This is a genomic window from Rossellomorea sp. LJF3 (assembly GCF_037046045.1).
Taxonomy (GTDB): domain Bacteria; phylum Bacillota; class Bacilli; order Bacillales; family Bacillaceae_B; genus Rossellomorea.
Genome location: NZ_JBANLY010000004.1, coordinates 112833 through 223850, shown reverse-complemented (window position 1 = coordinate 223850; position 111018 = coordinate 112833). Strand labels below are relative to the sequence as shown.

138 protein-coding genes and 3 pseudogenes (2 of these 141 running past the window's edge) are annotated in these 111018 nt (G+C 45.5%); 27 read left to right on the top strand and 114 right to left on the bottom strand.

Translation table 11 applies throughout. The features are described from left to right. The 6 genes from V8G47_RS06580 to V8G47_RS06555 form a co-directional block, all read right to left on the bottom strand. On the bottom strand, positions 1-2065 hold the 5' portion of the coding sequence (locus V8G47_RS06580; RefSeq protein WP_336199402.1) for a BglG family transcription antiterminator. Its footprint begins 5 nt before the window's first position; 2065 of the gene's 2070 nt are visible here — the first part of the coding sequence; its start codon is at positions 2063-2065; its stop codon lies beyond the left edge, outside the window. Between the two features lie 86 nt (positions 2066-2151). Beyond that, a complete protein-coding gene (locus tag V8G47_RS06575) occupies positions 2152-4059 on the bottom strand; it encodes a PTS mannitol transporter subunit IICBA (protein WP_336199448.1) in 1908 nt (635 codons plus the stop codon). Between the two features lie 197 nt (positions 4060-4256). After that, on the bottom strand, positions 4257-6296 hold the full coding sequence (locus tag V8G47_RS06570) for a DUF4179 domain-containing protein (RefSeq protein ID WP_336199401.1): 2040 nt from the start codon (positions 6294-6296) through the stop codon (positions 4257-4259). Positions 6297-6436: 140 nt separating this feature from the next. Next, positions 6437-6769: a hypothetical protein gene (locus V8G47_RS06565; RefSeq protein WP_336199400.1), complete on the bottom strand. Its 333-nt coding sequence runs from the start codon at positions 6767-6769 to the stop codon at positions 6437-6439. A 129-nt stretch (positions 6770-6898) separates the two neighbouring features. Further along, positions 6899-7447 (bottom strand): hypothetical protein, encoded by a 549-nt coding sequence (locus V8G47_RS06560; RefSeq protein ID WP_336199399.1) that lies wholly within the window; start codon positions 7445-7447, stop codon positions 6899-6901. Positions 7448-7610: 163 nt separating this feature from the next. Beyond that, the gene (locus tag V8G47_RS06555) at positions 7611-8444 is read right to left on the bottom strand and encodes an STAS domain-containing protein (protein ID WP_336199398.1); all 834 of its coding nucleotides are present in this window, start codon (positions 8442-8444) and stop codon (positions 7611-7613) included. 378 nt (positions 8445-8822) lie between these two features. Here V8G47_RS06555 and asnB point away from each other — a divergent pair, with 378 nt between their 5' ends. The 3 genes from asnB to V8G47_RS06540 all read left to right on the top strand — a co-directional run bounded on the left by asnB (position 8823) and on the right by V8G47_RS06540 (position 13298). Next, the gene (gene asnB / locus V8G47_RS06550) at positions 8823-10646 is read left to right on the top strand and encodes an asparagine synthase (glutamine-hydrolyzing) (protein WP_336199447.1); all 1824 of its coding nucleotides are present in this window, start codon (positions 8823-8825) and stop codon (positions 10644-10646) included. A gap of 396 nt (positions 10647-11042) precedes the next feature. Further along, positions 11043-12701: an alpha/beta hydrolase family protein gene (locus tag V8G47_RS06545; RefSeq protein ID WP_336199397.1), complete on the top strand. Its 1659-nt coding sequence runs from the start codon at positions 11043-11045 to the stop codon at positions 12699-12701. A 393-nt stretch (positions 12702-13094) separates the two neighbouring features. Then, the gene (locus tag V8G47_RS06540; RefSeq protein ID WP_061810063.1) at positions 13095-13298 is read left to right on the top strand and encodes an IDEAL domain-containing protein; all 204 of its coding nucleotides are present in this window, start codon (positions 13095-13097) and stop codon (positions 13296-13298) included. Positions 13299-13412: 114 nt separating this feature from the next. Here the strand turns inward: V8G47_RS06540 and V8G47_RS06535 are convergent, their stop codons facing one another. From V8G47_RS06535 to V8G47_RS06355, 37 genes and pseudogenes are all read right to left on the bottom strand, one after another. Then, entirely contained in the window at positions 13413-15185 is a 1773-nt protein-coding gene (locus tag V8G47_RS06535; protein WP_336199396.1) for an ABC transporter ATP-binding protein, read from the bottom strand. Beyond that, on the bottom strand, positions 15182-16921 hold the full coding sequence (locus V8G47_RS06530; RefSeq protein WP_336199395.1) for an ABC transporter ATP-binding protein: 1740 nt from the start codon (positions 16919-16921) through the stop codon (positions 15182-15184). The genes V8G47_RS06535 and V8G47_RS06530 overlap by 4 nt, the downstream gene beginning before the upstream one ends. A gap of 190 nt (positions 16922-17111) precedes the next feature. After that, positions 17112-18125 (bottom strand): C45 family peptidase, encoded by a 1014-nt coding sequence (locus V8G47_RS06525; RefSeq protein ID WP_336199394.1) that lies wholly within the window; start codon positions 18123-18125, stop codon positions 17112-17114. 295 nt (positions 18126-18420) lie between these two features. Then, entirely contained in the window at positions 18421-18753 is a 333-nt protein-coding gene (locus V8G47_RS06520) for an IDEAL domain-containing protein (RefSeq protein ID WP_079531264.1), read from the bottom strand. A gap of 59 nt (positions 18754-18812) precedes the next feature. Continuing rightward, entirely contained in the window at positions 18813-19229 is a 417-nt protein-coding gene (locus V8G47_RS06515; protein WP_034762217.1) for an RrF2 family transcriptional regulator, read from the bottom strand. 74 nt (positions 19230-19303) lie between these two features. Further along, the gene (gene spxA, locus V8G47_RS06510) at positions 19304-19699 is read right to left on the bottom strand and encodes a transcriptional regulator SpxA (RefSeq protein ID WP_336199393.1); all 396 of its coding nucleotides are present in this window, start codon (positions 19697-19699) and stop codon (positions 19304-19306) included. Between the two features lie 298 nt (positions 19700-19997). Continuing rightward, complete coding sequence (locus V8G47_RS06505; RefSeq protein ID WP_174523023.1) at positions 19998-20777, bottom strand: ABC transporter permease; 780 nt, start codon at positions 20775-20777, stop codon at positions 19998-20000. After that, the gene (locus tag V8G47_RS06500; RefSeq protein WP_336199392.1) at positions 20767-21735 is read right to left on the bottom strand and encodes an ATP-binding cassette domain-containing protein; all 969 of its coding nucleotides are present in this window, start codon (positions 21733-21735) and stop codon (positions 20767-20769) included. The genes V8G47_RS06505 and V8G47_RS06500 overlap by 11 nt, the downstream gene beginning before the upstream one ends. 164 nt (positions 21736-21899) lie before the next feature. After that, positions 21900-22184 carry a DUF3784 domain-containing protein gene (locus V8G47_RS06495; RefSeq protein WP_336199391.1) on the bottom strand — a complete coding sequence of 95 codons (285 nt, stop codon included), beginning with the start codon at positions 22182-22184 and terminating at the stop codon, positions 21900-21902. Between the two features lie 116 nt (positions 22185-22300). Next, a complete protein-coding gene (locus tag V8G47_RS06490) occupies positions 22301-22555 on the bottom strand; it encodes a hypothetical protein (protein WP_336199390.1) in 255 nt (84 codons plus the stop codon). Beyond that, complete coding sequence (locus V8G47_RS06485) at positions 22552-23367, bottom strand: DUF817 domain-containing protein (protein WP_336199446.1); 816 nt, start codon at positions 23365-23367, stop codon at positions 22552-22554. Before V8G47_RS06485 ends, V8G47_RS06490 begins: the two co-directional genes overlap by 4 nt. Positions 23368-23369: 2 nt before the next feature. Then, entirely contained in the window at positions 23370-23591 is a 222-nt protein-coding gene (locus V8G47_RS06480) for a helix-turn-helix domain-containing protein (RefSeq protein WP_034762209.1), read from the bottom strand. Between the two features lie 10 nt (positions 23592-23601). Then, positions 23602-24075, bottom strand: a complete 474-nt coding sequence (locus V8G47_RS06475; RefSeq protein ID WP_336199389.1) for a DUF2975 domain-containing protein — start codon at positions 24073-24075, stop codon at positions 23602-23604. Between the two features lie 112 nt (positions 24076-24187). Then, positions 24188-24664, bottom strand: a complete 477-nt coding sequence (locus tag V8G47_RS06470; RefSeq protein ID WP_336199388.1) for a GyrI-like domain-containing protein — start codon at positions 24662-24664, stop codon at positions 24188-24190. Between the two features lie 195 nt (positions 24665-24859). Continuing rightward, entirely contained in the window at positions 24860-26053 is a 1194-nt protein-coding gene (locus V8G47_RS06465; RefSeq protein ID WP_336199387.1) for an MFS transporter, read from the bottom strand. A 12-nt stretch (positions 26054-26065) separates the two neighbouring features. Beyond that, positions 26066-26485 carry a MarR family winged helix-turn-helix transcriptional regulator gene (locus V8G47_RS06460; protein WP_336199386.1) on the bottom strand — a complete coding sequence of 140 codons (420 nt, stop codon included), beginning with the start codon at positions 26483-26485 and terminating at the stop codon, positions 26066-26068. A 349-nt stretch (positions 26486-26834) separates the two neighbouring features. Continuing rightward, the gene (locus V8G47_RS06455; protein WP_336199385.1) at positions 26835-27665 is read right to left on the bottom strand and encodes a glycerophosphodiester phosphodiesterase; all 831 of its coding nucleotides are present in this window, start codon (positions 27663-27665) and stop codon (positions 26835-26837) included. A 184-nt stretch (positions 27666-27849) separates the two neighbouring features. Further along, complete coding sequence (locus V8G47_RS06450) at positions 27850-29136, bottom strand: histidine--tRNA ligase (protein WP_336199445.1); 1287 nt, start codon at positions 29134-29136, stop codon at positions 27850-27852. 236 nt (positions 29137-29372) lie between these two features. Continuing rightward, positions 29373-29933, bottom strand: a complete 561-nt coding sequence (locus tag V8G47_RS06445; RefSeq protein WP_336199384.1) for a class I SAM-dependent methyltransferase — start codon at positions 29931-29933, stop codon at positions 29373-29375. A 17-nt stretch (positions 29934-29950) separates the two neighbouring features. After that, complete coding sequence (locus V8G47_RS06440; RefSeq protein WP_336199383.1) at positions 29951-30835, bottom strand: alpha/beta fold hydrolase; 885 nt, start codon at positions 30833-30835, stop codon at positions 29951-29953. 77 nt (positions 30836-30912) lie between these two features. Beyond that, positions 30913-31311, bottom strand: coding sequence for a DUF4181 domain-containing protein (locus tag V8G47_RS06435; RefSeq protein ID WP_336199382.1), 399 nt, complete (start codon positions 31309-31311; stop codon positions 30913-30915). An 82-nt stretch (positions 31312-31393) separates the two neighbouring features. Next, positions 31394-31996: a GNAT family N-acetyltransferase gene (locus V8G47_RS06430; RefSeq protein ID WP_336199381.1), complete on the bottom strand. Its 603-nt coding sequence runs from the start codon at positions 31994-31996 to the stop codon at positions 31394-31396. Between the two features lie 39 nt (positions 31997-32035). Next, a complete protein-coding gene (locus V8G47_RS06425; protein WP_336199380.1) occupies positions 32036-32602 on the bottom strand; it encodes an AAA family ATPase in 567 nt (188 codons plus the stop codon). A 90-nt stretch (positions 32603-32692) separates the two neighbouring features. Next, on the bottom strand, positions 32693-33358 hold the full coding sequence (locus V8G47_RS06420) for an MBL fold metallo-hydrolase (protein WP_336199379.1): 666 nt from the start codon (positions 33356-33358) through the stop codon (positions 32693-32695). Between the two features lie 167 nt (positions 33359-33525). Continuing rightward, positions 33526-34059: a DinB family protein gene (locus V8G47_RS06415; protein ID WP_442970802.1), complete on the bottom strand. Its 534-nt coding sequence runs from the start codon at positions 34057-34059 to the stop codon at positions 33526-33528. A gap of 17 nt (positions 34060-34076) precedes the next feature. Next, positions 34077-34508 (bottom strand): cytidine deaminase, encoded by a 432-nt coding sequence (locus tag V8G47_RS06410; protein WP_336199378.1) that lies wholly within the window; start codon positions 34506-34508, stop codon positions 34077-34079. A 16-nt stretch (positions 34509-34524) separates the two neighbouring features. Then, a complete protein-coding gene (locus V8G47_RS06405) occupies positions 34525-35016 on the bottom strand; it encodes a kinase (protein ID WP_336199377.1) in 492 nt (163 codons plus the stop codon). A 16-nt stretch (positions 35017-35032) separates the two neighbouring features. After that, positions 35033-36100, bottom strand: a complete 1068-nt coding sequence (locus V8G47_RS06400) for a DmpA family aminopeptidase (RefSeq protein WP_336199376.1) — start codon at positions 36098-36100, stop codon at positions 35033-35035. A gap of 313 nt (positions 36101-36413) precedes the next feature. Next, positions 36414-37628 (bottom strand): ATP-binding protein, encoded by a 1215-nt coding sequence (locus V8G47_RS06395; RefSeq protein ID WP_336199375.1) that lies wholly within the window; start codon positions 37626-37628, stop codon positions 36414-36416. A gap of 130 nt (positions 37629-37758) precedes the next feature. After that, positions 37759-38376, bottom strand: coding sequence for a kinase (locus tag V8G47_RS06390; RefSeq protein ID WP_336199374.1), 618 nt, complete (start codon positions 38374-38376; stop codon positions 37759-37761). Next, positions 38375-38512: pseudogene (locus V8G47_RS06385) on the bottom strand (nucleoside deaminase); the annotation flags it as partial. The gene V8G47_RS06390 and the pseudogene V8G47_RS06385, both read right to left, overlap by 2 nt. 114 nt (positions 38513-38626) lie before the next feature. Then, entirely contained in the window at positions 38627-38851 is a 225-nt protein-coding gene (locus tag V8G47_RS06380) for a hypothetical protein (protein WP_336199373.1), read from the bottom strand. Continuing rightward, positions 38848-39432: a YdcF family protein gene (locus V8G47_RS06375; protein ID WP_336199372.1), complete on the bottom strand. Its 585-nt coding sequence runs from the start codon at positions 39430-39432 to the stop codon at positions 38848-38850. The genes V8G47_RS06380 and V8G47_RS06375 overlap by 4 nt, the downstream gene beginning before the upstream one ends. 66 nt (positions 39433-39498) lie before the next feature. Next, positions 39499-39699, bottom strand: coding sequence for a hypothetical protein (locus V8G47_RS06370; RefSeq protein ID WP_336199371.1), 201 nt, complete (start codon positions 39697-39699; stop codon positions 39499-39501). Positions 39700-39816: 117 nt separating this feature from the next. Continuing rightward, positions 39817-40002, bottom strand: coding sequence for a hypothetical protein (locus V8G47_RS06365; RefSeq protein ID WP_034762146.1), 186 nt, complete (start codon positions 40000-40002; stop codon positions 39817-39819). Between the two features lie 93 nt (positions 40003-40095). Further along, a complete protein-coding gene (locus tag V8G47_RS06360; protein ID WP_336199370.1) occupies positions 40096-40278 on the bottom strand; it encodes an SE1832 family protein in 183 nt (60 codons plus the stop codon). Between the two features lie 21 nt (positions 40279-40299). Next, the gene (locus V8G47_RS06355) at positions 40300-40896 is read right to left on the bottom strand and encodes a TetR/AcrR family transcriptional regulator (protein WP_336199369.1); all 597 of its coding nucleotides are present in this window, start codon (positions 40894-40896) and stop codon (positions 40300-40302) included. 254 nt (positions 40897-41150) lie between these two features. Between V8G47_RS06355 and V8G47_RS06350 the strand changes: the two genes are divergently transcribed. Beyond that, positions 41151-42569, top strand: a complete 1419-nt coding sequence (locus tag V8G47_RS06350) for a DHA2 family efflux MFS transporter permease subunit (RefSeq protein WP_336199443.1) — start codon at positions 41151-41153, stop codon at positions 42567-42569. A 46-nt stretch (positions 42570-42615) separates the two neighbouring features. Here V8G47_RS06350 and V8G47_RS06345 read toward each other — a convergent pair whose 3' ends face one another. From V8G47_RS06345 to V8G47_RS06325, 5 genes are all read right to left on the bottom strand, one after another. Beyond that, positions 42616-42978, bottom strand: coding sequence for a DUF4181 domain-containing protein (locus V8G47_RS06345; protein ID WP_336199368.1), 363 nt, complete (start codon positions 42976-42978; stop codon positions 42616-42618). Positions 42979-43012: 34 nt separating this feature from the next. After that, positions 43013-43147, bottom strand: a complete 135-nt coding sequence (locus V8G47_RS06340) for a hypothetical protein (protein WP_336199367.1) — start codon at positions 43145-43147, stop codon at positions 43013-43015. A gap of 106 nt (positions 43148-43253) precedes the next feature. Further along, positions 43254-43466: a hypothetical protein gene (locus V8G47_RS06335; RefSeq protein WP_336199366.1), complete on the bottom strand. Its 213-nt coding sequence runs from the start codon at positions 43464-43466 to the stop codon at positions 43254-43256. Positions 43467-43501: 35 nt separating this feature from the next. After that, a complete protein-coding gene (locus V8G47_RS06330; protein WP_336199365.1) occupies positions 43502-44179 on the bottom strand; it encodes a zinc dependent phospholipase C family protein in 678 nt (225 codons plus the stop codon). Between the two features lie 97 nt (positions 44180-44276). Continuing rightward, positions 44277-44558, bottom strand: coding sequence for a hypothetical protein (locus V8G47_RS06325; protein WP_336199364.1), 282 nt, complete (start codon positions 44556-44558; stop codon positions 44277-44279). 194 nt (positions 44559-44752) lie between these two features. Here V8G47_RS06325 and V8G47_RS06320 point away from each other — a divergent pair, with 194 nt between their 5' ends. Continuing rightward, positions 44753-46105 carry a polysaccharide deacetylase family protein gene (locus V8G47_RS06320; protein WP_336199363.1) on the top strand — a complete coding sequence of 451 codons (1353 nt, stop codon included), beginning with the start codon at positions 44753-44755 and terminating at the stop codon, positions 46103-46105. An 8-nt stretch (positions 46106-46113) separates the two neighbouring features. Here the strand turns inward: V8G47_RS06320 and V8G47_RS06315 are convergent, their stop codons facing one another. The 5 genes from V8G47_RS06315 to V8G47_RS06295 all read right to left on the bottom strand — a co-directional run bounded on the left by V8G47_RS06315 (position 46114) and on the right by V8G47_RS06295 (position 50012). After that, a complete protein-coding gene (locus tag V8G47_RS06315; protein ID WP_336199362.1) occupies positions 46114-46677 on the bottom strand; it encodes a GNAT family N-acetyltransferase in 564 nt (187 codons plus the stop codon). Between the two features lie 24 nt (positions 46678-46701). Continuing rightward, a complete protein-coding gene (locus V8G47_RS06310; RefSeq protein ID WP_442970801.1) occupies positions 46702-47292 on the bottom strand; it encodes a YdeI/OmpD-associated family protein in 591 nt (196 codons plus the stop codon). A gap of 18 nt (positions 47293-47310) precedes the next feature. Continuing rightward, entirely contained in the window at positions 47311-47682 is a 372-nt protein-coding gene (locus V8G47_RS06305) for an iron chaperone (RefSeq protein ID WP_336199360.1), read from the bottom strand. 1 nt (position 47683) lies between these two features. Beyond that, positions 47684-48238: a GNAT family N-acetyltransferase gene (locus V8G47_RS06300; RefSeq protein WP_336199359.1), complete on the bottom strand. Its 555-nt coding sequence runs from the start codon at positions 48236-48238 to the stop codon at positions 47684-47686. A 295-nt stretch (positions 48239-48533) separates the two neighbouring features. Further along, a complete protein-coding gene (locus tag V8G47_RS06295) occupies positions 48534-50012 on the bottom strand; it encodes a SulP family inorganic anion transporter (RefSeq protein WP_336199358.1) in 1479 nt (492 codons plus the stop codon). A 269-nt stretch (positions 50013-50281) separates the two neighbouring features. Here V8G47_RS06295 and V8G47_RS06290 point away from each other — a divergent pair, with 269 nt between their 5' ends. Then, on the top strand, positions 50282-50698 hold the full coding sequence (locus tag V8G47_RS06290; RefSeq protein WP_336199357.1) for a universal stress protein: 417 nt from the start codon (positions 50282-50284) through the stop codon (positions 50696-50698). Positions 50699-50751: 53 nt separating this feature from the next. On the opposite strand, the gene V8G47_RS06285 is transcribed toward V8G47_RS06290, so the two are convergent. Further along, positions 50752-50883 (bottom strand): hypothetical protein, encoded by a 132-nt coding sequence (locus V8G47_RS06285; RefSeq protein WP_336199356.1) that lies wholly within the window; start codon positions 50881-50883, stop codon positions 50752-50754. Positions 50884-51151: 268 nt separating this feature from the next. On the opposite strand from V8G47_RS06285, the gene V8G47_RS06280 reads away from it, so the two are divergent. The 3 genes from V8G47_RS06280 (at position 51152) to V8G47_RS06270 (ending at position 52589) form a co-directional block, all read left to right on the top strand. Continuing rightward, positions 51152-51475: an ArsR/SmtB family transcription factor gene (locus V8G47_RS06280; RefSeq protein WP_336199355.1), complete on the top strand. Its 324-nt coding sequence runs from the start codon at positions 51152-51154 to the stop codon at positions 51473-51475. Positions 51476-51545: 70 nt separating this feature from the next. Beyond that, positions 51546-51701, top strand: a complete 156-nt coding sequence (locus V8G47_RS06275) for a hypothetical protein (RefSeq protein WP_336199354.1) — start codon at positions 51546-51548, stop codon at positions 51699-51701. 21 nt (positions 51702-51722) lie between these two features. Continuing rightward, positions 51723-52589: a permease gene (locus tag V8G47_RS06270; RefSeq protein WP_336199353.1), complete on the top strand. Its 867-nt coding sequence runs from the start codon at positions 51723-51725 to the stop codon at positions 52587-52589. A gap of 45 nt (positions 52590-52634) precedes the next feature. Here the strand turns inward: V8G47_RS06270 and V8G47_RS06265 are convergent, their stop codons facing one another. From V8G47_RS06265 to V8G47_RS06220, 10 genes and pseudogenes are all read right to left on the bottom strand, one after another. After that, positions 52635-52910 (bottom strand): adhesin, encoded by a 276-nt coding sequence (locus V8G47_RS06265; protein ID WP_261751836.1) that lies wholly within the window; start codon positions 52908-52910, stop codon positions 52635-52637. Between the two features lie 12 nt (positions 52911-52922). Continuing rightward, positions 52923-53345: a protein-tyrosine phosphatase family protein gene (locus tag V8G47_RS06260; RefSeq protein WP_336199352.1), complete on the bottom strand. Its 423-nt coding sequence runs from the start codon at positions 53343-53345 to the stop codon at positions 52923-52925. Positions 53346-53358: 13 nt separating this feature from the next. Next, positions 53359-55128 (bottom strand): arsenical pump-driving ATPase, encoded by a 1770-nt coding sequence (gene arsA, locus V8G47_RS06255; protein WP_336199351.1) that lies wholly within the window; start codon positions 55126-55128, stop codon positions 53359-53361. A gap of 15 nt (positions 55129-55143) precedes the next feature. Next, positions 55144-55509, bottom strand: a complete 366-nt coding sequence (gene arsD / locus V8G47_RS06250; RefSeq protein WP_336199350.1) for an arsenite efflux transporter metallochaperone ArsD — start codon at positions 55507-55509, stop codon at positions 55144-55146. Positions 55510-55581: 72 nt separating this feature from the next. Then, positions 55582-56001 (bottom strand): arsenate reductase (thioredoxin), encoded by a 420-nt coding sequence (gene arsC / locus V8G47_RS06245; RefSeq protein ID WP_336199349.1) that lies wholly within the window; start codon positions 55999-56001, stop codon positions 55582-55584. 24 nt (positions 56002-56025) lie between these two features. Further along, positions 56026-57315, bottom strand: a complete 1290-nt coding sequence (locus V8G47_RS06240; RefSeq protein WP_336199348.1) for an arsenic transporter — start codon at positions 57313-57315, stop codon at positions 56026-56028. A gap of 20 nt (positions 57316-57335) precedes the next feature. Then, on the bottom strand, positions 57336-57680 hold the full coding sequence (locus V8G47_RS06235; RefSeq protein WP_229593121.1) for an ArsR/SmtB family transcription factor: 345 nt from the start codon (positions 57678-57680) through the stop codon (positions 57336-57338). Positions 57681-57912: 232 nt separating this feature from the next. After that, positions 57913-58386 carry a DinB family protein gene (locus V8G47_RS06230; RefSeq protein ID WP_336199347.1) on the bottom strand — a complete coding sequence of 158 codons (474 nt, stop codon included), beginning with the start codon at positions 58384-58386 and terminating at the stop codon, positions 57913-57915. A 95-nt stretch (positions 58387-58481) separates the two neighbouring features. Then, positions 58482-58946, bottom strand: coding sequence for an NUDIX hydrolase (locus V8G47_RS06225; protein WP_336199346.1), 465 nt, complete (start codon positions 58944-58946; stop codon positions 58482-58484). Continuing rightward, positions 58943-59392: pseudogene (locus tag V8G47_RS06220) on the bottom strand (histidine phosphatase family protein); the annotation flags it as partial. The pseudogene V8G47_RS06220 and the gene V8G47_RS06225, both read right to left, overlap by 4 nt. Between V8G47_RS06220 and V8G47_RS06215 the strand changes: the two are divergent. After that, entirely contained in the window at positions 59383-59514 is a 132-nt protein-coding gene (locus tag V8G47_RS06215; RefSeq protein WP_336199345.1) for a hypothetical protein, read from the top strand. The pseudogene V8G47_RS06220 and the gene V8G47_RS06215 overlap by 10 nt on opposite strands. Before the next feature lie 42 nt (positions 59515-59556). Here V8G47_RS06215 and V8G47_RS06210 read toward each other — a convergent pair whose 3' ends face one another. From V8G47_RS06210 to V8G47_RS06170, 9 genes are all read right to left on the bottom strand, one after another. Then, a complete protein-coding gene (locus V8G47_RS06210) occupies positions 59557-59976 on the bottom strand; it encodes a hypothetical protein (protein WP_336199344.1) in 420 nt (139 codons plus the stop codon). A 12-nt stretch (positions 59977-59988) separates the two neighbouring features. Next, positions 59989-60459 carry a GyrI-like domain-containing protein gene (locus tag V8G47_RS06205; RefSeq protein WP_336199343.1) on the bottom strand — a complete coding sequence of 157 codons (471 nt, stop codon included), beginning with the start codon at positions 60457-60459 and terminating at the stop codon, positions 59989-59991. Positions 60460-60462: 3 nt separating this feature from the next. Beyond that, a complete protein-coding gene (locus V8G47_RS06200; RefSeq protein WP_336199342.1) occupies positions 60463-61254 on the bottom strand; it encodes a phosphotransferase in 792 nt (263 codons plus the stop codon). A 114-nt stretch (positions 61255-61368) separates the two neighbouring features. Further along, positions 61369-63099, bottom strand: a complete 1731-nt coding sequence (locus tag V8G47_RS06195; protein ID WP_336199341.1) for an ATP-binding protein — start codon at positions 63097-63099, stop codon at positions 61369-61371. Between the two features lie 458 nt (positions 63100-63557). Beyond that, positions 63558-63836: a YesK family protein gene (locus V8G47_RS06190; RefSeq protein WP_336199340.1), complete on the bottom strand. Its 279-nt coding sequence runs from the start codon at positions 63834-63836 to the stop codon at positions 63558-63560. A 14-nt stretch (positions 63837-63850) separates the two neighbouring features. Beyond that, positions 63851-64015 (bottom strand): hypothetical protein, encoded by a 165-nt coding sequence (locus V8G47_RS06185; protein WP_336199339.1) that lies wholly within the window; start codon positions 64013-64015, stop codon positions 63851-63853. Then, the gene (locus V8G47_RS06180; RefSeq protein ID WP_336199338.1) at positions 64016-64276 is read right to left on the bottom strand and encodes a SunI/YnzG family protein; all 261 of its coding nucleotides are present in this window, start codon (positions 64274-64276) and stop codon (positions 64016-64018) included. 66 nt (positions 64277-64342) lie between these two features. After that, entirely contained in the window at positions 64343-64762 is a 420-nt protein-coding gene (locus tag V8G47_RS06175) for an HIT family protein (protein ID WP_336199337.1), read from the bottom strand. A gap of 27 nt (positions 64763-64789) precedes the next feature. After that, entirely contained in the window at positions 64790-65119 is a 330-nt protein-coding gene (locus V8G47_RS06170; RefSeq protein ID WP_336199336.1) for an HIT domain-containing protein, read from the bottom strand. 245 nt (positions 65120-65364) lie between these two features. On the opposite strand from V8G47_RS06170, the gene V8G47_RS06165 reads away from it, so the two are divergent. The 6 genes from V8G47_RS06165 (at position 65365) to V8G47_RS06140 (ending at position 70768) form a co-directional block, all read left to right on the top strand. Continuing rightward, on the top strand, positions 65365-67464 hold the full coding sequence (locus tag V8G47_RS06165) for a BglG family transcription antiterminator (protein ID WP_336199335.1): 2100 nt from the start codon (positions 65365-65367) through the stop codon (positions 67462-67464). A gap of 19 nt (positions 67465-67483) precedes the next feature. Beyond that, the gene (locus V8G47_RS06160) at positions 67484-67750 is read left to right on the top strand and encodes a PTS sugar transporter subunit IIB (protein WP_044338820.1); all 267 of its coding nucleotides are present in this window, start codon (positions 67484-67486) and stop codon (positions 67748-67750) included. A gap of 29 nt (positions 67751-67779) precedes the next feature. Continuing rightward, positions 67780-69147, top strand: coding sequence for a PTS ascorbate transporter subunit IIC (locus V8G47_RS06155; RefSeq protein ID WP_336199334.1), 1368 nt, complete (start codon positions 67780-67782; stop codon positions 69145-69147). Between the two features lie 285 nt (positions 69148-69432). After that, positions 69433-69918 carry an RNA polymerase sigma factor gene (locus tag V8G47_RS06150; RefSeq protein WP_336199333.1) on the top strand — a complete coding sequence of 162 codons (486 nt, stop codon included), beginning with the start codon at positions 69433-69435 and terminating at the stop codon, positions 69916-69918. Between the two features lies 1 nt (position 69919). Next, a complete protein-coding gene (locus V8G47_RS06145) occupies positions 69920-70570 on the top strand; it encodes a zf-HC2 domain-containing protein (RefSeq protein ID WP_336199332.1) in 651 nt (216 codons plus the stop codon). A gap of 18 nt (positions 70571-70588) precedes the next feature. Continuing rightward, a complete protein-coding gene (locus V8G47_RS06140; RefSeq protein WP_336199331.1) occupies positions 70589-70768 on the top strand; it encodes a hypothetical protein in 180 nt (59 codons plus the stop codon). On the opposite strand, the gene V8G47_RS06135 is transcribed toward V8G47_RS06140, so the two are convergent. Then, positions 70765-71763 (bottom strand): ABC transporter permease, encoded by a 999-nt coding sequence (locus V8G47_RS06135; protein ID WP_336199330.1) that lies wholly within the window; start codon positions 71761-71763, stop codon positions 70765-70767. The genes V8G47_RS06140 and V8G47_RS06135 overlap by 4 nt on opposite strands. Beyond that, positions 71756-72682, bottom strand: a complete 927-nt coding sequence (locus V8G47_RS06130; RefSeq protein ID WP_336199329.1) for an ABC transporter ATP-binding protein — start codon at positions 72680-72682, stop codon at positions 71756-71758. Before V8G47_RS06130 ends, V8G47_RS06135 begins: the two co-directional genes overlap by 8 nt. A 106-nt stretch (positions 72683-72788) precedes the next feature. On the opposite strand from V8G47_RS06130, the gene V8G47_RS06125 reads away from it, so the two are divergent. Beyond that, complete coding sequence (locus tag V8G47_RS06125; RefSeq protein ID WP_336199327.1) at positions 72789-73559, top strand: SGNH/GDSL hydrolase family protein; 771 nt, start codon at positions 72789-72791, stop codon at positions 73557-73559. A 56-nt stretch (positions 73560-73615) separates the two neighbouring features. Here the strand turns inward: V8G47_RS06125 and V8G47_RS06120 are convergent, their stop codons facing one another. The 9 genes and pseudogenes from V8G47_RS06120 to V8G47_RS06080 form a co-directional block, all read right to left on the bottom strand. Then, positions 73616-74356 (bottom strand): phosphotransferase family protein, encoded by a 741-nt coding sequence (locus V8G47_RS06120; protein WP_336199326.1) that lies wholly within the window; start codon positions 74354-74356, stop codon positions 73616-73618. A gap of 57 nt (positions 74357-74413) precedes the next feature. Continuing rightward, entirely contained in the window at positions 74414-74665 is a 252-nt protein-coding gene (locus V8G47_RS06115) for a hypothetical protein (protein WP_336199325.1), read from the bottom strand. A 54-nt stretch (positions 74666-74719) separates the two neighbouring features. Next, positions 74720-74992, bottom strand: a complete 273-nt coding sequence (locus V8G47_RS06110) for a hypothetical protein (protein ID WP_336199324.1) — start codon at positions 74990-74992, stop codon at positions 74720-74722. 16 nt (positions 74993-75008) lie between these two features. Then, the gene (locus V8G47_RS06105) at positions 75009-75800 is read right to left on the bottom strand and encodes an aminoglycoside N(3)-acetyltransferase (RefSeq protein ID WP_336199323.1); all 792 of its coding nucleotides are present in this window, start codon (positions 75798-75800) and stop codon (positions 75009-75011) included. Positions 75801-75803: 3 nt separating this feature from the next. Then, a complete protein-coding gene (locus tag V8G47_RS06100) occupies positions 75804-75980 on the bottom strand; it encodes a hypothetical protein (protein WP_336199322.1) in 177 nt (58 codons plus the stop codon). Positions 75981-76113: 133 nt separating this feature from the next. Next, the gene (locus V8G47_RS06095) at positions 76114-76725 is read right to left on the bottom strand and encodes an HD domain-containing protein (protein ID WP_336199321.1); all 612 of its coding nucleotides are present in this window, start codon (positions 76723-76725) and stop codon (positions 76114-76116) included. Positions 76726-76728: 3 nt separating this feature from the next. After that, positions 76729-76929 (bottom strand): annotated as a pseudogene (locus V8G47_RS06090) (hypothetical protein); the annotation flags it as partial. Positions 76930-77035: 106 nt separating this feature from the next. Next, entirely contained in the window at positions 77036-77476 is a 441-nt protein-coding gene (locus V8G47_RS06085) for a GyrI-like domain-containing protein (RefSeq protein ID WP_336199320.1), read from the bottom strand. A 434-nt stretch (positions 77477-77910) separates the two neighbouring features. Further along, on the bottom strand, positions 77911-79113 hold the full coding sequence (locus V8G47_RS06080) for an MFS transporter (protein ID WP_336199319.1): 1203 nt from the start codon (positions 79111-79113) through the stop codon (positions 77911-77913). 534 nt (positions 79114-79647) lie between these two features. On the opposite strand from V8G47_RS06080, the gene V8G47_RS06075 reads away from it, so the two are divergent. The 3 genes from V8G47_RS06075 (at position 79648) to V8G47_RS06065 (ending at position 80654) form a co-directional block, all read left to right on the top strand. Continuing rightward, entirely contained in the window at positions 79648-79788 is a 141-nt protein-coding gene (locus V8G47_RS06075; RefSeq protein ID WP_336199318.1) for a hypothetical protein, read from the top strand. Positions 79789-79902: 114 nt separating this feature from the next. After that, a complete protein-coding gene (locus V8G47_RS06070; RefSeq protein ID WP_336199317.1) occupies positions 79903-80331 on the top strand; it encodes a hypothetical protein in 429 nt (142 codons plus the stop codon). 122 nt (positions 80332-80453) lie between these two features. Beyond that, positions 80454-80654, top strand: a complete 201-nt coding sequence (locus V8G47_RS06065) for a hypothetical protein (RefSeq protein ID WP_336199316.1) — start codon at positions 80454-80456, stop codon at positions 80652-80654. A gap of 69 nt (positions 80655-80723) precedes the next feature. On the opposite strand, the gene V8G47_RS06060 is transcribed toward V8G47_RS06065, so the two are convergent. From V8G47_RS06060 to V8G47_RS06045, 4 genes are all read right to left on the bottom strand, one after another. Then, on the bottom strand, positions 80724-80963 hold the full coding sequence (locus tag V8G47_RS06060; RefSeq protein WP_336199315.1) for a hypothetical protein: 240 nt from the start codon (positions 80961-80963) through the stop codon (positions 80724-80726). Between the two features lie 34 nt (positions 80964-80997). Continuing rightward, complete coding sequence (locus V8G47_RS06055) at positions 80998-83073, bottom strand: hypothetical protein (RefSeq protein ID WP_336199314.1); 2076 nt, start codon at positions 83071-83073, stop codon at positions 80998-81000. A gap of 119 nt (positions 83074-83192) precedes the next feature. Then, positions 83193-83849, bottom strand: a complete 657-nt coding sequence (locus V8G47_RS06050) for a hypothetical protein (protein ID WP_336199313.1) — start codon at positions 83847-83849, stop codon at positions 83193-83195. Positions 83850-83875: 26 nt separating this feature from the next. Continuing rightward, positions 83876-84181, bottom strand: coding sequence for a DUF3784 domain-containing protein (locus V8G47_RS06045; protein WP_336199312.1), 306 nt, complete (start codon positions 84179-84181; stop codon positions 83876-83878). A gap of 412 nt (positions 84182-84593) precedes the next feature. On the opposite strand from V8G47_RS06045, the gene V8G47_RS06040 reads away from it, so the two are divergent. After that, entirely contained in the window at positions 84594-84782 is a 189-nt protein-coding gene (locus V8G47_RS06040) for a hypothetical protein (RefSeq protein ID WP_336199311.1), read from the top strand. A gap of 42 nt (positions 84783-84824) precedes the next feature. On the opposite strand, the gene V8G47_RS06035 is transcribed toward V8G47_RS06040, so the two are convergent. From V8G47_RS06035 to V8G47_RS05980, 12 genes are all read right to left on the bottom strand, one after another. Further along, the gene (locus tag V8G47_RS06035) at positions 84825-85463 is read right to left on the bottom strand and encodes a hypothetical protein (RefSeq protein ID WP_336199310.1); all 639 of its coding nucleotides are present in this window, start codon (positions 85461-85463) and stop codon (positions 84825-84827) included. Then, a complete protein-coding gene (locus V8G47_RS06030) occupies positions 85456-85995 on the bottom strand; it encodes a sigma-70 family RNA polymerase sigma factor (protein ID WP_336199309.1) in 540 nt (179 codons plus the stop codon). Before V8G47_RS06030 ends, V8G47_RS06035 begins: the two co-directional genes overlap by 8 nt. 494 nt (positions 85996-86489) lie before the next feature. After that, a complete protein-coding gene (locus V8G47_RS06025) occupies positions 86490-86669 on the bottom strand; it encodes a hypothetical protein (protein WP_336199308.1) in 180 nt (59 codons plus the stop codon). A gap of 19 nt (positions 86670-86688) precedes the next feature. Continuing rightward, complete coding sequence (locus V8G47_RS06020) at positions 86689-87096, bottom strand: YbaN family protein (protein WP_336199307.1); 408 nt, start codon at positions 87094-87096, stop codon at positions 86689-86691. A 148-nt stretch (positions 87097-87244) separates the two neighbouring features. Further along, a complete protein-coding gene (locus tag V8G47_RS06015; RefSeq protein WP_336199306.1) occupies positions 87245-87370 on the bottom strand; it encodes a hypothetical protein in 126 nt (41 codons plus the stop codon). Positions 87371-87442: 72 nt separating this feature from the next. Continuing rightward, positions 87443-88456 carry a peptide ABC transporter permease gene (locus V8G47_RS06010; RefSeq protein ID WP_336199305.1) on the bottom strand — a complete coding sequence of 338 codons (1014 nt, stop codon included), beginning with the start codon at positions 88454-88456 and terminating at the stop codon, positions 87443-87445. Further along, positions 88456-89304, bottom strand: a complete 849-nt coding sequence (locus V8G47_RS06005; protein WP_336199304.1) for an ABC transporter permease subunit — start codon at positions 89302-89304, stop codon at positions 88456-88458. The genes V8G47_RS06010 and V8G47_RS06005 overlap by 1 nt, the downstream gene beginning before the upstream one ends. Before the next feature lie 209 nt (positions 89305-89513). Further along, a complete protein-coding gene (locus tag V8G47_RS06000) occupies positions 89514-90524 on the bottom strand; it encodes an ABC transporter permease (protein WP_336199303.1) in 1011 nt (336 codons plus the stop codon). Beyond that, positions 90521-91387 carry an ABC transporter permease subunit gene (locus V8G47_RS05995; protein WP_336199302.1) on the bottom strand — a complete coding sequence of 289 codons (867 nt, stop codon included), beginning with the start codon at positions 91385-91387 and terminating at the stop codon, positions 90521-90523. The genes V8G47_RS06000 and V8G47_RS05995 overlap by 4 nt, the downstream gene beginning before the upstream one ends. Before the next feature lie 445 nt (positions 91388-91832). Continuing rightward, the gene (locus V8G47_RS05990; RefSeq protein ID WP_336199301.1) at positions 91833-92402 is read right to left on the bottom strand and encodes a manganese catalase family protein; all 570 of its coding nucleotides are present in this window, start codon (positions 92400-92402) and stop codon (positions 91833-91835) included. Between the two features lie 27 nt (positions 92403-92429). Further along, on the bottom strand, positions 92430-92690 hold the full coding sequence (locus V8G47_RS05985) for a spore coat protein CotJB (RefSeq protein WP_336199442.1): 261 nt from the start codon (positions 92688-92690) through the stop codon (positions 92430-92432). After that, positions 92690-92917: a spore coat associated protein CotJA gene (locus tag V8G47_RS05980; protein WP_336199300.1), complete on the bottom strand. Its 228-nt coding sequence runs from the start codon at positions 92915-92917 to the stop codon at positions 92690-92692. The genes V8G47_RS05985 and V8G47_RS05980 overlap by 1 nt, the downstream gene beginning before the upstream one ends. Before the next feature lie 198 nt (positions 92918-93115). Here V8G47_RS05980 and V8G47_RS05975 point away from each other — a divergent pair, with 198 nt between their 5' ends. Beyond that, complete coding sequence (locus V8G47_RS05975) at positions 93116-93631, top strand: DUF3231 family protein (RefSeq protein ID WP_336199299.1); 516 nt, start codon at positions 93116-93118, stop codon at positions 93629-93631. Positions 93632-93746: 115 nt separating this feature from the next. Here the strand turns inward: V8G47_RS05975 and V8G47_RS05970 are convergent, their stop codons facing one another. From V8G47_RS05970 to V8G47_RS05945, 6 genes are all read right to left on the bottom strand, one after another. Continuing rightward, the gene (locus tag V8G47_RS05970) at positions 93747-93869 is read right to left on the bottom strand and encodes a hypothetical protein (RefSeq protein WP_336199298.1); all 123 of its coding nucleotides are present in this window, start codon (positions 93867-93869) and stop codon (positions 93747-93749) included. Beyond that, positions 93869-95062: an MFS transporter gene (locus tag V8G47_RS05965; protein ID WP_336199441.1), complete on the bottom strand. Its 1194-nt coding sequence runs from the start codon at positions 95060-95062 to the stop codon at positions 93869-93871. Before V8G47_RS05965 ends, V8G47_RS05970 begins: the two co-directional genes overlap by 1 nt. A gap of 230 nt (positions 95063-95292) precedes the next feature. Beyond that, positions 95293-95682 (bottom strand): VOC family protein, encoded by a 390-nt coding sequence (locus V8G47_RS05960; protein ID WP_336199297.1) that lies wholly within the window; start codon positions 95680-95682, stop codon positions 95293-95295. A gap of 366 nt (positions 95683-96048) precedes the next feature. Beyond that, positions 96049-96213 (bottom strand): hypothetical protein, encoded by a 165-nt coding sequence (locus V8G47_RS05955; protein WP_159361446.1) that lies wholly within the window; start codon positions 96211-96213, stop codon positions 96049-96051. Between the two features lie 46 nt (positions 96214-96259). Then, positions 96260-96475 carry a hypothetical protein gene (locus V8G47_RS05950; RefSeq protein ID WP_142245349.1) on the bottom strand — a complete coding sequence of 72 codons (216 nt, stop codon included), beginning with the start codon at positions 96473-96475 and terminating at the stop codon, positions 96260-96262. Between the two features lie 184 nt (positions 96476-96659). After that, entirely contained in the window at positions 96660-97985 is a 1326-nt protein-coding gene (locus V8G47_RS05945) for a HAMP domain-containing sensor histidine kinase (RefSeq protein ID WP_336199295.1), read from the bottom strand. A gap of 182 nt (positions 97986-98167) precedes the next feature. Here V8G47_RS05945 and V8G47_RS05940 point away from each other — a divergent pair, with 182 nt between their 5' ends. Next, entirely contained in the window at positions 98168-98881 is a 714-nt protein-coding gene (locus V8G47_RS05940) for a DUF421 domain-containing protein (RefSeq protein ID WP_336199294.1), read from the top strand. A 333-nt stretch (positions 98882-99214) separates the two neighbouring features. On the opposite strand, the gene V8G47_RS05935 is transcribed toward V8G47_RS05940, so the two are convergent. The 4 genes from V8G47_RS05935 to V8G47_RS05920 all read right to left on the bottom strand — a co-directional run bounded on the left by V8G47_RS05935 (position 99215) and on the right by V8G47_RS05920 (position 103906). Continuing rightward, positions 99215-100618: a sensor histidine kinase gene (locus V8G47_RS05935; protein WP_336199293.1), complete on the bottom strand. Its 1404-nt coding sequence runs from the start codon at positions 100616-100618 to the stop codon at positions 99215-99217. Next, complete coding sequence (locus tag V8G47_RS05930) at positions 100608-101315, bottom strand: response regulator transcription factor (protein WP_336199292.1); 708 nt, start codon at positions 101313-101315, stop codon at positions 100608-100610. Before V8G47_RS05930 ends, V8G47_RS05935 begins: the two co-directional genes overlap by 11 nt. 216 nt (positions 101316-101531) lie before the next feature. Beyond that, on the bottom strand, positions 101532-102419 hold the full coding sequence (locus tag V8G47_RS05925) for a peptidylprolyl isomerase (protein ID WP_336199291.1): 888 nt from the start codon (positions 102417-102419) through the stop codon (positions 101532-101534). A gap of 215 nt (positions 102420-102634) precedes the next feature. After that, on the bottom strand, positions 102635-103906 hold the full coding sequence (locus V8G47_RS05920) for a S1C family serine protease (RefSeq protein WP_079531381.1): 1272 nt from the start codon (positions 103904-103906) through the stop codon (positions 102635-102637). 249 nt (positions 103907-104155) lie between these two features. Here V8G47_RS05920 and V8G47_RS05915 point away from each other — a divergent pair, with 249 nt between their 5' ends. Beyond that, positions 104156-106228, top strand: a complete 2073-nt coding sequence (locus V8G47_RS05915; protein WP_336199290.1) for a peptidoglycan D,D-transpeptidase FtsI family protein — start codon at positions 104156-104158, stop codon at positions 106226-106228. A 58-nt stretch (positions 106229-106286) separates the two neighbouring features. Here V8G47_RS05915 and V8G47_RS05910 read toward each other — a convergent pair whose 3' ends face one another. The 3 genes from V8G47_RS05910 to V8G47_RS05900 all read right to left on the bottom strand — a co-directional run bounded on the left by V8G47_RS05910 (position 106287) and on the right by V8G47_RS05900 (position 109050). Beyond that, the gene (locus V8G47_RS05910) at positions 106287-107462 is read right to left on the bottom strand and encodes a S1C family serine protease (RefSeq protein ID WP_336199289.1); all 1176 of its coding nucleotides are present in this window, start codon (positions 107460-107462) and stop codon (positions 106287-106289) included. Positions 107463-107642: 180 nt separating this feature from the next. After that, positions 107643-108578, bottom strand: a complete 936-nt coding sequence (locus V8G47_RS05905; RefSeq protein ID WP_336199288.1) for an aminoglycoside phosphotransferase family protein — start codon at positions 108576-108578, stop codon at positions 107643-107645. Positions 108579-108690: 112 nt separating this feature from the next. Then, positions 108691-109050 (bottom strand): DUF3862 domain-containing protein, encoded by a 360-nt coding sequence (locus V8G47_RS05900; protein WP_336199287.1) that lies wholly within the window; start codon positions 109048-109050, stop codon positions 108691-108693. 144 nt (positions 109051-109194) lie between these two features. On the opposite strand from V8G47_RS05900, the gene V8G47_RS05895 reads away from it, so the two are divergent. After that, a complete protein-coding gene (locus tag V8G47_RS05895; RefSeq protein WP_336199286.1) occupies positions 109195-109803 on the top strand; it encodes a lysozyme inhibitor LprI family protein in 609 nt (202 codons plus the stop codon). Positions 109804-109842: 39 nt separating this feature from the next. Here the strand turns inward: V8G47_RS05895 and V8G47_RS05890 are convergent, their stop codons facing one another. After that, positions 109843-110370, bottom strand: a complete 528-nt coding sequence (locus V8G47_RS05890) for an AAA family ATPase (protein WP_336199285.1) — start codon at positions 110368-110370, stop codon at positions 109843-109845. Positions 110371-110515: 145 nt separating this feature from the next. On the opposite strand from V8G47_RS05890, the gene V8G47_RS05885 reads away from it, so the two are divergent. Continuing rightward, the gene (locus V8G47_RS05885; protein WP_336199284.1) at positions 110516-110839 is read left to right on the top strand and encodes a hypothetical protein; all 324 of its coding nucleotides are present in this window, start codon (positions 110516-110518) and stop codon (positions 110837-110839) included. A 97-nt stretch (positions 110840-110936) separates the two neighbouring features. Next, positions 110937-111018, top strand: the 5' end (the start) of a protein-coding gene (locus V8G47_RS05880; protein WP_336199283.1) for a hypothetical protein. 116 nt of this gene lie beyond the right edge of the window; 82 of the gene's 198 nt are visible here — the first part of the coding sequence; the start codon lies at positions 110937-110939; its stop codon lies off the right edge, out of view.

The window sequence follows — 111018 nt, the reverse complement described above, 5'->3', positions numbered from 1 at the left end:
CCTTTATCAAATTAGTTTGTAAGTAGTCCAGAAAGATTTCTTCTAATTTCTTTAAAATGATCGATTCGTTCGTCGACGAATAAATCATCATCGATCGATGATCTTCGATTAAACTTGTAGAAATCAGGCTGAGGATTTCCTGTTCCCGCCTGCTCAATTCTTCCGGGGCAAGCATCAGGAGAAGGCTCTTCATCTCCATCTCCGCACCATCCATCCCCTTGATCTTACAAGGTTCATCCAGATGGGCAACCTGAAAGATCAGTTTATTTACGTTATCATCACGGCAATGGAAAAGCCCCATATTCGTGTTCGGGATGCCCAGTCCGCCCTTTTTCTCCCTTTCCATCAATTGGTCCAGGACCACTTGAGGCTGTTGCAGAAGTCCGTCCCGGTCAGCCTGTTCCACCATTTCACCCAGGATCCTGACGTGATTTCCAGCCGACTGCTTCCGGTACACGCGGAAATTGGTAAGGATGGCTTCCATGCTGGAATGGACATCTTTGATTTCCTGAAGGAGCACTCTCACTTCGGCTTTCCCATCAGACTTCGGGGAGGGTTTCAAATATTTTTTCCTCGTCAGCTTCTCGACGTTATTCTGCAGATAGCTTTGGATGAATCCGATGTCCTTCTCACTCAATAATGGACTCACCAGAATATACTCCACTTCCGTAAAGGGAAGCCTGACGGTGGAAATGACAATGTCGTACTCCTCGAGATCCGCTTTCTGAAAATCCTTGATCGACAGGATTTCCACCTTGTTGATCATGCTCAGTTCCCGCTGGATGCGGCTGGCGAGCATCTTTGAGGTCCCGATTCCTGTGGGACATACGACCACGGCCTGGATATTGACCTTTTCTTCATTCATCAGCATGGCGGACCCAAAATGAAGGACGATGAACGCCACCTCATCATCTGGAAACGAGATATCCTTAAACTCCATTTCCAGGCTCTTTTTTACCGCTAGAAATAAGACCGGATACTTCTTCCTGATTTCATCCGTCAGGGGATTGAAAAGATCGAGCTCCTGTTGCAAACGGAAGATCGACGGTCCCATATGGGCAAGGAGTCCCTGGAACAGGGAAAAATCATCGGACAGATCCACGTGGAGATCTGCCGACACATCCTTGATGACATTTTTGATGAGATGCCCAAGGAGGATGCTGTCGTAGTAAACGACTTCTGGATCCTGCACCTTTGATCCTTTCAAAATGACCGTCAAGAATTGGACGTCCAGATAGTTGATTGAAACCGAAAGCCGCTGTTTCAGTTCCCGGCATATCCTATCCATCAACAGGAACTCACCTGATGCCTCTTCTTCAGATGGTTCCCTTTGCTGTAACCCGAAGCCCTTTTCCGTTCGCTGGACAGTCAGGCAGACATGCACGACAAGACCGATATAATCGCTGTCCGTTAATGTGATCTGCTCGTCTGCCAAATGTTGATTCACCACCTGGTCGACGGCAAGTAAATAATCCGGTTTGAAATAACCGAGAACCGGTTCATCAAGATGATGACCCTTTTGCAACCCATACAGGGTCTCGATGATGTCTTCATAAAAATGGACAAGAAAAAAACTTGCCAGGGCATGACGCTTGTCGGCTTCTTCCGCCATAAGCTCCACCCCCACCCCTCGTTTCCTCGTCAGGGTGATACCGTACTTCTGAAGCCAATCGGCAAGCTCATCCAGATAAGAAGACAAGGTCGTCACGCTGATTCCGAGCTGACTCGCCAGCACCTGTTTTTTAAAAGAAGGGCCTTCATGCATAAGGATGATCAGGAGATTCAGCTTTCGTTCCTCAGGTGTTTCGTCGGTCGGATTTACATCCGCAAGATTTTGTATTAAACGATAGATATGCTCATTCTTCCCATCGATGAATAGACCTTCATTGGCCGTCCTTTTCAATTCCAGGTGGTACTGTTTTAAAATGCTTTCGATTGATTTTAAATTTCGCTGTACGGTTCTTCCGCTCACATTTAAAAACGCAGAAAGAGAGTACACGGTATGTTTCCCTGATGTTTTTACAATCAATTCAATAATGGCTTTTTCCCTTGATGTAATAAACATACTTTCCCCTCTTTCCCTGGCATGAGCTATTTTTCAAAACAAATGAGAACAGAAAGGCAGGGATCCCGCCTTTCTGAATGATGTCTCTAGTTGCTGTTGATGATGTCTTTCAGTTCTTTGGCTGACTTGGCCTGAACCATCTGGTCGACGTTTTCCTGCTCTGAGCAGACAACGGCGATGCCGGATAGGATTTCTAGATGTGTACCGTCTTTACCGGCGATACCGAAGATCATCTTCGCCTTCTCTCCGTTGAAGTCGACGCCGTCGGGAACTTGAACGACGGTGAATCCGGATCTGATGACGGCTTTCTTCGCGTCTTCCGTACCGTGTGGGATCGCTACATCGTTACCCATATACGTAGATGTGATTCCTTCTCTATCAATCATAGCATCTACATAGCTTTCTTCCACATATCCTGCTTTCACAAGGGCTTCTCCAGCGAAACGGATCGCCTCTTCTTTCGTGGCAAATGACTGGTTCATAAAGATGTTCTCTTCAAGAAGAAGATCATCATCGTGATCGGCATTCGGTTCAGCGTTAACCGCTTCTTCCTCTGCCTCTTCGACAATCTCTGCCTGCTCATCCGTAATCCCGTCCTGAAGACTCGCGATCAGCTTGTCATACTCAGGGCTGGATAAAAAGTTATCCACAGAGATATGATACGCATTCGGAAGCTTATTTTTCGCACGAGGCGTCAATTCCTCCTGTGTGATGACTACTTGTGCATCTGATGGCAGATTACTGATGGACGTGTTTGTGACACTCACATCTAGATTCGCTGCCTTCACTTTCTTCCGGAGAAGGGAAGCACCCATGGCACTTGAGCCCATCCCTGCATCACAGGCAAAGACGATTTTGTTCACTTCTTCAGGCATTGTCCCTTGGCTCACATGGCCGGCAACGGAACTTTTCTTGCCTTTCATTTCCTGCATTTTCTTTGTTGCACCTTCGATGTCTTCATCTGTTGCTTTACTTGATTTCAAGACGATGGCAGAAACGATGAAGGATACGACTGTTGCAACAAGGACCGCTGCAAAGTTAGCAAGATACGCCATTCCTTCAGGAGGTGTAACGGCCGTAATGGCAATGATACTTCCAGGTGACGCCGGTGATACCAGTCCTCCACCTAATAAAACAAGAGTAAATACCCCGCTCATTCCACCCAGGATGACGGAGATGAATAGCATCGGCTTCATCAATACGTATGGGAAGTAGATTTCATGAATCCCACCAAAGAAGTGAATGATTCCTGCTCCAGGCGCTGATTGCTTCGCCGTTCCTTTTCCAAAGAACATAAAGGCAAGCAGGACACCAAGACCTGGTCCCGGGTTAGCCTCTAATAAGAATAGAATCGATTTTCCACCCTGTTGGACCTGCTCCAGCCCGATTGGTGACAGGACACCGTGGTTGATGGCATTATTTAAAAATAGAATCTTCGCTGGTTCGATCAGGATACTGGTTAATGGAAGCAGGCCTGCTGCAACCAGCCAGTCAACACCTTCAACGAGTAGACTTGTAAATGCGTCCACTGCAGGTCCGACACCTAAGAATGCCAGAATGGCAAGGATTCCCCCAAGGATACCAGCCGAGAAGTTATTCACGAGCATTTCAAATCCTGCCCGTATCTTCCCTTCGATCATTCCATCAAATTTCTTGATCACATATGCTCCAAGCGGCCCCATGACCATGGCCCCCAAGAACATCGGTGTGTCAGGTGCACCGACAATGACACCCATTGTCGCGATGGCACCCACGACCCCACCGCGCTGGTCGTGTACGAGTTTACCTCCTGTATAACCGATCAATAACGGTAACAGGTACGTAACCATCGGCCCGACCAGTTTGGCAAGGCTTTCATTTGGAAAGAACCCAGTTGGTATGAACAACGCTGTAATTAAACCCCAAGCGATAAATGCACCTATATTCGGCAGAACCATAGAACTGAGGAAGTTACCAAACTTTTGTACCGCAACTTTCATATTGGATTGCGCCACTTCTCTCATCCTTTCATGTATAAATAATCATTTCTTATTTTAATGATAGGCCTTACAGCATGGGGGTTTCAAGAATGATGAAAACTAACTTTGTCACCCTGGTGACGACAAACCTATTGTTTCTCTGAATGGGGAAGATATTCCGGTGGTGGATCAAGAAAAAAAGGGAACAGCATGGTACTGTTCCCTTCAAGCGGTCAATCCAGCTTCACCTTAACCGAATCGTCCAAGTATTTGGTGGTACTGTAGCCGTCGATGATAAGCTCTGTAGGCACGACGTCATCAGAGGAGCCGTCGTTGTAAAAATCAATGGTTTGTTCCGTTTCAAAGTAACGGGGCTGGTCCAGTTTCTCGTACTCATATGAACCTGGCTCATACTTCTTGCCATCCTTGTCCATCAATATGCCATCACCGCCACTGACTCCGATTGAGTAGTAATCTTCCTCTTCTTCCGCAGTCCGATAATATAAATAGTTTACATTTTCATACTCACGGTCTTTCGGCAAATCGTGTGTGAGGGTCACTTGTGTCGGGCTACCGATTTTGATGTCATCGATGGTGATCGTGTTACCGAGATACTCTATCGTATCCGGCAACTCTTTATTTACATCAAGTTCAATGACTTGTTGATCCTTTACAAAAAGATGAGCCGCTCCAAATCGGATGGTTACATTCTTAGGATCATCAAAATAGAGCGTGTCAAAGGCCGTTTTAAAGGAATTCCATCCCTCATTATCAGAAGCTCCTCCGTACATCATGCCCCCGAATTGATCCGCCTTCCATTTTTTATCTTTCGATTCAATCGACTCAAAGGTCATCATATCGATCCGACCATCCTTTTCTTGCTCCTGAAAGCTATATTCAAGAACCGTTGCAGTTGGCGCGATCGTCATTTGATCCAATCGGACCGGTATGCCTGCCACTTCCATCTTCTTATCCAGCTTATGGACACGGGATGGCTGCTTTTCGAATGGAATCTCAAAGCTCCACCCCCCTTCGGCAAATCTCATTTCCCCGCCGCCGATCCATTCGCCGGTTGAAGGATCTTCGTTTAATTGCATGAGTCGTACAATCTGTAATTTTATCGTCCCCTCGTCCACTGAGACCGGCTGGAGACTGATGGTTCCCCTATAGACATTTTTCTTATCATTATGTAGGTTTTCCTGATCCCGGGGAGGAGAATAGAAACTGGATTGCTCGTCCCTCTTCATGACATCGTATTCGTTTTCGATGATGACCCCTTCATAAGGGTTCATCATATAACGATTTCCCCCCTTCATGTCTTCTACTTCATAAAAGACGAGCGTCTGCACGTCATCCGCGACAACACTCTTGATCGTAACCTTTACACCGTCACTCTCCGACTCCAGGTCGAGACGTTCACCAAGATTGTGCTGGAGAATGGCCCGGAGCTGTTCATCATCCTCCGTGTAAGAATAGTAGAGACTAGCAAATCCACCGGTGATAAACCCTGTGACAATCAGGAGTACAAATACTCCCGCGAAGGAAAGGAGGATCGATTTTCGTTTCTTCCTCCGCTTCTGTCTCTGTGCTTCCCTTTGATCCAGTCTGTTTCTGACTCTCTCCATGACATCTGCCGGTAGATGGGTCTCTTCTGCCAATTCGGCAAGGGCGAGAGTCACTTCCTGAAACGAAGCAAGGTCCTCCTGACAATCCGTGCAGTGATATATATGTATTTCAAAATCCACCTTTTCCGGTCGATCCATCGTTCTTCCTAAGTAATCCAGATAATACTTCTGATATTCGTGGCAGCCTTCTACTTCAGGGTCCTTCCCCATCATTTCACGAAGCTTCCGTATGCCTCTGAATAAGCGGGATTTCACTTCATCAATTGGAATATCAAGTATCCGGGCTACCTCTTGCTGGTCGCACCCTTTCATATAGACTAATGCCACCGCTTCTTTATCAGCTGCTCCCAGTTGATGGAATGGGTGAAAGGGATCTTCATCTGAACCCAAAGATTGTTCGGATACCTTTTGACATTCCTCCAGAAAAATCTTAGTAGCCGTAGGAGCCTTCTTCCGTTTACGAGCCTCATCCTCCAGGCGGATAATCGACCGGTAAAAAAGATCCTCCATCTCCTGATGATGATTCATGTAAACCCGGCCCAACGCATAGAACGAATGCTTCTCCTCTTCAAACCGGGCAATGATCGATTCCATTTCCCTTTCATAAGTCCTGCTGACCGGCATGGTACCGGTTTCAAGTTTCGCCATAGCTGTCTTCCCTCCTTCCTTTTTCCTACTAATAATTATTTCAAAATTCCCAATACTTCACAATGCTTTTCTTGAAAATGATGCATCAAACATAAAAAAGGAGGTCTGGATCACGTTGGATCCAGACCTCCTTCTTCCTATTATAATCGATCGATTTCACCCAACTGGGATTGCATATCCAGCTTCACCATCTCTTGAGCTTTAGAAAAGGTGAACACTTCATTCGATACCCAGTGATTATATAATTTAGCCAGGGCGTTCCGGTGATAGACCGTGCCTTTCACCTCTGTAAAGAAATAGATGATCAACAGGTTGGTCACGTCGACTGGAAGGTTCTTTTTACGTTCTATTCCCTTCAATGAGAGGATATCTAATCCTCTTAATGGACTGCCGATCACGGATTCCGCCATGTGAAAATGATCAGCTGTCTGACATAATGCCACGAGATCCGGATTCAATTCTTCAAATTTCAAGTGAATTCCCCTTTTATATCGTACATAGATAGTGAACGAAAGATCGTTACACTTCAGGTCCTCTTAGATTGTAAGATTAACTACTATGTAGTATAACAAAAAAATGGTACAGGCAGACACTCCAGTGTGTTAATTTTTACTTAACCAAAACTCCATGACCTTTTCATTCGAGGAAGGATAGATCAACCTCTTCACCTGGAGCTCCGTCAGATAGCACTCGGTGACCCAATCAGGCAGGTCGACACTCTTCTCCTTCCACAGACGGGTTCGCTCCAATGCATCCTCAACACTCATCTTCACCCATGTATCGGTGATCATATTCTCCCCACCGACAGAATCATCTTCTACCAACGGATGAAGGGAGCGATTATAGTATGGTAGGCCTTCACCGACATGGCTTATGTTCCTCACCCATATGGTGCTTTCCCTGGGAAGGAACCCAATCGTTCTCGCACCTGACGTTTGCATGGTGTTCTCCTCCAGATAGCAGAAACAACCAAACCAATCCCGGTCAGCCTCTTTCGGAAAGATTAATTCTGTCGTGTAAATCGTTTGGCCGGTATGAAACAAATTATGAACGACACGGTTGATGAAAACCGGATTCTTCTCCATCTTTTTAGTAGGTGATCCACATATGAATCCATTGTGATGGAAACGGATCATCTTGACGAATTGCATGGCGCCCCCTCCTTCTACGGTGAATTTTATTCAAGGGCATACCTTGCCAAATTCACTCTATAATGGAGGTTATTCCCTATATAAAATGACTTCAAACAAAGTATGAGGAAAATACAGATAAAAAAAAGAGCGTCCATGTAAACGCTCGTTATCTTTCAATCTACTATATTTGCTCATTTAACGCACGTTCGAGAGTCGACGTGACCGAAATATTTTCAAATGAAATGCCGAGTTGAATCGCCGTTTGGGCAATTTCCGGACGAATTCCGGAAATGGTACTCTTCACCCCGATCAAACTCAGGCTGTCGATGATCTGGAATAATTGCTGGGCGACCATGGTATCCACCATAATGACACCGGAAAGGTCGATGAATAAGTGCTCGACATTCTTGTCCACACATTCTGCCAAAGTGTGCTCAAGGATGTACCTAGCTCTGCCCGTATCGATGTCGCCAATCAACGGAAGGACACCGGTTTTCTTATTTAATAATATGACGGGGGAGCTGAGTTCCCGGATCATTTCCTGCTGTGCCTCCAGGCGCCTCTGTGAATACTCGTAATTCTCTTCTGCAAACTTTGATATGACAATGCTGAATGTTTTAATGATCAGTTCCCTGAAATCATCGATTCTTCCGGACGGAAACTCATCACCATGCTGACGGACAAACTCCTGTAAAATTCCTAAATACTGATCCTGTGTTCGAAAGAATTCCCTTAGGATATAGTGGGTAGGCGTGGATAAATGTTCATTATCCTTGGCAATTTCTTCAATCCAACGTTCGAAGTTAGACAGAGCATCCTGCCCTACATCTTTAAATAAAACACAAAAGCGTTCGTGAAATTCATGATTTTGCCGTTTTAACGTTTGAATCACATGGGGATCCGTTGACGCATACACGCCTGAAGAATCACTTTTATCAAGGGAATCATACCAATCCTCTGTCAGTTGCCATGTACGTGCGCTCATAAATTCGTAAAACTTCTCCGCTACCTTCATAATCGACCTGCTTTCTATAAGACAAGAGAATGTGAACACTTATCCACGAGAGAGGGAGCGATGTTCTACATATGCTTATAACAGTAATGTACTATGACTGGGGCATAAAGGAAAGAAAAAAATTCATCCGGAACAGCCAACTCAACACATTGCACTTCATAAGGAAAAAGACATGATTTTTTAGGAGTATGCTGACAGGAACGGATGACCTTTTACATTTTTTCTCAGAAGTCAGCCGCAATCCTTTGACGCCCGCCGAAGAAGAGATTTACCATTTAACGTGACCCCATAAAAGGGATCGACACAGCCAATAACTAAAATCCATTTCATGGTGAGCGCTCACCATGAATGAACTCTAAGAAAGAAGGCGTATGGAATATGTGTGGAATTGCAGGCTGGATTGATTGGACAAGAGACCTTTCAGATGAGGGGCGGACCTTGAAGAATATGACTGATGCCATTGAGCACCGGGGACCGGATGCAGAAGAGAGCTGGCTGAAAGGTCATGCCGCACTCGGGCACCGCAGACTAATCGTCATCGACCCGGATGGCGGCAAACAGCCGATGCTCTATCAAAACGGTAAGAACACGATTGCTTTAACGTATAATGGAGAGCTTTATAACTATCTGGAGCTGCGTAATCAGTTATCAGAGAGGAATCACCGGTTTACAACAAATTCTGATACAGAAGTGCTACTGCATGCTTACCTTGAATGGGGCGAAGACTGTGTCCGTCATTTCAACGGCATCTTCGCTTTCGGGATCTGGGATGAAGAGAAAGAAAGGCTCATGCTCGGCCGTGACCATTTGGGGGTAAAACCTTTATTCTATACGATAAAAGAGGACCAGATTATGTTCGGTTCCGAAATTAAAGCCTTACTTGCCCACCCTGACGTACGGGCAGAAATTGGTACAGAAGGCTTATCTGAAGTATTTGGACTTGGACCGATGAAGACACCTGGGAAAGCCATTTTCAAAGATATATATGAAGTTCGCGCCGGCCATTATATGACCGTGACGAAAAATAATCGAGAGACCGTCCAATATTGGAAACTGGAAAGCAAGGAGCATACAGATGATGTCGAAACGACTGTGCGAACCATTCGTGGACTGCTTGAAGATACGGTCAAGAGACAACTGATCGCAGATAAGCCGCTCGTGTCCATGCTCTCCGGCGGCCTCGATTCAAGTGGACTCACGGCGATTGCAGGGAAGGAGTTCAAGGAGGAAAACAAGGTGCTTCCAACCTACTCCATCGACTTCGTGAACAATGAAGAAAGCTTCAAGGAAGATTTCCTGAGACGCGACCTTGATGAACCATGGGTGAAGCGGGTATCAGAGCATGTCGGGACGGATCATACATCGATTGTATTTGATGCAGAGAAACTTGTAGATAACCTCCTCACCCCTATGCGTGCAAGGGACCTGCCGGGAGTAGGTGAAATTGAGACCTCCCTCTACCTATTATTTAAGGAAATGAAAAAAGATGCGACCGTCGCATTATCGGGGGAATCCGCTGATGAAGTGTTCTCCGGGTATCCATGGTTCCATCAGCAGGAGTTCCTCGATGCCGATGTGTTCCCGTGGCTCCTGAATATCGGAGGGATCGCCGGCGTCCTGAAACAAGACTTAAAGGAGAAACTGAAGATCAAGGACTATCAACAAATGCGCTACCAGGAAGCACTTGCAGAACTCCCTAAGTTAGAGGGAGAAAGTGACGTAGAGGCGAAGCAAAGAAAGATGTCGTATATGTTCATCACCCGCTTCCTTCCATTTATGCTGGACCGGAAAGACCGGGCAAGCATGATGACGGGCTTTGAAGTCCGGGTACCCTTCTGTGACTACCGACTCGTCGAATATCTATGGAATATCCCGTTCGAAATGAAAAATATCGATGACATTGAGAAGGGCATCCTCCGCCGGGCATTCAAGGGATACCTGCCAGATGACGTGCGGAATAGACGGAAGAGCGCCTATCCAAGTACGAAGGATGACGCGTATCTTGCTGGAGTCCAGAAGTGGATGATTTCCATATTGAATGATCCAGCTTCCCCGATTCTAGAGTTAATTGATGTAGAGGCTGTCAGAAAGATTGCAAACGGAGAAAGCAGCCTTCCTGATTCCAGTTCAAAAGGTTTATTGGATTATTTAATCCAAGTGAATGGATGGTTGAAAGAGTACAGCATTAAAGTGGCGATATAATCTGCAGGAGCCATGGGGACTGTTCCCCTGGCTCCTTTATCCTGTTTATGGTGCTGGTACTCCGTCGAATTGTATAATTATTTATCAATTTCCGGGGAAATAGTTGTAGAAGTATGTAAGATTATTGCCTATCGAATGTCCAATCAGACTAATAGTAACAGGATGTATTCATTTCCTGAAGTTGACCCTCATTTATTTTATCTTGCCTACCTCTCCACTAAATGGAATAATATACCTATAAATAGATGTATTTCCAAGGAGGAATGACCTATCCGCACTGCAACTGAAGTCGAACATTATTTCCACACTACTGAAATCAGCACCTTCTCCATTAATGAAAACGAAGACACTCTCGTATTCAGCACGAACCTTAACGGGACCTTTAATCTTTGGGCCATGGATCTTCCCCACTTGTTCCCTTATCGGTTAACGACCATCAATCAGAATAGCAGTCTCATCCATCTCCATCAAAATCAAATCATCGCCACATTCGAGAAGGATGGTGATGAAAATCACCAATTACATCATTTGCCCAAATCAGGTGGGACCCCTATCCCCTTCCATAAGGAGGAATCTGGTTCAACCTGTTATCACGCCTGCTTTACAGATCAGGAAATGTATTACTCCACCAATCATGAAAACCCTTTGTTGAATATCTATAAAACCGATTTACAAACGGGACATACCACCCTTATCCAACAAGGTGATCATGCTCTGATCGTTGTGGCAGCCGCCTCTTCCGATGGGTCATATGTATATTTAGAAACCTACTCCAACACCCATGCCACTGCCTTTTACCAGATTGGAGATCGTAAAGTGCCCCTGGTACCGGATGTTAACACCGTTCATACAATCAAGGATATTTGCTTGACCAGGGAGTTTATTTATTTCACAACGAACTATGGAAAAGAATTTTCATACCTTGCTTCTTTTAACCTTTCAACCTATGAATTCAACCCTCTTTTTGCATTAGATAAAGAAGAAATCACTTCGATCCAGTTTCATCAACAATCGAATAAGATCGTCATGACGGCGGAAAAAGGCGTAAGGGATCATCTATATGTCTATGATTTGTCGACGGGTGAGGGAGAGAGAATCGATACCCCCTGCGATGTCGTCAAAAAAATAATAGTCACCAAGAATGGAAGCCTCTTTGTGCTTGGAATTTCTGCTGACAAAACGGATACCATTTTCAAAAGGGAAACGAACGGCTCCTGGAAACAGGTGACGAATACCAAAGTACTTGGCGTGCCTGAAGGAAACATGATTAAACCGGACATCGTCCGCTACGAAAGCCACGATGGCCTGGAAATCGAAGCCCTCCTGTACAAACCGGAGAATGCGAATGGAATCACCATCCTCTGGCCGCATGGGGGACCCCAGAAAGCAGAGCGTATGATCTACAGACCTGTTATTCAGTACCTCGTCCAAAGCGGCTACACCCTCTTCGCCCCCAACTTCCGGGGCAGTAAGTGCTACGGAGCAACATTCGAAAAGATGGTGGAGCGAAACTGGGGGGACGGACCTCGACACGACTGTGTCGCTGGAATGGAATGGCTCATACAAGAGGGGGTTTCTCAAAAGGGCAAAATCGTGGCGATGGGCGGAAGCTATGGCGGTTATATGAGTCTGCTTCTAGCAGGAAGACATCCCGAGTATTTCTGTGGGATTGTCGATATATTTGGCATATCGAATCTATTAACCTTCCTGAAAAATGTTCCGGCAAGTTGGAGAACCCTTATGGATCAAATGGTGGGTAATCCTGAAACAGACTATGAAAAGCTTGTAAGAGACTCACCTATTACCTATATCGACCATATGAATTCTCCGATGTTCATCATACACGGGGAGAACGATCCAAGGGTGAAGACTGAGGAATCGGAGCGAATTGTAGATGAATTAATAAACAAAGGGGTCTCTGTTGAGTATCTCTTGTTTGATGATGAAGGTCATGGTTTTTCTAAGAAAAAGAATGAAATGCGGGCTAACAAAGGAATCCGCAAATTTCTGGATGGACTGGTGGAGGCAGATCATGAGTGCCGCCTCCAAAGATAGAGAGGCTATTTAAAATGAGTCCGCTCCTTCAAGACATTTTTTTGATTTCCCCCTTGTTCTGAAACCCGTTTCATACATTATATTGAAGGAGAAGGTGAGAAATCACATTCATATGATTGGCGTAACGCAGTATGGCGGCGTGACAATCTTCACCTGAAGTGTTCATATTATATGGACACTTTTTTTCATGTTCACCTTAATTTATGCTGATATGGAACAATGAAAACCCCGATTCTGAAAAGAGTCGGGGGTTCTCAATTTACCTTATTAATGCTCCTATATGCAGAGTACCTCCTGAACCAAGGTTGAGGGCAAAAATATTTTTTTAATAAAATGTTTGAATATTCTATAAATGGTTAGTATAATAGAAAAAAGGTCAAGGAGCTGATGATCATGAAGAAGTATTTGCTGAACTCACCACAGTCTGATGTAAATCACATGGATTCACTATTTGCAGAAATGATATTGGACGAGGCACTGCTGACATTTCGGAAAGAGCAAATCGCACAAGGGATTGACCAGGCATTATGTAACCGGAATAAAAAAGAATTCCTGCGGTTGACGGAGGAATTGAAGGAAATTCAGAGTGTGGGATAATTAAATATTATAATAAATAATAAGAGGACCATTCCCTGTTGATTAGAAGTTGGGAATGGGTCCTCTTTTATGTTCTAAGAATCGTTTATTCTACTAAATCTGACCTACATGACCTCATGACACATAATCAATGGTCGCTCCGCCAATTTCCGCTTCCCTGCCAAAGAGTCTCGAATAGACGCCTGATTGATTCTGAAGAAGATCACCATGCTTCCCTTGCTCTGCAATCCGTCCATCCTCCAGGACGACGATTTGATCCGCAGACAGGACCGTGGATAAACGGTGGGAAACGATGATGATCGTTTGATTCTTCCCGGCCCTCAGTACGGCTTCGTTGATCTTCGTTTCCGTGATGGGATCAAGGGCGGAGCTTGCTTCATCCAGAATCAGAATGGGAGCATCTTTTAAAAGGGCCCTTGCAAGGGACAGACGCTGCTTCTGTCCGCCGGAAAGCAGGCTTCCCCTTTCACCGACCGAAGTATTGAGCCCTTCAGGCAGCGTCTCGATCAGATCACCGAGCCCGCTGTCTTCGAGTGCTTTCAAGAGCTCCTCATCCGTTGCATCCCTTTTTCCGATCCGCAGATTATCAGCGAGTGTTCCACTTCTCAGCATGACATCCTGGGTGACAATGGCCATCTGCGACCGCAGCCACGCTGTGTCCCACTCCCTGATATCCCTGCCATCCACTTCGATCCGGCCGACTCCCGTATCATAGAGCTTGAACAAGAGATCGACAATCGTGGATTTACCCGAGCCGCTTGGACCTACCAATGCCCATTTTTCCCCGGCACCGATGGAAAAAGAGACACCCTTTAATACATTTTCATCTTTACCGGGATAAGAAAATGCCACGTCCTGAAGACGGATGCTGCCGATTGCCCGTTCACCTGCGATGCCTTCTGACACCTCAGCTTCCGAAACTTTCTCGCTAAGCAAAATTTCCGAACGATCCAACGCCGGACCGGTACGTCTGACAGAAAGCCAGTTCCTGAGAAGTCTTTGCATCTCATTCGCCGCAATGGTGACGAGTCCACCAGCTGTCAGCATCTGACCGCTTGTCAGCCCTTGATTCCAGATTAACAGCGTACTGATCAAATAAACCAGTCCCAGGGCAAATCCATTATAGCTCGCAATGACGACGACCGATTGCATCCTTGCTTTCAGTTCTTTGACCGAGTGCTCTACGAAGCTGTCACGGATGGAGATGACGCTGTCCACTTCACTGTCCGACACTCCCATGACCCGGGACAGATGGATTCCCGTCACGGATTCTCTCAATCGTTCAAGATATCTCGATGCTTCTTTCCTGGCATCCGCTGACGCCAACCGGGTCCTTGCCCCTACCATATTGGAAGTCCAATAGAAGATCACGCCAAGGACGACGCTTGTGATCATGAGATAAGGGTGAATCCAGAGGAGCACCAGACTGTAAATAAAGACCCCCTGCACGCTTGCCATAAAGGTCGAGCCTTCCCACGCGAGGAAATTATGAAGCGTATCCGGATCATCCGACACCCTCGCAAGCATCTCTCCCGTAGAGTTATGATGGTAAAAAGAATACGGGACGATTTGCAAATGACGGAACAGGCGCAGCTTCTGCCAATTCGTCACGGTTTTCGCCGTCTGGTGGCAGAAATATTCGTCGATGACCATCATGACCAGATCCAGTACTGCAGATAAAATCAGGAGCCACATCAGTCCCCAAAGCCAGTTGTAGTGTTCATTCGGAATGATCGTATCTACGAGCCAGCTAAGGGCGAGTGTCGGGATCAGTGCCGAAAATACCTGGCTGACCGCGATGACGACGGAATCAGCGATGACCCATTTTTTATAAGGACGGAGAAAGCTCAGAACTCTTCTACCGTCGCGATTCTTCTTGGCGCTCATCCGATCATCTCCTTTTCAAGCTCGCTGTATTGAGCCCTGTATAATTCATAATACTTCCCTTGCTTCTGAAGCAGTTCTTCATGAGTGCCTTTTTCCGCCACGACTCCTCCATCGAGTAGAATGATGACATCGGCGTTCCTTACGGTGACAAGACGGTGGGCGATGGTGATCGTAGTCCGTCCCGGAATCAATTTTTCCAGGGAAGCCTGCACCCGCTCCTCCGTTTCCCCGTCAAGGGAAGAAGTCGCTTCATCGAAGATCAGGACAGGCGGCTGTCTCAGGATGGCACGAGCCATGGCCACCCTTTGCCTCTGTCCGCCTGAAAGTTTCAATCCCCTCTCTCCGACGATCGTTTCATACCCTTCATCCAGTGAAAGGATCAGCTCTTTCAAGCCTGCCGCTTCTACAGCCTGGTCGAGTTCTTCTGTCGACGCATCGGGTTTTCCGTATAGCAGATTTTGCCGGAGTGTACTATTTAACAGGAATGTTTCCTGGGACACGACCCCTACCTGCTGGCGGAAGCTGTTCCGATTATAGTCGAATAAATTCTTATCATCGATCATCACCGAGCCCTGTTGTGGTTCGTAGAGTCCCAGTAACAGCTGGACAAGGGTACTTTTACCCCCGCCGCTCGTTCCGACGATCCCGATATGATTCCCCTGGTTGAGTGACATAGAAACACCTTTTAACACCTGCTTATCCGTCCCGGGATACGAAAACCATAGATTCTCCAAGTCTATTTTTCCTTTAACGGGACCGAAAGCAGGAAGCTTCTCTTCATGTTCTTCCGGCAAATCGAAATATTCGTAGATCCGCTGCAGAGCCGGAATGGCCTGTTGAATCGTCAAGGCATGCTCTGCCATGGATCTTACCGGTAAAAACATGATGGGAATAAAGCTCAGGCAGGCAACGAGCGTCCCGATCGTGATCGTTCCATCCCAGATTGCCCAGCCCCCGATCAGCATGACGACACCCGGTGCTGCAATATTAAAGAGATTCCCGAGGCGCCAGTTCACCTTTCCGATCAGCGCTGCCCGGATCGAGAATTGCTTCCAATCACTCAGCTTCTTCTCCTGTGTGCCTACTTCTATATCCTGCGTTTGATAGGTCCTCACCAATCGGACACTTTCAATGCTTTCCTGCAGATGCTGATACATATCCGCACTCATCTCCCGCTGGACCGCGCTCATTTTCCGCATTTTTTTCCCCAATGTAAAGGAAGGGATGATATAGATGGCAAAAACCGCGAACATCACAATCGCTGCTGGCCAGAATAAAACGAACACCGTGGCAAAGGCAGCGACCGCTCCCACCACCTGCTGAAGGATACGGGGAACCACCGTATTGTTCAGGTTTTGAATCGATTCCACATCATGCGTCAGGCGGAAAAGCATATCCCCCCTCGGCGTCTTTGAGAAAAACGACATCGGGGTCAGGTGCAGCTTCCTGAACGCCCGGATCTGCATATCCGTGATCACATCAAGCCCGATCTTCACCTGCACATATTCCTGCATGGTTTCAAACAAGGACTTACCGAGATAGGCACCGAGAATCCCGCCTACTACCCAGACAAGAAAGTTCAGATCACCTCCGACAATGACGTCATCCACCAATCGCTTCACAAGAATCGACGGAACGATCGTAAAGAGACCGCCGATGACGGAAAACAGGAGTGCCACCAAAAGCTTCCTCCAATAAGGCTTAAAATGGTTTAAAGTTATTTTTAATAAGTTCATGTTGAACCCCCTCACAAAATTCTATTTTATACCAAAGGATGAAAATATTCACTATAATTTGAATACAGTATAAATTAAGTATATTCACACTTTCCATTCTCATCTTCGGTCGTTGGGGCGGATGGGTTCTACGACTTTTGGATGAAGAAAAAGCTGATCCCTGCTTGACGTGGGATCAGCTTTTCTATGTTCACTCTATGTAACCACTCAGGTTCTTTCTGTGGATGTCGTCCCCTTTTACCCAATCCCGAAAGTTCACGTCCAGAACCTCCTTGCTCCCGGCAATGGTTGTAAGGATTCCTGAATCATGATAGGAATACGAAAAGGTGTGAAGGGTGCCGAATAAATTCTCGTAATCCGTGAAGAAAATCGGGGAGTCCTTGTCTTTAAAATGATGAAACAGTTGACGATGGGAAAGCTGCTTTTCATTTAAACTCAGTAGATGTTCATTTCGCTCCAGCGAGCCTTCAATGAATGGACGGTTTTTGCTTATCATTTGTTCATCCTGAAAATGATTCACGCATGACAGAGAAGATTCTCCATATCTGACCATCACCTTATCAGGGCTCGCTTCCACTTCGGCCATCTTTCCATTTCGATCTCCAATGGAAAAGTTATAACAGGCGGAGTGCGGGATTTCCTTCAGTAAGGCAACTGCTTCTTCAAGGGAAGAACACGTATCCAGAACCATCCGTATGCCCGCCCACGGAGAGACTCCTTTTCTGTAGCCGTCATGACTGACAAAGTGCAAGCCTGCGACCAGACCGTGTTCATTCACTCCATCATGCCTCCCCAGGAGTTGAAGATTATACCCTGCGGATGCAAAGGCTTGTTTTGGCTGAACCAGACTAAAAACCCCATCATATAAATCCGGGGAAAAGTCATAATTCCGTACATAATAATCATTCGTAAGAAGGCTGGAACATCCCATCGCTTCGGTCTTCGGTACATCATACCCACTGCATAAGGCAGCTGCTTTATGAGATGAGATACCGAAACCTTTTGCAAGGCCTTCCAGTTCCTCCAACAGGTGTGGAGCGAACGAGGAATAAATCGATTTCATTTCCGGAAGATCGATCTCTTGTTTAGTGATTGACCCAAGCATCTGTAAGATGGAAGTAGCTTTCATCCTTTCACCTGTTTCAACTCCGATATCATATGAGCTGCCTCTCATTTGAAAGATCAGTAATTTGAAATCCTGCATGTAAATCCCTCCTTGATTCCATCCTATTCTTTCTGATTGTTTTTCACCTGTCATTTTGTGCTTGTTTGGGACTGATAGATGAATTGAATTCCACAAGGAAGCCGGGATTCATGCGGGTTTCGAGACCTTTCAAGCGAGATTTCAATTATTCATGCCGGATGACTCAGGATCAAGTGGGATATGGAAAAATCGAGCGGGATTTCAGATAATCGTGCCAGCTTGTCGAATTTTCTTCATCTATCACAAAATAAAAAAAAGCTGAAGAGTCCACCCCTTCAGCTTTTCATTACTCTATTCACTTCACACCCTCAACCAGTTCCCGCATTGAGTTCAACTGAGCTGTCAGCTCCAGGAACCACTCTTCATCTCCCGTTTCGAGTGCCAGGTCGATCAGGTATTGGATCTGTTCTTTATTTTTAACATGTGTATCGGGAATTTTGTTGATTTGTCTGTTTAACAGGGGAAGGATTTTCCCTTCGATGGTTTTATTATCGCTGGTCACGATTTTCGCTTTAACAGCTTCTCCTTTGGTGTCCAGGTTCTCAATATAGCCGATGACCAGTTCTCCGGTAAGTAATTTCCCTTTGACCCAATCTCCAATTTTTAATAGTGTTTGCTCGTTTGACATTCCTTTTCACCTTCCAAACTGTAATGTTATTTGTTACATTTAGTCAAAAAGAAAGCCTTCTATGCTTTCTCCTGATGGATCATCTCGACGATGTCTTTAATCGTATAGTCCTTTAAGTAGTCCCCCAGTTTTTCTTCTGCACCGAGGAAGATCTGGAACAGGACATTCTTCATATTGGCGCCTACAAGACACTTATCATTGGTGGCGGTGCATTTTGGCTGCAGGGCGCCTTCTGATGTGATTTTATAAATATCCCACAGATTGATGTCGCTCAGGTCCATGGCAAAGATAAATCCGCCGCCTGTCCCTTCTTTCGACGCAATGAATCCCTGCTTTTTCAGAAGACTGAGGACTTTACGGATCCGGACCGGATGAACCCCTGCACTTTCCGAGATCGCATCACTTGTCGACATGCGGTCAGTCTGCAGTGCCAGATACGTCAAACTATGGATGGCTAAGGTAAAGTCGCTATTCATGGACTGCCTCCTTCCCGGATGTTACTGTAATCGTAACTTTTACAGTTCAGACTGTCAAGAATCCGGTTTTTCGGTTAATTGGCCAGTTTTTGCAGCTCATTGTATTCGAAGTTGCGCACTTTCCTTGGTAGAAAGCTGCGGATTTCTTCGTCGTTATACCCGATCTGCAATCTCTTTTCATCCAGCATGATCGGTCGTTTCAATATGAGGGGATTTTCCCTGATTAGTTTATATAAATCCTGGAGCGGCAACGAATCAATGTCTACTTTCAATTCTTGGTACGCCTTTGATTGTTTAGAAATGATGTCCTCTGTGCCATTTTCCGTCAGGCGGAGGATCGACTTGATTTCATCAGGCGTCAATGGTTCTGTCAGCATATTGCGTTCCACGAATTCAATGGAATGTTCCTCCAGCCACGCTCTCGCTTTGCGGCAGGACGTACAGCTCGGTGTCAGAAATAAATTGACCATGTGTTTACACACTCCTTTTTAAATGTAATAAAAAAAGTAACAGTTATGATTAAAATAAATGCACTCCTGATTCCGGGTACACTGTAATAATAATATTTACAGTTAAAGATGTCAACTCTTTTTAGAAAACTCTTTTTGACCGTTATGATTATTCCTTACCCGATAAGCTAAATGGATAAACGTAAGATTGATCTCATTGAATTCTTCGAAGTTTTTTGACAAGAAGCTTATATAAAGGTTTTATAAACCTGATAAAAGAAGAATCCTTCCCTCTAAGAGAAGAATTCCTTTTGCCACTCTATTTTCTTGAAACTGCTCCTTTCGCAGAAACGGCGGCGAATGTAATCGTGATGGCACAGACAATTACGATGGCGATGACACCCTGCATCAAATCCCAGAATACCCAACCGTCGATGAGAGCGGTCCGCATGCTTTCAAACACATAGGTCGTCGGGTTGATCGTGGCGGCAATCTTTAACCACTGTGCCTCGATCAATTCAAGTGGAACAAAGGTCGTGCTTAAGAAAATGAGCGGGAAAAAGATGAATGTCCCTGCCTGGGCAGCCTGGGCATTTCTCGTCCGCAGGGCAATCCCCACAGAATACCCGGCAAAAGCTAGACCCCAGCCAATTGCGATTAAGAGGACAAACAAAACGCCTGCAAAGCCTGTTTTGACGTTCAAACCGAGTAAAAAGGCCATTCCTATGATAAGGAGGGTCTGGACGAGCAGCTGCAGCATCCCGGCGATGATCGGACCGAGGACGATGGCAAGGCGAGATGCCGGTGTCAAAAGCAACCTTGAGAAAAAGCCGGTTTCAATATCCTTAACGATGCTCTGCCCCGCTCCCCCTGCCCCACCGATGGCAGCCGATACAATCGATACGGGAAGGATGAAGGCAAGATAATCGGCCCCTTCAAAAGTCGGCAACTGGGATATACCGCTCAGTCCTCCCTCGTACACGAGAAGGAAGAAAGCAGAAATAATCAGATTAGGAATGAATGAAAACGGGTTTCGAATAGTGGTCTTGATGTTCCGGACCGTCATGAGCCACGTGTCTTTGAATACATTATTCCCCACGGCTCTTCACCCCTTCCTTCGTCTCGCTCGTCAATTTCAGGAAGATATCATCCAGGGTTGGAGAAGACAATTGAATATCGATGATCCCTATACCCTCCGTGTCAAGGATTCGGACGACCTCGAGAAGCTGCTTCGTTCCCTCTTCTACATAAACAAGGATCTTTTCTTGTTGGCCGAGGACATCGACCCCTTCCATTTGGGTGCGAATCAAATTCACACTTTGTTCAATCACATCACGGTCTTTCAAGGTGATGGTAATGAGGTCCTGCCCGATCTCTGACTTCAAGTCCTTCGGGGATCCCATGGCGACGATTTCGCCTTTATTGATGATGCCGATCCGGTCTGCCAGGGAATCGGCTTCCTCCAAATACTGCGTTGTGAGAAAGATCGTCGTGCCCTTCTCCTTGTTCAGACGGCGCAGCTCTTTCCAGATCGCTGCCCGGCTCGAGGGATCCAGTCCCGTCGTCGGTTCGTCGAGGAAAAGGATATTCGGTTCATTGACCAGGGTGAGGGCAAGGTCCAGCCTCCTTCTCATTCCCCCGGAATACCCACCGATCCTTCGCTCAGATGCTTCTGATAAATCCACAATCTCCAGAAGTTCCTGTGCCCGGCGCTTCCCTTCTTCCTTCCCGAAACCGAAAATTAAAGCCTGAAGCTCTACCATCTCGCGGCCGGTCAAATCCGGATCGACCCCGGTCTCCTGAAGGGCGACGCCGATATGCCGGCGGACGTGTTCCGGCTCCCCGATGACATCATATCCCGCTACCTCCACTTTTCCAGACGAAGCATTGATGAGCGTCGTCAAAATCTGGACCGTCGTTGATTTACCAGCACCATTGGGACCTAAAAAAGCAAAAAACTCCCCTTCCTCGACTCGGAAAGATACATCCTTCACTGCCTGCACATTTCCTTTTTTAAATGTTTTGGTTAGATTCTCCACTTCAATCCTGCCATTCATGAGCATCCCTCCGTTCTATCTATTTTTATTCTAGGAGGGGATTGGTTTATCCTTTATTGGGTGTGTGTGGATGTGTTGGCATGCCAAGGGGACAGGCACCTTGGCTCTTAAGAGTGAACCGGGGTGACTGTCCCTGTGAAACTCATGAATTCACGTGTCTTCCATCAATCCATAAGCCTCCTATTAATGAATACATACACACCCGTTAACAGAACCAACATGACCACCACAAGAATGGTTCCCTCATGGGCATAATCGATAAAGCTATTGATGATCACCATCAACCCTAATGGAAGAAAGAAGAGAAGCCCCGTTACCGTTCCTAATAAAGACTTATTTTTGATCATCTTTTCATTGAAGCCTGCGAGCAGCCAAGTTTGTTTTTTGACACCGACTAAATATGAAACGAGGACAAGAGCAAGACCGATCATCAGCAAACCGAAGTCCATAGTGATTCCTCCCAATTTTTCATGTTAGTACATGTACGTTTCAGCTCCAGAAAGGTTCCATATTTTTACTAAAAAAAGCCCCGCTGGCGTACCAAGGGACCTGTTCCTACTATAGATTAAGGCATAGAGCTGACAGCAAAATAGATAAACACGGTTGCCACCATCAAAAACACCATCCAGCCATTTGAAATGGCGAGTACCCGTCTGACCATCCACACGTTTTCCAGCTTGATTTGAATCATAAACCCGATTGCTACGATGGCGATCCAAGCCAACATTCCATACGGTGAGAATAAATATCCTGAATTCATGATCCACAGGATAAAGAGAAGGAAGTGGATCAAAATGAACACGAAAGCCAGCTTCTTCAAACTTTCCCCTCCTGACCTTGCTGGGAATGGTCGGTTGGAAAGTGGATTGCCCGACCCTTACCCTTCACCCGTTTCAACGTTGCCACAATCAAAAAGCTGACAATGACGAGGAGAAGCCATGAGCTGACCTTCCCAAGGTGGACAAGGCTCCAGGCTTCGGTCTGGTTCGGGTATTCCCAGGCACCGAAGAAGGTTGCGATGTTTTCAGCGATCCAGATGAAGAAGCCGATGAGGACAAATGATAGGGCGAGGGGCATGTGGTAACGTGTCCCACCCACCTCATATTCGACCCACGTCTTCCAAAAGACGACGATGACAAGGCCCGAAAGCCACCAGCGGATGTCGATCCAATAATGGTGGGTGAAAAAATTCAGGTAGATCGCTGCGGCAAGGGCTACGACTGCCCAAAACGGCGGCCACCTGATCAATTCCACCTTGAGCCTTCTCCACGCCTGGCACAGGTAACTTGCTACACTTGCATACATGAATCCACTATATAAAGGGACGCCGAACAGCTTGGAATAGCCTTCCCCGGGATAAGACCACGAACCCATATGTACCTTGAACAGTTCAAGGGCAAGGCCGATCAGGTGGAACAGGGTGATGACCTTCAGTTCATCCCGGGTTTCGAGACCCGATTTCACCATTCCCCATTGCATCACAAGGCAGATTAGGAGCAACCAATCATACCTCGGCAGGAAGGGAAGCGGAATGATTTGAGTTAACGCCAAAGATGCAAAGATGACGACAGGAAACAAGCAGGACAGAGCCTGCTCCCAGCCGAAACGAAGGAGTTGTTTGCCCGCTCTCATGATCATGACTCTGCTTCTTCATCCCGTTGATACTCAAGCAAATCTCCCGGCTGACAATCAAGGGCTTTGCATATCGCGTCGAGCGTGGATAAACGAACCGCCTTTGCCTTCCCGTTTTTCAGGATCGAAAGGTTGGCCATGGTGATTCCCACCTTTTCCGAAAGCTCCGTCACACTCATTTTCCGTTTCGCAAGCATCACATCAATATTGATTATAATTGCCATAAATTTCACCTCAGACCGTTAAATCATTTTCAGATTTGATTTCGATGGCATTGTAGAGTAGCTTCTGGAGCACCGCCGCAAAAACGGCAATGACGGCTGAACCGAAGATGAAAATCAGCCCGATCACGATAATGCCCGGTGCGTCCTCCACCTGCGCCATCACATAAAAGAGCGGCAATCCTGCTACATAGAAGAGACTGATCACAATGGCACACTTCTTGATTATCTTCAACGCCTTCACGGATGTCCCTGAGAATGCGTTGTGCCGGTCAATCAACATTAACAATTTAAACGCCTGAAACAATGCTGTGTAAAAAGGAATCGCCGAAGCATACATGACGGCCAGCATCCCATAAACGACATAGGCTACCTTCGAACCCGCCGCTTCCATTGCGATCATTGGTAATCCGATCAAACATAAAGCGGCAATGGGAGTCGCAATAAGAAAAAGGGCAATCTTCAAAAAAAGTGTTTCCCGTTTCATTCATAGCACCTCACTTGATAATATAATATGAATTTAACATGTTGTTTATTGATTTACAATAAATTTTTATTATTTTTTAAGATATGTTTATTGATAAATAAAAAGCACCCCCTTATGCGTGGGGATGCTCACCAACCGGAATCCAGATGTCCATTTCATATTCACCGCTATCTTCTTTTCCAAACAAATGCGCGTTTACCACTTCAATCTCAGGCATTCCTTTTTCAATAAGATATCCTTCCTCATCGAAGACCTTCCACAGCTTGTGGTAGGTTGCAGAAATGTTTCGGGAAGGACCCGTATGCTTGAATACGACGTATTTTTGCTTCGGGAAAAGGTGTACCGTCAAGTCCTTTCTCATTCTTCGAAAAGCTACAGAATCCATCTCCACCCCACAGGTGTAATAGTAATCATCGCTTCTTGGGGGAAGGCAGACTCCTACAATCTGATCCACCTGATCCGTTTTGATGAATTCCTTCGCTTTCTCCCATAGGCCAGGGATCGGATACGTAAAATCTTCGCCCCAGCTTCCCGGTGCACTGTATCCGACCACAACAAAAGCTTCCTTCACCATTTCTTTAAACTCCATCCCTCTCCCACCTTTCATCTCACATGCACTCTACTAATATAGTAGAAATATCATAAACCCTCCTGTCCATTCTTGCTCATGATAGACAGGTGAGGGACGGACCTTTATGGGCGGGAAATCAATAGAGTACATATGCCTTTTGGAGGTCCGTCCCTCAAAAAAAGGAGACCGACCATTGGCCGGACTCCTTTAAGATTATTCATGCGCGAGTACTGTGCGCGATTGTTTTCTTTCCTGGAAATAGTAGAGTACGAGTGTTGCAGCAACCAGGATTCCCATGATCATGTACAGTGACCGGTAACCAGTCAAGGGAATCAGGAAGCCGAGTACATACGGTCCGAACCCAAGTCCTGCATCCAGGGAAATGTAATAGGTTGATGTGGCGAGCCCCACACGCTCAGGTGGAACGGCCTTCACGGCAATCGCCTGTGTGACGGATTGCATATTACCGAAACCAAGTCCGATCAGAACACCTGAAAGTAGCAGGATCATCGTGTTACCTGCAGCGCTCAGCAGGAACAATCCCGCCGCGAACAGGACAAACGCAGGCATCATGACGGCCTTGGCCCCTTTTGCATCCATCAGTCTACCTGTAAACGGACGCGATACGAGGATCGCCACGGCATAGACGACAAAGAACACGCTCGCTGCTTCTACAAGGTCGATGTCGATGGCATAGAAATTAATGAATGACAGGACACTTGAATAAGCAAGGGAAACGAACAGTACAACAAGTGCAATCGGAAGTGCCTTTGGTTCAATAAAGCTTGAGAGACTTAGACGTTCTTTCTCCGTTCTCTCCCCTGCCGGTTTCTTGACAACCGGGATTCTCACAAACAAGGTGAAGACATAGCTAATGACCCCAAGGGCAAGACAGAAAGCAAAGATCGTCTGGAAGCTTGCATGCTGACTTAAGAACAGTCCGAAGAATGGTCCAACAGCGGTTGCGAGTGTGATGCTCATGCTGTAGTAACCGATCCCTTCCCCTTTCCGGCTCCCAGGGATGATTTCGGCTACGATGGTTCCTGTAGCTGTACTGACCATCCCGAGTGCAACCCCGTGAAGAAAACGGGTAAGCAGTAGGAAACTGATGCCCCCCTCCACAAAATACAGGCATGATGTGGCAATGAATGCGATCATGCCGACAAACAGCATTTTCTTATTTCCGATAGTCGTGATCATCCGGCCAAGGAACAAGCGTCCGATCAAGGTCCCGATGATGAAGATTCCGGTCACAAGGCCCGCCTGACTTTCCGATGCACCGAATTCATCCACGGCATAGACCGCCATAGTGACAAGCAATAAATAAAAGATTAAATAAATGAAAAAGTTGGCGATGGACATGAGCGTGAAGTCCTTCGTCCATAGCTTTGACTGTGTCTGGCTCATCTGTAAAACTCCTTATCTGTTCAAGTTTTCTTTGATTTTTTTCATCATTTCCATCATCTCAAGCTGCTTCTCTTCGCTGATTCCTTCCATGATGGTCTGTTCAAAACAGTCGATGGTTTTGCGGGCATTCTCATACACTTCGATCCCCGCCTCCGTCAGCTGCATCCGCTTTTCCCGGCGATCCTTCCCAGGAATACGCTCGATATAGCCTGCTTCCTCCAACTGATGAACCGTCCTCGTAATCGTCGGCTTCTCCACACTCTGATAGTTGGAGATCTCCACGTTGGAGGCAGGTCCGTTATGATAAAGATTATATAAAATCGTCCACTGAGCCCTGTGCAGACCGTGTTCATTCAGCTGAACGTTCAATTGATTCTCAAATGGCCTGTAGAGCCTGATCAGCTCCTGAAAAAACTGTTGCTCCGATTTCATTTTGTGGATCCTCCTTTTTATATAGTTATCTTAGGTAATGGTTATCTTAGGTAACTATTATATAGTAACAGATGATGGTAGGGTTGTCGAGTTGGGCGAGTTGAGGGATAATTCGGGCTGATTTTGCAAAAAAATAAGCCCTTCTTCGTAGGACGTAGGTTAACATGGACGAACCAGGTCAGAGCTATAATACGAAAAGGGCTATTGGTTATAGGGTGGACAGAAAATGAGGAAATTAGACATATACACTTTAATACCACCCCGAGGAGATTTCTTCATTACCCATACAGATTTTAAAATCGAATAATAAAAAAAAGAAGCAGCTTCTGCCACTCCTTTTTTCAACCTGTTAATTTCTAGGATCCACGTAATCCGGATAATCCGTAATGATTGCATCCACGTCCATGTCGAATAGGAAATCTGCCGCTTCATGACTGCGCACTGTCCAAGACCCGATTTGCATATCAAGGGAGTGAACATCTTCCACTACTTGTTTTGTGACGATTCCATAGCTCGGATTGAACCATTCTGCGTACGTAGAGATTTCTTTTAATGCTTCAGGTGTCGCTTGCGAATGACTCCAAGCTAAAACTCCGACTGGGACTTTTGGAAGCAGTTGATCCATCTTTTTCATAGAGTCAAAATTAAAGGATTGAAGAATGATTTTTTCATTTTGCGGTGTATCGAGATGACGTTCCTTTAATGCATCAGCTACTTGTTCCTCAATCCCAGGATAAAGCTCCGGAGACTTCATTTCGATTAAAACTCCCACTTTTCCATGATAGCGATCCAGTACCTCTTCAAATGTTGGAATCTCTTCTCCTGCAAATTGTTCCCCTTTCCAGCTTCCTGCATCAAGACTCTTCATTTCCTCGAGTGTCAGATCCCCAACTTTTCCTGATCCATCGGTTGTGCGATCCACTGATGTGTCATGGATGACAACCAATTCACCATCTTTGCTTCGTTGAACATCGATTTCGATATAATCCGCCTTCATATCGACTGCCAAATCATAGCTTGCGATCGTGTTTTCAGGTGCATAGGCTGCCGCCCCGCGGTGTGCAATATTCTCTACTTGCTTTTTCTCACCTGCTGACGGCCCTTCTGCAAACGCCTGGCTGAACGGACTCAATAATAACGAAACCGCAATTCCTGTACCGACTAACAACTTTTTGTTCATGTTCTTCATCTCCTATCCATAATATGTATTCGACTACATTTTAGGGAAGGGATGTTAAGTGGGTATGTAGTTTGGTACCCATCTTGATAAAGGTTGTGTGAAGGAAATTCGATCTATTTTCTTAGGGATTTTTACAAAAAAGGAAAAAGTATTGCAATATAGTATTATTTGCTTACCATGCAGCCTACTTCAAAGCACTCATCTTCCATACTTGCTCCTCTCCGGTTTCCATATCCTTCACCTTAAACTGATTCGTCTTGACCTCCTCTTCTCCTATAACAATCACATTCCGCACCCCTTCTTTGTTTGCTTTCTCCAACAGCTTTCCTACTTTCCGGCCGCTCATCTCAAGTTCGACGATATAGCCTTTTTTCCGTAAATCATGTGCCACCCTTAAAGCTTCCTTCCCGGTACCAAGTGGAATGACGCAATAGTCAACATTGGCCCCTTTCTTCACGTTTCGCTGAGTCGCCATGATCGCTGCATATATGACGTCCAATCCAAAGGAGATGCCGACGGTCGAGATATTTTCATCTGTTCCCAATAGCCCACCGATAGCATTATCATACCGCCCCCCGCTACCGATGCTTGATTTGATCGACCCGTCTGTTAAGAATATTTCATAAATGGTCCCCGTGTAGATTTCCAGGCCTCTTGCCAAAAAGGGATTGAACACGCAATGCTCGTTGATTTCCAGAAATTCCAGATAGGAAGTCAGTTCCTTTAATTCTTCCAATCCTTCCCTGATTTGACCGTTTTGATCGGCGTATGATTCAAAATAGCCCAATCGGTTATTGTCACTGTCTGTTAAAAATTGCTGGATCAACCGGTTAGTGCTGTCTGCAATGGACAGGTCCGAGAGTTCTGAGATGACCGCATCGACACCAATCTTCTCAAGTTTGTCGAGGATCAAGACTGTTTGGTTGATTCGATCGGCTTCCACTCCGAATACTGCAAGCATTCCCGTCAACAGTTTCCGATTATTGTATTGAATGACCACCTTCATCTCGAGCTTTTCGAAGGCATCCAGTGCCATCATCATAAGCTCCGCTTCCGCCACCTGTGATTCGACGCCAATTATGTCCACATCGCATTGGGTGAATTCCCTGTACCTTCCCGCCTTGATAGGTCCGTCCCTGAACACTTTTCCAATTTCATAGCGCTTGAACGGCATGGGGATGGTCGGGTTCATGGCCGCCACCTTGGCAAAAGGAATCGTGAGGTCATATCGCAGGGCGAGATCCCTTTCTCCCCTATCCGTTAAGGTATACATCTCTTCCAGGATCTCAGCACCACCCGCATATTTTGAAGCAAGCAACTCTGTGTAATTCAGGATAGGGGTCTCGAGGGGCTTGCAGCCGTATTGGATGAAAACGTCCTCCAGCGTCATCCTGACTTCCCTTCGGATCACTTCCGCCTCCGGTAAATAATCCTGTGTCCCTTTGACATTTTGATAATCCATCTTCTTCATTTTCATCTTTCTTCTCCTCCTTTTTTGTAAAAAAAAAGAACCGCACCTGATAAGCGAATAACTTAATCAAATGCGGTTCTATGGGAAATAACCTTCCTATGTGCGATTGTTAAAAATCGGATAGCAAGGTTACTTGATATGATGATGGAATTGTGTGAATGAGCGTTGCTTGTTGATGAGAGTCATATTTATCCACCTCTTATTTTCATATACGTTATCACATAAGAAATGTGATTTCAATACTTAATAGCGTCAAGGATGAGAGAAGGGGCAGCTATACGTTCCCCCTTATTTCTAGGATCGTACTTCTTGGAGCGGAAGATAACCCCGTCAGATCCATCCCACTCATGTTGATGAAAATCACCTTTCTCGTCAAAATATTCAAGGAGTCTCACTTCGAATCCAGCCTCTTCAAATAGTGCCGTTAGCAGTTTATAGTCATAAACAATCTTATGACTCGCTGCAGGATGATCTTCCGGTCCCGGACCTCCTATCTGCACAATACTTTGATAGGTTTCATCAGGAAAATATCCATCAGGCACAGCACATCGAATATACCCAGACCGCTTAAGGTACTTCATACATATCCTTGTTGCCTGCAGACCTTCTTCGTATGTAAGGTGTTCCCAAACATGCTCTGCTAATAAAACGGATATCGAACTTTCTTCGAACATGTTCTGCCACGTCGTTTCGTCCAGTAAATTCAGGTCTTCTTCCTGGGTATGCAGCCAGCCGGGATTATTATGATATTCTCCTGCGCCGATCACGACTTTGAGTTCTTTTTGGGTATTGTTCATTTGGGTTACCTCACTTTCTAATCTAAAAACTTATTGGTCTCCTTTACAAACCTTTCTGTTTCCTCCAAGTCAGGAAAATGGGCACTTTCCCCAAATAGAATCAGAGTGCTATTGGGCAGGTTGGAATGGATCAATTTCGAAATGGGCAAACCAGTATTTCGGTCAAACACTCCTGTCATTATGAGTATCTGATGATGGATTTCCTTGAGACGTTCAAGAAGGGGGACTTCAAGCGGCCTGTTCGTGAGGGTACGGTTCATGAGACCAGTGTTAACGAGATTGCTTTCTTCCCACAACCCTCGATTTATTTTGGCGATTTCCTGATTTTCAAATAATAATAGGTCCACGATTTCGGGACTCACCATCTCCCATACCTCGTTATAGATTGTGTCAAGAGTCCCTCCCGTTTGAAAGCACGCTGATATTTTGTTGATTAGATTTGAATCCCCAATAGACAAAAACCCGGTTACTTGCACCATTTTCTGAATGTCTGTATTGAGAAGACTTGGAGCTGACAGGATGATTTGGTGAATCTCTTCAGGTAAGTGATTGGCAACCTCTAGAGCCAGCTCTCCGCCAAATGAATATCCGAGAAGGTCGACCTCTTCAACGCCTAACCATTTCTTCAAATCTTTGAAGTCCTCAATCAATACTTGAATGGTATATTCATTATCGGCATAAGGCTTCTCCGATCTCCCACAGCCGCGTTGCTCATAGTAAACAATTGTCCTGGTCTTCGCCAATAACGCGCCAGCCGTCCTTTCAAACACATAATGATTGCCACCCGGCCCCCCGTGGAGAATGATCAGGGGGATGGTCTGGTTTTCAGCCCCTTCGATTTTAACCCAGTGGTTGATTCCATTAAGAGGTACTGTGAATTCTCCGTTTCTGAGGTTCGGCATGGTGATGTCTCCTTATAAGTGACTTAGTATTGCAATATCAAAGACAAATAAATTAACTTTCTAGAGCTTGTGGCTTCTCAATTCAACCAGATATTCGAAGAAAATAAGGCACTAAATAAGATAATGTATAATGCCGCCTCCATCAACGTATAGAGATATTCTTTTGTGCTTCCTATCCATTTCCTCTCCATGAAAGACTTCCATAATTGCCTTGCGACAAAAAAGAAGGCAATGATAAAGTAAGGTTGCAAAAACCAATATCCTTCATCAAAATCAGTTGTGATGTGAAGAATAAAACCGGCTATTAATGTCACAACTGCCAAATACCCTATGAGCTTATCTCCTGTTTCATGTTGCTCATTAATCATCTCATGAGAAAAGAACTTCCTCTTTTTTAAGCCAAGGTATCTGCTAATCACAAGGTGGAACAAGAAAACGAGAATGATATAGATGGCAGCGATAAATACTAAATTCAAAATAAGACCCAACATTCTCATCCCTCTCTTTCGCTTCCTTACAACAAACTCCGTATCCGAAATACTCAACACCACATTTCAATCAAACGCCATACTTCAAATCCCTCAAAACAAATCCGTCCTTTACAGAAGGCCACTCCTCATCAATAATCGAATATAGAACGGCATTTCTGACATAGCCATCTGACAGGATCCTTTCTTTTCTTAGGACTCCTTCTTTCACGGCACCCAACCGTTCAATCTCCTTCTGGGAACGGTGGTTTCGTTCATCTGTTTTAAGTTGAACGCGCAACATCCCTAAATGTTCAAAACAATAGCGAAGGATCAAATATTTACTATTGGAGTTTACGAAAGACCTCTGATGTTCTTTGCTGTACCACGTCGAACCGAGTTCACACGATTTTTGTGAGAGGTTGATTTCGAACAATCTGGTTGACCCAATGATTCTATTTTGCTCTTTTAACACAACAGCAAAAGGCAAGGCAGTTTGTTGATCCCGTAGCCGGACGGCGGCTGTTACCCATTGGTCCATTTGCTCGAGGGTTGTGATTTCGTTAAACATAAAACGCCATATCTCCGGATCGTTTGCTTCAAGGAGAGCAGCGGAATGATGAACCTCCAAGGGAATCAGTTTGATCTTCTCGTTTTCCAGGGTTGGCGGGGAATGAAAGATATTGGTTTTCATATGTCCTCCTGTTTTTCCATTCATTTTGAGGTCCGTCCCTCACTGTCGCTCGAGCTGAAAGTCTTCTATTATCTTCTCGGCAACTTCTTCGGGGCTCATATCTGTATTGTTGATTTTGATATAGTTCTCTCTTTCTATTTCCCCTTCGATCGAATTCAGGCGAAATGTATCAAGTGAAGCTAGCAATCGCTTCTCGGAGTCTTCGACATTTCGTTTTGACGGTTTATGCTGGAGACGGTTCGGTGAGATGTTCCGTTTCAGTCGTACTTCCAAATCCGTTTCCAGCTCCACGAAGTAGACTTCTGCCCCGTTGGATTCAAAAATGTCTGTGACCTTCTCGACCCACTTCCAGTCCTTTTCTTCGTTGAATGCCCACATGAAGGTAAAGATCATCCCGTATTGATCTGTTTTTGCAAATGATTTAAAAATTTCTTCTCTCATCATTCCGCAAATCCTCCACATTTCTTCTGTGAAACCGAAGAAAGGCTGAAGCAGTTCAATGGTCATGTGGTTATGAAATAATTTCAGTTCTGTTCTTTTTTCCAGTTCTTGTCCTACCGTCATTTTCCCCACGGCCTGGGGTCCAAATAGTAAGACGAGTTTCATTGGAGTGTCCCCTTTTGGGTTATTTGCTAGTAAATCGCTTGATTTTATTTTTATTTAAGGACCAGCTTTTTTGTTCATGAACAAGATTTGTCAGTGGTCTTCTCCATCCTCTTTTCTAGCCAACTTTATGTTTTCAAAATGGATACTCTTCATTCCCTCAAAAAAGGGGTATTGTTCGCGACAATGGGCTTCGAGCTTTTCCCCACCCTGTAAAAGATGATTGATATAGTAGGTTGATTCCGTGATTCTCTTCATGATCTCGTCCGGATTATTTGTCACAGATCCATGCCCAGGGACATGTACCTGAATAGAGTGAGTTTCCAGAATCGTTGCTGCCTTTTTCATCGTTTTCTTATAATCTATGTAACTGCTGAAAATGAAAGGGAACTCTACATCGGATAGATAGTCACCTGATAAGAAGATGCCTAATGGTTCAATAACCGTGAAAAGGCCATCGTGGGTGTGGCCAGGTGCTTTGTAAAAAGTTAAGGAAAGTGAGCCGAGTTCGAGCCTTTCTCCGTCGTGGGATATGGAGTGATCCACTGATGGATAATGGGGCTCGTAGTCCCTTTTGATATAATATCGCTGGTCAAACTCACTGACCTTCTGCATGATTTCCTTTTTGTGTTCGTGATGCTTGAATTCTTCTGAAGCGATCACCTTTGCTTCCGGAAATGCCCCGGAACCGATGATGTGGTCGAAATCACTGTGCGTGTAGATGATATAAAGCTGCTTGGCACCTAATTCACTATCCACATACTCCCGAATGGCTTGGACTTCATGCGGCAGCTAATTGGGGTCGGTCATAATCAGGACATCATCGGTTTGTACGATGGCTGAGGTGGTCTGATATAGGGAACTTTGGAAAACCGTTAGATGGTCGTTTTTGAAGTGGATCATGGGTAGCCTCCTTCGATAGAATGTTAGTCGTTGTTCAACCGCTTCTTAATCATTCTGATTTGTCCCCGGTGGTTCAGTTCATCTTCAAACACGTGGAACCATTTGAAGTGGTTATTGGCAGGATAATCCCAGCCATAGGGGGTAACCTGTTCTAACCATTCGTCACTTGTTTTGGCAAAGAGGTTCAGTGTTTCCGTCCTCGTGCTGTCAAGTAAATGCTCATAAAAGGCTAAGTCGTTCCCCTTGATTTCTTGCTTAGCATCTTCTCCAAGGACAATGCCTATGCTTAAACCTTCCCACTCCGCGTCGGTCAAATCCCGGTCTTCAAATGTCATGATTTGAAATGCTTTTTCAAGGCTTGCCAAGTGATACAGAAGCATGCCGATTGAATTGCTTTTCTCATCAAAATGGTAATCAAGTTCTTCCTGTGACAGCCCTTTGATCTCCTCCCATGTGGTATGTCTCGTGTAATCCATCATGGAAACCAGTTTTCCGATTTCTGGAGTAAATCCTTTTTTCTCGTTTATAAAAAATAATTGCTGTTCCTTGGTTTTCATGGGTTCCTCCTTGTATTTCATTCCATATCACTCGAATATTTCTCCGGCAACAATTCCATCACATTACACTTAACCAATTCTCCCCCATACGAAAGGATTACATCGGTATGTTTTCCATAGTCGCTTATCAATTCCCGGCACATCCCACAAGGTGCGACGACCCAGCATTTCTCGATGTCTTCGTGTGGATGGGGGTGGGCTACTGCGACAATCGTTTCAAATTCGTGGTCTCCTTCAGAGATGGATTTCCCGAGAGCCATCGCTTCGCCGCATACGGTGATCCTGCCGACGTTTGCTTCGACATGGACGGCTGCATAGACCTTGCCGGATGTTGCTCGCACGGCTGCACCGATGTGATGCCGACCGTACCGATAATTCGTTTCTATGACTCTTTCTGCTTCTTTGATTAATTCATAGTCTCTGTCCTCTAATGGTTTAACGTTTAACATGTTGCACTCCCTTTTTTCATATTTGTTTTAAAATCATTTCCACTATCTCATCCTGCTTCATTTCATCCGTCAATTGAACTTCTCCATCCACATAGAGATAGTCCTCCGGAGTCCACCAATCACGTAACGAGTCCTCCCCGAATTCTGTCCTTTTTGAACGGGAGTTATGTCGGCGGACGGTTTCTTGAAACGATAAATCGTAATAATATGTATGGGCTTTTCCGTTATAAAATTGGATTAACTGCCTGAGCATAGCCCCATAGCGCTGTTCAGAAAAGATTCCTTCCACTATGACGTACTCACATTTCCCTCTACCGTATTCTGTGATCTGCCTGATCAGGTCCATGGACAGGTTGCCGTCCCGGTCCTGGACCTTTAACATATCTCGGCGGACGACATCTTGGGAAACGAGGAGCGTCCCCCGTCCCAGATGTTGTTGAAGGCGTTTGGCGGTCGTGGTTTTTCCACTTCCGGAATTTCCTCGTATGATGATCAATGTTGATTCCATAATTCCTCCCAGATGGTTATAGCTCTAGAGCGTATTTTTCCAGTAAATCTTTTAATGCCGGTCTTTCATTTCCGTCCCTGCCCACCACGTGCGTTGCCGTAATCAATGAATTCAATACTGCCTCTTCCGTCGCTTCTCCAATGGCGCGGAATGCAAGATCGATTTCTTCTTCATGAATCATCGGGACGGACATGCATTGTGACGTTTGGTCATGGGGGATTTTCGTTGCCGTCGAGAAGCCTATGACCACTTCGCCGCTCCCGGTTGTGATGATGGAACCTGTACGGGATAATCCTGTGATCGTCCGCTTGATGATCCGGTTGAGCTGCCTTTCGGATACGGGGAGGTCCGTCCCTGCAATAATGATGATCGAGCCTTTGTCCTGTTCCTCGCAGGTTTGGAGGATTCTTTCCTTCAGTTCTTCGCCGACGGATCTTCCGTTTATGGTCAGATCGCTTAGTATCCCGAAATTTGTCAAGACGAGGACACCCATTGTGTAGGTCCCGTGGTTCATCTTCATGATTCGTGAAGCCGTCCCGATTCCGCCTTTCATTGAGTAGCAGAGCATGCCGGTACCGGCTCCGACCGTCCCCTCTTCAACGAATGAAGAAGTGTTTTCCAGCGCCTGACGGACATGGTCTTTCGTGATGAAACGTGCCCTGATATCGTTTAACAACATGTCATTGCACTCACACACCACAGGATTGACGGTCCCTGTCGTTCTGCCAATCTCCGGATTTTGTTCGAGCATGTAATCGAACATGGCGTCGGCGGCTGTACCGATGCTCAACGTATTCGTTAATAGAATGGGAGTTTCCAGTGTTCCTAGTTCATTGATCTGGATCGTTCCCAGTGTTTTGCCGAATCCGTTGATGACATGGGTGGAGGCGATGAGCTTCTCTTTAAATAGGTTTCCCTGGTGAGGCAGGATCGCCGTGACGCCCGTTTGCTTATCTTTTTCACTAAGTGTTACCTGTCCGACCTTCACGCCTTCAACATCCGTGATTGAATTGTTGGAACCCGTTTCTAACTTACCGATTTTTACTCCGTAGTCCCGGATTCTTTTTTGTGCGGGATTGTTCATGGCGGCACCTCCATTAGGTGAATATTCCGAAAAATTTGGTTGTGAAGAATACTAGTCTTTTACATACCAATTATTCCAAAATATTCATATAAACTCAATCTTTTCTTGGGTAAAGAGATTCCTTGTCCGGTAATCATGCGGGATTTAAAAAAATCGTGCGAGTTCTGGATTTTCCATGCGAGACTGAGGATATTCGTGCGAGTTTGGATTTAATCATGCCGATTTTGAATGGAATCAAGCAGCTACGTCGAATTCTCTTTATGTGGAAGCCATAGAAAAAACGGCTTTGACCAATAAAGGTCTAAACCGTTTTTCAGGTTTCAACACGCGGAAATTCGATGACAAACTCCGTACCGACCCCTTCTTCGCTTTCCACCGTGATGCGCCCTTTGAAGGAACGGATGATTTGATAGCTGACCATCATCCCGAGCCCGGTACCCTTTTCTTTGAGAGAATAATATGGAGAGCCAAGGCGGTCGACTTGTTTCGGGTTCATGCCGATTCCCTGGTCTTTGATGGAGATCCTGATTTGTCCGTCATCGGATGGATAGCAGGCAATCCAGACGGTTCCACCATCGGGCATGGATTCCACGGCATTTTTCAGGATATTGATCAGGGACTGGTTCAGCTTTTGAGGATTTGCTTTAATCCAACATTCATCCGATATATTGGATTTGAACTCCACCTGCTGGTTTATGCTAAATGTTTGAATGAGCGTGGTGACACGCTTTAACTGTTCACCGACATTGATGGTCCCGTATGTATTCATGGAGGGCTTGCCGAATGCCAGGAAGTCGTTGATGATTTCATTGGCACGGTCCAATTCTTCAATGGACACCTTGATATATTCTTTTTTATGATGAGGCAGCTCCGGCTCATCGAGGAGCTGAAGAAAACCCCGGGTCACCTGCATGGGATTTCGGATTTCATGGGCAAACACACTGGTCAGCTCACTGATCATCCTGAATTTCTCCGCATCCTGGACCTCAAGCCTCAGCTGATGGGTCTCACGGATCTTCTCAATTAATACCGTGCAGAAACAGGTAACGGCGACGGTAAAAAGAAGATGGATACCCTGCACTTTCAAAACGGTGATTGAAATTCCATTCATAAGACTGAACACCGTCATGCCACAGAGACAATACAGGAAGGATAATCCCGTTGCAATCATCACTCTTCGATCCTTTTTCACCCGTATGAACATTCGTTGAACATACAAAATGACAGGCAGGGTGATGATCAGAACAAGGATTGTCGTATAAAGGCCCATGGTGATTCCTGAGGTCAAGCGATATAAGATAATCAGGATGGACAGAAATAACCCCGGCCACATCCCGAGATATAATGTTCCGAGAAGGAGCGGAATAAAGCGCAAATCGAGGCGGGCTCCCCCCGCATATTCCACTGGGAACGACATACATAACAGGATGGACACTCCCCACAACAGGGTCACGAACATGTTGATTGTGCGGTCATTCTTTACTTTTTCCAGAATAAAGGTGAAATAACTGAATATCGGTATGATCATAAGTGTGAGTTGCAGGAGGAAATCTTTCACTATACTCATCTGGGCACCATTCGCCTTCTGTTTATATATAGTTCTATTTTAGCAAAAAAACAGATGAGGATAGAGAATATTTCAACAATTTACGACATTTTCAGATTCTTTCAATATAGTCCGCCTGTCCCGCCGGGTTCTCCTGAAGAAGATAATGCTCCTCCGCCAGCCAGTATCTTCTCTTATACTTTTCGATCCTAGCCTGCTTATCCCCGAGGTAGGTGTCCCGCCCGATGACTCTTTCGGTTCTGAGTTCGGGGGAACAATCCAAAAAAATCACATAGTCGAAGAAATTGCGCCACTCTTTCCGCTGCAGGAAGACGCCTTCAATCAGGACAACCTTTGCCCCGTGAAGGTGGATAAATTTCGATACGACTGAGTCAGTACTGGATTTATAGTAAGGTAAAGTGATAGAGTCACAGCCTTCATGTAACCTTTGGAAAAGTTCTTTCCGAAGCTGTTCAATATTCCACTGAAGGGCGAAGTATTCATACCATTCCTCGTTCCCTGTTCCATACCGTTCGTTCTTTTCCACAATGTAGTCGTCCATATGGAGGATGACCGCGTCACACTTTGCGAGCATTAATTCTTGTTTGACGTTTCGGGCAAGGGTCGTCTTTCCCGATCCACCCAAGCCATCGATTCCGACGATGAAGGGACGGTGTTTTAGATGATGATGTTGATAGTGAGACAATAATGCTTTGGTTACATTATTCATAAACACGGTTTCTCCCTGTGGAGATGATATTCTGATTTTCATCCACAATGACAGCCCCTACCGGATACGTCTGATTGCTTAATGCTTTTTCGGCTTCTTCAAGCGCCAATTCCAGAAAAAATCGATCGTTGCGCATTTTCCCCCTCCTTGTTAATCACTTATATACCGATTATTTCAAATCGAGACAAAGTCAATCTACTTCCTTGATTCCACTGATGATAGGAGATCGAAAGTCTTTCATGATTTCCTCTTATTTTTGTGATACTTCTCCCTCATGCCTCTTGGTCTTTTTATATCCTTGCATTGAACGTAACAACATAACGGTCATGCCTCCGATCAGATAGAGTGGCTGACTATCGAAATGATTTTCGATGACTGCATCTTGGAACAGGATAAAGCAGCCATACAAAATCCAAAAGCCGGTGAAGTATATGGCAAACAGCCAGAATCTCGGGTACATTTTTTCTTTTTTCATATATTCGCTCCTGTATTTAAATGAATATCAACTTCTTCATCCTTCAATGCTCCCTGCTTCACGTACCGAATCAATTTCCCCGTTTCCCCAGTGACGCGTTTTATACCTGTTTCACTCAGATACCAATTATCTTCGTTGGTATTGTCATCATCCACAGGGCATAGGGTGAATGAGATCCAGTCCGGCATATACGTTTTCAGTGTGAGGTGAAGCCTTCTCATATGATAGGAAGTCGTCACGACGAGCAGCCGCCGGATGTTGTGCAGATGAAATTCCCGGTCGAGGACAAGAAGGGAAGCCAACACATTCTCTAATGTATGTAGGGAAACCGTTTCTATTAAGATATCTTTTTCCGGAACCCCTAGTGAAATGGCTCCCTTCTTTAATTCTTCGGCTTCTGTATATTCGCTTCCCTGCCACTTCACACCACCGGAAAACAAGATCTTACCGGCTCTCCCCTGTTTGTAAAGCTCAACCGCTTTCGGCAATCGGTACTTCACTGCCTTACTGCTGCCTGCAACAAAGATGCAATCCCCTTTCAATTGATCGTCATGAATAGATGAGAATAATAAATGTGTCATTTGGTCATATGTGAGATGTTCATGATTTAATTTAGAGATGTACATTCCGAACCTCGCTATCTGGTTTTATTTCGATAGACTCTTTTCTTTTTTAATCGTTTGAAGTGTAAAGATCAACCCCGTAAATCCTGCTAAAAATGATGGCGGAAGACTCCACATCAGATATCCCCATTCTCCCGTATACAAAGAGACGAAGAGAAACAGAATGGGAAACCCGACCAATACGATGACTGATATGAGAAAAGCCAATCGATTTCTGTTTTTCATAGTGAACCTCCAATTTAATGTACTGAGCATTTTCTACATTTTAACATAATTTTCCTATATGTGATTCTCCACAACAAAAAAAGGGCACTTTTCCAATCAAGAAAAGTGCCCCTTTCCTCATCTTTTAAATAGCAGGAAAAGAATAAGGAAAATGATCATTCCCAGAAATAAAAGATATCCCATCCCCATGCTGTAGACGAAATAGACTCGTACATGGAGAATGATGCGGATGATATGAAAGATCAGGATGCATAAGAGCACCATAATGACGATATTGACCTGTCTGTCCCGGTTTCGATACATAGAAATCAGCTCCAATCAAAGAGCATCGTACAAGATGAATCTTGTACCCTTTGTCTTTCTATATACCTATTTTCCTTCGCACCTCAATATTCATCAAACATCGATCGCCTCCAGCTGCTTACGTAAATCTGAAAGCTCAGTCTCAAGTTCGTCCAATTTCCTTTGCTGGATATCCGTATTTCTGCCGAAGGTTTCGAGCTTCTCAAGATCCCCCTGGATGCGGATATAATCCAACTTCACTTCGTTCATTTTGTATTCCAGTTCTTCTTTCGTCATGTTGTCTCCCTCCTTTCATCTTTATCGTTGATCGAATCCTCTCGTATGGATCAAGTAAAATTGCCGTGCCAGAAATGCGGGGGTATAGGGCATATCATTCCGCAGCCACGATTCAATGGTCCCGATGATCGCCGCGGCGTCGTACCATATGAAGATCTCCTGCTGAATACCTGCTTTTTGCACGAAAGACGCCTCTCCCCTGCTTTCGATCCTTGTCACGAGCCAGTCTGTAAAAAAGGTCAGGATCCTCTCTTTGAAGATCGGGATTCTCCTCGTTGCAAGAACCGTTTTATAAAACTTCCCGTTCAGGGAGATATGTTCAAGGAATCTCTCCAGAACCCTGATATTTTCTTCATGATCCGGGTGCTCGTCCGTTTCCGGTTCTCCCAACACGCTTGAAATCTCGAGGATCATCTCATCGGCCATCTTATCCAGCATATCCGAAATGTCCTGATAATGCAGGTAGAACGTCACCCGATTGATGGTGGCCGCTTCTGTGAGCCGATTGACGGTCAGTTTCTCAAGATCCATCTCCTGCAGCAATTGGACAAAGGCGTCCTTTAATAGCTGGCGTGTTCGAAGGATTCTAGGATCGGTCTGTTTCTTCTTATTACTCATAGCATCTCTCCTTTCCCCTAGATTAATTGACGATTTCGTTGATTCTGTTTAGTTTCACGGTATTAAACAACAAGGTCTTTCAGAGTGTAAACTAATCAACACAACCCGCCGTACTGTTCATTGAAAGCTTCCGGGATAGCTTCTATAATTTAATTTATGTTTTGTTTAGTATACTACACATTGTAAATTAAGCCCATGAAAGGAAGTGGAAAGGATTGAGCACCGCTACAAGCTCCATAAAAAAAGGACCCGTCATGACCATCATGATCCTGGGTGCCTTCTTTACGATATTTAATCAAACCACCATGACCGTCGCCCTACCCACGATCATGGATGTGTTCAGCATTGATGCATCCACCGGGCAATGGCTGACGACGGGTTATATGCTCGTGAACGGAGTACTGATACCCGTCACCGGCTTTTTAATGCAACGCTATACGACGAGGCAGTTATTCCTTAGTGCCATGCTGATCTTCCTTGTCGGTACGGTTGTCTCGGCCCTAGCACCCAATTTTCCTGTTTTACTGACCGGCCGGCTGATTCAGGCTGCGTCCACCGGGATCATCATGCCGCTCCTGATGAACGTAGTGCTGAAACTCTATCCTCCGGAAAAAAGGGGAACCGCCATGGGGACCGTCGGCCTCGCGATCATTTTCGCTCCGGCAATCGGCCCGACACTGACAGGCTATGTCCTTGATGTGTTTCCTTGGCAGACGTTATTCTATGGAATGATTCCGTTCATTCTGATCATCATCGTGTGCGGATTTATTTTTCTCAGGAATGTGTCGGAAACGATTGAAAGCAAGATGGATATCGTCAGCTTGATCCTTTCCACGATTGGATTCGGAGCCTTGCTTTATGGGTTCAGTGAAGCGGGAAGTGAAGGCTGGGGCAGTTTCGAGGTCATTGCCACACTGATGGTCGGATTTTTGGCCGTAGCTCTGTTCTCTTGGAGACAGCTGGTCACGGAACGACCATTTCTTGATCTTAGAGCGTTCCGTTATAATATGTTCACGTTGACTACCCTCATCAATTGCGTGATTACGATGGTCATGTATGCAGATATGATCCTGCTTCCGTTGTATCTTCAAAACGCCCGTGGATTCACCGCCTTAGAAGCGGGATTCCTGATGCTCCCAGGTGCATTACTGATGGGGCTGTTGAGTCCTGCCGTGGGAAGATTATTCGACCGTTTCGGGGCAAAATGGCTTTCGGTTATCGGAATCACCATCATACTGGTCACGACGTACACGTTTACGGATTTATCAGATTCCACGAGCTATATGCATCTGATCCTGATGTACGCCGGACGTCGAATCGGGATGGCCCTCTTCCTGATGCCGCTGCAGACGGCCGGGTTGAACCAGTTGCCATCAAGTCTCCATTCCCATGGGACCGCCATCTCCAATACGGCAAGACAGGTCGCGGGTGCCATTGGGACGTCCCTCCTTGTCACGATCATGACGAGCCGGACGAAAGATCATCTCCAGGACATCATGATGGAAGGCACAGGCGCATCGAAAGCCCATATGATCATGGAAGCATCCATCGGAGGCATCAACGATACCTACTTTGCCATCATGATCATCGGAGCCGTTAGCTTAGTCCTATCCTTCTTCATCAAGAAGATAGAACAGGCACCCGAGGAGACACTCATATCGCGTTCGAGCTAATATAAAGGGAGGCATCATCCTGTGGTAGGATGATGCCTCCCTTTTGTTATTCAGAAAAAATATGAAGCGTGTATCCCAACGTAATAAATATAATGAATATAACGAGGCCGAGTATGGTAATGATGTATTCTTTCTCTCCCGACTTCCACTGCATACAAGCGTTAAATAGGAAAATAACCATGATAATCACCGCATTCTTTATCCCTGACGGAAAAAATACGAAGTTGAAGAAGAGAATAATCCCCAGAATCCGTTTCCCCCATTTATGAAGGGAATTGACTTCCTCCGCTTCTGGCCTCCTCACAATCTTCCATTTCTTCCTGGCTGTTTTCTCACTCACATAAAAGATTAATATGAATACACCAATATACAAAATAAATTGATAGAGTCCATTCAGGATGCTGTTCATCTGCGCAGGCACTCACTTTCTATGGATTTCATTTCTATAGTTGAATGTGGAACCAATAATAGTAGCTTAATAACACCACACTGATGGTTATAATGAGAGTAAAGTGACCATTCTTGGCTCTTTTCGTGCCTCCGAAATAAAAATAAAGGGCTCCTACTAAGAAGATCATGTACAACAAGACTTTGATTATAAAATCCATCATTCTCTTCCGCTCCTTCTCCACAGAACTAATTTGAATAGAACGCAATCATCCCCAGCGCCCCTATTAACCCTATTCAATAAAACGCCTTTTCTTTCCTCGTAGCACCGATTCTGTCATCTGCAAAGTTGAAATACACGATCAGGAAAAGGGATCCGAACGTCAGGAAACCATAACCAACATGATCCTTTACAACGGACAGATTCCTGAAGATTGCCAAGCCTATGAGAAGGAGTCCTGAATACCCCAGTATGAGATGGATATGCTTCTTTGCCTGTTCTTCCTTCATGCTGTGGCACCCTTCCTCTCATTATTTCAATTGAATTATTTCTTTATAGAGTCATAGATAACCTTCTCTTGGAAGTTTATCTGAATGATATCCACCAGCTTCTCCGTCGCCTCCTCAACAAACTGTGAAATTTCATCAGGAGTTAAATAGTTAAACCTGTATTCCGGTTCCAAGGCAAATGCATAGGAATCGCTATAATAAAACTCCGTGATCCGCTTGATCTGTCTCGTAATCTGATTTTCGGGAAAAATGTCCAGGTAATCAGGGAAACTCTCAATATGTTGAAAAACTCGATGAAAAATTGTATCCGTGTATTCCTGTAAATAGACAAAGTCCGAACCGTACCAGTCTCCTTTTACCTTTCTCGTGTATTCGGGCGTACCGAGTATGGTTTGATAACCCGGTTCTTTCTTCTTTTTCTGATGCATCTTGCTCCACTCCACATCGGTCACGAGATGAAGATAGTAACCTAAATAAAAAGAGGAGCGTGGATTGGTGAAATCGTCTTCCTTCTGTATGTACTTTTGCAAAAACAATTCAGGATTTATTTTCCCCTCATCCTTAAAATGGGTGGCAATTTTGTCAGGAAAGAAGATTCCTGTTTCTGGATTGGGCAGCCCGCAATCCGGTCCGATATTCCCGACGAGAAACTCTTTTTCCGCTACCTGTAAGCCACTATTCAATAGATTCTCTGCAATTCTGAAATGTACCATCCACGTTGCCAATGTGTTCAGTCCCCTTTCGAAATCGTATAGTCCCTTATTCTCCGAACAGTTAAACAAAAAACCAGCCAATCAAGCTACTCTGCCCTCAGGCCTCACCCATACCAAACCCAAGCATCAGTACATAAAAAATGGAACCCGTTAAGAGAACCGCTGATATTAAACCAACTGAGGCCAAGGCGTTTCTCTCATTCCGTTTCCATAGAGCAATGACACTCAGTACAATGGAGAGTGGTGCTCCGATATAGAGGCTATAAAAAATCGTTTTCACGACTGATTCATTGGGTATCGTTGAAACGACGAACAGAAGCCCAAGAAGGACCATTGGAATTCCCACGGAGAGATAACTAATCCAGGAATATCTTTTCACATTGATTCCCGCCTTTCTAAAGAACGTTCTTCTTTAATAGACGATTGTGATGCCCGTTAAGTTTCACAAAAACCACCATTTTCCATTTATTCAAAAAAATAAAAAATAGGCATTGAATTGTCTCTAATAATTTGAAATAATTGGAATTGCCAAAATTATTCCAAATACCTTTTTATCAGAAAAGAGGATGACATATGCTGAAAAAGATACCATTCAAGCGGATACGTTGGCCTGGGTGGGTTGTGCTGATCATAATAGGATTTTCTTTCGTTTATGGGATGGCCCAGCTCGTCGATGCGATCCGGTTCGACCCTGAATCGGAAGGAGCCTCTCCAGTGAGCATTGACTTCAAGACGGAATCGACGGATACAGATACGTACACGATGTCCATTAAAACCCCCGTTATGGAGGATCCACAAATCAAGAAGCCTCTTAAAGACTGGATCAAGAAAGAAAAGGAAGACTTCTTAAAAAGGGTGAAGGAAAACAAGAAAGAGCTTGGGGAAGGGTACCGGGCCCACCTCATCATCCAGGCCGACAGCAGGAAATCGACCCATGATACATATAGCATCATGTTTCACTCGTATCAGCTGGTCAATGATGTCCGGGGAAAGGAGCATGTGAAGACCTTCACCCTCGATGTGTCAGAAGAGAAGTTCGTCAAGCTGCCGGACATCATGACGACGAATGATGAGTTGATCCAAATGATCCGGACCCGTCTTCAAGGGCAGCCCAATGCGGAACTTCAGGAGATTTTAAAGGATCCGGCCTCGTGGAATTGGACATTAAACGGGAAGGCACTTACCTTGTACTTCAATGATATCAATGAAGCCGGTCCCACCCGGGTGGAACTCCCCATCCATGCCCTTCTCCCCTATCTTGATGATAAGACAGCCGACGACCTAGAAGTAGCAGAGGCGTCGACGGGAATGGGAGAGAAATATGTGGCCCTTACCTTTGATGACGGTCCCGACCCTTACGTGACACCACGGATTTTAAACGTACTGAAAGAACATGACGTCAAGGCGACCTTTTTCATGTTAGGCAGTCAAGCAGAGAAATACCCGGCCGTTGCGAAAAGTGTCGCAGAAGCCGGACATGAAATCGGCAATCATACGGATCATCATAAAGATTTGACGAAGATCGGCAGAGAGCAAATGGTTCAGGAAGTCCTGGCTTCCCGTCAAAAAATCACGGCTGCGACGGAGGAAATCCCTGTCATGCTGCGCCCGCCTTATGGTGCGATCAATCGAGACGTAGAAACGGTAGCCAATGATAATGGGACATCACTCGTCCTCTGGTCCGTCGACTCCCTAGACTGGAAAAACAAGAATGCGGCCGCCATCCATTCTGTCGTGCAGAAGGAAATCGCTCCCGGGGCAATCATCCTCCTCCACGATGTGCACTCCACCACGGCCGATGCACTTCCAGGGTTATTGACCTTGCTTGAGAAGGAAGGGTATGAATTTCTCACAGTCTCCCAGTTGCAGGCGAAACTCGCAGTGGAAACCGCAAGCCCTTTTTATGGAAGTATGAAAAAGGGATGAAGCCCTCTTTAGACCTCATCCCTTTTTTCTTTATTGTCCCCTTTTAAAAGAGAGAACATAAGTAAATCATCAAACTGCCCACACGTATATTCATAATGTCTGAGCAGACCTTCTCTGTGAAAGCCCTTCTTTTCCACCAGTTTTCTCGAGGCGTCATTCTCAGGTATAATCAAGGCTTCAATCCTCTCAAGATTAAGGTGTGTAAACCCATGATTGACCACAGCATCCAGTGCTTCTCCTGCTATCCCCTGCCCCCAATACTCCCTGTTCAATTCAAATCCTACTTCCGCCCTAAAGTGCTTTGGATGTAGATTCAGGAAACCACAGCTTCCAATGACCTTTCCTTCGTCCTTCAACGTTATCCCCCATCGAATGCCCGAACCGTTTTCTCGGATTTCCTTATACCAATCAATTTCACCCTGTACCTCTTGAACGGATTGAAATGGAGGCAGCCCCATATGCTGGACCACCTTTTCATCAGAAAGGTACGTCCACATATCTGGAGCATCAGATGAGAGGACTTCCCGTAATATCAGTCTGTCGGTTTCAATAAGTGGAAAAGAGCTTCTCATTTCGTTCCCTGCTTTCATCATTCTTTAATCATTTAATCCTTTACCGTCCAAAATATGCTGGACATATTTATCCACCCTCGACTCCCGGGTTTTCGCTTGTTTCGCTTTTGAAATATAAAGGATGTAGGCACGCTGGCGTCCAGGCGTCAAGGCTTCAAATGCCGTTTTCAACTCTGGCATTTCTTCGAATTTATGCTCCAGTTCATCTGGCACGAAATATTCTTCCGTCTTTTTCAGTTCCACTTGTAGTCCTGCTTTTTCGACTTCTATCGCTTCCTGTATGTACGCTTCCAGGATCGGCTTCATTTCAATGATTTCTTCTGCAGTAGTGAACCGGATCTGGCGTGCCGCCTGCACATTTTCCGTCTGTTGAATCAGAACCCCTTGAGAATCCTTAAGTAACGCCCCTTTGTGAAACAGGAGGGCACAGTAGTCTTTGAATCCATGCATAAGCACAATGTTCTTACCACCTAATGTGTAGCATGGATGCATCCACTTGATTTCCTCCTCCAGCTCGTCAAAGGAAAGAAGAATACTTCTCAGCCTTTCATATTCTTCCTGCCACTGTTTCGCTTTTTTTATAAATCCATCCACCTTGCGATTAGGCTTGATCACATGCACCACTCCTCTCTTCTATTTTCGCCAAAATCCCGAGAATTCAGCTTTTTCCTGAATATTATAGGTGATCATATCTTCAAGCAGTCTGTAATCGACTGGATCTTTCCAAGGAATGCGAAACAACCCTTTGGTCGCACTGTAGCCGGCTTCTTTAATGCGGTCGGCGAAATGCACCATTGTGACTTCTTCAGGTGCAACGCTTACATGGTGCTTCGCAGTCGAAATCCCGATGATAAAGGTCCCGTGATCGGTAAACATCGGCGTATTCCACTTGATGGCTGGTTCCAGTTGTGGGAATGTCTCCCCCACCCACGTCAGGATTTCCTCCATTCGATTGCGATGATCGGGGTTATCGATCCCTTCTAAATAGCTCGTAAAGACGTCCATATTATTTCCTCCTTATTTTTGCTTTTCTTCGTAAGACCGTGATAAAACCGTCCAGTATATCATGGGAAATCGTGAATCCCTTTCTCTGATAAAATGCCAGGGCATCATCATTCCCATTCGAGGTGAAGACAAAATAATCCTCGACATCGTCAAACTCTGCCAACCATTCCATCGACATGTTGTACAGTTTCGATCCGATCCCAAATTGGCGATACCCTTCTTTTATGTAAAACTGCGAGAGACATCCTACGTTCTCTTTTTGGACAGTCGAAAGGTCGAAAAACGTGGCAAAGTCATTCGAATAGGCTTCCTTTGGTGAGATGTTCGTATACACATAGGCGATGATTTCGTCCTGTCGATCGTGATCCTTCACGATCACCAGGTAATTATGTACGGCATTTTTTATAGACGGAAGCATCCGCGTGTCAAAATTCATGCTGTCAAACCGCTCCGGCGCAATAGATGCTTTCGACTTCTGGAAGAGCATCAGTTCATTGCACAGATCCCGGCAGGATTCGGCCTGTTCTTCAGGAATTACTTCATACTGTAGATTCATGTTTATCATTCCCTTATTATAAGCTTGCGTCATCTCTTAATATAGGTATTTCTCGATTGGTTGGTGGTTTTCCTTTATGATCAAGTAGAATTTCCAAAGGGCATGGTAGAGTAGCCTTTCGAGGGGCAACTTGGCTCGGCTAAACCATAGAGAACGTTCAATCTCTTTCCCCATTATTCCAAAACCTCGCTAACTACTCAAGAAAATGATCATTGGTTTTTCTGCATGAGCTACCTTTAATAAGTGACAAACAAAAAAAGCCCTTTGTCCCCCACAGACAAAGAGCTTTCTTTTTTTAATGTCCGACGGCTTTATCAAGTCCGCCCGGCTGATTGTGAACAGCCAGCCTGTTCACAAGTTTATTGCTTTCTTCGTTCAATCCGATCAAGGTGACTTTTACACCGTTCTGGTGATATTTGATAACCACTTTATCGATGGCCCCTACAGCCGAGTCATCCCAAAGATGGGCATCTGTAAGGTCCAGTGTCACTTCCTTCACCTGTTCAGTGAAATCAAATGATTCAACGAACTCGGTTACGGAAGCAAAGAACAACTGACCTGAAACCCGATACACCTTTTTATGCGGTTGATCGGTGGATAACGTCGTGATCTTCACTTTCGAAATCTTGGAGGCAAAGAATATGGCACTCAAGATGATTCCAACCAGAACCCCTTTTGATAGATCATGTGTCAGGAGTACGGTAATGACCGTAGCCAGCATCACGACCGTATCGGATAATGGCGTCTTATGAAGATTCTTAATGGAAGCCCAATCGAATGTCCCGATGGAAACCATGAACATCACACCGACTAGGGCAGCCATTGGAATGGTGACAAGGAAATCGTTTAATAACAGAATCAGGATCATTAAGAATACACCGGCTACCAGGGTAGACAAACGTCCTCTTCCGCCTGACTTCACGTTGATGACCGATTGACCGATCATGGCACACCCTGCCATTCCGCCAAAGAAAGCAGAAACGATATTCGCAACCCCTTGTCCCTTTGCTTCCTGGTTCTTATCACTTGTTGTGTCCGTCATATCATCCACGATGGATGCGGTCAATAAGGATTCAACCAATCCGACAATGGCAATGGATAGCGAATAGGGAAAAATGATCTGTAACGTTTCAAAGGTAAATGGAATATCCGGGATCAAGAAGATCGGTAACGACTGAGTCAGCTGCCCCATGTCACCAACAGTCCGCACATCACTATTCATCAAAACAGCGACCACTGTGATGGCTATGATGGCAACCAAAGGAGATGGAACCGCTTTGGTGAAGCGTGGGAGAATATAAATAATCGCCAACGCACCGGCAACCATCGCATACATCACCCATGTCTCCCCTACAAAGTGTGGCAGTTGCGCTGTAAAGATCAAAATAGCCAAAGCATTCACAAATCCGATCATGACGGAACGGGGAACAAACTTCATTAATCGTCCTAACTTACATACACCCATAATGATCTGAATGACACCCGTCAGAATGGTGGCGGCCAGTAGATATTGCAGCCCGTGATCGGCCACAAGATTAACCATCACCAGAGCTGTTGCACCGGTCGCGGCGGAAATCATGCCGGGGCGCCCACCTACAAACGCAATGACCACGGCAATACAGAAGGAAGCGTACAATCCGACCATCGGATCGACACCCGCTATGATCGAGAACGCAATGGCCTCGGGAATCAAAGCCATGGCTACAACCGTTCCTGCCAGGACATCCCCACGGATGTTTCCAAACCACTGAGATTTAATTGTTGATAAATTCATTATGCACCTCTTTATTTAGAATTTTTTGTTGACTTTCAACTCTCATGAAAGTCGGGTCCGTTAAACACAAGGCACATTATATAACGAATTCCACCGATTGTGAAGTGTCCATTAAAACGATGACAAACCTATTTTTCTTTCATTTACTTTTATATACGCATAATTTCGTTACAATTCGACTTCTATTAGATTCATCGTAAAGGATAATAGATGGTGATAGTCGAATACCATATATATATCTTGAAACAACATAGAAAGGAGATTCATTCATGTTCAGTAAAATTTTATTAGCAACTGATGGGTCCGACCATTCTATTAGAGCGACTGAAAAAGCCATCGCCCTTGCCTCCTGCCAAAAGAACGGCACCATTGAAGTGGTATATGTCATTGACGGAAAACAGTCAAAAGATGATGTACTGCAGCATTGGGGAACCGACGCAGCTGCACATCGAAAGCAGAAACTTTTACTAATCGAACAGAAGATCAAACATGCGAAGATTAACTATACAACACATTATTTGCACGGGGAACCGGGTCCCACCATCGTCAAGCACGCGAACGAACACCAATTTGACGCAGTGGTGATTGGGAGCAGAGGGTTGAATACCCTTCAGGAAATGGTCTTGGGGAGCGTGAGTCATAAGGTAGCGAAAAGAGTGAAGTGTCCTGTGATGATCGTGAAATGATAGAACCCCTTGGGCTCACTGGCCGAAGGGGTTCCGTTCATTCCGTATTAATCTTAGCAGCAGGGGCTTCCTTCGTTTTCTTCAGCAGAACAACACTGTTCTTGTTTCACTTCTTTTATCTCGATTTGACAGCACTCTTCGGAATCGCTTTTCTTATCCCCCAGTAAAATCTTAATGAAATTCATATCATCCATCCCCTTCCATTTTCAAATTAAAAAAATTGATTAATTGTATACATCAACTTTATTTGATTTATACTATTAGTATATGTTTCACTTTTCAGAATAGCAATTAATAAATCAAAAAAAATTGATTTTAGGAACCGACCTCCAGTTTGTTGCATAGGATAACACCAATACATCAAATATATTTGATTTAACTCTTGACACATAAAAATAATGGATATAAGATGATTACATCAAGAAAAATTGATAGAGAAACGAGGCACGTATGATGACAAATGACATCCCATTACAAGATGTATCCAACTTAAAAATCTTTGAAACCTACGAACAGAAGTTCAAAGCCATTGCCGATCAAAAAAGACTTCAAATCATGAACATATTGACGATGAAAGGCGAAATGTGCGTATGTGACCTGGCTCCATTGATGGATATGAAGCAGTCGAAATTATCGTATCACTTGAAGATCCTTCTAGATGCGAACATTGTGAAGAAAGAAACAAAAGGAACATGGAGCTATTACAGTTTGAACCAGGATGAGATCAACCACCTCCTGTCAGAAGAGTTATGTTGTCTATTCAGGCCTTCCCGTTAAATTTTTAAATGTTATATCAATTTTTTTTGATTAATAAATCAACTTATTTTGATTAATGGAGGAGATACAAATGATTAACTTCTATAAAGAAGAAATGATCTTAAAGGAAAAAAGAAGCGACATGCAGGAAAGGGTAGCCATGTATCACGCTAAACCGGCATCATCCATCAACACTAAGAAAATCGAAGACCAACTATGCTGCGGCCCTTGCTGCCCGGCAGTTTAATCAGGAAAGGGGACGGTCACTATGTGGGGGGAAACAGTTAAAAGCTTTCTGGAAATTGCACTGGAATTAACGGTCTTGTTTGTGGTCATTTCATTTGCCATCAGTTTACTGCAAGGATTCATCCCTTATGAAAAAATCGAGAAAATGATTTCCGGGAAAAACAAGGCTTGGGGTGCCGCCGCTGCAATCGTTTTTGCATTTGTCACACCATTTTGCTCATGTTCTACGATACCTGTTGTCGTGAATATGTTAAAAAAGAAACTGCCGTTTGGAATTGTGATGATCTTCTTATTCGCTTCACCCGTTTCAGACCCCACGATCCTCACGATCATGGGGGTCGTACTCGGGTGGAAAGTAGCCTTTATTTATACAGTGATTACGACCATCTTCTCTATTAGCGTCGGCTTCCTGCTCGAGGCATTCGGATTTGAAAAGTATGTCAAGAACGTCATGATGACCGGGTTTAATGAAGAAGAGAAAAAGTTCTCCTTGAAGGGGGCTTGGAAGGAAACCATTGACTTGATGAGAAGCGTTTATCCCTACCTCATTATTGGAGCTGCCATCGGTGCCGTCATACACGGACTCGTTCCGACTGAGTGGATTTCCGGTTTCTTTGGGAGAGAGCATTGGTGGCTCATACCGATCGCAGCCATTGTCGGGGTTCCTTTATATATACGTCTTTCAAGTATGATCCCCATTTCACAGATTCTGATTATGAAAGGAATGGCACTCGGACCTGTTATGGCGATGATGATCAGTTCAGCTGGAGCCAGTCTTCCTGAAGTGGTCCTTCTAAAATCGATTTTCAAAAAACAACTGGTCATGACCTTTGTTTTATCAGTGATCACCATGTCTACCGTATCCGGGTTTATATTCTATCTCATCTGATAAATTGAAAAGAGGCCGCTGCTCATATGCAGCGGCCTCTTTATGTTAACAACATTGATTGGCACCGATCAGGACCAGCCCTACTCCATCAGGGGTAGTTTCGATATCGATCGTGTATGCATCTGTTCCCTCCATTGAAGGGGCGATGGCAACGCGGATGCCATTGATGGTTTCAATCGTGTCTGTCGGTTCCGGGTCGTCCATGGATACGGCGATCTGGGGGCCGCAGCAGCCTGCTGTGGACGATAAACGGATACCTTCTGCTCCCTGTTCTTGTAACACTTCCGTTAATACGGTTCTCGCTTGATCTGTAATGTGCATATGTGTTCCCTCCTATTTATTCGGGTAAAGCTTCCGTAAAGACTCCATCATTTCAGGTTTCACATTGATTTTAGGACGGGACTCTTGGGCCATGGCTTCCGCTTCCTCCAACGTTTCGGCGAATCCAAGTTCAAGAAGGGTTCCAACCGCGACTGTACCTGTACGGTTGCTGCCTCCCTGACAGTGGAAATAAATGTTCTTCCCGTCTTTATAGGCTGTTACCACTTGCTCGATGGAAGCCTTGATGGAGTCATCTTGATCCCCTTCGTTGTCGACGATCGGGCTGTGAATGCGTGAATACACTGCATCACTTTGTGGTGACTCCGCCCTTAAATCGAAGACAAGATCAATGGATTCGTGCTTCACGGCTTCTTCTGCATCTTCCGCTCCGCCTATATAAATGCGGTCCTTGATTAGTTCATGATAGTTTTTCATGTCGGTACCTCCACTAGTTTATGAGATATTCTTTCAACTTGTTATATCCGATTTTATCTTCTGCCATCCATGGGATCGTCGCTGTCTTTTCTGCAAACTGGTTCTGTACTTTCAAAATCCAGTCCTTTTCAGATTGTGCTTTCCCCTTTAAAACGGGATCATTCGTCTTGGTCTCCAGCAGGCTTTGGTTGATCACCCACCACTTTGGAGTGATGGAAGCGCGCTTAAGGTCCTCCTGCAGACGGGACGATTCCAAGACGGGTGTTGCTTCAGCCAAGGTGACAATGACCACAGCCGTTTCCTCCGCATTTCGCAACTTTGGCAGGAGCTCTTTAACACTCGCAGGGACGTCACCTGTCGATTTCTCGATTTCTTTACTGTATGATTCTGCTGCATCCAGTAGCAGAAGGGTGTGGCCGGTAGGGGCCGTGTCGATGACGACGATTTCATCCTCCGATCGTGCCACCACTTCACTGAATGCGCGGAAGACGGCAATTTCTTCGGTACAAGGGGAATTCAAGTCTTCCTCAAGATAAGCAAGTCCGTCCTCATCGACATTCTCTTTCGCCTGATCCAACACCTCTTGCTTATATTTTTCCACTTCCGTTTTCGGGTCAATGCGGCTGATCGTCAAGCGTTCGTTTACTGCATCCTGCTCAAACTGGTAGTGGATATGAGCTGCCGGATCCGTCGTCGTTAAGTGAACTTTATGCCCTTTTTCAACGAGCCCTACAGCGATGGCGGAGGCTACGGTTGTTTTTCCGACTCCGCCTTTCCCCATGGTGAAAATTAAAGATGTTTCATTACGGGAGAAACCTTCAATGAGATCGTTCAGATTTTCCGTTTCAATAGACAAGTCCTGATCTTGAACGGAATATGCCGGTATCGTTGACTTGAATAAGTGGCGCAGGTTCTCGACTCCTGTCAATGAATACGCCACGAACGGAAGAGAATAAGCCACCAACTGCTTCAGTCCCTCTGGCATCGTTCTTAAAGCTTGTTGCTGTTTGTTGTAAAAAGCAAGTGAAACAGGATCTTGTGCCACCTTATCCTGTAATAGTCCGTTCACGAGAAGAAGTTGATGATTCAACCCGATCTCCCGTAACTCCAGCGCTGCTCTATTCGCTTCCATAAGGGATGATCCATCTGCTCTCGTAACAAGTAGCAGGGTGGTTTGATCCCGGTCAGATAATGCAGAGACCGTTTTGGAGTAAAGTTCTTTTTTCTCTGCGAGTCCAGCAAGTGGACCTAAGCAGGAAGCCCCGTGGGTACTTTCTTCCAGAAATCCGTTCCAAGCTGTCGGAAGCTGCAATAAGCGAAGGGTATGCCCTGTCGGAGCTGTATCAAACAGGATATGATCGTACTCCTCCGTGATCTCCTGATTGGACAGGAGGCCCGAAAACTCGTCAAAAGCGGCAATCTCCACTGTACAGGCTCCGGACAATTGTTCTTCCATGGTCGCAACCACCGAATCCGGGAGAACTCCCCGATAAGGACCGACCACTTTATCCCGATACGCCCGCGCAGATTCTTCCGGATCAATATTGCTGATCCACAGATTGTCGACGACCGGAACCTGCGTTGGCGTGTTGGAACAGTCCATTTGAAACACATCCTGCAGGTTCGACGCGGGATCGGTGCTGATGAGCAGGACTTTCTTTCCCTGATCGGCCAAGGCAACCCCGGTGGCACTGGCTGTGGACGTCTTTCCCACGCCGCCCTTACCTGTTATAAAAAGGAAGCGGGTCTTCACCACTTGCTGAGGGACATAAGATTGAAACATACATCTCATCCTTCCTTATTTCCGTGATTTCAAGTCGAGGGATAGTCGGACTTTCGGCTTCTTCGTCAACTCTTCCGGTGAAAGGTCGAACCATTCAGCCATCTCTTCGTTCGTAGGATAATTCCCTGACTTCACGACGTCACCATCAAGCAGTACAAGTGGTAATGAGTCCGGCCCCTTTTCCTGAAGGACTTTGCTGATGACCCGATTTCCTGCGAACTTTTCAGGCTCGCTGGTCAACTGATAACGGGATACATCATATCCCTTTTGCTCAAGGGAATACACAGCAGATGCAATCCTGGTCAACTCGGGATCGACGGTTGGTCCGCATACCCCGGTTGAACAACACATTGCTGGATCGAAAATCTCCATTTTACTCATCGTATCTCTCCTTCTTTTTATTAAAACGCCAGAAAAGAAGCCAAGAGAACACCGTCTCTTGGCTATGTGTTTTTATTCCCCCGTCTCAGAAAAACGGTGGATTCTCTCTCCCACCTCATCACGTACGCGTTGGAAGAATGCCCATTTCTCTTCTTCCGTTCCTTGCGCCTTCGCAGGGTCATCGAATCCCCAATGTACGCGTTTCACTTGAGGCGGTGTCACAGGACATTTATCCGCTGCATCTCCGCAAAGTGTGACAACTAAGTCAGCATTATTTAGAATTTCCGGGTCGATGATATCGGATGTTTGGTTCGTGATATCGATATCGACTTCTTTCATTGCTTTCACTGCATTTGGGTTCAAGCCGTGTGCTTCGATTCCAGCACTGTAAACATTCCACTCGTCACCTAAGTGTTTTTTCGCCCAGCCTTCCGCCATTTGGCTTCGGCATGAATTCCCTGTACATAGGAAGTAGATGGTTTTCTTTGACATGTTGAATCTCTCCTTTAGTGTTTGTTAGATGATTAATAACCAGATATAAAGCCCCACCAGTGTGATGAATAGGGTTGGGATGGTCAGGATGATTCCTGTTTTAAAGTACGTCCCCCAGGAGATTTTTACCCCTTTTAAAGAAAGGACGTGTAGCCATAATAATGTTGCCAATGATCCGATCGGGGTAATCTTCGGTCCAAGATCCGATCCGATGACGTTGGCGTAGATCAACGCTTCTCGTGTGACACCCGTCGTATCCGTGCCGGCAATCGCCAGAGCATCGATCATCACCGTCGGCATATTGTTCATGATGGACGATAGGATCGCCGCGATGAATCCCATTCCGACTGTGGCTGCAAATAATCCTTGATCAGCCGTCATCTGGATGACATCTGAAAGCACATCCGTCAGCCCTACATTACGCAGGCCATACACGACCACGTACATGCCGATCGAGAAGAACACAATCGCCCACGGAGCGCCTTTGATGACGGTTTTCGTATTCACCGCTGCACTTCTTCTAGCCATGGCCAAGAAGAAAATGGCCACGATCCCGGCAATGATGGAAACCGGCAGACCGATGAATTCACTGGCGAAATAGCCGACAAGTAGGATCGAGAGCACCACCCAGGAAAGGCGGAACATCTTGATGTCCTGAATGGCATCCACCGGTTTTTTAAGCTGAGAAACATCATAATTCTTCGGGATGCTCTTTCGGAAAAAGAGATAAAGGACCAGTATACTTGCTCCGAGTGAAAACAGATTCGGAACGATCATGCGAGATGCGAACTCCACAAACCCGATTCCGAAGAAGTCAGCGGACACGATGTTCACGAGGTTACTGACCACTAAAGGCAGGGACGTGGTGTCCGCGATGAATCCGCTCGCGATGATGAATGGAAACACAAGCTTCTCACTGAAATTCAGGTTCCGTACCATCGCAAGTACGATCGGTGTCAGGATCAGTGCCGCTCCATCGTTGGCGAAAAGAGCCGCCACCACTGCTCCGAGGAGTGAGACGTAAACGAACATCTTTACACCGTTTCCTTTTGCCGCTCTTGCCATATGCAAGGCAGCCCATTCAAAAAATCCAATCTCATCAAGGATGAGAGAAATAATAATAATTGCAATAAATGCTAAGGTCGCATTCCAAACGATGCCGGTCACATCAACCACGTCGCTGAAATCGACTACCCCTACAAGCAGTGCCAGTATTGCTCCGCCAATAGCTGACCATCCGATGGAAAGGCCTTTCGGCTGCCAAATGACGAGCACAAGGGTGATGAGAAAAATCACAGATGCCAATATAGTCATAATTCCTTTTATACCTCCTATTATTCACATGAAATGCGTAAGCCCTGCTCCTCCAATTCCTTCAACTTGAAGTCCTGATTCGGCAGGTGGTCCAGGAGGCTTTGTATCATCGGGAAGTATTCACTTTCCCGATTAAGGGAATATATGATCCATTGACCACGTCGCTTCTCCCTTACGATTCCTACATCCTTCAACTTACGGACGTGCTGACTAATAGCAGGCTGACTCGCTTGAAAAATCTCCACGAATTCACACACACAACAATCATTTGTATCTAGTATCTTTACCATGGTCAACCGGGTTTTATCCCCTAGTAACTTAAGAATGGTCGCGGATTTGTCTATTTCAACCGTCGATGCTTTCATCCACTCGCCTCCTTATATTAATGTATGCTTATATAATAATTCACTTATATATAGATTGCAAGATGTTTTTGTATTCTACTTAGACGCTGCTTTAGAGTTGTTGGACACTGTGTACTAATTTTGTGAAGAGATAGAGAAAAGGAACGGAATTAAAGAAAAAAACCGGAGATTGTTCCCCGGTTTTAATCTATTTTTAAGTAACAGTAAAACAGACACCAACCAACTGAAACGATTAAGGCTCAATGAGATCCGTATCAGGAGGGATATATCCAAGCTGTCTGCCTATTTTCACGATTTGTCCTTTATGGTGAAATTCGTGTGTGACGGTATGGGTATACAACCATAATGCAGAAATCTCGGCAATATCGTCTTCCCCGAAGGATATGTGCATGGTGTAATCCCACTTCCCTTTGAACTCCTCTAGAAATTCATGAAGCAGGTCATCTGTCTTCCTGAAAATGTCACGCATTTCCTCTACAGTGTTTGCGGAATCCGCAGTGATTTTAGGAAGGGACCGACCTAGAGCACGACTTCCCAGCCATACACGATAGCAATCCGCTACGTGAACGTGCAGATTACGGATGGAGTCTCCTCCAAACGATTCAAGTTCTTTTACATAATCTGTTTGGGACATCGTTTCACAATAACGGAATAATAATTCTCTCGTACGGCGGATCCAGTCATATTGATTTATAAAAACGTCCATCTTTCGGCCTCCATTTTTGAAAAGTGTATAGGTTAATCATTCTATTTTCGAGCTTATATTTCCTTTATGTATGAAAAGATATCTAATAAACCCTCTCAACGTCTAACCAGTAAATAATCAGGAGCTTCTTTCTTTACGAAATGCTTCTCAATGAACGATAGTACTTCCTCATTTCCAGGAAAAGACACAATGCCCATTGCGTCTTCAAAGGACAACCATCTATAATCACTATGCTCTTCGTTTAACACCACCTCCTGATCATCTGCTACGAATCCCACAAACACAGGCGCGATGTATATGTAATTCCCTTCAATGGAATAAATCCGATCAAAGGTGTTGGCAGAATATAAGGAAAGGTTTGTGATGCCTGTCTCTTCTTCCACCTCTCTGTATGCGGCTTCCCAGGCTTTTTCGCCTTCCTCGATCCCTCCGCCGATATAGCACCATTCATCTTTCAAGACAGATTCGGCTCTTTTCACGAGTAATACTTTGTGTTGGTCATCCTCTTTTTTCAGTAATACGACGGCGACTCCTGTACATCTGATTGATACTTCACTCATGTCATCACCCTCTTCGCTTCTGTCCACAATCGCTGGACCCTTACAAGTTCGAGACCATTAAATTCCATTCGATAAATATCCGGCTTGGATGTACTGTGCAGGAAACTCAAATCAAAGCGGCTGTCATAATGGCCCATCATCAGCGTCATGATGGCTCCATGTGTGCCGACCGCAATTTTCTTTCCTTCATATGTATGTAAGAGTGTATTCAATGCAGCAATGGCCCGACTTTGACATTCGGCATTCGATTCCGCACCCTTTAAGGCAAAATCAGGGTCGTGGAACGACGCCTCCAACAAAGGTCCCAGCTCCTGGTCGGAAATCCGTTTGTTACCTGTGGAAAAGATCCTTTCCTTCAGGTCTTCTTCTACGATCGCAGATTGTCCGATATGCTGACTTATCCCTTCTACCGTTTGAACTGAACGGAGGTAGGGACTTGATACCACGGGTGGTCATCGCAACAGGATTCATGCCGGTTCCATCCACTTTCATGCGAGATCTGAAACAATCATGCGGAGTTCATATTTATCGTGCGGGAATAGAAGAAATCATGCGGGATATGAGATAATCGTGCCGGTTTGTCGAATTTTCTTTACACTTAGCTCCCCGCTCAGTCTCCTAAACTCTCCCCCGTCAAAATTTCAAACAAACGAGCAGAGTTTTCCTTTGTCAGCTTGGCATACTCATCTGCACCCTGCATGACCTCGAGTTCATCTTTCATCGGACTGATCCACACCTGATGCAGCATGGGCTTAGCATCGATATTCGGATTTTTAAATTCATACATAAAACGATAATCAGGAGGCCGGATGAAGTCTACTTGTGCATCCTTCCAGTGAACATCACGAAGGATTCCCCTTACCTCTTCCACCTGCTTTGTATCCGTGACCTTGTTAAACTCTTCATATTTATCTTCATTTCCGACCTGCTTCTCGACGACGATGTTTTGTTTTTCGTCACCGATTCCCAACTCGTTTCCCTGACAGCCGACCAATAGAATCGCAAGAATGATGAGTGCCATTCTTTTCATCTGCATTCCACCTCACCCCAATAGAATGGCATCATATAACTCCACCCGCACATCAGAAGGGTCCCCAGGCTGGTTTTCTTTTTGATAGATTTCTAGATTCCAACTCTTGGTGGAACGGGTATACCCGTTTTCATGAATCCACTGGTGCAGCTGCTCGTAGCTCTGACGGATGTCATGATTGGGACCCTGGTGAAAAATCGTGCCATAGGTGTGGGGCGGGATGGTCAAAGTGGTCATGTCTGTTGGAATGTCTCCATAGTCACTTACCTGCAACCCGATCCAGTAACCATCTTCTTCCGGAGATGATTCTTCTACGATAAAGGCACCGATCTGCTGATCAGGGTGCAGGGCATGATGGATTTCACCCGCTCTTTCTTTCAACTGCTTCGCCGCTTTCGGGATTTCCACCACGTACTCGTCACCAGGGCAAACGACCCTGAACCCCACTAATTTCACTTCACTAACGCTTTTCAATTCTGCCATCATTTACGCCTCCTCTATCCAATCATTAAGGTTTTCCCGGACAAACGCGATATCCTTCTGGTAATGTTCCACATGCCCTTCTTCTATCATCTTTTGAAAAGCAGGGTCCCCTTCCCGTGCTTTCCGGTGGATGGTTTGACAGATTGCTTCCAATCGGCGGAGGACCATCTGAAGATCCTCCATTCCAAAATCAATATCGTACGACTCAAAGAATCGGTTCACTCTCTCTTTGACCCTCGCTGCATCTCGTTCCCTATCGTAATGCATAGCGTCACCCGTCTCTGAATAACGGACACGGCTCAAAGGTACACAGGTATAGAGTGTATATGCGATATCCCAACGTCTTGGACCGGGCCCCGCCACGTCGAAATCGATAATTCCTACAGGATTCTGTTTGTTGAAAATGATGTTGTATATAGCGAAGTCATTGTGGCATAGCACTTCAAAGGGTTCTGGCGTGAGATCGATTGGCTGCCAGCCGTCGTCGATGGGGAAATCGCTCACGGCGTCATGATAGTGCCTGAGCATCTTCGCGATACCGCTCAGTACCTCATCCGACCACATGTATTCCTTTAACGGATAGTTTCCCGCTTCCCCATTTATGAACGATAAGATTTCCCTGCCTTTCTCGTCGATTCCGAGAAACGCCGGTGAGTGCCGGAATCCTTTCTTTTCGAGATGGTTCAGAAGCTTGTGAATCCTCGCGCTCTCGGGCTTCAGTTCCCGACGGACAGTATTTCCGGAACGGTAAACGGTCGAGACATTCCCGCCGGCTAGTTTTTCTTCGTGTGTCATAAGCTACCCCCATGAAACCAGTTTGATCCTACAATCCCAATTATTTCAAAACTCAGACCATTTCTCAATCCCCTACTCACTTCAACGAAAAAACCTCTCGTTTTCACAAGAGGATCAGCTTTTCTTCGGCAGGAGGAGCGTGACGGTCGTGCCCCAGCCTACTTTACTTTTCACGGACATTTCTCCGTTGTAGTCTTTCATGAGCTTGAAGCATATGGTGAGGCCAATGCCTGTCCCTTTTTCTTTATTGGTGAAGTAAGGTTCCCCGATCCGGGCGAGGCGCTTCTTGGAAATGCCTTTCCCGTTGTCGATGATCCGGACCCGGATACACTCATTTGTCTGATCTAGCTTGATTTTAATCTTGCCTTTTTCCTCGACGGCTTCAAGACTGTTCTTGATCGTATTGAGGAGCACCTGTTTGAAGTGAGATTCATGAAAGGCAACCAGGGTGTCGGACGGAAGTGTGCTCGACATGTAGATCCTTTTATTCTGCTCCGCCGCAACAGCGTCGAACAGGATCCGGACATGGTTGACTTCATGATGGATATTGAGCTCTATGTCTTCTTCGCGGAGGTCGCCATCGTCATTCGCTTCGGGCTTTGCAAGCAGCAATAGCTCCCTCAATACTTCGTTTACCCGATCGATTTCTTCGAGCATGATTCCTTCATACTGACTGTCCACATTCTTTTCTTTCATAAGTTGGATGAAGCCCCTCACCGTCGTCAGTGGATTTCGGATCTCATGGGCAATGCTTGCCGCGAGTTCCCCAATGACCTTGCTTTTTTCAGTTGAGAGGAGAAGCTGTTCATTTTGCTTCTGATTCGTGAAGTCGATTCCATAAAACAGGGTGTACAGTTCCTTGTCATGATAGCGCAAGGTCGTGGTGCCCCATTGGATATAATGGACTTCCCCGTTGATACGTGTCAGTTTCTGCAGTTCCCCGCGAGTGATTTTCAACTGATGTGCCTTCAGGAAGTTGGAAAATCTCATGCCCATCATCTGTTCTCCGGATATCAACAATAAGGCACAAATGGAATGATTGATCTTCACGATCCGATTTTCTTTATCCAACACAACGAGATAGTTCGGATTGATATTCATGATTTCTTCCAGCAGATTGCTTTGTTTCACGAGACTGTCGTTAGCCACATTCAGCTGTTCCGATTGCATCTGGAAGAAGCCGAGAAACAGGAGGATGGCGACAAGGATGGAATTGAAGCTTGAGAAATATAAAGGCAGCACACCAAACCCGCTGATGACCCCATTTAAGAAAACAAAGAAGGAGCCGAACACAAGCTTGGAATAAAAAAGACGGAAAAAGGTATCATGCAGCTTTAATGTAAGCCCAAAAAGGAAAAACGTGTGAACAAACACCAACAACACATTAATGATAAAAGTAGAGTTAAGCATCCCATACACGGGAATGAGATGAGAAGGGGCGAACGCCGTTTCCGGAACGAGCGCATACGAGGTGACTCCGATCTTAGTGAAGTTTATCCCGTATACAATGAGACTGAATCCAACGAGGAACAGGAGCACCGCTCTATTAAAGAACATGTGATATTTCCTTAATTCATCATGCCTTTCTTCAAGATAGTACGCAAAATAGTACATGACCGGCATGATCAGAATCGGGCCGATCCGGAAGATCCTGAACGCATGATCGATCAATTCTCGAGAAAAATAGTCATTCGCATATAAAAAAGCAATATCAATCTGCCATAAACATAATAGGAATAAAAATAAGGATAACGCTTTGCTTAAGGTGGATTTTGAATAGAATAAGAGCGATCCTGAAATGATGACAGGAATGAATGAAATAGCGACTAACAGAACAAACTCCATTAACCTCTCCCCTTTTGCGATGATCATGCAGATGTTGAATCCCTTGTGAGGTAATCACATTACGTTTCTGTAACTGAGGGATGCTTTCTTATTTATATCGGATTCCGAACGATCTTGTTGAACAACTTACCTAAATTCCTTCCGACCACCATGCAACTTAAAAGAAGACGCTTCCATTATTCAGGTAGGCGAATAGACCCACATCATCTATTTTACTGAATTACGAAAGAAAACTATATATATTTCCCTAGTGAATAAACGTTACTTTATGGTAAAAAAGGATTATCGTTGGAAAAAATCATATAAAAATCCCGCCTCCATGGAGAGAAGCGGGATCGTTTAGATGTGGATTTGAGCAAACGGCTAATATAGTAGAATCGGGGATCATTTCTTTCTGTCCTTCAGAAACGATACAGCAATGGCTGCAATGACATCACCAATCGCCGTCAAGAGTGCCATCATCCACTCACCCCTTCCTTTTTCTTAACGAACGGGCTGATAGCCGTTCCGATCGCTAGACCAAGAAACGCAGCAATGGCATAGAAACCGATGGCCATCCCGTCCCAGCCTCCGACCATGAAGATACTGTATAGAATGGTACTGAGACAGACCAAGCCCAATAGTGCAGACAAACTGAATACGATATGATTACGGGTATACCTGGCGATCAAAACAATCAGACATGCTGAAATGACAAAAAGCATGATGATTGGCAGCCATCCCTCTAACATCAACATATTGCCACCCCCTATTAAACTCCTCTGTTAAACCACCAAAAGAAAAAGAGTATCACGGCCACAATAAACCCAAGGAAGGCAACCACATGTTTTCTTTCCGTTTTTTTCTTACCGGAATGAGCAGCGGCAATACCTCCGACCAATGGCAAGGAAATGGCGACCCACATCCAAAAACCCATCTAACTTGCTTCCATGAATGAGAGAATCTTGTCTTTCAAGCCATCATTGCTTGTATACAAAATATACGTTTCAGAATGAGTCTTGATGACGACTCTGTCTGTGTGGCCATATGGCAGACCGATTCGGATGGCCTTCTTATCTTCACCACCATATGTATCATCCATCGTTACGTCTTTGATTTCTGAAAGGGGGATGTCTATTTCACTTAACTGCCATTTGATCCGCAGGTTCTCATTGTTCCTCGATACCTTTACTTCCATTCTGATCACTCCTATCTATATACATATTTCTACGAGATAAGGATACAGAAAGTTTCAAATTTCTTCCTATTTCAAACTTGACGCCTCTTTCTTCCTCTTGTTTTCAGGTTGCTTTAACCAGTACCGTACCCCTTTTCCAGCCAGCGGTTCGTCATTATACCGCGGGATTACGTGCAGGTGGCAGTGGAAGATGAACTGATTGGATACCTCTCCGACATTCCATCCAAGGGTATAGCCGTCTGGTGAATACGTTTCATCTAAATATGTCTTTGCCTTTTGTAATAATTCGTATGTATCGTTCCATTCTTTCTCTGTTAACTCGAAAGCGTTTGCGTGATGACTTCTCGGCACAATCACGCCGGACCCCTCCAGTACATCCTGGTGCTTGTTATGCTGCAGGAAATAGCAGGATTCATTTTCGAATACGATGTTTTGGTCTTTGTCCTTTTCCGGATGGCAGAATGGACAGGTTTCTTGATTGGTCATGTGTTTTCTCCTTTCTTACTATCAGCTCTATCGCAACGCCTTACCAGAAACAATATGCCAGTGGAGGTGCTTCGAGTCCTGGTAGTCTCCCGTATTTGTGATGACTTTACACGCACCATGCTCATCTGTGACCATTCGCGCAACCTTTTTTATGACGCCTAATAGTTCAAGCAATAATTTATCTTCCCCTTCTTCCAGCGTGAGGAGTGATGGAACATGCTTCTTAGGAATCGCCACGATATGGACAGGATAAAACGGCCTGGTGTGATGGTAGGCAAGGACATTTTCTGTTTCGAACACCTTTTTCACTTCGGTTTTCCCGCTCAATACCTCATCACAATAAAAATCATTCGTCATGGTTTGACCTCCTTGATACGGCTTCTCTTTCCAATTATTTCAAACCTCCCTCCTTTTGACAATCCCAAATCCCAGTAGAGTCACTTATTTCACTTAACTGTTCAATTTTGCAAAAATAACCCATACAAACTCTACACAGTGAAACCCCTTTCATTACTGGTTAAATGCCTATATACTAGACTCATAAGATGATCATCTACTAAACAAGAATATAAATATGCAAAATTAATCAGAGGAGGATCCTCATGGTATTGGATAAAAGACGTGCACACTTATTATCCATCATTCAGCATTCGCCCGATCCGGTCCCGACGAAGGAACTGGTCGCCAGAATGAACTTGTCTCAACGCACCATTTATTACGATCTTGATCAGATCAACAGCTGGCTGAGGACGGAAGGCTTGGAACCAATTGAAAGTCAGCATGGAAAAGGGTTGTTTTTGCCCCCTGATTCGAAATCGAAGTTGATGATTTCGAAGGATCAGAGTTTTGAAGATTGGCAGTATCAGTTATCGAAAGAAGAACGCGAAGTCCTCATTAAAGCCTCGATCCTCTTGGAGGAACAGGATGCGTCGATGCAGCGGTTCATGGATCTTACGAGCATGAGCCGGGGAACGATCGCGAAGGTGATTAAAGACATCAAGAAGGAATTTCGTGAAGCAGGACTCCAACTTTATTACAAAAAAGGATCAGGCTACCGGTTAAAGGGTCCCGAGGAGGCAAAGCGAACGATGCTTTCCACGATTCTTGCGACCATCTTTTCCCACCACGATTGGCAGAATGTCCGGAATGAGGTTCATCGGATGATTCAACCGGAAGCGGATACGTGGTCACAGGAAACCGAGCAAAGGCGCCTGGTGCGGGAAATCCTTTATGAAGCGGAAAAGGAATTGGGATTGACGCTGACGGATGAAATGGTCGAGATCCTGTCGCTTCAAATCCTGATGATCATGAAGCGGATCGAACTGCAAAAGTATATCTCGGTGCTTGACGAGGAGAAAGAAGTCTTGAGGCAGACGGAAGCCTACCGGGCAGCCCTTCATATCACAAATAAGCTGGACGTCGCTTTTCCGAATGATGAGGTTTGCTTCATCACGATGAACCTGCTCGGATCCAAAGTGCAGCAGGATAATTTCAACCGCTATACGGAACAGGAATTGTCAGGGCTGAAGGAAGTCGTTCAACGGATGATCCATGATTTTCAGGCTTACTCCTGCATCGTATTCGATGACAAACAGGGACTGGAGGAAAACCTGATCTCCCATATCAAACCGACGTTTTACCGGCTCAAGTACGGGCTCTCGATTGCGAATGATCTGGCTGACAGTATTCAAACGACGTACCCTGACATCTTTCACCTGACAAAGCGGGTGATGAGACATCTGGAACTCTATGTCGGAAAAGCGGTACCCGATGAAGAGGCAGCCTATATCACCCTTCATTTCGGAGGATGGTTGACGAAAGAGAAGAAAAAGGTCGAGACGAAGTTCAAAGCCCTGATCGTCTGTGAAAACGGGATCGGGACATCCAATATGCTCCGGACCCAGCTCGAGAATCTGATTGCCGGGCTCAATGTCATCACGACGCTATCCATGCGGGAATATCGAACGAACGAGTACGAGGCGGATATTATCTTTTCCACGAATTATATAAAAGAAAAAGACATTCCCGTCATCCATGTGCCCGCCATACTGACCAATTCGGAAAAGGAACGGGTCATGCAGCGGATGAATGAGCTTTTCGACTCGAAGCCGACCGAAAAGAACCGGACCGACCTTCTGATGGACGTGATCAAGCGTCACGCGACCGTCCATGAAGAAGACGCACTGAAAAAAGAACTGGTCCAGCTTTTAGAACAAACTACTCCCACGATAAAGGAGCTCAGAAAGCCTATGCTTAATGAATTACTGACAGAACAGACGATCCAGCTGAAAGACCGTGTCACGGATTGGGAGGAAGCCATCAAGGTGGCGAGTGAGCCCCTTGTCGAACAGCAATCGATCCGACCGGATTACGTGGAGGCGATGATCACGAACGTGAAGGAATTGGGTCCTTATATCGTCATCGCACCGAATATCGCGATCCCTCATGCACGTCCTGAAACAGGAGTCGAACAGCTGGGGATGAGCTTCCTGCGACTCGAAGAACCCGTTTATTTTTCCGAAAAAGAAAAGCATCGCGCTCAGCTCATCATTGTGCTTGCGGCAATCGATAATCAAACGCACTTAAAGGCACTCTCACAGCTTACAGAACTATTATCAAATGAAGGCAATGTAGAAAAGTTGATCGCAGCAAACGATCAAGAAACCGTCATTGAATTAATCAATCAAACTGTAGAAGTATAAATTTGAGGAGGAAATCAAAATGAAAAAAGTATTAGTGGTATGTGGAAATGGATTAGGAAGCAGCATGATCGTAGAAATGAACGTAAAAGCAGCATTGAAGGATATGGGGAAAGAAGCAGAAGTATCCCACACGGATTTGACAACAGCCAAGACGGAACAAGCGGATCTATTCCTCGGTTCTGAAGATATCGTCGAGAGCCTTGAAGATGGCCGCAAGAATGTAGTGAAGTTGAAGAACCTGATGGATAAGAACGAACTTCGCGCAGCATTGGAACAAAATATCTAGTCCACTTTTAAAAAGAAGGAGCGATACACATGATTGATATCATAATGAAGGATATACTCGGTACACCTGCAATCCTTGTCGGTCTATTCGCCTTAATCGGGCTCCTCATCCAGCGCAAGAATTCAGGGGATGTCGTGTCCGGAACCCTCAAAACGGTCATGGGCTTCGTCATCCTCGGGGCGGGTGCGAATGTACTCGTCCAGTCCCTTGGGCAATTCAGCAGCATGTTCAACCACGCGTTCGAAGTCGACGGGGTCATCCCGAACAACGAAGCGATCGTGGCTCTTGCACAGGAAAGCTTTGGTACGGAAACAGCGATGATCATGCTGTTCGGTATGGTGGTCAATATTCTGATCGCACGATTCAGTCCTTTTAAATACATCTTCTTAACCGGACATCATACCATGTTCATGGCCTGCATGATCGCCGTCATCCTGACAACCGGAGGATTCACGGGAGTACCGTTGATCGTTCTCGGTTCGATCATCCTTGGTGCATTGATGGTCCTGTCACCAGCGATGCTTCAGCCGTTCACACGTAAAGTCACGGGTTCAGATGACTTTGCCGTCGGGCACTTCGGCTCAATCGGGTATTTGGTTTCAGCCATGGTCGGGAAAGCCGTTGGAAAAGGAAGCAAATCGACAGAAGAAATCAAGGTACCGAAATCACTCGGTTTCCTGCGTGATACATCCGTCTCCGTTTCCCTGACGATGGTCATCCTGTTCTTCGTCGTAGCAGGCGCAGCAGGCCCAGCCTTCGTCGAAGGAGAATTAAGCGGCGGACAGAACTTCCTGGTCTTTGCCTTTATGCAAGGGATCACATTCGCCGTCGGTGTGTACATCATCTTAGCAGGGGTGCGCATGCTCCTCGGTGAAATCGTACCAGCCTTCAAAGGAATCGCGGACAAAATCGTCCCGAATGCCAAACCGGCCCTTGATTGCCCGGCGATCTTCCCATTCGCAGGAAACGCCGTCATCATCGGTTTTCTATTCAGCTTCATCGCCGGCCTTGTGAGCATGCTCTTCCTTCCACTACTAGGATTGAAGGTCATCGTTCCGGGACTCGTCCCTCACTTCTTCACGGGGGCAGCAGCCGGAGTATTCGGTAACGCAACTGGCGGACGCCGCGGTGCCGTCATCGGCTCCATGGCGAACGGAGTCATGATCAGCTTCCTGCCCGCCCTCTTGTTACCGGTATTAAGCTCATTAGGATTCCAGGGAACCACGTTCGGAGATGCAGACTTCGGTTTAGTCGGCATCGTACTTGGAAATCTCGTCACCTTGATCGAATCCAATATGATGGTATTCGTATCCATCATCGTTCTTCTCGCCGTCCTGTTCTTTATCAGCTATAAGTCGAAAGGGACTGGGGAGAAGGAAGAAACGGAAGTAGCATAAGATGAAAACAGCCACCCGCATTGTTGCGGGTGGCTGTTTTTTTCGTTGCGAGCCATGGGGACATGTACCGTGGCTTGTGAAATCATTAAAATTGTAAAAAAAATCATTCTCTAATAGAAGGTTTTCGTGTAATCTAGTCCATGTCATAATTCTTTTGAGAAAATTTTACAGATTATTATTAAATCAATTGTAACGAATGACCGTTTTTCTGGAGTAATAGATGATTAGATCGTTAAAGGGACCCTTTCCTTTATGACCAACACTTTTTCGAAAAGGAGGTAAGACGTGGATAAGGAAGATGTTTATCAAGAATACGCAGATTTTATTTTTAGATACCTAGTAACCCTGACAAAAGACGCTCAATCTGCTGAGGAGTTGACTCAAGAAACATTCTATCAGGCTATTAAGTCCATCGCTCATTTTCGAGAAAACGGAAAAGCCTCGTTTTCCACCTGGCTCTGTTCAATTGCCAAGAACGTTTGGCTGCAAGAAGTGAATCGTGAAAGGAAGAAGCACCGGTTAGTGAAATCACTAAGCAGTGCACACACTCCCAATTACAGTTTGGAAGACCAATATATTCAAAACGAAGACAAAATTCACTTTTTTAAGCAGGCTCAACAACTTAGCGAGAAAAAACGTGAGCTCCTTTATCTCAGGTTATTAGGGAATTTATCGTTCAAAGACATCGGTTCGATATTGGGAGAAACAGAGAATTGGGCAAGAGTCACATTTTATCGTGCCAAACAACAAATAAGAAAGGGTGATCAATGAAATGAATCATCATGTGTTTAAAGATTTGGTTCCGAGCTATCTGGAACATTTAACGAGCGAAGAGACCAATAGGCAAATGGACGTACATATGGAGCAGTGCAAAGACTGTAGAGAATATGTACATGACATGCGAGAAGAATGGATGTCAGAACATGTGCATGTTCAGGCAAAAGAGGATAGAAATGTTGACTACTTCAAAAAGGTAAGATCAAAGAACAGAAAGAAAATATTCACGATTGTCGCCTCTCTCCTATCCCTTTTCCTCATTTTAATGCTTAGCTATTACCTGCTCTTTGTAAGAATGTGGATAGCAGATGCAAACCATGTTCAAACAACCATCCAAAAGCAAGGGAACACGGTTACACTGACATTCACATCAAAACAAGACAACCACTTCCTACTACCTAGAAAAGAACAGCTGAATCAAGACTATATAGACTGGATGATTATTTATGAGAAGCGCGAAGATTTTTCAACTCCAGAAAGCCTGAAGGATGAGATTAACATTACCTATACCTTCTTGGATGAAAACACTTTATTACTGGATAATGGGAAAGAGAAAAAACTGACAGCTGATGACAAAATATTGATTCAATACAAAGACCACACGAAAGAACTATCATTAATGGATTTATACCATTCTGACCTTTAAGCCGTGGGGACAGGTATCATGGTTTATTGTGTGCTGGGTAATCTCGTCACCTTGATTGAATTTTCCGTTTCAATCATCGTCCTTTTCTTCATCAGCTTTAAGTCGAAAGGGACCGGGGAGAAGGAAAAAACAGAAGTAGCCACCCATCATGTTTGTGGAGGGTGGCTACTTCTGTTTCTTCTATTACGATGCACTTAATATATATCCTTCTGAGTAAAATTCCAAAACGCAACGGCAAGACAAGCGACAGTCCATACTCCAAGTACGGTTAATGAAAACGGCAGTGACATCCCTTCGATTGGAGGAGCTTGACCTTCTAAGTAATTGATCAGGTCAAAATTCAAGTTCACCAAATACTTTGAGCTCGTCCAGCTAGAACCGATTGAAGATAAAAGGGTGCCTGCAATCAACACAGCCATCATGGCCCCGATACCAGTTGCTGTATTTTTCACAAGTACTGAAATCATCAGGCTTATGGTTGCAACAGTCGCTGTAACGACCCATGCAAGACCCGCTGACATCAGCAAGTATTTCCACATCGGGAGGGTATGGATATAGGTCGTTGAAAACTCACCTGATGGGGAAGCTTGAAAGCCCGTCAGAATAGGTGCCGTCCAGCCATCATATCCGAGGACGATCCCTGAAATTCCATAGCAGACAACCACCGTAGCTGCTATCAGCATCGATGTATACAACAAAACCGTCAGCCATTTGGCCATCAGGATCTTCCAGCGTTTGATCGGTCGGGATAATAATGTCTTGATGGTGCCGTCATTGTATTCCCCACTCACAATATCAGCCATCATGATAATGATGAGTAAAGGCAGGACCAGTGTGAGTCCCTGTGAGAAGAAAATCCGGATGAATGTAGGTGCTCCAGGATAGTTCGGATTGATGTCGTTGTCCAAGTAGTATTGCTTTTGCTTTAAATCCAATTCAAGGAATTGTCTGGCCTCATCCTGGATTCCACTGGATGCCAGCCGGTTTTGCCGATCGACGATCTCCTGCTGCAGATCCACCCGCCAGTCCAGAGTACCCTGCTTTTCAATCTTCTCTTGTATCTCCCGGTATTGTGCATATGTAAACATAGAGACGAGAATGATTAAGATCGCAATGACAACGGCAAAGCGTTTTTTGGAAGCAATTTTCATAACTTCATTATGAATCAGACCGATCATATTTGGGTTAGACAATATGATCGCCCCCTGTCAAACGAATAAATAAGTCCTCCAATGTCTGGACCTTCCTTTCGATTGTCCATACCTCAATTCCCGCCTGTAGTAAAGATTCATTCAGGATCGACGTTTTGCTTTCATCCATGAGAGTATGGATCGTATGATCATCGTACAGTTCTGCAGCTTGGACATAGGAAGATGCTTTAAAGAGATCAAGTGCACGAAAAGCATTATTGACTCTCCAGTCCACACCTGATGACAATGCATCCACTAACTCCCTTACCGTGCCTACCTTCACGATTCTCCCACGGCTCATAATCGCCACTCGATCGGCAAGCATCTCGATTTCACTTAATATATGACTGGATACAAGAACGGAAAGACCCGTTTCGTCGACCAGTTTCCTGATAAATGTACGGAGATCCTTGATTCCCATTGGATCCAACCCATTTGTGGGTTCATCCAATATAAGCACATCCGGTCGGCCCAACAATGCTTGTGCAATCCCGAGCCTCTGACGCATCCCCAGTGAATAGGTCTGTACCTGGTCATCAATTCGTGCAGTCAGATCAACCAGATCAATGACCTCCTGTATTCGTTCACTGTCCACCTTAGGCAACATCCGTGCAAACAGTTGCAGATTTTCCCTGCCGCTCAAATACTTATATAACTCTGGATTTTCTACGATCGAACCAAGGCGCTGCATCGCCTGTACAAATTGCTTTCTCACATCAAAGTCACAGATTTTTATGACTCCCGATGTTGGCTTGATCAGACCGACGAGCATCCGAATCGTAGTGGTTTTTCCAGCACCATTGGGACCAAGGAATCCAAATACTTCTCCTGGATAGATTTCAAATGATATATTATCTATAATCGTCTTTTTCCCTATTACTTTCGTTACATTTTTCAATTGAACGGTTGGCTTTATGCTCATATCATCACCCTACATCCATTCTAACCAACTTTTTTCTCAATTGCTCTTATAAATACTCAGCATGAGGAAAACTTGGTACAATCATAATAGAAGGAGAGATTAAGAGATGAAAAAATGGATGTGGCAACTATTTATCACCCTTTCCCTTGCACTGACCGTTCTATTTGGATATGGATTTGCGCGAGCCTATTCGGATATCGCCAACCCTCCCAAAGAGAAGATATCAGCAGAATCAGAAGAAGCTCCCGCTACTCCTGGAGAAACGTATATTGCACTTGGCGACTCATTGACAAGAGGGGTAGGCTCTTCGAAAGGAGAAGGTTTTGTCCCGCTGGTGGGAGATTCACTTAAAGAAACCAATACGGTGGAGCGGTACCAAAACCTAGGGGTACGGGGTGCGAGGATTGAAGATTTACTGGCCCAGTTAGAACAAAAGGAAGTCAAACGATCTCTTAAGGACGCCAAAATCATTTCCATCACGATTGGGGGAAACAACCTCTTTAATTCTGGTGAGATCTTAAACAATTATTCAGAAGCCACCGCCCTTGGCATTCTGAAAACCGACATTCCCAACTTGGAAAAAACGTTTGAAACCATTCGTGATATAAATAAGGATGCCGTCATCCTCTATATGGGGCTATATAATCCCTTTAAGGAATTACCGGACGGGGATTCCTTTGACTCGGTCATTCAAAAATGGAATGAATCCGCCCGTACATTAGGCTTAACATACGACGTTCAAGTGGTGGACACCTTCAATTTGGTAACGGATGCCGAACGCGATCTTTCAAGTGACAACTTCCATCCAAATGATGCTACTTATCAGGAAATGGCTGATAGCCTGTCCCTTGTGATTGAAAAAAATATTATAAAATAATTCCTAAAAGCCATGGGGACAGATACCATGGCTCTTTCATACCCCCAGGCTCTTTATCAAATCTGGTGCACAATCTCCAATAATCGCTTTGGATCTTCAGAAGAGACCCTCTCTGACAATCTGGCCGCAGCAATGATGGGCGCCCATTGACATACTTCTTCTTTAGACATTCCCCTCTTCTCACAGTACAGCCGCATATACACATCCGCCAGTTCCTTTGAGACCTGGGAATACAGGAGATAGGTTCGATATACGTCAGCACGTCTATCCCCTGCACTGGAATCCACCCAGTCGATGATGGTGACGTTATTCTCTGACAGAATTAAGTTGTATAAATGGAAATCGCCGTGACAGAGCGTTTTTTCATAGGTCATGGATTCTAGTTTTCTGAACAATGCGGACTTTAGCTCATTATCCAATTCGGATGCAGATTCTATTTGACGATGCAGTTTTTCGGACATAAGTTCAATGGAATGGGCCTTGATCTGATGAATGCCCATTTGGATATCTACAGACATGCCCATATAGTACTCCGCATTTTCCATGTTGTCAGTCAGAAGATCACCTAGTGTTCTTCCTTTTATGTGCTCCATGATGATGACCTGTTTTCCGTCTATGTTTGTGACATCTACGACTTCAGGTACGGGCAGTCCGCATGAATGGGCGTATTGTTGCTTTTTTGCTTCTTTTTGGGATTCCTCGACTGGTAAGGAGTCGCTAAAGACTTTGTATATTTTATTATTGTAGAGATAGACTTTTGCTGTGTTTCCTGTTGCAATGGGAGTTCCTAAGTTCATTGTGTTTCGCCCCTTATTCTTCTAGCGTCTTCTATAATATAAAGGAACTTCTTTATCTTAAGGCTTATTCCAAAAAAACGTCGTCACCACAAACGGAAGAAGCAACCCGACCACTAATATGAGACCATTTCCAAACAGGCCGATTTTTCTGTAGGCCGTTTTCTCACCGAACAAAGCTGCAAGAAAACCAATGACTGCCGTGATGACCGCAGGCAGTAAGAATGTGTCTTTCCCTAACAGGGCTAAAAAATAGAATACTAGACCAACTAGAAAGATGATGAATGAACCTAGACTGAATACTTTTTTCAATTGTACCCCTCCTCTTCTCTAATCTACATATGTCGTATTTATTAAAATCATTCTTTATCCGTCCCGTAATAGGATATTCAATAAAAACGAACAAACCAACCCCGATACCGCTGCCACCAGTCCGTTCAAACCGATTGCAGTCAAGCTCAAACCACCCCATCCTCCGACGGCAAGACTAATGATCCAGCATAATGCAGACAATAGGACCAGCCAAAAGAATAATTTTACATTAAAAAAAGAAGGGATCCTCCCGTACTTCTGCAAAATTTGTAAAACACATGCAGCAACAGCCCCTATGACGACCAACGTTAACACGTCAATTGACATGAAGAATGCCTCCCCGTCAGTTTCTGTTCTTATCCATCCAACCTACCGCATAGTCCACCATCAGTTTCATAGGGATGAGATAGCTCTTTGCATCTCCTACCTTCCCTTGTCTCACATAGCATGTTTCTCTGTGAAAATCCTCAAACAGACGGTCAAAATCGTCGGACTCATTATTAATATCACGATACGTGGTCCATACTTCTTTCATGCCTTTTTTAATTTTGACATCCCATATTTTTCCTTTTAAAAAAGTGTTGGTTTGCCTGTATTCAGCAAGGTGCAATGAGGTATTTGAATTCGTCGGGGCTCCAAGGAGAAGAATGCAGCCACCCAGTTCATATATCTTTCCTAATGGAGAGTGTTCATTCATGGAAAAGTCGAGACCATGTTCCTGCGTGATGCCGGCAGCATCTTCCCCCCAGGCAGCGAAGGACGTATGTGGATGGGGACTCCGTCTCACCCCGTCTTGCTTTCTGAATGTCTCCGGTATGAACCCCATATAAGAGGTCGGGGTTAAATCGGGATGAAAAGTCGGCATGTTCTCCCGGATGAGTTCCAGTTCTTCATCTGAATAACCACTTCCATATTCCGTCGGGTCGCAAAGATGCTCGGTTTGGGTGGGCATGACGATGTTTCCTCCGGTACCGACCGCCTCTTCCAGTGCAAGGATCACGGAAACCGGACCGCCTATGACTCTGCCGATTGATTTTAAGGAGGAGTGGACGATGAGGGTCATTCCTTTTGTGACGCCCATCCTCACTAAATCGTCTACAATATGATCTTTGGTGATGAGTCTTCCTTTTTTCATAGTCTATTCTCCTTTATTTCGGTTCGCCTGATTGGTTCCTATGTAATAACTACCGAGCCCAAGCATCATACCGCCACCTACGCTTAGTAACGTTCCAATGATTACGATATTGGTAGATAAATAGACTCCCAGCATAAAGAGGAGTAACCCGGTAATGAATAATAGCTTACCCGTTTTCATGTTTGGTTCCTCCGATCACCTTCTATTAATTCCAATTATTTCAAATAAAGAAGAAATTCACAATTTTTTTTTATCTATTTAGGAAGTGTCATGTTGACTCTCACACTCCATAACGACGAGCTAAACACTAACCTCAGATCTTTAATTTCTCTGTATCGATTCCAGCTCCCTTCAATTTTGAATCTGCCTCATCCTCAATGATGTCCTTAAATATCTGTAATGCACCGTCAAACTCGACATGCTTATCCATCATAAAGCTCATCCTATGTTCAACGTCAATCCACGTTGAAATGTCTGCTTCATTATGTTGGATTTGTGCTTCCAATTTATCCAACGCATTGGCGACTTTGGCTTCGTATGTTTCTTTCTCTTCAAATTCATGCCACAGTTCATAAAACTCTTTACCTAACGGATCGTCTAACATGTCTCTAATTCTCTCAATGGATTTTCTCTCATTAAGCTCCTTTTGTTCCTTTACTGCTGAATCCTTCATCGTATCAAACGCCGGAATGTCCCCTGCTTCTGCCTCCACGAGATCGTGAATGATGATCATCTTTAATAATTTCTCCGAATCCACTTTCTCTGTTAAGTAAGGTTCCATAAGCATGGCCATCAGGGAGACTCTCCACGTATGTTCGGCCACGCTTTCCTGTCTGCCATTCGAGAGCCAGCTATGCCTCATTTCGGATTTCAGCTTTTCTCCCAGTTTGACAAGTTCCAAAATGTTTACAAGTTCTTTTTTCATTTATTACTTCTCCTTCTTTATTCTCCTTTTCAGGCTGCGTATCTGACCTCGGTGATTGATCTCGTCTTCCAGGACATGAAACCAGAGGTAATAATGGTTAAACGGGACACCATTCGGCCACTCATTCTCTTCGAACAGCCAGTCATCGTTTCTTTTTCTAAGCTCGGACAGGGTGTTTTTCCTGACGGTTGTGAGTTCGTCGATGTTAACCCACCTATCCTACATTTTACCAATTCCCTCCATTTTTAATAGACTGATATTTTGGAGATAAGAGTGATATAATGAAATCAGATACAAAAAAAGAAGCTCATTAAGCTCCTTCAAGCGGCAAGTATACCGCCACTTCTTCCCCGCCATCCTCCAAGGGATGATACGTCTCCACTATATATGCTTCTGTTTTTCGTTGATATCCCTGTTCTTCAATCCACTTATTAAGATCCTTATGAAGATTTCCAATATCGGTTCCTTTCGCGGTTGCATAGTTTTCGTCCAATTCCAGGTACGTCATCCCATCAGGAACGTTAGTTAGGGGTTCGTCTAGTTGGACGCCGACATAATAGATTCCATTGACATGAGCATGGTCCCTTTTCGGCTCATACAAGGCGATTTCCGGTCCTGTGACGGCATTGACTTCGTGTAATCTTAAGAGAAACTCCTGCGCATGCTTTGGCACTTCCGTACTAAAATCACTGAAGGCTCCTTCCCCCTTTAATCCTATAAAACGAAATGTTTTTTTCATTTTCGCAACCATTCATATCCCTCCCTGTTTTTTGTATTTTACCATAATTATCCTTTAAACTTCTCCTCCTAAAAAAATAAGTTGACGTTTCCGGGATAAAAATTGTCCATTCTGCACTTATCGATTGAGAGATCAGCTTAAGCCCAGGGGCGGATAAATAGTCGGAAAAATTCCGCCTATTGAAACCAAACGGTGCCAATATTGATGATTTTGCTAAGGTTAAGCGGGAAAATTCCGCCTATTAACCATAAAAACAAGCTCCATTCAGAATATAACCAGAAACACTCCGCTTATTTACTGTTCTTCTATAAAGACAAGATCTCTTATTTACAAGAATATGATAAAGAAAGAACCTCGCCAAATTCCTCCAGCAAGGTTCTATCTTTTAAATATAATTATCATTCCTGTACTTTTTTAAAAGCACCTCAAAAGACGAGGACTCCTTCCTAATCCCGTCCCTTAATCTTCACCCTCTGACCAACCAAATACCCACCTGCCAACACAAAGAAAATCAAGAGCAGCCAGACGAATCCGTCAGTGAATCCTGTCCGTTCAATGGCATAGCCGAACAGGGGAAAGCTGATCATAATCACAAAGCTCTCCATCAAACCGATCAGGGAAAGAAATGTAGACCGTATATTGCTTTTCAGAAAGCCCTGCACGAATGAGCTGAAGATCGGTTCGAACAGACTTAACAGCTGGGCTAGGATAAGAAACGACAGCAGGATTGCCCAGTCCGTTGCGAAGATGAATAAGGCGAAAAACATGAGAAATAGACCTAATCCGTAATACAGGATATTGAAGAACTTGAATCGCTCCTCCACCTTGTACGCAATCTTTGCCATGACGACACCGAGAAGTCCTTCGATGGTGAACACGGCTCCCACGACAATGGAAGAATAACCCAGTTCCACGAAATATTCCTGCCCGTAGAATACCATGATCACCATGACCGCACTCGCCAGGATAAAAAGAACTACCGGTGCGTGAATAACCGGGTTATGTTTCCACACGTTCACCCCCAGCCGGAATTGATGGACCCACTGGTTGTACCAGCGTCCGCTGATTTCTTCGGTCTTCTCCCGCTCCGGTTCTTTCATGAACAACAAGGGAATCACCGCCAGGACGTGGGTGACGATGGTGGACCCGTACACCCACTCCCAGCTCACTTCCGCCATGAAACCACCGAGGAATTTCGCCAGACTCAGGGATAACAGAGAAATCGCCGTCATGCTTCCGATCACCCGGGTATAATCCTTTTCCCGTTTGTCATTCTTCAATGTATCGTAGGCAAATGCCTGCTCGGCACCAGAATGAAGGGTGACCATGAGCCCCATGGATAGAAACGCCAAGGTGAACATGGAGAAATTACCGCTCAAGAGCATGAACAATCCGTAAAGGAGACTGAACAGATTCCCGATCACGAGGCTGACCTTCCTCCCGTACAAATCAGCGATCATACCCGTCGGTACCTCGAATAACACAATGGCCAAATGGAGAAGCGCCTCAAGGACCCCGATCTCACCCAATGTCATCCCCTTGTCGCCAAGATAGATGACCCATAGTGCCCGGTCGAAAAACAGCTGGGCAAAAAAGAGATAAAAGTATAGTAAATAGATATTGTTTTTTGTTTTTAATATGTTCATCATTTCGTTTCGTCCTCTCATTTAAAAAGCTCAGGCGGCTTGAGCAAAGGCGACAAGCATAAGATGAACAGGGCGGAAAGGCGTTTTTTGCCTTTTGGGCCTGTTCTTCTTATGACCTCGGGCCTTTAGCCGCCGGAGCTGGATTAAAAAGCGCAGGCGGCTCGAACACCAGCAGGATTTTCAGCTGCTGAATGGCTGGTCGCTCCCCAGCCGCCATCGCTCCATGAAATCAAAAAAGCCACAGGGAATCATTCCCCATGGCTTTCGCTGTTACAGGAAATCATATACTCGTTCACACTATGAAAAATCAGCTAAAAAGGACAGACGTGTCCCGAGGACGGCTGAAATTCCAATAATAGACATCATTAATAGTCGATATTTTTTGATGTCTACAGTGAACGTATGCATGATATTCCCTCCTTTATTAGTTAAGATTCTATTTTATTATAGCTCTCTTCCTTTTTCTGGACAAGGGAACATTTTTCATATCCCATGGTAGCTCCGCTCATACTAATAGCTAAGGGAGGTGATCTGTTTATGAAAAAGCTTAATCAAACAAATATGAAAGCCACTACATCAGGGACGGACCCTCAGCAGGTGAAAAAACAAATCCAAAAAGATGTCGCTGCAGGCCAGGGAGCTATGACTTCACGGGAAGCAGGATCCATGCGAGAATAAGGATCAAAAAAGGGGCGGTTCTTATCGTCCCTTTATCTTCTTTTAAAAAAGGAATTGGTTTAAGGTAGATTGTCCGATGCCTATATTTTATAATGAAGTGAAGGAGGTGATAAAATGGAAAAGCAAATACTTGAAATATTATTGGATTTAAAAGGAGAAATGAAAGAGTTTCGAAGTGAGCTGCAAACGACTCAAGCTGATGTCCGTAGCATTAGTTCTGATTTGAAAGAAACACAAGCTGATGTTCGCAAGATTAGTTCTGATTTGAAAGAAACTCAAGCTGATGTCCGCAAGATTAGTTCCGATTTGAAAGAAACTCAAATTGATGTCCGCAACATTCGTTCCGATTTAAAGACAACTCAAGATGATGTGAAGGAAATCAAGGAAACTGTGAACCGGATAGAAGCATCACAAACCGAAGATGTCATTGCGATGCTAAAGGTGACGAGGCAGAGCATAGAATCTGAATTTCACTATACGAATACAAGAATGACTGATATGGATAAGCGGGTCTTCAATCTTGAAAACAGGGTGGAGCGTTAATGCGGCTAACATCACTTGTTTACTACTTACTCAGCTTGCCTCGTCACATTCCCTTCATCTTCCTCAGTATGGTATTCCACTCAATGTTGTTTTCTTTTCCATTTATACGGCTTATCTGCCCAATGAAACAACAACATAAAGAAAAATATACAGAAGCTGATACTGATATTTTCTATCCACCTGATCTCTTCATTTTTGATGAATTGGTAGAGGATCTTACCAACAAAATAGCCCAGGGGAAATCGAACGCTTTTTTTAAACATGAAGAGACTCCTTTTCAGCGCAATACACTTTGGGATTCATTTCCATTTTATCACTTTTAGAAGATCGTGAACACTGGTAAAAACAAAGCCACAGAGGATCCACCCTCTGTGGCTTTGACTATCAATCTTTTACACTTGAACCTTCCGGACGAGACCGTTTAATTCCTGTGCCAGTTTCGCCAATTGTTCCGAGCTGCTTGTTTGCTGAATCGATGCGGAAGTTTTCTCCACTCCGGCGGCTGCTTCTTCGGAAAGAGAGGCAATTTCCTGGATGCTTGCCATCATTTCCTGCGTGCCCGCCGCCATGGTGCCAAGATTTGTGGTGACCGTTTGAATACGATTTTTCGAAAAAAAAGCAGCAAGAATCATCCCGCTGCTTTTGTTCGCTTTTTTATAAAAGTCTTTAGCAATCCGTGATAAATGACTGAGGACTTCCCGCTGCCGTAAACGGAACGAGTGTCTCGAAAGTGGTGATCGTCCCATCAGCCGCAAAGATTTCGTAAGTGATCTCACCTGTGATATTGTTGAGTGTCGCTCTGATTTGCACATTGAATGTCCGGGAAGGACCGTTATTGACCTTACCATTGATCAGTCCTACTACGATGGCCACCGTGAAATTATTTTCGCATGCTATCATCGTTCTTCTGCCCTGGGTGAACTGGAAGTTATCCCCGTTACTTGCATTGAAGACAAAGTTGAAATTATCCACTGCCGGATTACACGGACCGCCTTCAGAAGCACCGCATTCGTTGATGGTCACGTTCAACGTTCCGGTATAATCCGTGACAATACTTCCAAATCGGGTCACCCTGATTTGGGCACCAGGCTGTGCTCCCCCTTGAGTATCGAGCTTGAATTTGCACGTACATGCCGGTGGTGGAGGACAATTGATGCTGACGCTGAACGGCCCTGCACTGATCGGGATCCCGCCAACGGTTGCTCTGGCTGTCACGGTTACGGTCTCCACAGTACCTGCAACGGCCATGATCGTCGCCGTATACCGCCCATCTGCTCCCGTAATCGCAGGATTAGGATCAATGAATACTTTGTTTGAAGATTGAACGACATCGAAGAAGACCGGTACATCGGCGATCGGTGTCATCACGTCACAGACCACTCTTCCCATGATGATACCATCACATTGGATTGTTGGAGGCACGATCAGATTCATGGCTGGATTCGGACAGTCGATACATCCTGCACGCAGAAAGTTTGTATTAGATACCGGGATTCCATTTACAACGGCACTTGCTGTATAAGAAACTCCTTCGGTTATCGGGGTCGGGAATGGAACGCTTGCCACACTGGCGTATTCACCGTTGATATTCGTTGTCACGACAGAGGGCTGGAAGGTAAGAAGCGGACTGCTTAATGTCACCTGTACGCCTGGTACCGGGGCACCATCACAAAGGACACGGCCGGTTATCGGGGCACTACAACTGATCGGTCCGGGGTTATCTAATTGAATGATCGGATTTTGACACGGTGGACAGCTGACTTCGACGGAATTCATTTCAAACACTGAAACTCCGTTTACTTCTGCGCTTGCTGTATAAGTGGTTACCCGTTCGGTGGTGCCCGGTGGTACACTGAATCTGCCTGAAAATTCTCCATTGAGATTCGTAATGACTGTCGGTGAAGCAAACACAAGGAGAGGACTGCTTAATCTCACTTGCACTCCCGGTACCGGCCTACCGTCACAAAGGACGCGTCCGGTCACGACACCGTCACAAACGACGGGATTCAGGTCATCGAGGATAATGACAGGATTTTGACACGGCAGACATACTACCGTTACCGATCGTGTTTCGGAAGTGACCGGATGGCCGCCGACAGTGGCGGTTGCCGTCACCGTGATCGTTGCATCGATTCCGAGGAACGGCACCAACGTGGCGGTATACGTCCCGTCTGCCTTCGTTATGGCGGGGTTTGGCGCAATGGTCGCCTTGTTGGAATCATTGCCGATTGTAAAGAACACGGCTGCATTCGGAACGGGCAGCCCATCACAGATCAACCGTCCTGATATTTGAGTCCCTTGACATCCAACCGGGCCCTCTATCGGATTCAAGGTGAGTACAGGATTATCACACCGTATACACCCCGCCCTTACAATAATTGAATCACTGATGGTCTGATCCGATACGGTGGCTGTTGCAGTAATCCGGATATCAGGGGTAATCGGTGTTCCACGAGGGACCGTGACCGTGGTCGAAAAAACCCCCTGCCTGTTCGTGACCGGGGTCGGATCACTGAACGTCAGTTCCGGAAAGCTGGAGGTCAGAGTAACTTGTACACCTTCTACTGGTGCGTTATCACACAATACCCTTCCCCTGATGGTCGCCTCACAGCTGATGACACCCAATTCCTCCAATTGAATGACAGGATTAATACAAATGTTAGGTGGGAATAAATCAGGGCATCCTTGTGGCGGGAGCTTGATTTGACACGAAAGTTTGTCTTTTTTATTTCTCTTCTTCACATTACATGACCTTCCTTCCAATAAGCTATCAGGATAGTTTATGCGCACTCAAATGGTTCGTTCGCGTATTATAGGAAGTTTGGGAAAAATTGATTGTTTAACCTAATGGGCGGTGGAGTTTATAAAACCCGTTCCCGTTCCCCATCCGACATCTTGAAGTGAACGTTCATGGAACCTCCCCCGTCGACATGATTAGGGACATCTGACACATCGAGTAACTCTTTAACCTCAACCATCTTTTCACCCCCGGCTTCTATCGTGATCCGGTAAGGCCCTCCCTCATTCATGAGTGAGGTCAGACGATGAGCCTTATCCGGAATATATGAATCCAGAAATTCGATCTCGAACGTCACCGGATGACCACTATGGTTGGTGATATGCAGCTGACATTCTCCGTTTAATTCATCCTCACTGACACTCTCGAAATCACACGTCCCCTTGCCATCGTACGAAATAGCGGCAACTCCTTTCGCAAATGTTTCCTGGTAAATCGTCACAAGTCCAAGAGGCAATAAGGTATAAGCGAATAAAACGATGATCACCGTTCGGACATGGTATTTCGAAATTCCCTTTACGAGTAAGATCATCGCAAAGATAAATAGGAAAGAACCAATGATGGCAAGCAGATTGTATCCATCCTGATCGCTGATGGGAAAGGACATGAAGGTGACACGCTCGAACATGGTCCGGTTATTGGGGTACGGGAAATAGAGGGACATACATATAACGAGGATCACGCCAGCGGTAATGAGGTATTTTATCAACTTCCTTCTCAATGAACATTTGGATGAGCTCCTGGGGCTCATGACCTCATCTGATTCCCCATCACATAAATACTGAGGGCGATGGCTGAAACACTGATTACAACCCCGAATACCGTCCCTGTAAAGAGGCCGATATATTCCAGACCAAACGGAAGAAGCATCGTCATGACCCCGACCCCGATCGTATACCAGCCAAAGATCTTTGCAAGCTTCTCCTTATCACCTTTATATTGATCACCCTGATATCCGGCGATTAAGTGGAGTTTTTTCTTCACCATGATTAAGTAACCGCAGTAAATGATAAGCAGCCCCAGGGATATGCATAGGATAAAGGGGATGTACATGGGGACATTTCTCCTTCTGAATTGGTTTAATCTAGCTATCTTGTGCTTCTGTTTGATAAAAAAAGTAGCTTATGATACTACCAATTATTTCAAAAGAATACATTTTATACAATCCTATTATTTATTCGTGCGGGATTCGCTCCCCTTCAAGCAGGATCTCAGATAATCATGCGGGAGTCAGATTAATCATGCCGTAGTAGAGATAATCATGCGGGATTTTCGATATTCAAGCCAACTTGTCGAAACTCTTTTATTAAAATATTTATATCCCGACTGGATTTCGATAGCTATCCGGATCTTTACCGGCGATTTCCACATCCCACACCTGTATAAAAAGAAAATTTATCCAGAAGATTTATAGTATGATAGTCATATAATATTGGTATTCACTAACAAAAGGAGTTGGGCGATGATGAGTAACGGAACGAAAGTCATTAAAGACGGCGGAGGCCAAGGTGGCATCACCTGGAAAGAAGCTTCCCGGAGTACGTCGGGGAGTTATACGATCGTCTTATATAAAAGCGCAAACGGCGGGAGTCAGTGGAAAAAGGTCACGTATGACAAAAGCGGTAAAATCGTGAAAGTGGTCTACGGGGGTTAACAGGAAAAGGATGATGGCGGAGGGAACCATCATCCTTTTTCATTAACGGAAGGACTCCGCCAGTTTGATCATGTCGTCTTTAGTGAGGGTGATGCCGGACCGTGCCGGCATGTATTTCATTTCATATATCGCCTCGCCTTCCATCCATGTCAGCCTACTTATCTTTAAAGGGCCCTCTGTTTCAGAATAGCTTCCTTTAGAAGTACCGACCTTCACCGATTCTTCAGATAAAGTCAGATCTAAACCAGGCTCAAGAAGTTGAAATGACATCGTGATCGTCTGCTTTTCCGGACCCATGAGAGTGACGATTTGTGCGTTTCCGTAGGGGCCTTCCTTCTCTTCCGTGCTTACATTTTCCACTTTGAACGGAACTTTGGTGATGAACTTGAACTCTCTTCCCAGGAATTCCGGTCGATCGCTTGCTTCATATAACGGAGCGCTCGCATTGTTCCCGATGATCCCAAGCTGTGTTCCGCCGAAGTAAACAAAGATTGAAAGGCAGGCGGCGAAAAATAGCATAGACAGAATAGGTGCCAGGATCGGTTTTTTATGGATAGAAAATGACTTGGTCTGCTTCGAATGGACTTCATTCAAGATATTCTCTCTCATCTTGTTCGTAAAACCACGCCCTTTGAAGGTCTCTTCTTTCATCAACCCGCGCAATGATTTCAATTCATCCATTCTTGTACACCTCACTTCGTTTAATTGTGGAACCGAGCAGAGCCTTGCCTCTTGTCAGTCTTGTCTTCACGGTATTCGTATTGATGTCGAGACTCTCACCGATCTCGGCTACCTTCATTTCCTCAAAATAGTATAGAAAGATGACTTCCCGATATTTGAGTGGCAGGGCCAGGACGCTTTGGATCAACTCTGAATTCTGTTCATTTTTGATCACAGTTTGTTCCGGTGCCCCCATCTTCCCTTTCACCAAATCGTTGATCTTGTTGGAGATACTGACCATCTTCGTATCCCATCTCCTTAAATAATCCTTGCAATGGTTAATGGCGACAGAGATGATCCATGTCTTCAGGGAGGAATCTTCCCTGAACGTATCCATCTTTTGATAAAACTTGATGAAGACCTCCTGTGTCAGATCCTCCGCCAGGCTATGTTCTTTCACATAGGAATAAACAACATAATAGACATCATTTCCATACTGAGTCATGGCTTCCTCAAGTAGTCGGTCTTTCTCGTATTTCGTCCGCTCTTCCATTTTAGAAAATTCACCTGCTTTTATGTATCATTCATTAGACGCTGCTCAAATGATAAAAGTTTTATTATTTACAATTTTAACCAAAAATAAAAACCTGGCGAGTCTCCTCGGGCAGGCTTTCTCCGGGCAGTGCCCGCTTCCATTATTACAGAACATTCCAGATCATACAATTGTTTCTTGGATTGCTCTTTCAAAATTACGAGGGACGGACCTCCCTATTCAGCGTTCCTTTTTTTCCTGATGGAATACATATAGATGGCGGATGGGGGGAAAGTGGCCGGACATGGAGTTGAATCGTATAGGGAAAATGACCATCCCTCATTAATCATGCCGGTTTTACACACAATCATGCGGGATAGGAAGAAATCGTGCGACCAACAGAATAATCATGCGGGATTCCTATTTTTCATGCCGTTTCCGACCATAATCATGCCGATTTGTCGAATAATCTTTATTTCTTCAAAAAAAAAGCCTCGTCACAATCGACGGGCACTTTATATCATCCTTCTAAAATACTTCTCCATCTCCCTCTCAGAGATGATCATTCTCCTTGAGAAATCCTGCGTTCGTACCACATATTCCTTGATGCCGATATATTCGGATTCAACGACCAAATAGAAACAGGAGCCTTTTTTGACTCCCCTGAAATCACGTTTTAATTGATATCTCTTCATGTTGACTAAAGCCCGCAGATCACTGGCTCTCCTCCACTTGATATGACTGCGGAGGGATCGTCTTGATCTTCTTGATAAAATAATAATGTTTATATAATGCGATTCCGATGAGGATGATCCGGACAAGGAGAATGTCGACGTACAGGACGGACAGCAGGATAAAGAAGTCTGCGGTCAGATTGATCTTGATTTTTTCTTTCAGGGTCATTCCCTTTTTTTCAAGAAAGGGGACCACATATTTTTTGTAGATGTACGTGTTTTTAAACCAGGCATCCACTCGCTTCGAGCTCTTGGAAAAGAAATAAACCGCCAGCAGGTAAAACGGGCCACCCGGCAGAACGGGCAGGACTGTTCCGGCAACACCGCATACCAAGGCTATAAACCCGAGTAGCATAAACAAGATGCTTTTCATCTTTTTCAATGTCATGATCCATCTCCCCTACCCTCAACCGTTTTCCTTCATTGTACTATAAATATAGCAGAAAGTTGGGTGTGACGGGTTAGGAGATTATTGTTAATGCATTATCCCGCGCAGTCATCACCATCTCCGGGGATCATGCCCATCGTCTAACTAGTCATTGAACGCGTCGACCCGAAGTTTCTTCTTCCCAACTGGCCTGAAGGAAGCTTTCCAAGGTAAGGACCTGTACCGGCTTCTGCCTGTATTTTTTCATCAGGTAGAAAAGAATTGAAAGTATCATGGGAGCAGCCCCTTTCCTTTTTTAAGAGTATGAAAGGAGGAGCATTGGCATGACAAATTTCACAAGGGGACACTAAACCGTTTTTCTGACTCGCTCAAACCGTTCCTCTTCCTTCAGAGGTTCTGTTTGTTCGATTCCCTGTTTCGATATCGATTTCTCTGCTATCCGGAGCCCATCCTTATACCCCTCAAGCATCATCTTGAAAGCCAATACCGTCAACGTCAGTAAAAAAATCGGGCAAATCGCGATCCACCAGTAAGTCGTAAACAAAAAGCGGAAGTTATTGCCGATGATTCCGGACCACTCATTGGAAAGGGAGACGAAGACCATATTTTTAAAGAGGTCTTCCTTCATCATCCCCCCGCCGAAAAAGATGCCCAAGATCCCTAGATGAGCGAGAAGGATCAGGACCTGGATCATCTCCCTGAGAAAAATGATTACAAGCTGGGGCTTCAAAAACGGCAGGATATGCTTGACGAGGATATGCCGGCGGGTGCCCCCCAGGATCTGAACACTGTCCATGAATTCTTTCTTCAGTATCAGATTGACTTCCTTTGAAATGGTCAGGGATGTGATGGGAACGGCAGCAAACGTCAGGACGAGGATTTCGATGATGACCCTTGTTCCAAAACCATAGGTGAATTCAGAATCTGTGCCGTTAAACATCCCATCTGTAAACAGGACCCAGTACAGCATAAGATACGCAATAAGAGTGACTGGATAATAGTAGAACGCTTCAAGGAACGGACGGATCCGGCCGTTCAGCTTCGGGAGATAGAGCTCGGACAGTGTTCCCCATACAGATGAAATCACAAATCGCAACGCCGCAATCAGAAAAGCAACACCAAGGGTATACTTCGCTCCAATCAGGAGAATATGGAACATGCTTTGAGCGAGGTTATTCGTCCCAAATGGCGGGTACTCCCATGGGGAATAAGGCGGGCTTTTCACACCATCTTCCGTTAATCGGAGCTCAGCCACCGGAATGTGATTATCGAAGAACCATCCATACATCAAACTCCCCATCAGCGTAAGGAAGATGAATAAAAAGCCCGTCATAAAGAGCCTGTTTTTCCATAAAGCCATCATCCTCCCACCACCTTCTTTTTCACTTTTTTGACTAATTCCTCAAGCAAAAATAGGGGAATGAACATGAGGAGGACACTCATGGTGGCAATTTCGTAACTTGGGTGATTAATGACAAACCAGGTAAGACCGTATGTATTAAAGAGAATCTCCAGCATAATCAAATTGGAGAGCATGAACGAAATGATCATTTTCGAATGATTGATCAAACTGACCACGCTGTTGCGGAACACATGCTTCATCAAAACGTGCAGACCAGAGAGCCCTTTCCCCGTCGCAAGCTCCACGTAAGGCTTCATCAATTCCTCCTCGAAAATAAGGATCAGCGTCCGGTAAAGGAAAATCGTCGGCAGGATGCTGTATGTAAGGAGCGGCAAGGCATATGGCCGATCCGCCCCGCCCACCACCTCGAAGACCAATATCCCGGTCTTTTTAAATAAAAATACAAAGAACATCTGGGCGAGCACAATGACGAACACATCCGGCACTGATTCAAGGATCGTCGAGGTCCCTATCAACACGCGCCTCTTTTTCAAGGAAAGCTGGAATGTAATCAGAATCAAGAGAATGGCAAGCCCCAACGAAAGTAGAAAGCCAAGGAACAGAATGGTCAACGTGTAGGAGTAAAACCCTAAGAAATCTGGAAAGACATCATACGTTGCATTACGGGTGAGCGACTCAGTCTGGAAGCTCATCGATGCCGGATGGGTGAGCGCACTGATGAGCTGGATGAAGTTCTTCCAGAAAGATGAGAGGCTTAAATGGATCCCGTTTTGGAAGAGGCTGATGAAGGCTCCGAGGGTGATGATCGTCAGGGTGATGGATAGAATGCGGATGGTGGTTTTCACTGTGGTCACTCCTTTTCTTTTAGAAGAGGGGCAGCTCATTACAGACGCCTATTAATGAAATTGCTCATTAAACCAAGCCTCAGTGATCGTTCCACATACAAACACTTTCCTTAAGATACGTGGTTAAGGCATCGATTGCATGGCTGGTATCAAGACTGGTTAAAAACTGTAGACGTTTTTTATTAATAGCAACCCTTTTCCAATACAATTTATAACTCCCGATCCACCAATTTAAAATCACTCTCCATCAAAGCCCCGTTCTCCTTACGTTCAGCCTTCTTCTTCTCAATCGAACCCGCCCTCACCTCATCCTCCTCCAACAATCCCTCGAGTCCCCGCGCAATCCCCGTCAATGACAGAATCGTCAAGGCGAAGAAGAACATCGGGATCATAAAGATCCACCAGGCGTTGGTCAATTCGACAAAGCTCATGGACATGATGCTCGCCCATTCCTGGACGAAGGGCTGCGGCGGCGGGCACATGGGGCCGTAGCACACATCGGTCCCACCGAAGTACAGGTCGAAGAATCCGAGGTGGGCGATGATGAGAAGCGCCTGGATCATGATTTTAGGAAAAATGATAAAGAGCCGCGGCTTCAAGTGTGGAAGCACATGGTTCTTGAACAGGAAAGTCTTGCTTCCGCCAAGGACCCGGGCACACGTCACGAACTCTTTGTCGAGAATCTGCCGTGTTTCGTTGGATAGGAGAATCGCCGTTGTCGGAGCCATGATCACGGCCAGGGCGATGGACTGCCAAATGACCCGTTCGGTGAAACTCGTTTCGAACCCTTGCATCGGTTCCCATAGCAAGGGATATAGCATATTGAAAGCGATGATCGATTGCGGGATGAAATAGAAGGACGTGAAAATCGATTGCGTCCACTTCTTCGCCCGGGATGTCGTAAACCCTCCCATCACCCCGATGGCAAAGGACAGGATGAAGCTGAGAAGGGAAATCAGGATGGCGGCGCCAATGGTATACTGCGCCCCCTCCAATACTTTGTAAAACAAGTGATCCCCTTCCCGGTCCGTCCCGAACGGAAAGTCGGCTGAAGGAGGGAACGGAGCGTCGCCGATGATATTTGCCTCATCATCGTAGAGGATATATGTATTCGGGATTTTGGCATCCGTCAGATAAAAGACCATACTCCACCCGACGAGCACAACGATGAACAATAAACAGATGCTAATGGTGACGTGATGCCGATTCCACTTTCTCATAGACTCATCTCCCTTCCTATTTTTCTCGAGATCACAAACTGCATCAATTTTAAAAGGAGATAGAGGGGAACGAATAGCATGATCGACGTAACCGCGAAGATCGCAGGTGTGTTATAGGAAAAGAGAAACGACGTGACCCCGAACACATTGAATAAGTATTCCAGGATTAATAGATTCGACAGCATCATCCAGATGATTTGCTTGCCGTGATAGGTCAGACTGACGAGCACATTCCGCATCATATGGATGAACATGATCCGGAATCGGCCAAGACCCTTTCCCTTCGCAAGCTCCACATAGGGAAGCCCCTCTTCTTCCTTCAAAAAAGACACCATCGATCCCAGAAAAAAGAACGTCGGCAGGATCGAGAGCGTGATCGCCGGGAACAGGATGACCTGATTTTCGCCTAGGGATGCGATATCGAGGAGCAGAATACCGGATTGTTTAAAGAACCAGATGACCGATAGTTGAAGAAATCCGATCACAAAAATATCCGGCAGGGAGGCGATAAAGAAAGCGACACCTTCCACCCCTTTCCGAGCCCTTTTCCCCACAGAAAAATAGAGGATCATCAGTAAGACAGAACATGTTAACGCCAAACCCAGTGCCAGGAAAAAGATACGTGCACTGCTCAGGAAAGCTTTCAGGATGATGGGAAATAGCGGACGTTCGATATGCGAGACGGGGTTCGTATAGACCAGATGGTGAGGCTCGACTAGCTCCTTGCATACCTCCATCAATTCCTTTCCGTATGTAACGAGGGAAAACGCCTGAGTTGTGAACAGGCCGGATGTGGCACTGACGAGAATGATTCCGATGATAATGAGAACGGCTTCAAGGCCGGATTGTTTGAGTTGTTTCATCTTGTACCTCCAGTAATGATTCCTGCTAATCATTACCAATATACCAGATTTGAAAATTCTGTCAATTATACCCATTACCCGATAGGTTGTTTCGGCAAAATGCTTACTTCATGATCAGGGGTGCACTTATTTCTTGGCTATTTCCTTCTCAAGGAACGCCACCCTCCCTTTCAAGGATTCTATCTCCCTTTTCATCTCTTCCTCATGAGTTCCATTTAATTTCGAGCGTTTATATATAGCCTTCAAACCCCAATAAATCATTAAAAAACAAAGTCCCAATATAAAAAGAACAATGATGATTCCAAATACAGTTTCTAAAATGATCGTTCATCCTTTCCTGCATGTAACAAATGGATGATGAGTGAATCATTTTACATTATCCATTTTTTGTAATCATACCATAAAAAAACCAACGGGAGCGTACCCCTGTTGGTTTTTCCCTCATTTAAAAAATCACTTTCCGATCCCGCTCATCTTTCAAGATCTCCACCGCTTCCCGGAAACGTTGGGAATGGATGATTTCCCGTTCCCGCAAGAAACGCAGTCCGTCATTGAGGTCGGGGTCATCGCTCATATTGATGATCCATTGATACGTGGCTCTTGCTTTTTCTTCGGCGGCGATGTCTTCATAGAGGTCGGCGATCGGGTCACCTTTTGCCTGGATGTAGGAGGCGGTAAAGGGGACTCCGGACGCGTTTTGATAAAAAATGGCATTGTCATGATTGACATAGTTCGCATCAAGCCCTGCGTCTTTCATTTGCTGCGGAGTCGCGTCTTTCACGAGTTTATACACCATGGTGGCGATCATTTCTAAATGGGCGAATTCTTCGGTCCCGATGTCGGTCAATAAGCCGATGACCTTATCGGGGATCGTATAGCGCTGATTTAAGTATCTCAGGGCTGCCGCGAGCTCTCCGTCGGCGCCGCCGTATTGTTCGATCAGAAATTTCGCAAGCTTCGGATTACATGTACTGACCCGTACAGGATATTGAAGTTTTTTTTCATAAACCCACATAGTGTCGATCCTCTCCTTTATTCCGCGTTAGACCTGCCATGGCCAAGGGGCATCTTTCCAGTCCCACGGATAGTTTGAGTAGCTGTATCCGAACCCGGTCAGGGGACCGAATTCCTTTTCGAATTTCTTTTTGATTTTTTTCCTCATTCTTACGTACTCGTTGTACTGTTTGATGGCCTCGTAATCTTCAGGATGAGTATCTAAGTACAGTGTCAGTTCGACGATGACGAAATCAACGGCCTGCAGTTCCTCCATCACTTCGTAATAATGCGCCGGAAGCTGCTTCATCATGAGTCACCATCCCCATTCAGTTCATAAGGGCTATAGTAAGGATCGTAGAACGCCTTCCAGAGCGTCCCGGTCCGCAGTGCCTCCCGTGGGGTGAACTGCTCGAGATTCGCTGGCTGAAATCCCATATAGAGATTAGGCGGGGTCGAATACACCTTCTTCGTGATCGGCGTGCAAGGATCAAAGGGACTGACGTATGGATGATACACTTTATAATGTTGATGCAAGAGACTCCCTCCTGATTTGACAATATCTTTCTATTGTTATGCAGAAGGATCTTTTCCCATGACGGGTATGTGGAAATGGGGTCTTTTTAAATTTTCAATGATTACATACTTTCAAACCGCGTTGGGAAAATTATTCCTTGTGCTCGTACAATCGTTTTCGAAAGGTGGCACACAAATATGACTATCAGGAGGATGATGATGGGTATTTTAAGTGGAAATCCACAAGAAGAACCATTGCATTATGGTGAAGTATTTGGAACGTGGAACTATTTATTGACCGCTAAAGCCACTGTGGCTGGGTATCAAATGCAGCTTAATCACGCTGGGGATGATGATCTGAAGAAATTACTGAAAGACAGCATCGAAGGCGGTCAGGAAGAAATCAAACAAGTGGAGAAACTGTTAAAGGAAAATGGGATCGGACTTCCTCCCACTCCGCCTGAGCCTCCACAGGCTTGCCTGGATGATATCCCGACAGGTGCCAGGATGCCGGATCCATCCATTGCAGCAGGAATGTCTGCGAATATTGCTTCAGGCTTAGTGGCATGCAGCACGGTCATGGGACAAAGCATCCGTGAAGATGTTGCCATGATGTTCGGCCAATTTCATATGCAAAAAGCCCAGTTGGGGGCCAAAGTCTTGAAGCTCAACAAAGAAAAGGGATGGCTGATTCCTCCCCCGCTTCATAAAAACAAAAATGAACATTGTGAGTAATCCATGAAATCAAAAGATTCTCAGGTCTGATATTTATTCAACCTGAGAATCTTTTTTTATTATTCTTGAACATGTGAGTTCGTGGGGAAAGTACCTTTAATGATTTTTCGAATTGTTAATGCGGGTTGCCGTCAGCAGTTATTGCGATATCATCAAAGTGTTCGAGCAAATATCCTAAAGCACCTTCCAGTTCTTTCCCCTCCATCACTTCTCCATGTCCTCTATCCAAATGCTTCATTATTTACCTCCTTTTTCCGTTGATGCAGAAGACTTTTCAGGCTTGATAAAAATCAACACAAGCAGAAACATCAGGATACCAAGGACACCCGCTCCAATGAGACTAATATTCAGGAGGGATTTCATCAATACGGCCATCAACGGCGGACCGGCAGCCACCCCGATGAAACGGGATGAACTATAGAAGGAGGAGATCGTCCCCCTCTCTTCTTTCTCGATGTTTTCGGTGATCAACGCGTCCATCGTCGGCAGGAGTGCACCGATCGAGAGACCCAGGAAGCTTGAGACAGCGAGGAGAAGAACCAGTCGCTGATCGACAAACCCGATCAAGGCGACACTGATGCTCATCAGGATCAAACTTACCGTCATGATTACCTTCATGACCTTTAACTCACCCTTGATTTTCCTCCCGGTGATAAAGGAAGAAATGCAAAGGGCCAGTAACGGAATGGCGAGCACAAAGCCTTTTTTCACTCCATACAGTCCATGGGTTTTCTCCAGTGAATCCGACAGGAAGAACAGGATGGCAAACAGGACGAGCATAATGTAAATTCCGACAAGAAAGACAGTAAAGATCCATTTCCCCTCCTGTTTGAAAATTTTCTTCGTACTCTGGATGAAGGCTGAAAGGGCAACGGGTTCTTCCTTCTTCTTGGGAACTTTAATGAAAAAGAGAACAAGGACGATCGAAATGAGACTGAATACAGAAATAGAGAAAAACGGAAGATACCATAAATACGCAGCAAATAAAGCCCCTAATATGGGACTCAACACCTTACCGAATGTGTTGGACGTCTCGATCAACCCAAGACAGGAACTCGTCTTTTCATCATCATCCTTATACAAATCACCCACCAGTGGCAGGATGATCGGAGCCGCCCCGGCTGCCCCGATTCCCTGGAGGACACGGCCGATAATGATCCACGTGAAAGGATCGTCCATCTTCCAGGAGGCATAGCCTGCGACCAATCCCCCAATTAACGCAATCAGCAAACTCGGCAGGATGACTACCTTCCTGCCGAAGCGATCCGACAAATATCCAGCCACTGGAATCAGAAAGATCGACGCAATCGAGTAACTTGTAATAATCATACTGGTCTGAAAAGAAGTGATCCCCACCTCTTTTTCAAAAATCGGCAGTACAGGAATCAGCATGGAATTCCCCAAGGTCATCACCAAAGGTATCGATGCCATGCTCACCACACACCAATTGCTAATCTTCGTCGTGCTCTTGCATTGTTCGTTCAACTAAACCACCCTTTTGGATTGATCTGCTATTTAATCAGTATTTGATAAAGGCCGAAAGAACATTCAATGAAACGAATGGCAAATTTGAATGGTGAGTGGATGATCAGAATCTTGGCACAAAAAAGAAACCAACAAGAGATCCCTCATGAGGAAGGAAATGCTCCTGTTGATTTCATTTACAGCTCTTTTTGATCCACATTCAATTCAATCAGATTTCCATCCGGGTCTGCACAGTAGATCTGAGCAAAGCCGCTTTTGGAGTGGGGTTTCTCTAAGGTTTCTACATCTTTTTCCTTTAACCATTGAAGCGTGTCATGGTAGTTCTCCACTCTGAGGGCAAAATGACCTTCGCGACTGGATAAATGCTTGTCCTTCCGGATGGTCTGGGAAGAAGCGTCCGCGATCAAATGAAGCTGCTGGCCCTCAATGTCATACCAGGCTCCGGGAAAACCAAAATCCGGACGCGGAATTTCCTTTAAACATAAGATCTCTCCGTAAAACTCCTTCGCTTTCTCAAGATCCGTCACATTCAAACTCACATGATGAAGACATTCGTACTTAATCAATTTGGCTCACTTCCTTCCATTCGTCTATCTGCTTATTTTACAGAAGAAACGGCCGTTCGGCGAGAGGGACGGACCTCTAACATTTCAATAAAAAGCCCGATTATATTGGGTTTAACCCATAAAATGAACAAAAAATTGAGGTCCGTCCCTTAGGGCAGTCAATTCGTGTCGCCCCCCTTTTCCGGGTCATCATGCCAGTTTGGCCTATTATCATGCGGGATTTGAAAGAATCATGCGGGATTCAGATTTTTCATGCGGGAAATAAGAAAATCATGCCGCTTTCTCCCTTATTCATTTCGCCGTGTCGAATTTTCTTTATTATATTCCTCAAAAAAATGGCCAGGATGCATAGCTACTGAACCTTCTTTATGAACCACCCGAGTTCTTATACACATTGTTATTCTTATCCGCTTCATCGATTTTCATAGCTTGCTCCGTTAGATCAGGAGGTGTCATACCTGACTTTTTCTCCAAATAAATTGCAATGCCTGCGACAAGAATTATGGGAATCAGTATGAATAACCAAATCATTTATACCCCTCCTTTCTATTTCGTAGCTCGTCTCAATTCATGAATCCTAAAACGCCTCATAACACTCCTTGCAATGCTGCCCGTTCATCTGACGCTCATTCTTCGCCCCGCAATTCGGACAAGTGACGATCGCTGACTGTTGATCAATCCCTTTACGGTTGTGCATGTATTGACCCAGTGCTTTATTGGCAAGAAAGACCGTCCCCACGATGGCACAGCCGATTGCCGCTAATAGGAGGATCAAGAAAATACCATCCAACACGATTCATTCCTTTCTCGATTACTCTTACTTATCTATACGCCCGGACATGTAAAAAGTTTCAAATCGCGAGGGACGGACCTCTGAAAATCCATCCAAAATCCCCAAACCAGTGGGTTTCACCCCGGAAATGGGCTGAAAACAGAGGTCCGTCCCTCGCCCTTCAAACCAAAACAAAGGTCCGTCCCTATCGCAGTGAGGGACGGACCTTGGTTGTGTGGGCCGGGGTAGCCAGAGTCCCTTCTCCTTCTTCATCTTTGTAGATGGGGAAGGAGAGGATGACGGAGGTTCCTTTGCCGGGTTTGCTTTGGACGTTGATGGTGCCTTTCATGCCTTCTGTGAGTTGATATGCGGTCATCATGCCGAGGCCCGTCCCGTTTTTGCCTTTCATGGAGAAGTAGGGTTCGCCGAGGCGCATGAGTTGTTCTTTGGTCATGCCGATTCCCGTATCGTTGATGACGATGAATACTTTATCGTTGTCCTGGTAGCTGAAGATACGGAGCGTCCCCCCTGTTTCCATTGCTTCGAGACCATTTTTCATGATATTGATGAGAATCTGTTGAAGCTTGTTGGGATCCCCTTTGATGGAGTGATGATGAAGGATGTTCACCTTCAGGATGATTCCTTTTTTCACCGCCAGGGGCATGATGATTTCCTTGGACCGGTTCATTTCATCCCGGATCTCCACTTCCACTTCAACCTCTGGGTGAGGACGGGCAAAGTCCAAGTATTGATTGATCACCTCTGTGGCCCGGTCGATTTCCCTGACGGCGACCTTCGACAGCTCGCTATTTGTGCTGACGTTGGTTGGATCTTCATGAATCAGCTGAAGGAATCCCTTTACCGTGGTGAGCGGATTCCGCACTTCGTGACTCATGCTCGCGGCCAGGTGACTGACCACCTGCATCTTCTCGTATTTGATCGCTTCCAGCTGAAGAATATAGATGGTCCGGATGATTTCACACAGGTAAAAGACGAAGAACGTCGATGCAGTCAGGACAGCCGAATAGATCAAGAATGAATTTTCATACGTGAAATGAAAAATCAGGGACGGGATCCATAACGAGAGGACCGAGTATCCGAACGCAAAGAGCGTATACCAGTACACCCTCGTCATCCACGTTTTCCCCTCCCATCTCGGACGCATATACAGGACGAGCAGCGTGAAGAGAACCGCCATGACCACGGTCACCCATAATCCAGGTCCCATCATCGGGGCACGTACCGCGATCATGGTTAGAGCGAGCCAGGGCAGTACCCGGTTCCCGCCGTATATCCCTCCGAGCAGAAACGGGATGAACCGCAGGTCATACATAAATCCATCTTCCAATCGGACACTCAACGCAAGGCTGAGTAACAGTAGAAGGGAACTGGCTAAATAAATCGACAGCGGTTTGATGTGAAGCTTATGTACTTTATTTCGGGAAAGGTAATGAAAGCTTATCAGTAATATGATGATCAATATGGCAAGGAGGTTAAGAAGCAGACCGGTCAATAGCTCAAAGTGATTCATCGGTATCTCTTCCCTACTTTCAGTAATTTTAAAAGATTAAAAAAAATCACACTTTAGATTCTATTATAACTGAAATGAAAGACTTGTGTTTTATTTTTATTGGACAGGATTTTGTGCACTCGTCTTCTTTCCCTATCCTTTGTCCATAATGGAAATGAATGCTTTATATAAGGAGATACCCTATGGATGGAGTCTTAATACCAATCGGACGGACGATCATCAGTTTTCTTTTGATGATTATGGTCACGTTAGTCATCGGGAAACATATCAACTCACATAAAAATCACTACAGCTTCGCCCTGTCGATCACAGTGGGTTCCTTCATTGCCAATATGGGCTTTGATACAGGGCTCAATTTTTCACATACCCTTATTTCGTTTTTGGTGCTTGTCCTATTATTTTATCTATTGTTGATCATCTCTTCGAAAAACCGGCTATTCAGACGATGGGTATCCGGCCGTCCCACGATCCTGATGGAAGAGGGGAAGATTCTGGATGAGAATATGAAGAAATCAAAGTTTACGATGGATGACTTGAATCAGCATCTCCGGGAACTTGGCGTGTTTGATATAAACGAGGTGGAATATGCCCTGTTAGAAGTGAGCGGGATCCTGTCCATCAAAAAGAAAAACCGTTTCCTGCCACTCTCAAAGGCGGACATGAAGATGGATCCTGCCCCCTCTGCTTCCATTCCCATCGAATTAATGATGGAGGGCAAAGTCATTTCGGAAAACCTGACTCCCCCCTACACATTCCAATGGCTGGAGAGTGAAGCGAACAAAAGAGGAATCAGATTGAACGACATCTATTATGCCGTGATCAACAGCAATGGCACCCTGTTCATCGACCTTTTTAAAGATCATATCCAGGGTGACAGCGAACGAACAGACAGATGAAGGCATATAGTATCTCAACGTCCGAATAGACCAATGAAATGGGAGAGTGACCGTATGTTCCATTGCCGACCACCGGGGAATCATGTTGTCTATCCACCTGACCCCAGGTGCCATCCTTATTACAGACAATATACAGGAGGGTATGATACCCATGTGCACATGATCGAAGCACATTATTCCCAATTGAATCGAAAAGTGCAGCGACTCCTTGAAAGGGTCGAGCATATAGAAAGATACCTTGGGATCAAGCCGTAGTGGCTGATGAAAAAAACGGGGACAGGTACCTCGTCTAAAAAAGGCCAAAGTACCTGTCCCCATGGCTTTACCGCCACGTCAAAGCGGCAGCCGGATCACAAACCTCGTCCCCTCACCCTTCTCACTGAACACATCGATCGACCCTTCATGCATCAGAACCAATTGCTTCACAATGGAGAGCCCGATGCCAAATTCACCGTATGGATTATTCGTCCGGGACAGGTCCGCTTTATAAAAACGGCGCCAAATGGATTTGATTTCCCCGGGGTCCATGCCGATTCCGGTGTCTTGGATTTCAATGACCGTTTCGTTTCCGGAAGAAGATCCACTCAGTGTGATCGTCCCCCCCGTGGTGAACTGGATGCTGTTTTTTGTGATGTTGATCAGGATTTGGACAAGGCGGTCATAGTCGGCATGCACCACTGCACCTTCGTCTGCCAGAACCGTGATGGTGTTGCCTTTTTCCTCTGCCTGCAGATCGAGCTGATCCTTGATGACTTCGAAAATATCGAGCAGCGGCAGGGTAACTTTCGAAAGGACCACCTGATTGGACCGGATTTTTTCATAATCAAGATTCTCGTTCACGAGGCGGATGAGCCGCTTCGTTTCCTGACTGACAAGACCAAAGCTTTTCTCTTTCTGTTCCTCAGGGATCATGTCGTTCCGGATCCCTTCCATGACACCGCGGATCGTCGTCAGGGGCGTTCTCAGTTCATGGGACACATCGGCCATGAACTGCCGTCTCCGGTTCTCAAGGGCGTCGATTTCTTCTTTCGATGCCCGGAGTTTCGTCACCATTCTATTAAAATCTTCGGCCAAATCGCCGATTTCATCGAAGTTGGAGCTCGGGACATGAACATCGTAATCTCCCGACGATACCTTGGACGTAGCATCCCTCATCCGTTGAATCCGTTTCACATGGAGCTTCGATAGGAACAAGCTGACAAGAACGGAGATGGCGAGTGCCAGCAGGACGATATACAGCAAATAATGATTGATTTCACTCAGCATTTCCCTTGAACCGCTGATCGGGGAAATCAGGATCAGTCCGCCTGTCAGCTGTTCATTGACCACCCGGGGCATGATGACGAGTGACACCGCCTGATCAAAGCGTCCGAAATCCTTTTTCAATGGAACGGTTTCTCCCCTCTCGATTTGTTGCCATTCTGCTTTCGAGAGCTCGATACGCGGATACACCCCTCCACTTGAAAACGATACTTCCCCCTCGCGATTGAAGGTGATCACATCAATGTTCCGGGCGTGCAGCAGGTTGCTGTATTCGTCCAGATACAGGGGCCGCCGTGGACTTGGCCGCTCAAGATCTGATAAAATTTTATCCCCATACGTCCGCAGCTCCGTCACCTTATTTTCATACACCAGGTTCTCGACATAATGGGAAAACAGAAGGCCGAGGATCATGAAGGCGATGATGAGGACGCTCGTATGACTGAGCAGCAGCTGATACAGATACCTAAACTTCATCCCCGGCCGCCGCCTCATCAAACTTATACCCTACGCCCCACACCGTATGAAGATACGGCTTGTCCTTGCTTCCGATCTTGTTCCGGAGCCGTTTGATATGGACATCCACCGTCCGCTCGTCCCCGTAGAAATCATAACCCCATACCCGCTCAAGGAGCTGCTCCCTCGAAAACACCTGCCGGGGATGCTGGGAAAGATAATAAAGAAGTTCAAACTCTTTCGGCGTCAAATTCGTAAGGGGCACACCTTTCAGGAAAACTTCACGGGTTTCCTTACTGATCCGGAAATCGGATGCGGCCTCATCCGGAGTGGCAGTACTGTTCTTCTCCCCTTGACCCTGGTAGCGCCGGGTGACCGCCCGGATCCTCGCCATCAGGGCAAGTGGAGAAAAAGGCTTCGTCACATAATCATCAGCTCCAAGTTCAAGACCGAGCACCTGATCGGACTCACTGTCCTTCGCCGTCAGCATGATGACCGGCACCTGGGACCCCTCCTCCCTGATCTTCCGGCAAATCGTCACACCGTCCATCCCGGGCAGCATCCAATCAAGGATGACAAGATCCCACTCACCTTCCTGATAACGACGGTACCCCTCAGCACCGTCATGGACAAACTCACCCTTTATATCTTCTTTAGAAAAAAACATCTCAAGCATGCTTGTGACGCTTTGATTGTCTTCAACGACCAATACATTCATGAACATCGCTCCTTTCCGATTGGGGCGAACCACGGGGACAGGTCCCTTGGCTCCGTTAATCTTATCTAAAGTATAGTCGTTTTACCCGATTCATTCTATGTATTAACTTCAATAGAAAAACCCCCGCTGCAATGCGGGGATATCCTTCCTTATCATGATTCACTCTGAGTTTCGGTTTGATAGACGAGGTCCTTTTTCGACTTGGCCTTGAACCGTTTATGAATCTTTTAAGGTTTTTTCAATCTTATACTCTTTCTTTTTCTCAGCCAGCCACGTACCATACTCCGTCTGAAGGGCCTGATCGAACAGGATGTCCTTGATTTCATCTTTGTGATCGGCAAGGACCGCCTCTTTCGCTTCTTTCTTGCCCGTCACCTTGATGATATGGTAGCCGAATTCCGTCTTGACCGGCTCACTGATTTCGCCTTTCTTCATCGAAAACGCCTTATCATCAAACTCTGCCACCATTTCACCTTTTCCGAAATAACCAAGCTCCCCGCCTGAATCGGCATTCGACGTATCCGTGGAATACTCTTTCGCAAGCTCGGCAAAATCTCCGCCGTTATCGAGTTTCTTCTTCACTTCCTGTGCCGTCTTTTCATCATCCACTAAGATATGACTGGCCTCAACCTGCTCTTTTTGTGCAAACGTATCCTTATTCGCTTCGAAATATTCCTTGATCTGGTCATCCGTTATCTTGACCCGGTCCTTCAACAGCTTCTCAGTCAACAGGTACGTCTTGATGTTTTCTTTGACACTATCAAGATCCGCACCGCTTGAAGCGAGAGCCTCCTTGAATGCCTCTTCACTGTCATATTGTCCTTTAATATTCTCCAATTCCTTTTTGATCTCACTATCCTTCACCGTGAGATCCTTCTTCTCACTCTCAAGCTTCACGATCTTCTCCGCAATCAACGTATCAAGGGCGCCATCCCCATATTGATTCACAAGCGTCGAATACAGATCGTCCTTACTGATGGACTCGCTGCCCACTTTGGCCACCACATCTTCCTTGGAAAAACCAAACACTGCCAGCAGCGATCCGATAAGGAAAACTCCTCCGATAATACTCCATAATGTGATTGATCGTTTTTTCTTAGTCACTTATTCGTACTCCTTTTTTGTTTGTTTATTGGTCGTTTTTTGGTGCCTGGTACATTTGGGGGTTTTTGTACCTGGTACTTTTCACTAGAATTGTACCAGGTACATCTTGCTCGAACTGTACCTGGTACACTTTGGACTGTTTGTGCCTGGTACATTTTAACCGGATTGTACCAGGTACAACTGACTCGATTTGTACTTGGTACACACATTAACCATTACCCATTCATCATCGCATTACTAGTAAGCGTCACACTCACAGTCATTTTTTTACCGTCACGGTAGACGGTCAAGTCGATTTTATCCCCGGCTTTCGGTCCACCGTACAGCTGTCTTCTCAGGTCGGCGACATTCTCGATGGACTTGCCGTTCATTTCGGTAATGGCGTCGCCTTCTTTGATACCGGCGTCCGCTGCTGCGGATGTCGGGTCGATATTGGCGACCACCACACCGGATTCCACGGATTGGGGCAGATTTGGTAAGTATGAACGGGGGATGTCTGCCAGGTTCTTCATCCCTATTCCGATATACGGACGCTCCACTTTTCCTGTTTGGATGATTTGACTGACGATCGGCATGAAGTCCTTGCTTGGAATCGCAAATCCGAGTCCTTCTACACCGGAGTTCGAGATCTTCGCACTGTTGATCCCGATCAGTTCACCCTTGGAATTCAGGAGTGCACCTCCGCTGTTACCAGGGTTGATGGCTGCGTCTGTCTGGATGACATTCAGTTCAGATTCCCCTTCAGATGTCTGTACGGGGATCGTACGGTCGACGGCACTGACGATTCCCTGTGTCACCGTCCGTGAGAGGTCGAGTCCGAGGGGGTTCCCGATAGCGATGACCTGTTCACCGGCGCGCAGTTCACTGGAGTCACCGACTTCCAGCAGGTTGTCTGCATATTTACCGTCGATCTTTACGACGGCAAGATCCGTCAGCGGGTCCGCTCCGATCAGCTCACCCTCGGTCTTTTCCCCGTCGTAGAGAGAGACTTCAATCTTCGACGCACCTTCAATCACATGGTTATTCGTGATGATGAAAGCACTGTCCCCTTCTTTTTTAAAAAGGACGCCGGACCCTGTCCCTGCCGGAGTGGCTTCTGCGGTTCCCATGCGGTTTTGACTCTGATAATTGACGATTCCGACAATCGATTGGGAGGCATCCTCCACAATATTCGCGATATCTCCGCCAGCCCCGGTTGAAACCGATGTGGGCGTGATCCCTGAATTCGATGATGTGTTTGCCTGTCCGTTGTCGGCCGATTGCTCGACGCGTGGCTGAGCCAGGTTCTGATAGTAGTCCGTTTGCGGTAATACGGTCAGCGTCAGGACCGAACCGATGATCCCCGCACCAACCGTGTTGAGGAAGCCTCTGCCTTTGAACGGCTTCTTCTGCTTCGGAGTCCGCTGCATCTCTTCTTTTTGAGTGACGTCTGTATCGTTTGTTTCCGTAGTATTCATTTCTTCGTTTTGATTGTTTTGTTCAAACATGTTTTTTCCTCCTCGATTGATTTTGCCTGTTTAACTTTGCTGTTGATTTCATCTTAGAGGGTAAATGTTACGAAACTATTAACAATGTGTGTACAGGATGGGAAGATTTCTGGGAGAAGGACTGAATGAAACGATTTGGTGAACGATTCAGCATATCTCTTGGGTTTTTGTCATGGCTTTGTTTTAATTGTAATGAAGTCATATTTATAAAATGGTGATGATATGAAAGAAAAAAACAGAACAGACCGAATGAGAAAAGTGGTACTGCCGAAGCGTATGAGGATTCTCTTTGTCACCGTGTTTCTTTTATTCAGCACGCTGATCGTGAGGCTCGGTATGGTTCAGATTGCGAACGGACAGTCTTATGAAAAGGCGGTTGAGAAGAAGGAAAGCCTGACGGTGGATTCACCCGTGCCGAGGGGGAGCATATATGACCGGAACGGGAAGCTGATTGTCGACAATAAACCACAGAGGGCCATCACTTTTACCCGGACGTCGGATTCGTCTCAGGAGGAATTATTGGAGGTGTCCCGGAAGCTGGCCGACATGATTGACGTTGAGACCGATTCACTCACGACGCGTGATAAAAAGGATTTCTGGATTTTGATGAATCCTTCAAAGGCGGATAAGAAAGTCTCCGATTCGGAAATCGACCGCATCCAGGGAGAGAAGGATCTCTCAACTAAAGAAGCCGATCAAAAGATTTATCAATTGAAGCTTGAACGCATCAGTGAAAAGGAATGGTCTTCTTTTTCAGAAGAAGAATATGAAGTGCTCGTAATCTATCAAAATATTTCTAAAGGGTACGCCCTTTCGCCTCAAATCGTGAAGAATAAAGGGGTGACCATCACGGAGTATGCACAGGTGAGCGCACATCTCGATGAATTGCCCGGGGTGAACGTGACCACGGATTGGACAAGGTCTTATCCCCTTGACCATACTCTCCGTACCGTGCTCGGAGACGTATCGTCCACCAGGGAAGGGATCCCGAAAGATCTGCTCCAGGAATATCTGGCAGAGGGATACAACCGGAATGACCGTGTGGGGACAAGCTACCTGGAATTAAAGTATGAAGACCTGTTGAACGGACAGAAGAAGAAAGTGAAAAACATCATAGAAGACGGCGAGGTCGTCGGAACCAAGGTCATCCAGAAGGGTCAGAGCGGAAAAGACCTCGTACTTGGGATTGATGTCGAATTGCAAAAAGCGATCGAGAAAATCGTTCAAGAAGAATTATCGAAACACATCGGTACAAAAGGATCTCCTTACCTGGACCGTGCCTTTGTCGTCATGATGGACCCTCATACAGGGGAAATCGAAGCGATGGTCGGTCAAAAAGTGAAGGAAATCCACCCGAACGGAGAAATCGAATTCGAAGATTATTCATTGGGGACATACACGACGTCCTACGAAGCGGGCTCCGTGGTCAAAGGGGCCACACTCCTGACCGGTTATATGACGGATCATATCGAACCGGGGGAAATGATTGTGGATGAACCCCTTTATATTAAAGGAACGCCGAAGAAAACGTCGTGGTTCAATGTATGGGGAAATCAAACGAGGCCCATCAGTGACCTCTATGCCCTGGAGAAATCCTCTAATTCGTATATGTGGAAAGTGGCTCTCCGGATTGCGGGGAACCGATACGTCCCTCACGCACCGATTCAGCTGAAAGGTGACGCCTTCCGTACGTTCAGGGAGCATTTCGCCCAGATGGGACTGGGTGTTCCGACAGGGATCGATCTCCCAGGGGAATCTCCGGGATATCAAGGAACCGCTGAACATCCGGGACTTCTCCTTGACTTTGCGATTGGGCAGTACGACACGTACACACCCATGCAGCTGGCTCAATACGTATCGGCGATCGCCAACGGAGGAAAACGCGTTCAGCCCCATCTGTTAAAAGAAGTACGTGAACCTTCCAACCAGCCACACCGGTTAGGAAGTGTCGTGTACAAGAAGGAACCAGAGGTACTGAACCGGATCGATGCCTCCAGTGAAGAAATCGAACATGTTCAGAAAGGGTTCTACCGGGTCTTCCACGGCGCAGAAGGTACGGCCAATCTGTTTAAAGATGCTCCGTACAATGCAGCCGGGAAGTCCGGGACAGCAGAGGCGTTTTACAAAGGACCGGACATGGAGAGTGCACAGCCAACCTACAACACGACTCTTATCGGATACGCACCATTCGACAATCCGGAAATCGCCTTCTCTACCGTCGTCCCATGGTCTCATCAGGAACATGACCCTTACATCAATAAAGTCATTTCCAAACGGGTGATGGATACGTATTTTGAATTGAAAAAGGAAGAAAATAAATAAAAAAAGGGATTTCCCGAAGGTAGCACTTGCTACTTCCGGGACGTCCCTTTTTTTGTGGTTATTCTTGTTCACTTAATGTCAGCGTCGTATTTTTCTTTTCTCCATCCCTGTAATAGGTTACTTCCACTTTTGAACCTACCTCTTTTTCATTGTACAGATATTTTCTCAGGTCACTGACTTTTGTCACCTTTTTACCATCGAGCATGGTAATGACATCATACTGCTGCAGACCCGCTTCCCCGGCCGGTGAATCCGGCTCGGATTGTCTAACGACGATTCCTTCCTTCACATCGGCAGGAAGATTGAGTGGTTCATCATAGTATTGTGATGGGATCTGCGATAAAGGGACAGGAACGATCCCGATGAATGGGCGCTTCACTTCCCCGTACTCCTTCAATTCCTCCAGAGCCGGAAGGGCAATATCCACTGGAATGGCAAAACCGATCCCTTCCACGTTTTCCATTGCAATCTTGGAAGAATTGATGCCAATCAACTCGCCATCCAGATTGATCAACGCACCACCTGAGTTTCCGGGATTGATGGAGGCGTCGGTCTGGATCACTTCAGACTGCCAATCCACTACCCCATCTTTATTGACATCCACCGGCATGGAACGGTCAGAAGCACTGATGACCCCTGCTGTGACAGTCCCTGCCAGGAAGCCTAATGGATTACCAATCGCAATGGCACGCTGCCCCGGCTTCAGGCTTGACGATTTCCCTATTTCGATGACATGTTTCACTTTCTCCGAATCCACTTCCAGGACGGCCAGATCCAAGAGGGCATCGGAACCCAGCAATTCAGCAGGGATCTTGGACCCGTCATTCAACGTGACTTCAAGCTTCGTTGCCCCTTCCACCACATGATGGTTGGTGACAATATAAGCCTTATCTCCTTCTTCTTCATAAATGACACCGGAACCAGATCCAGCTGGCCGGGGCTCGGAGCCTTCAAACATATTCCCGCCTTTGAAATTCACGACACTCACGACGGATGGCCGGCTCTCCTCAACCGCAGCTGTGATGGAACCATCTTCCTCAACACCTTCAGCACTTGCCTTCACAGCCGTCGTCTTGGAAGTCGTCCCTTCAGTCCCCTCCTTACCAGGAATCTGGAATCCTTCAATCACCAGGAACATCACAACCACGCCAAGAACAAATGATACAATGGCCGTTCGTATTGGTTTTACCCTATTCTTCTTTTCCTTCTTGCCATCATTCCAATCATTCACCATTTATCAACCCTTTCTCTTCGATTATCCCTTCCTCCAATTCAGGAAAAAACAGGATTATATAGTTCTTCTTTACCCTATATAAGAGAAGATAAAAGTGAATGGTGCATTTTGAGAGCTACGGGGACAGGTCCCGTGGCTCATCCATCATATTTCTGAATCCCACTTCATAGAGCACTTCGCTCAATCGTCATTTACGGAAGGATCATCCATGTACTGAACATAAAAGTCCTCCACATACCACGTCGGCACCGGATTCTTCATCCCGTCGAACCAGCCCAGCACTTCCTTCGCCTGCTTCTTCATGACGGAGATTTCCTCTTCACCGAACCTCATTGCCCACGGTATGGACGACAGCATGTTGCTGCTGATGTAAAAAGCCATGAGCTTGAAGAAATCCTCCGGCGGCCGTCCGTTAAAGTAGCCGTTCAGCTGTCCTGTGGCAAAATGGGGACTCGCCGATGCACTGAAGGCGATGCGGTTGAACTCTTCCCACGGATCCCCGAAATCATGACGGTTGAAGTCGATGATGGAGAGTTCGCCGCTTTCCGAAATGACCATATTCCCTCCGTGATAATCACCGTGATGGAACGTTTGGGGGCGTCCCTTAAGGAGATGCCTGTTTTCCTCTATGTATTTTATAATAAGATCGCCGGCTTCGATTTTGAGCGGACAGTCATGGTACTGCTGGATCTTCGCATCTACCTTGCGATTAAACTTTGTTTGCCATATTTCTTCTTCGGGAGGTGCAGGAGTGGAATGGATTTCCTTGAGATAACGCCCCGACTTCAGGCCGAGCACATATTGTTCCGTATCCGTTAGTCTCGGGAGCACTTCAGCCGCGTCATTCCCTTCACACCATGTAAAGAGTGAATACACACTAGTGCCATCGTCACTCATCCCGAACTCAAGGGGCACAGACATCGGAATCCCCGTGTCAGCCAATCGCTTCATGGCCTCGAACTCGCTCTTCTTACTCTCATACTCAGAACGATCCGCCGTCCGGAGCAGCAGCCTTTCCCCCGTCTCCGTTTCCACAAAATATTTCTTATCACTCGACCAGCCCTTGTTGATCGGTTCGACCTTTTTAAACACGTAATCTGTTTTGATATCAAGCATGTGGCACCTCCAGTGAGCCAGGGGTCCATCGGCTCCATTTAAGTTTACTAGATTCATAAACCTAATTTTACCAGAAAGTGGACCGGACTGGGAACGTTCTAAGAATGATCTCCTACTGCAACCCTACCTGTTGCTTCGTTGACAACTTTCCTTTCAAGAAGGTAACCGTAAGGAAGGATTTGGGATGCTCTCCGTCCCATACATAGGTTTTATTGTTGCTATCACTACTCTCATCAGACATGGGATTTCCAGGAAACCCCAAGATATCTGTTGCCTCCTCATAACTCATCCCTTTTTCCAGTTGATTATACTTTTCCATTGTCGCTACAGGCTTATCCTCCTGCTCTTCTTCTACGATCGTCTCTTTTGCTTCATTTGTTGGTCCTCCAATCCGGCATCCACTCAGGATGACGGCAGATAAACCCACGATGAGTAACATGATGAAAATGACACTGACTTTTTTAACCCTCATATTCTTCTCCCCCTTTTTTTACATATACGGTCCGAATTGGAAAAAGTTTCATTTCAGTTTAAAGGAAGGTAGTTAGAAGGATATATCTGGATATGTTAAAATAACCCAAGTGAGCATTTTTTATAAAAGATTGGAGCTGTAAAAATGAAGAAAAGCAATTGGATGACCGTCACGACTTTATCTGCGATGGTCTTCGTCGGAATGTCCGCCTGTAGTCAATCTTCTGAGGAGGATACCGCCAGTAAGCCTGAATCCGAAGCGACTGCAGCAAGTACAGATCCCGATGATTCACAGGCAGAAGACATGACGACATCCGAAGAAAACGAAAAGGCTCAGTCAGATGAGACGTCCAGTCCGGAACAGGAACCAGCCGTCACAAAGGTGGAAGGAAAACAGGCATACATAGAAAAATTGGACAACCTCCAAAAAGAACTCGATGCCATGCCGGATAAGAAGTATTCAGATGAAGGCGTCACGAACGCCATGAAAAATTATTATGGGGTATCGTACGATAAATATGACGAAGTCCTGAATGAGATTTATGCCCTTCTAAAGAAAGAGCTGACTCCTGAAGTCATGGCAGAATTAAAAGCAGAGCAAGTGAAATGGATCGAGGCAAAAGAAGCGAAAGCGGAGAAAGAAAGACTGAAATATGAAGGCGGCACGTTTGAAAATGTGGCGTGGTATATCTCTCTGTATGAGTCGACAAAGGATCGCTGTTATGAGTTGGTGGAGGAGTATATGAAAGAATAAGAGGTAGAAATGAGGGGGCTTTACTGCTCCCCTGGCCCTCTAATTCTCCACAACCACCTCCCCCTCCCCATCGGGAATCTCAAATCCCTTTAGATAGGAAGACAACAATTCTTCCGATATCGGGAACGAATTGGCATCCAGACGCTGATTCCTTATGTTAAGGCGTTCACGCAAATCATCGGGATCCACTTTTATATAGATCAGTTTCCATTTACCGCCGGACGTTTCGATCAGTTGTTTGTAGTCGTCCCTTCTCTCTCGATCCCAGAAACTGAAGTCGATGACCACCTGTTGTTTATCGTGAATGAGCTTCAATAAGATATTGCGCAATTTGCTTTCTGCCTCTTTCTTGTACTCCTCCATCTTTTCCATTGGAAAATCAATGCCGTACCGGCCATGCGTCGCCCAGATTTCTTCATCGATGGAAAGACGTATAAATCCGTTCTTTTCCAATTGTCTAGAGAAGGTCGTTTTCCCGGAACCGGCGACACCGCACATCATGACGACCAAAGGTGTGGAAGCATCCCTTTCACTGTAAATGGTTTCGAAGTTAAAGTGGTTGAACATGTGGACACCCTCCCTCTTTTTTATAATTAGTACCCCAAATTGGCCAGAGTGTATCGGATGTTTTTTTAAAACAAGGAGCCAAGGGACCTGTCCCCACGGCTCCTATGATATAATGAACCTATACATCGAGAGGAGGTGGGGAAGGTTGAAAAAAGCTTCAATATGGTTCTTACTGTTGATTTTAATCGGTTTCCAGCAGCCGCACATGTTGGAATATCAGAACGGCAATATGGATGGGGATGTATTAAAAGCGGATGATTCACATCTGACAAGTATTGAGGTTATGCTCTCTCCCCCCTCTTCACTCCCTCATCATGTTGATAGTGTGGTACCCCGTAAAATTTTCTTAAGTGAGAAGTTGAAATCGTATGCTCCCCCTCATATGACGGAGTATGTGGCCATGGACATTTTTCCTGATGCGATTGGCTTTAAGAAAATCATCATGTCTCAATCCAATTACCTCTCTTAAACTATGTTTCTCTTTCATTCTTATACTCACTCAAAAACTCTATGGGATTAGGGTTTATTAAAATTGGCGTTTTTCATCAATTTGGATGGAGGATTTTATGAAAAAGAACACATATTTTAGGGAATCATTAGCATGTTATCTTTTTTGTGCAGTGTTTGTGATTGGTTTTTTTGGCGTCA

What these genes read in the sequence shown, in the direction of transcription:
- V8G47_RS06570 (WP_336199401.1), bottom strand. Translation starts at nt 6,296, where the DNA reads ATGGCGAAACTTGAAACCGGTACCATGCCGGTCAGCAGGACTTATGAA.
- V8G47_RS06560 (WP_336199399.1), bottom strand. Translation starts at nt 7,447, where the DNA reads ATGCAATTCGTCAAGATGATCCGTTTCCATCACAATGGATTCATATGT.
- V8G47_RS06555 (WP_336199398.1), bottom strand. Translation starts at nt 8,444, where the DNA reads ATGAAGGTAGCGGAGAAGTTTTACGAATTTATGAGCGCACGTACATGG.
- asnB (WP_336199447.1), top strand. Translation starts at nt 8,823, where the DNA reads ATGTGTGGAATTGCAGGCTGGATTGATTGGACAAGAGACCTTTCAGAT.
- V8G47_RS06545 (WP_336199397.1), top strand. Translation starts at nt 11,043, where the DNA reads ATGGATCTTCCCCACTTGTTCCCTTATCGGTTAACGACCATCAATCAG.
- V8G47_RS06540 (WP_061810063.1), top strand. Translation starts at nt 13,095, where the DNA reads ATGAAGAAGTATTTGCTGAACTCACCACAGTCTGATGTAAATCACATG.
- V8G47_RS06535 (WP_336199396.1), bottom strand. Translation starts at nt 15,185, where the DNA reads ATGAGCGCCAAGAAGAATCGCGACGGTAGAAGAGTTCTGAGCTTTCTC.
- V8G47_RS06530 (WP_336199395.1), bottom strand. Translation starts at nt 16,921, where the DNA reads ATGAACTTATTAAAAATAACTTTAAACCATTTTAAGCCTTATTGGAGG.
- V8G47_RS06525 (WP_336199394.1), bottom strand. Translation starts at nt 18,125, where the DNA reads ATGCAGGATTTCAAATTACTGATCTTTCAAATGAGAGGCAGCTCATAT.
- V8G47_RS06520 (WP_079531264.1), bottom strand. Translation starts at nt 18,753, where the DNA reads ATGTCAAACGAGCAAACACTATTAAAAATTGGAGATTGGGTCAAAGGG.
- V8G47_RS06515 (WP_034762217.1), bottom strand. Translation starts at nt 19,229, where the DNA reads ATGAATAGCGACTTTACCTTAGCCATCCATAGTTTGACGTATCTGGCA.
- spxA (WP_336199393.1), bottom strand. Translation starts at nt 19,699, where the DNA reads ATGGTCAATTTATTTCTGACACCGAGCTGTACGTCCTGCCGCAAAGCG.
- V8G47_RS06500 (WP_336199392.1), bottom strand. Translation starts at nt 21,735, where the DNA reads ATGAATGGCAGGATTGAAGTGGAGAATCTAACCAAAACATTTAAAAAA.
- V8G47_RS06495 (WP_336199391.1), bottom strand. Translation starts at nt 22,184, where the DNA reads ATGGACTTCGGTTTGCTGATGATCGGTCTTGCTCTTGTCCTCGTTTCA.
- V8G47_RS06485 (WP_336199446.1), bottom strand. Translation starts at nt 23,367, where the DNA reads ATGAGAGCGGGCAAACAACTCCTTCGTTTCGGCTGGGAGCAGGCTCTG.
- V8G47_RS06480 (WP_034762209.1), bottom strand. Translation starts at nt 23,591, where the DNA reads ATGGCAATTATAATCAATATTGATGTGATGCTTGCGAAACGGAAAATG.
- V8G47_RS06475 (WP_336199389.1), bottom strand. Translation starts at nt 24,075, where the DNA reads ATGAAACGGGAAACACTTTTTTTGAAGATTGCCCTTTTTCTTATTGCG.
- V8G47_RS06470 (WP_336199388.1), bottom strand. Translation starts at nt 24,664, where the DNA reads ATGGAGTTTAAAGAAATGGTGAAGGAAGCTTTTGTTGTGGTCGGATAC.
- V8G47_RS06465 (WP_336199387.1), bottom strand. Translation starts at nt 26,053, where the DNA reads ATGAGCCAGACACAGTCAAAGCTATGGACGAAGGACTTCACGCTCATG.
- V8G47_RS06460 (WP_336199386.1), bottom strand. Translation starts at nt 26,485, where the DNA reads ATGAAATCGGAGCAACAGTTTTTTCAGGAGCTGATCAGGCTCTACAGG.
- V8G47_RS06455 (WP_336199385.1), bottom strand. Translation starts at nt 27,665, where the DNA reads ATGAACAAAAAGTTGTTAGTCGGTACAGGAATTGCGGTTTCGTTATTA.
- V8G47_RS06450 (WP_336199445.1), bottom strand. Translation starts at nt 29,136, where the DNA reads ATGAAGAAGATGGATTATCAAAATGTCAAAGGGACACAGGATTATTTA.
- V8G47_RS06445 (WP_336199384.1), bottom strand. Translation starts at nt 29,933, where the DNA reads ATGAACAATACCCAAAAAGAACTCAAAGTCGTGATCGGCGCAGGAGAA.
- V8G47_RS06440 (WP_336199383.1), bottom strand. Translation starts at nt 30,835, where the DNA reads ATGCCGAACCTCAGAAACGGAGAATTCACAGTACCTCTTAATGGAATC.
- V8G47_RS06430 (WP_336199381.1), bottom strand. Translation starts at nt 31,996, where the DNA reads ATGAAAACCAATATCTTTCATTCCCCGCCAACCCTGGAAAACGAGAAG.
- V8G47_RS06425 (WP_336199380.1), bottom strand. Translation starts at nt 32,602, where the DNA reads ATGAAACTCGTCTTACTATTTGGACCCCAGGCCGTGGGGAAAATGACG.
- V8G47_RS06415 (WP_442970802.1), bottom strand. Translation starts at nt 34,059, where the DNA reads ATGAAAACCAAGGAACAGCAATTATTTTTTATAAACGAGAAAAAAGGA.
- V8G47_RS06410 (WP_336199378.1), bottom strand. Translation starts at nt 34,508, where the DNA reads ATGTTAAACGTTAAACCATTAGAGGACAGAGACTATGAATTAATCAAA.
- V8G47_RS06405 (WP_336199377.1), bottom strand. Translation starts at nt 35,016, where the DNA reads ATGGAATCAACATTGATCATCATACGAGGAAATTCCGGAAGTGGAAAA.
- V8G47_RS06400 (WP_336199376.1), bottom strand. Translation starts at nt 36,100, where the DNA reads ATGAACAATCCCGCACAAAAAAGAATCCGGGACTACGGAGTAAAAATC.
- V8G47_RS06395 (WP_336199375.1), bottom strand. Translation starts at nt 37,628, where the DNA reads ATGATCATACCGATATTCAGTTATTTCACCTTTATTCTGGAAAAAGTA.
- V8G47_RS06390 (WP_336199374.1), bottom strand. Translation starts at nt 38,376, where the DNA reads ATGAATAATGTAACCAAAGCATTATTGTCTCACTATCAACATCATCAT.
- V8G47_RS06380 (WP_336199373.1), bottom strand. Translation starts at nt 38,851, where the DNA reads ATGAAAAAAGAAAAAATGTACCCGAGATTCTGGCTGTTTGCCATATAC.
- V8G47_RS06375 (WP_336199372.1), bottom strand. Translation starts at nt 39,432, where the DNA reads ATGACACATTTATTATTCTCATCTATTCATGACGATCAATTGAAAGGG.
- V8G47_RS06370 (WP_336199371.1), bottom strand. Translation starts at nt 39,699, where the DNA reads ATGAAAAACAGAAATCGATTGGCTTTTCTCATATCAGTCATCGTATTG.
- V8G47_RS06365 (WP_034762146.1), bottom strand. Translation starts at nt 40,002, where the DNA reads ATGTATCGAAACCGGGACAGACAGGTCAATATCGTCATTATGGTGCTC.
- V8G47_RS06360 (WP_336199370.1), bottom strand. Translation starts at nt 40,278, where the DNA reads ATGACGAAAGAAGAACTGGAATACAAAATGAACGAAGTGAAGTTGGAT.
- V8G47_RS06355 (WP_336199369.1), bottom strand. Translation starts at nt 40,896, where the DNA reads ATGAGTAATAAGAAGAAACAGACCGATCCTAGAATCCTTCGAACACGC.
- V8G47_RS06350 (WP_336199443.1), top strand. Translation starts at nt 41,151, where the DNA reads ATGACCATCATGATCCTGGGTGCCTTCTTTACGATATTTAATCAAACC.
- V8G47_RS06345 (WP_336199368.1), bottom strand. Translation starts at nt 42,978, where the DNA reads ATGAACAGCATCCTGAATGGACTCTATCAATTTATTTTGTATATTGGT.
- V8G47_RS06340 (WP_336199367.1), bottom strand. Translation starts at nt 43,147, where the DNA reads ATGATCTTCTTAGTAGGAGCCCTTTATTTTTATTTCGGAGGCACGAAA.
- V8G47_RS06335 (WP_336199366.1), bottom strand. Translation starts at nt 43,466, where the DNA reads ATGAAGGAAGAACAGGCAAAGAAGCATATCCATCTCATACTGGGGTAT.
- V8G47_RS06330 (WP_336199365.1), bottom strand. Translation starts at nt 44,179, where the DNA reads ATGGTACATTTCAGAATTGCAGAGAATCTATTGAATAGTGGCTTACAG.
- V8G47_RS06320 (WP_336199363.1), top strand. Translation starts at nt 44,753, where the DNA reads ATGCTGAAAAAGATACCATTCAAGCGGATACGTTGGCCTGGGTGGGTT.
- V8G47_RS06315 (WP_336199362.1), bottom strand. Translation starts at nt 46,677, where the DNA reads ATGAGAAGCTCTTTTCCACTTATTGAAACCGACAGACTGATATTACGG.
- V8G47_RS06305 (WP_336199360.1), bottom strand. Translation starts at nt 47,682, where the DNA reads ATGGACGTCTTTACGAGCTATTTAGAAGGGATCGATAACCCCGATCAT.
- V8G47_RS06300 (WP_336199359.1), bottom strand. Translation starts at nt 48,238, where the DNA reads ATGAATCTACAGTATGAAGTAATTCCTGAAGAACAGGCCGAATCCTGC.
- V8G47_RS06295 (WP_336199358.1), bottom strand. Translation starts at nt 50,012, where the DNA reads ATGAATTTATCAACAATTAAATCTCAGTGGTTTGGAAACATCCGTGGG.
- V8G47_RS06290 (WP_336199357.1), top strand. Translation starts at nt 50,282, where the DNA reads ATGTTCAGTAAAATTTTATTAGCAACTGATGGGTCCGACCATTCTATT.
- V8G47_RS06285 (WP_336199356.1), bottom strand. Translation starts at nt 50,883, where the DNA reads ATGAATTTCATTAAGATTTTACTGGGGGATAAGAAAAGCGATTCCGAA.
- V8G47_RS06280 (WP_336199355.1), top strand. Translation starts at nt 51,152, where the DNA reads ATGACAAATGACATCCCATTACAAGATGTATCCAACTTAAAAATCTTT.
- V8G47_RS06275 (WP_336199354.1), top strand. Translation starts at nt 51,546, where the DNA reads ATGATTAACTTCTATAAAGAAGAAATGATCTTAAAGGAAAAAAGAAGC.
- V8G47_RS06270 (WP_336199353.1), top strand. Translation starts at nt 51,723, where the DNA reads ATGTGGGGGGAAACAGTTAAAAGCTTTCTGGAAATTGCACTGGAATTA.
- V8G47_RS06265 (WP_261751836.1), bottom strand. Translation starts at nt 52,910, where the DNA reads ATGCACATTACAGATCAAGCGAGAACCGTATTAACGGAAGTGTTACAA.
- V8G47_RS06260 (WP_336199352.1), bottom strand. Translation starts at nt 53,345, where the DNA reads ATGAAAAACTATCATGAACTAATCAAGGACCGCATTTATATAGGCGGA.
- arsA (WP_336199351.1), bottom strand. Translation starts at nt 55,128, where the DNA reads ATGTTTCAATCTTATGTCCCTCAGCAAGTGGTGAAGACCCGCTTCCTT.
- arsD (WP_336199350.1), bottom strand. Translation starts at nt 55,509, where the DNA reads ATGAGTAAAATGGAGATTTTCGATCCAGCAATGTGTTGTTCAACCGGG.
- arsC (WP_336199349.1), bottom strand. Translation starts at nt 56,001, where the DNA reads ATGTCAAAGAAAACCATCTACTTCCTATGTACAGGGAATTCATGCCGA.
- V8G47_RS06240 (WP_336199348.1), bottom strand. Translation starts at nt 57,315, where the DNA reads ATGACTATATTGGCATCTGTGATTTTTCTCATCACCCTTGTGCTCGTC.
- V8G47_RS06235 (WP_229593121.1), bottom strand. Translation starts at nt 57,680, where the DNA reads ATGAAAGCATCGACGGTTGAAATAGACAAATCCGCGACCATTCTTAAG.
- V8G47_RS06230 (WP_336199347.1), bottom strand. Translation starts at nt 58,386, where the DNA reads ATGGACGTTTTTATAAATCAATATGACTGGATCCGCCGTACGAGAGAA.
- V8G47_RS06225 (WP_336199346.1), bottom strand. Translation starts at nt 58,946, where the DNA reads ATGAGTGAAGTATCAATCAGATGTACAGGAGTCGCCGTCGTATTACTG.
- V8G47_RS06210 (WP_336199344.1), bottom strand. Translation starts at nt 59,976, where the DNA reads ATGAAAAGAATGGCACTCATCATTCTTGCGATTCTATTGGTCGGCTGT.
- V8G47_RS06205 (WP_336199343.1), bottom strand. Translation starts at nt 60,459, where the DNA reads ATGGCAGAATTGAAAAGCGTTAGTGAAGTGAAATTAGTGGGGTTCAGG.
- V8G47_RS06200 (WP_336199342.1), bottom strand. Translation starts at nt 61,254, where the DNA reads ATGACACACGAAGAAAAACTAGCCGGCGGGAATGTCTCGACCGTTTAC.
- V8G47_RS06195 (WP_336199341.1), bottom strand. Translation starts at nt 63,099, where the DNA reads ATGGAGTTTGTTCTGTTAGTCGCTATTTCATTCATTCCTGTCATCATT.
- V8G47_RS06190 (WP_336199340.1), bottom strand. Translation starts at nt 63,836, where the DNA reads ATGTTGATGTTAGAGGGATGGCTGCCAATCATCATGCTTTTTGTCATT.
- V8G47_RS06185 (WP_336199339.1), bottom strand. Translation starts at nt 64,015, where the DNA reads ATGGGTTTTTGGATGTGGGTCGCCATTTCCTTGCCATTGGTCGGAGGT.
- V8G47_RS06180 (WP_336199338.1), bottom strand. Translation starts at nt 64,276, where the DNA reads ATGGAAGTAAAGGTATCGAGGAACAATGAGAACCTGCGGATCAAATGG.
- V8G47_RS06175 (WP_336199337.1), bottom strand. Translation starts at nt 64,762, where the DNA reads ATGACCAATCAAGAAACCTGTCCATTCTGCCATCCGGAAAAGGACAAA.
- V8G47_RS06170 (WP_336199336.1), bottom strand. Translation starts at nt 65,119, where the DNA reads ATGACGAATGATTTTTATTGTGATGAGGTATTGAGCGGGAAAACCGAA.
- V8G47_RS06165 (WP_336199335.1), top strand. Translation starts at nt 65,365, where the DNA reads ATGGTATTGGATAAAAGACGTGCACACTTATTATCCATCATTCAGCAT.
- V8G47_RS06160 (WP_044338820.1), top strand. Translation starts at nt 67,484, where the DNA reads ATGAAAAAAGTATTAGTGGTATGTGGAAATGGATTAGGAAGCAGCATG.
- V8G47_RS06155 (WP_336199334.1), top strand. Translation starts at nt 67,780, where the DNA reads ATGATTGATATCATAATGAAGGATATACTCGGTACACCTGCAATCCTT.
- V8G47_RS06145 (WP_336199332.1), top strand. Translation starts at nt 69,920, where the DNA reads ATGAATCATCATGTGTTTAAAGATTTGGTTCCGAGCTATCTGGAACAT.
- V8G47_RS06140 (WP_336199331.1), top strand. Translation starts at nt 70,589, where the DNA reads ATGGTTTATTGTGTGCTGGGTAATCTCGTCACCTTGATTGAATTTTCC.
- V8G47_RS06130 (WP_336199329.1), bottom strand. Translation starts at nt 72,682, where the DNA reads ATGAGCATAAAGCCAACCGTTCAATTGAAAAATGTAACGAAAGTAATA.
- V8G47_RS06125 (WP_336199327.1), top strand. Translation starts at nt 72,789, where the DNA reads ATGAAAAAATGGATGTGGCAACTATTTATCACCCTTTCCCTTGCACTG.
- V8G47_RS06120 (WP_336199326.1), bottom strand. Translation starts at nt 74,356, where the DNA reads ATGAACTTAGGAACTCCCATTGCAACAGGAAACACAGCAAAAGTCTAT.
- V8G47_RS06110 (WP_336199324.1), bottom strand. Translation starts at nt 74,992, where the DNA reads ATGTCAATTGACGTGTTAACGTTGGTCGTCATAGGGGCTGTTGCTGCA.
- V8G47_RS06105 (WP_336199323.1), bottom strand. Translation starts at nt 75,800, where the DNA reads ATGAAAAAAGGAAGACTCATCACCAAAGATCATATTGTAGACGATTTA.
- V8G47_RS06100 (WP_336199322.1), bottom strand. Translation starts at nt 75,980, where the DNA reads ATGAAAACGGGTAAGCTATTATTCATTACCGGGTTACTCCTCTTTATG.
- V8G47_RS06095 (WP_336199321.1), bottom strand. Translation starts at nt 76,725, where the DNA reads ATGAAAAAAGAACTTGTAAACATTTTGGAACTTGTCAAACTGGGAGAA.
- V8G47_RS06085 (WP_336199320.1), bottom strand. Translation starts at nt 77,476, where the DNA reads ATGGTTGCGAAAATGAAAAAAACATTTCGTTTTATAGGATTAAAGGGG.
- V8G47_RS06080 (WP_336199319.1), bottom strand. Translation starts at nt 79,113, where the DNA reads ATGATGAACATATTAAAAACAAAAAACAATATCTATTTACTATACTTT.
- V8G47_RS06075 (WP_336199318.1), top strand. Translation starts at nt 79,648, where the DNA reads ATGAAAAAGCTTAATCAAACAAATATGAAAGCCACTACATCAGGGACG.
- V8G47_RS06070 (WP_336199317.1), top strand. Translation starts at nt 79,903, where the DNA reads ATGGAAAAGCAAATACTTGAAATATTATTGGATTTAAAAGGAGAAATG.
- V8G47_RS06065 (WP_336199316.1), top strand. Translation starts at nt 80,454, where the DNA reads ATGAAACAACAACATAAAGAAAAATATACAGAAGCTGATACTGATATT.
- V8G47_RS06060 (WP_336199315.1), bottom strand. Translation starts at nt 80,963, where the DNA reads ATGATTCTTGCTGCTTTTTTTTCGAAAAATCGTATTCAAACGGTCACC.
- V8G47_RS06045 (WP_336199312.1), bottom strand. Translation starts at nt 84,181, where the DNA reads ATGTACATCCCCTTTATCCTATGCATATCCCTGGGGCTGCTTATCATT.
- V8G47_RS06040 (WP_336199311.1), top strand. Translation starts at nt 84,594, where the DNA reads ATGAGTAACGGAACGAAAGTCATTAAAGACGGCGGAGGCCAAGGTGGC.
- V8G47_RS06035 (WP_336199310.1), bottom strand. Translation starts at nt 85,463, where the DNA reads ATGGATGAATTGAAATCATTGCGCGGGTTGATGAAAGAAGAGACCTTC.
- V8G47_RS06030 (WP_336199309.1), bottom strand. Translation starts at nt 85,995, where the DNA reads ATGGAAGAGCGGACGAAATACGAGAAAGACCGACTACTTGAGGAAGCC.
- V8G47_RS06025 (WP_336199308.1), bottom strand. Translation starts at nt 86,669, where the DNA reads ATGAAGAGATATCAATTAAAACGTGATTTCAGGGGAGTCAAAAAAGGC.
- V8G47_RS06020 (WP_336199307.1), bottom strand. Translation starts at nt 87,096, where the DNA reads ATGACATTGAAAAAGATGAAAAGCATCTTGTTTATGCTACTCGGGTTT.
- V8G47_RS06015 (WP_336199306.1), bottom strand. Translation starts at nt 87,370, where the DNA reads ATGATACTTTCAATTCTTTTCTACCTGATGAAAAAATACAGGCAGAAG.
- V8G47_RS06010 (WP_336199305.1), bottom strand. Translation starts at nt 88,456, where the DNA reads ATGGCTTTATGGAAAAACAGGCTCTTTATGACGGGCTTTTTATTCATC.
- V8G47_RS06000 (WP_336199303.1), bottom strand. Translation starts at nt 90,524, where the DNA reads ATGAGAAAGTGGAATCGGCATCACGTCACCATTAGCATCTGTTTATTG.
- V8G47_RS05995 (WP_336199302.1), bottom strand. Translation starts at nt 91,387, where the DNA reads ATGAAACAACTCAAACAATCCGGCCTTGAAGCCGTTCTCATTATCATC.
- V8G47_RS05990 (WP_336199301.1), bottom strand. Translation starts at nt 92,402, where the DNA reads ATGTGGGTTTATGAAAAAAAACTTCAATATCCTGTACGGGTCAGTACA.
- V8G47_RS05985 (WP_336199442.1), bottom strand. Translation starts at nt 92,690, where the DNA reads ATGAAGCAGCTTCCGGCGCATTATTACGAAGTGATGGAGGAACTGCAG.
- V8G47_RS05975 (WP_336199299.1), top strand. Translation starts at nt 93,116, where the DNA reads ATGGGTATTTTAAGTGGAAATCCACAAGAAGAACCATTGCATTATGGT.
- V8G47_RS05970 (WP_336199298.1), bottom strand. Translation starts at nt 93,869, where the DNA reads ATGAAGCATTTGGATAGAGGACATGGAGAAGTGATGGAGGGGAAAGAA.
- V8G47_RS05965 (WP_336199441.1), bottom strand. Translation starts at nt 95,062, where the DNA reads ATGGCATCGATACCTTTGGTGATGACCTTGGGGAATTCCATGCTGATT.
- V8G47_RS05955 (WP_159361446.1), bottom strand. Translation starts at nt 96,213, where the DNA reads ATGATTTGGTTATTCATACTGATTCCCATAATTCTTGTCGCAGGCATT.
- V8G47_RS05945 (WP_336199295.1), bottom strand. Translation starts at nt 97,985, where the DNA reads ATGAATCACTTTGAGCTATTGACCGGTCTGCTTCTTAACCTCCTTGCC.
- V8G47_RS05940 (WP_336199294.1), top strand. Translation starts at nt 98,168, where the DNA reads ATGGATGGAGTCTTAATACCAATCGGACGGACGATCATCAGTTTTCTT.
- V8G47_RS05935 (WP_336199293.1), bottom strand. Translation starts at nt 100,618, where the DNA reads ATGAAGTTTAGGTATCTGTATCAGCTGCTGCTCAGTCATACGAGCGTC.
- V8G47_RS05930 (WP_336199292.1), bottom strand. Translation starts at nt 101,315, where the DNA reads ATGAATGTATTGGTCGTTGAAGACAATCAAAGCGTCACAAGCATGCTT.
- V8G47_RS05920 (WP_079531381.1), bottom strand. Translation starts at nt 103,906, where the DNA reads ATGTTTGAACAAAACAATCAAAACGAAGAAATGAATACTACGGAAACA.
- V8G47_RS05915 (WP_336199290.1), top strand. Translation starts at nt 104,156, where the DNA reads ATGAGAAAAGTGGTACTGCCGAAGCGTATGAGGATTCTCTTTGTCACC.
- V8G47_RS05910 (WP_336199289.1), bottom strand. Translation starts at nt 107,462, where the DNA reads ATGGTGAATGATTGGAATGATGGCAAGAAGGAAAAGAAGAATAGGGTA.
- V8G47_RS05905 (WP_336199288.1), bottom strand. Translation starts at nt 108,578, where the DNA reads ATGCTTGATATCAAAACAGATTACGTGTTTAAAAAGGTCGAACCGATC.
- V8G47_RS05900 (WP_336199287.1), bottom strand. Translation starts at nt 109,050, where the DNA reads ATGAGGGTTAAAAAAGTCAGTGTCATTTTCATCATGTTACTCATCGTG.
- V8G47_RS05895 (WP_336199286.1), top strand. Translation starts at nt 109,195, where the DNA reads ATGAAGAAAAGCAATTGGATGACCGTCACGACTTTATCTGCGATGGTC.
- V8G47_RS05890 (WP_336199285.1), bottom strand. Translation starts at nt 110,370, where the DNA reads ATGTTCAACCACTTTAACTTCGAAACCATTTACAGTGAAAGGGATGCT.